Here is a 115,343-nt window from a genome sequence, read left to right on the forward strand (position 1 = left end):
AGATTTAGGATATTTTTGTGTGGATAATTTACCACCGATGTTATTGCCAAAGTTTATTGAGCTTATGGCGGATTCAAAAGGGAAAATGAATAAAGTGGCACTTGGTATTGATTTACGTGGCCGCGAGTTTTTTGAACATTTATGGGGAGCACTTGATGATTTATCAGAACGTACATGGATTATTCCTCATATTTTATTTTTAGATGCGAAAGATAGTACGCTTGTAACTCGTTATAAAGAAACGAGACGTTCGCATCCACTTGCACCAACTGGTTTGCCGTTAAAGGGAATCGAAGCAGAGCGTAATTTATTAACAGATATGAAGGCACGAGCGAATATTGTGCTTGATACATCGGATTTAAAACCGAAAGAATTACGTGAAAAAATTGTTCACTTGTTCTCAACAGAAACTGAGCAAGCATTTCGTGTAAATGTTATGTCATTTGGATTTAAGTACGGTATTCCAATTGATGCAGATTTAGTATTTGATGTTCGTTTTTTACCAAATCCATATTACATTCCACACATGAAGCCATTAACAGGACTAGATGAAGAAGTTTCTTCGTATGTACTGAAATTTAATGAGACACATAAGTTTTTAGAGAAGTTGACGGATCTGATTACTTTCATGCTGCCTCATTATAAAAGAGAAGGCAAAAGTCAACTTGTAATTGCAATTGGATGTACAGGTGGACAGCATCGTTCTGTTACGCTTACAGAATACCTTGGGAAACATTTGAAACCAGAGTATAGTGTTCATGTATCTCATCGTGATGTGGAGAAGAGAAAGGGCCATTAAGGGATGAAAAAAGAGAGAAAGCCTAAAATTGTCATCATGGGAGGCGGAACTGGACTCTCTGTTTTATTAAGGGGATTAAAGCAATATCCTGTTGATATTACAGCAGTTGTTACAATTGCTGATGATGGTGGCAGTTCGGGTAGATTACGTGATGAGCTAGAAATTCCACCTCCAGGTGACATCCGTAACGTACTTGTTGCGTTATCGGATGTAGAGCCACTGGTGGAAGCTTTATTTCAGCACCGTTTCACAACAGGAGACGGACTGAAAGGTCATGCGTTAGGAAATCTATTGTTGGCAGGTATGACCTCGATTACAGGAGACTTTTTCCATGCAATTACAGAAACAAGTAAAGTATTAAATGTCAGAGGACGTGTATTACCAGCAGCGAATCAAAGTGCGGTACTTCATGCGGAACTTGAAGATGGGGAAATTGTAACAGGTGAATCAAAGATTCCTTATTACGGAAAGAAGATTAATCGTGTCTTTTTAACTCCAGAAGATGTAGAGCCATTGCATGAAACGTTGGCTGAGATTAAACGAGCTGATTTACTTGTTTTCGGTCCTGGAAGTTTGTATACGAGTATATTGCCTAATTTAGTTGTTAACAAAATTGGAGACGCTGTTCTTGCTGCAAAGGCGAAGAAGGTATATGTATGTAACGTTATGACACAAGCGGGTGAAACGATGGGATATACTGCTTTTGATCATGTGCAGGCGTTACACGATCATTTAGGGCAACCATTTATCAATACTGCAATTGTAAATAACCGTGAGATTCCTTGTGAATTACGCAAGTCATATGAGGAAGAAATGTCTACACCAGTTGTAGTGGATGAAGAACGTTTTGTTGAAAATAATATTGATGTTATTCAAGAGGGATTAGCGAAGTATGATGATCATGTTGTAAGGCATGATACGTTAAAGTTAGCGTCCATTTTATATTCATTGTTATAAATATGCGTTGCCTCGTTTGAGGTAGCGCTCCTCATTCATATAGGACAAGAATTTTGTTCCATAATAATCGTATAAGGAGGTGTTGACTGTGTCATTTGCATCAGAAACAAAGAAAGAGTTGACGAATCTTGAGATGAAGGAATGCTGTGAGAAAGCAGAATTATCAGCGTTACTTCGAATGAACGGGTCGCTTTCTTTTTCAAACCGTCGTCTATCTATCGATATTCAAACGGAAAATGCGGCAATTGCAAGAAGGATTTATACGCTTTTGAAAAAAGGATATGACGTGACGGTAGAATTGCTTGTCCGTAAAAAAATGCGCTTGAAGAAAAATAACGTATATATTGTGCGGCTTGTTGAGAAGTCTCGCGAAATATTAGCTGATCTTCATATCGTTCGAGATGACTTTTCATTTATTCGAAATATATCACAAGAATTGATTGAGAAGAAATGTTGTAAACGATCGTACTTACGTGGCGCATTTTTAGCAGGTGGTTCAGTAAATAACCCAGAAACATCATCTTATCATTTAGAAATCTTTTCGTTATATAAGGAACATAATGATGCTATATGTGAACTGATGAACGGATTTGATTTAAATAGTAAGACGTTGGAAAGAAGAAAAGGGTACATTACGTATTTGAAAGAAGCAGAAAAAATTACAGAGTTTTTAAATATTATAGGTGCTCATAATGCACTTTTAAGATTTGAAGATATTCGAATCGTACGTGATATGCGTAATTCTGTAAATCGTTTAGTGAACTGCGAAACAGCTAATTTAAATAAAACAATTGGTGCAGCACTAAGACAGATTGAAAATATTCGTTATATTGATGAGACAGTTGGTCTTGATATTTTGCCGGATAAATTACAAGAGATTGCACAATTACGAAGAGATTATCAAGATGTAACATTGAAAGAGTTAGGTGAGATGGTATCCGGGGGGAAGATTAGTAAGTCGGGTATTAATCATCGTTTGCGTAAAATCGATGAAATCGCAGAGAAATTACGCGCGGGGGAAACGTTAGTAAAAAAATAAGAGGTTAAAGGGGAAATGGAGCTGTGGTTCAAAAACGAGTTCAGGTTTCATTAAAAAACGGTTTACAAGCACGTCCGGCTGCGTTGTTTGTACAAGAGGCAAATCGCTTTCATGCAGATATCTTCATTGAGAAAGATGGAAAGACAGTAAATGCAAAGAGCATAATGGGGATTATGAGCTTAGCAATTGGAACTGGAAGCATGATAACAATTACAACAGAAGGTTCAGATGCAGAAGAGGCTTTAGAAGCATTAGCTGCATATGTACAATAAGAAGCTATCGCGTATATGCGATAGCTTTTTGTTTTTGCGGTTTACTTAAAGGGAGTTTTCGGGATAGGGGGTATGTAGGTGGTTTGTCCTTGTCGTAGATTGTCGGTAAATCGATATGTTGTGTCGAACCGTTGATATATTAAAAAAATCGTTGATATAATTTAAGTTTTGTTCGATATAATTGAAAAATCGTTGATATATTTAGGTGAATACCAGGGTGGGTATCCGGACGGAGGTGCATGATAATAAAAAAGCGCCCTGTAATAGGGTGCTTTTTTATGTATCTAGCTTCAGCGACTAGAATCTCAGGTCGTTGGAGCCCCTTCATTCGAGGCAAAAAGCGCCTCGGAATCAGGCGCTTCATCGCCCTGTGATTCTGAACGAGCCGCTTCTGCTTTTAGTTATATCCAGCTCCAGCGGCTAGAATCTCCGGTCGCTTCGCCCCTTCATTCGAGGCAAAAAGCGCCTCGGAATCAGGTGCTCCATCGCCCTGTGATTCTGAACGAGCCGCTTCCGCTTTTAGTTATTAACGATTTGTAAAGATCTTATCGATTAAACCGTATTCTAAAGCTTTTTCTGCTGTCATGAAGTTGTCGCGGTCTGTGTCGCGTTGTAGTACTTCAAGTGGTTGACCAGTGCGGTCAGCAAGAATTTGGTTTAGTTTTTCACGTAAGAATAGGATACGTTTTGCAGCGATTTCGATTTCAGTCGCTTGACCTTGTGCTCCACCAAGTGGTTGGTGAATCATTACTTCACTGTTTGGAAGTGCGTAACGTTTTCCTTTTTCACCTGCTGCAAGTAAGAATGCACCCATAGATGCAGCCATACCGATACAGATTGTTGATACTTGTGGTTTAATAAACTGCATTGTATCATAGATTGCCATACCCGCTGTGATAGAACCACCAGGGCTGTTGATGTAGATGTGAATATCTTTTTCTGGATCTTGAGATTCCAAGAATAAAAGCTGGGAAACGATTGAGTTAGCTACGTTGTCATCAATTGCACTACCAAGCATAATGATGCGGTCTTTTAATAGTCGAGAGTAAATATCGTAAGCGCGTTCTCCACGATTTGTTTGTTCAATTACTGTAGGAATTAAATTCATCTGTTATTTCCTCCTTATAAAGCTTTCTTAGTCTTATAATACAATTATGGTCAATAAAGGTCAAACGAAACCACTTTAAATCAAAAAAATATGTAGTTGTACCATGAAATATTCGCTATGTTTTCGAAATTCCCTGCTTATGTATCTTCAACATCATAACCGAATTACATAAATTTAAACGTTACGAAAACTGGAGAAAAAAGAAAAGAACGCCTTTTAACTGAAGCGTTCTTTCGATAATTAGTCTTTTAAAAGATAGGTTACTTTATTTAAAATCTTTTCGATTTGTTTCGCGTTTTTACTATACATTTCGCTTGCTGACTTCGACTTTGTTTCTAGGGAAAATAGTTCAAGATCAGCATGACATTTTTTTAAAGATGCTAATAATAAAGGTTTGTTTTGAGGAGAAGGCATTTGGAGTTTGTCATTGTAAATGTCGATAGTAAGTTGTCCGTATGAATCCACTTGACCGAGGAAGACATTTTCAATAACAACACCGATTTTTTCTAATTCTGAATGTAGCCAAGCGCGGTTATGTCCGCTTGCTGAAAGAGGTTCATCTAGTACATTTCCATCCATAATAACAGTTTGTGGTTCTTTTTCATTTGGCACTTTTAAACCTAGATCTTTTGCTGTAAGTGGCTGAGAATCTTTCTTTAATAATACATTTAATTCTCCACTCGGTTCTAAGACAGCAAATTCGACTTCAGCTATACTGAATGCACCATTTCCTCTAAGAAGTTCAAGTAACTCATCACTTGTATATTTCTCTTTCTTTAAATTATCCTCAAGTACTTTGCCATCTTTTATTAACACTGTAGACTTCCCTTCAAAAAAATCTCTAGCCGTTTTGTTTTTTAGGGAGAGAATTCCGACAAAGAAGGGTACTGAGGCGAAAATAAGTATGGCAAAGACACCGTGGAAAAACTTTTGATCAAGCCCTGTAGCTATTTGAGCGGCGATATCGCCAATTGTCATTCCTGCTATGTATTCAAAAAAGGAAAGCTGAGAGATTTGCCTTTTTCCTAAGCACTTTGTAATAGTGAATAAAATGATTAATATGAATACAGAGCGAAGGATAACAAGTGTCCATTCCGGCAGGTGAGACATAGTCATTTCCTCCAGTCTACTTAAAACCCTTTATATTGAGGTTCTTCACGTTCTAATAATGAAACCCTATCCTGTAAATCAGCGATGATGCTGTCCATTTCTAACATACATTCATGAAATACGCGTTTTGCTTCATCGTCTGTAGAGTTTAGCGAAAGGGAACTTAAGCTTGCTTGAGCTCCCCTTACACTAGCGAGGCAAGTTTTTACGCTAGCAATAACAGTCATATAAACACCTCTTATCCTTTCGGTTTGAATAACAATGCTCCAATGAAGCCGAAAATAATAGCTGCTGATACACCGGCGCTCGTTACTTTAAACATGCCGGTAATAACGCCAACGATGCCATGTTTTGCAGCTTCTTCCATTGCGCCATGAACGAGGGCATTACCGAAGCTTGTAATAGGTACGGTTGCCCCAGCTCCAGCGAAATCAATTAATGGTTCATACAAATTGAATCCATCTAATATAGCTCCGGCAACAACGAGTGTTGCCATTGTATGGGCGGGTGTTAGTTTGCCGACATCAAACATAAGTTGGCCGATTACACATATGAGTCCGCCAATGACGAAAGCCCAGAAAAAAATCATTGCGTTGCACCTCCAAATTCAATCGAAACGGCATGAGCGATACACGGAATCGTTTCTTCTTGTTGGAATGTAAGTGGAGATAGTAAAGCGCCTGTCGCAACGACAAGTATTTTTTTGAACTCTCCTCTTTTCATTCGGTTTAATAAATGACCGTACACGACCGTTGCAGAACATCCTGGTCCGCTAGCGCCAGCGATAACAGGTTGCCCTTCTCTATAAATGAGTAACCCGCAATCTTGAAACTGTTCGCTCGTTACTTTCGTTCCGTGTTTATGTAGTAAGTCATAAGCAATTTCGCGACCGACATGTCCGAGGTCACCCGTTACGATTAAATCGTAGTAAGAGGCATCAATTTGGCGTTCGCGTAAGTGGGCTTCAATTGTATCAACGGCAGCTGGAGCCATTGCACCTCCCATATTAAACGGATCTGTTAATCCCATATCAACCACTCGTCCGATTGTGGCAGATGTTACCCTAGGACCGTGTCCAGTATCGCTTAAAATAGCGGCTCCTGCTCCGGTTACTGTCCACTGCGCGGTAGGTGGTTTTTGCCCGCCATATTCGGTAGGATAGCGGAATTGTTTTTCTACAGCGGTGTTATGGCTTGATGCCCCGGTTAATAAATATTTTGCGCCTTTTGCATTTACGATACTTGCTCCAAGTGCTAAACCTTCCATAGAAGTAGAACAAGCGCCAAATAGTCCGAGATAAGGAGTGCCTAGTGTACGGCAAGCAAAGCTTGTAGGGGTAATTTGATTAATTAAATCGCCTGCCAGTACAAATTGAATATCATCTTTACGAAGTTTTGCTTTTTCGGTGGCGCGGCTACAAGCTTCTTCAAATAAAATTTTATGTGCTTTTTCATAGGAATCTTGTCCGAGCCATAAATCTTCATGGAGGGTATCGAAATCTTCTGGGATTTTCCCTTTTGCTTCAAACGGTCCGCCAACGACTCCCGTCGAAATAATAACTGGTTTGTTTTCAAATACCCACGTTCGGTGTCCTTGTAACATTTATAGCCCTCCCCATTGAACGAGAATCGTTTTGATAAGTGCGATGACGAAAGCGGAAAATACACCAAATAAAATAACAGAACCAGCTAGTTTAAACATATTGCCGCCAACGCCAAGGACAAATCCTTCCGTTCGATGCTCAATACACGCGGCAATAACAGAGTTACCAAATCCAGTAACAGGTACAGCTGTACCTGCTCCGGCAAACTGTCCAAAACGATCGTATATACCAAATCCAGTTAGCAACATGGAGATGAAAATGAGAGTTGCGACTGTTGGATTGCCTGCTGAGCGTTCAGTGAAATCAAAATATGTGATGTAAAAAGTAGAAATGAGTTGTCCGATGAAGCAAATAAAACCACCGACGAAAAAGGCTTTTATACAATTTTTTAAGACAGGTCGTTTCGGTTCGCGTTCTTGTTCGAATTTTTTATACTCCTGTTGTACAGGGGTTAAGTTTTTATCTTTACTAGCCATTGCAATCCTTCCTTTTCTTTTAAAAAGCGTTAAGTGTTAGACTCCATTTTTTTACCAATGAATTTTAATTGTTTATTAATTTCATCTTTAGATACTTCTTTTTCCTTAATTTTTCTTTCGAGTTTTTCGAGTAACATAAAGATTTTTTTATCTGTACTGACACGAACATCGAAAGTAGGATGCTCATCACTTAGCTGCTTTTGAAGCTTCTTACGAAGAGGTTTTAATCCAAACCTTTCGTGATGCTCCGGTATAACTGCTATGTAGAGATCTAAATTTGAATTCACTGCTGTGCTTTTTATAATTTCATCCATAGCGAGAGCTCTTTTCTTCGCTCCTTGTGATATAGATTGATTAAAGGATTCCGTACTCGTCTTTGTTAACTTTGGACCTTTTTCTTTCTCCGTTCGTTTTGCTTCTTCTTTCACTTTTTTATCTAAAGGACTATTATCACATCCAGTAAAAGAGCTAAATAGAAGTGCAAATAATGCAGTTATGAGGCCGAGTTTTCGCATAATTATCATTCCATTTCTATTGCAATATGTAATGTGATAGAAAAAGGATGACTGCATATCATCCTTTTTCTATTTCACAGCAAGACTGATTCGTTATTGCTGTGAGTATTGTGGTTCTTCTTGTTGGACTTCTTCAACGCGTGGGTTTAAAGAATCGATAATCGTTTGTGTTTGCTGCGCAGCTGTTTGGAAAAGTTGCTTCGCTTGTTGGTTATCCGTATCAAGAGCGAATCCCTCTAAGCTAGCTTGTGCACTTTTTAATCCAGAAACAGTTTGCTTTAGTTTCGTAATTACAGTCATTGAATGAAGCCCCCTTTGGAATATCAATTCAAAGATTATAATTTGTGAGTTGGGGTGAATTTATGATTGGAAAATTTAGGGGTGAAATAGATTTTATATGCTTTTAGCTAAGATGCATAAGGTATTACGGGGATATTTTTATTGATTTAGATGGATTTTATTGCTATTATTATGAGAAGAAAATGAAGTGTTTTCTATAATCATGCGCCCATAGCTCAGTCGGATAGAGCGGTGGTTTCCGGTACCACGTCTGCCGGGGGTTCGAATCCCTCTGGGCGCGTCAGAAAGTCCTAACTTACGTTTTGTAGGTTAGGACTTTTTTATTTATCTCAGTATTTGAGGGTTAAACAAAACAAACTGATGGAAGTCTCATTTTATATGTGTACTTTCAAAATGCCTTGTCTCATTGCTTCTGTTAAAGCTTCGGAGCGTGATCCTACTTTTAATTTTTTGAAGATTTTTGTTAGGTTGTATTCTACAGCTCTTGAACTCATGTACAGTTCATCAGCAATTTGTTTATTGCTACTTCCTTTAGAGACGGATTCTAAGATTTCTAATTCTTTTTGTGTAAGAAGAGCGGTTTTATTTTCAAGTTGTTGAGTCGTTATATCGTCTGTACGTAGTTGACGTAATAACGAAATAGGAAGTAAAGTATATCCGTTTACAGCTGCACGAATTGCCATTAATAGCTCTTGCTGAGAAGCTGATTTACTAATAATGCCGCTGATACCAGAGTTTATTAATAAATTGAATTGGGATACGTATTCAAAACCTGTATATAAAATGATTTTTGCATCTGTTTGAATATGTAATATTTTCTGGGCGAGTTCAATACCACTACAATTGGGCATATTCATATCCAAGAGGTATACGTCAAAAGGTGTAGCATCACTTTTTATAAGTGCTTCCTGTTCATTTAAAATATATTCTGCTTGCATATCTTCTTCTAATTCAATCATGCTCTTTGTTCCTTCGCCTACAATTTGATGATCATCTACAATTAATACTCGAATCATTATTTACCACCTCGGAACTGTAATGTTTATTTGAAGTCCTTTTTTAGCTTCGGATACTATATGTATTTCTCCACCAATTGATTGAAGCCTTCCTTTTATACCGGAAAGCCCCATATGCTGCTTAGGAGAGTAGGGAGTGTCTATATTAAAACCTTTGCCGTTGTCTCGGTAGTCTAGGAAAATACAGTTATTCTCTTCCCATAAAAAAATCGATACGATGGTTGCCTCGGAATGTTTATCTGCGTTTGTTAGTAGTTCTTGACTGATACGATATAAAGATAAAATTTTGTCAAAATCGTAATGATGCTCTTGAATTGATTCATGATCAAATTGAATTTGAAACTGCACACGTAATTGTGTTTGGGCTAGCAATTCTCTTAATGCACCAATTAAACCAGCATCTGATAAAAGTGATGGACGCAATTCATTACATGTGTCGCGAATTTGTTGTATTACATCGTGCATACCGAAGTGGATTTTTTTTAGTTCATTTTTTAATTCTAGTGGAACGGATTTGTTTTTTAGTAAAGAGTCTAGTTTGCGGTACCATACAATTTGATCTTGTAATGCAGAGTCGTGTAAATCTGAAGCAAGTCGGCGCCTTTCTTGTTCAGAAATTTGAAAGAGTAGGCGTGATAAGCTTGCAGAATTTGTTTTGGATTCTAAACTCTCCTGCTCTAGAGAATGAATAATTTCATTAATGGTATACAAGTTTTCGTAAATAAGACGGACGTATGTCGTGACAGTGATGAACCATGATTTTTCATGCGTATTATATTTAATATTATTCACTTTTGTTCCAATCCAGATGTAGTGTTTTATATGTTTAGTAGAGTATAAGTAAATGCCGATGCATCCATCATCCTCTAATAAATCATTAATTAGTAATGCTGCCATACTCCATTTTTTCTTTTTAGAAAGTGTGAAATCTTTCGTTTGTCCATATCCGTTGCATTGTGTATATGTGTTTTCTTTCATATCATATTGAACAAATTGAATAAAAGAAGGTTTCAACATCGAAACGATTTCATTAGTGAATTTTTTCTCTAACTCTTCTGTTTTCATAATAGATGATAGCTGTGCGGTAAACTGTTCAATGTTTACGTATAAGTTTGTTTTAGTCCGAAAGAGGTGATTACGAAATGTAAAATCTAATCTTTCTTTTAATATGAGAAATAGAATATTTAACGGAAAAATAATAATAAAACTTTGCAGCAGTCGAGAGAGAAAATTGTCTTTGTAATAAATGCTCCAGCTCGTAATGATTGCAATTAATAGAGTTGGGATTAATGACAGAAATGCGTAATACCGTAAACGATCAAATACAAAATCTATATCAAAAATCTGCTTCGTCGCTACTAAATAAAAATAACCGATTGGAAGAGCGATTAGGAACATAGCTCCAATATCTGCTGAGAGAATCGGTGTACTGAATATTGCATCTGGAAGGGCATAGAGTGTAACGAACGGAAAGAAGGCAATGGAATGAATAGTGAGCATTAATTTTAAAAATGGTTTATGTACTGTATTGTGATATTTGATATAGGCACGGATTAAAAAATATATGCAAAAGATAATATTTATTGAAAGGTAAATTAGTTCTAATCCATCGGTATTAACTACGGGAAATGGAATGAACATCGTTAAAATAGAGAGTGATAGTAAAATAATGCTAATTGCAATATCGATTTTTAGAAATCTCATAGAAATGACGTATAGTTGCTTTTTCTTGAATAACTCATTCAATAATAAAATGAGAGACATAGGTGTACCTTGAAATACAATACTTAAAATAATGAGGGCGATAAAATCACCTTTACCAGATTCAACTGCGATTAGAAGACTTGAGGAAGTCATGAATAGAAACGTAATCAAAAAGAATGTTTCCCGGCTCAAAGGCTTCTTTGTATAAAGAAAAATAGATAATCCTAAACAAATAAAAGCGAGTAGGAAGGGAAAGTATATAGAAATAATTTTGTCACGAGAATCAATAAAATGTTGTGTTCCTTTATAAGTTTGGATGATATCGCCTTTTTTAACTTGTATTTCAGATGCATTTAGTGATTGGTTTTGATATCCAGGAAGTATTCCTAAATGAGGCTTTTCTTTATTTATCGAATAGATTATATCTCCTTCTTTTAAGTCCGTATGAAAAGCCCAACCGGAGGATTTAATTTTTGCTATTGTGTATGTAGCTGAGTCTGTTTTAGAAATAAGAACTCCACTATATGGTTGGTTTATTTTATATAAGATATAGCCTTGTAAACAAAAATACAGGATAGTTACACATAAAATGAAAACGAAGTTACGTTGTATCTGCAACGGTTTGGACACCTCTCTTTGTAGGTATATCATTTAATTTCTGAATATTTTTATAATAAAATTTAAGAAGTTTTCATACAATCAACTTCATCTGTTGAAATTGCGGTGAACCACATAAGAGTGGTTCGCTTTTTTTACGGTAAATACAGTACGGATTGCGGACAATAGCATCAGAAAGAAGTCTATGATAAAGATACAACTTAACAAGTCAATGAAGGAGGAAATAGTTATGAAAAAGTTTTTGTTGATGGTAGGCGGGATGGTATTAGGAATGGCGGTTATTTATTTCGTAAAAAGCTAAAAGGAGCTGTTATGGATGGCATTTGAAATTCAAGGATTAAATAAAACATTTGGTGAATATAAAGCTGTTGATGATTTAAATATACGTGTAGAAGAAGGTGGAATTTTAGGGATGCTGGGCCGGAATGGTGCTGGTAAGACGACAACAATTCGTATGATCTTAGATTTAATCAAACCGGATAGCGGCCAAATTCTATGGAATAATCGCCCTTTTTCAAAGAAAGACTTGTCTATCGGCTATTTACCAGAAGAGCGTGGATTATACCCGAAAATGAATGTAGTGGAGCAATTAGTGTATTTAGGCAAGTTAGAAGGAATGCCAGCAAATCTTGCAAAAAGGCATGCGTTACAGTGGCTAGAAAAATTAGAAATGACACCACATTTAAAGAAGAAAACAGAGGAATTGTCAAAGGGAAATCAACAAAAAATCCAATTGATTTCAGCGATATTGCATAATCCGGAATTCATCATACTAGATGAGCCATTTAGTGGATTGGATCCTGTAAATGCAGAGATGTTAAAAAATGTTGTACTTGAGTTAATCGCGCAAAGAAAAACGATTATCTTTTGTAGTCATCAAATGGACAGTGTAGAAACGTTCTGTGAGGAAATTTGTATTATGAAAAACGGTCAAATTGTATTATCGGGTGCCTTGTCAGATATTAAGAAAAGTTATCAATACAAATATATGACGTTGCAAACGGAAGGGGATATTGAACCAATTCTTAAGAAGAAAAATTTCAATTTTGAAAAAGTTAATCGTACGTTCATGATTAAAGTTAATGATGGAGAGGATGCATTTTCGCTGCTTGAAGATATTAAAACTAAACAATATATCCGAGACGTTTCTATTAAAGAACCTTCTTTACATCAAATCTTTGTTGAAAAGGCGGGTGCATAAGTAATGAGGAATTTCTGGATTGTTTTAGGGCAAACGTACTGGGATCGTGTGAGGACGAAAATATTTATTGGGATGACATTGTTATTAATAGGGGGAGGGATATTCTTATTCTCCTTTCCAACTTTAGTACAAAAGTTTTCTGGAGAGAAAGAAAAAGCAAAAGTTGTATTTATTTCCGAAGCACCTAATGTTACTTTGGATCAATCTAATCTTAGTAAAGCTCTTCCAGAATGGGATTGGTCTTTAGGTGATAAAACAAAATTAAATCAATATAAGCAAGATTTGTTAGATAAGAAAGTCGAAGCGCTCTTTATATTAAAAGAGGGTGCGGGTGCTGAACCAGTATTAGATTACTTTATGAAGGTGGATAATCCTAAGTTGATTCAAGGTGCGCAGGTATTTGTACAAAATCAGTATTTTCAAAGTGCGGTAGTTAAACAACAGTTATCAGAAGAGGCTGTGAAATCACTGACGATGAACGTGCAAGCGAAAAAGCAAAACTTAAATAACGAAGAAACAAGCTCATTCTTACTGGTGTATTTATTAGTGGCGATTATGTACTTAGCAATTACTTCGTATGGAAATGCGATTGCTACAGCGGTAGCGTCAGAGAAGGCGTCGCGTGTTATGGAAGTGATGGTAACGAAGGTGTCGCCTGTTCACATGGTCTTTGGGAAGATATTAGGAGTCGGTCTTGCTAGTTTGACACAGTTATTTATTTTCTTCCTTAGTATGGCGCTATATATTAAATCTGGAATTTTTAAGGTATCGGATTCGTTTTTTGGAGTGAATATTGATGTAAATATGATTACAGGTGAGCATGCTGCATATTTCTTGTTATATTTTGTTCTCGGTTACTTCGTTTATGCGGCACTTTTCGCAGTGTTTGGTTCTATGGTAAGCAGGCCAGAAGAATTATCCGGAACAACGATGCCGATTACTCTTATATTGATGGGAAGCTTAGTGGTGGAGTTATTAGTAGTACTTGATAACCCTGAAGGGCTAGTATCAAGGGTGACATCATATGTTCCGTTTACAGCCCCAATTAGTATGGTAGTTAGGATTATTAATGGATCCGTTGGGAGTTTAGAAATTATTACATCTATGGTTGTATTACTGGCTAGCATTAGCTTAATTGCTATGTTTGCAGCGAAGGTCTATCCGAAAGGTGTATTAAGAAGTGGTAAGAGCCTTAAATTCATTCAATTGTTAAAAAATAATTAATTGCAGGGGGGAATAAATTATGGGATTTTTTTCGAAAAGAAAACAAAAAATGATGGATAGTAATAACGAGAGAAGCGTGAAAAAAATAGTTGAGTTGTCTGTGGAAGAGATGAGAGGGATTCAAGGAGCGTCTAGTGAATCGAACGATTATCTCTATGATTCCTATGTAATTAGGAATCAAAGTTCCTTAGCTTTAAATAAGAGGTTTCTTTCTTAATTAAGTATCGTAAAAGAGTAGTTAGGCATAGTGAAGTGTCACTATACCTAAACTGCTCTTTTTATTTTGGAATTGAACAGAGATAAATTTAATGTTGTTATATATAAAATTAAGGGTTACTATTAGTATGTGGTAACAAATGATTGAGTTTATTATTTTCTTTCAATATTATTCAAATTTAGGTTGTAAGTTGTAAATCTCATTAATACATATAAATTAATAATATTTTGGAATGGGTGTCTGCGTGAGGATTCTCCTTTTACCAAACTTATTGTACAATAGAAACAAGGGGGAGATTAGTTTGAAGGCAAGTCTTTTACAAGAACAAAGCTTACGTTTGGCAATGACACAAGAGTTAAGGCAAGCGATTACAATGCTCCAGTATAATGTACAAGAATTATCGGAGTTTTTGTATGAGCAATCGTTAGAGAATCCCCTTATTGAGTTAGGTGGTTTTGAGAGGGAGAAGAAAAAGAGCTCTAACAACAGTAAAAGTACCAGCAAACAAGTCGAGAATCAGATGGAGATCTACAGTGTGGATTCTACAACGATTCAGCAACATTTATTAAATCAAATACAGTATTATAAAATAGATGAAGAAGAGCGAAAAGTAGCTTCTTTCATTATTATGAACATGGATGGAAATGGATATTTACAAGAAACGAATGAAGAGTTAGCAGAGCTCCTTTCTGCGCCCATTCATGTAGTCGACCGCTCTGTAGAGCTTGTCCAATCACTGGAACCAGCAGGGGTAGGGGCGCGTAATATTCAGGAATGTTTAACTTTGCAATTGAAGCGCTTACAAAGACGGAATGGATTAGCAGAAGAGGTTGTAGAAGATCATTTCGCTTATTTCGTGAAGAAAGATTGGCGAAAGCTCGTTCAAGTGTTGAAGTGTAGTAATGAGGAATTGCAGAGTGCGGTAAATTGTATAACGTCATTACAACCAAAACCTGGTCTTGCGTTTTCTTCAGATAAACCACTTTACATTGTACCTGATATGGCGGTGAAAAAAGATGGCGATCGCCTCATTTTACAAATGAATGAGAGAAATATGCCGAGAATTGAAATTCATTCTGAATATAGTGCGCTTCTTAATAATAGTGAAAGTGAAGTAGCATCTTACGTATCAGAAAAGTATCAGCATGTGCAGTGGATTATGCGTAGTTTGAAGCAGAGAAAACAGACATTGCTGCAAGTAATGACTATTATTATGGAAAAACAACGTGATTTCTTCTGGAAAGGTCCAGAGTATTTAAGACCTCTCGCTTTAAAAGAGGTAGCGGAAGAGTTAAGTGTGCATGAATCGACAATTAGTCGTGCGACGCGAAATAAATATGTTCAAACACCACACGGTTTATTTGAGATGAAATCGTTCTTTAGCAATGCCGTTTCGACGACTGAAGATGAAGCAGTTTCTACAAAACGTGTAAAACAATTTATTCAAACGCTAATTGGGGCAGAGGATAAGAAAAAGCCACTTTCAGATCAAAAGATTTCAAAATTATTAGAAGAAGAGCATGAAATTGTTATTTCTCGAAGAACAGTGGCGAAGTATAGAGAACAAATGCATATCCCAGCTTCGTCATTACGAAAAACGATCGGATAGGTGAAGAAGATGAAAGTTGTACTGTATACTAAAAAAGATTGTGGCCTTTGCGTGAAGGCGAAACAAGTTTTAAAGGAAGTACAATGTGAATATTCTTTTCAAATCGAGGAAATAGATATATATGAAGATAATGACCTTTTAGAAAAATATCACTTAATGATTCCGGTTGTAGAAATGGACGGAAAACAAGTAGAATATGGTAACATTCACAAAGGTGTCATAATAAACTATATAAAGAATGCAGTTAAGAGTTGAATAAGTTTCTATCTCCTGTTACAATAATACACGTAGCAGGGATTATTTTTTTAACCTATGTGGGACACAAAATGTCACTACGGGACGTAAAGTGACCACGAAGGAAAAATGAACCGATGTAGTGAGGAGAAAAGATATGCGCTCATGGATTCAGAACACAAAAAAATTATTACCTGATCTGCTACCTGTTATGCAAACGAGAATGCAAATTCTTCAATACATTAGGCTCATGCAGCCGATTGGAAGAAGAAACTTATCAGCAAGTCTCGGTATGACAGAACGAGTATTGCGAAGTGAAGTTCAAGTTTTGAAAGAACAAAACTTAGTTCACGTCGCTTCTTCTGGAATGACTTTGACAGAAGAAGGAACAGCTTTAGTTCTTGCTTTGGAAGACTTTATGAAAGAAATTTCCGGGTTAAAGGTTTTAGAAAAGCAACTTAAGGAAACATTAGACTTGGATGAAGTTTTCGTTGTCCCTGGTGATAGTGATGAATCACCTTGGGTCAAACTGGAGATGGGCCGTGCTTGTGTGACTTGTATAAAAGACCGTCTGACAGCGAATAATATCGTTGCTGTGGCTGGAGGAACTACGCTAGCTGCTGCTGCGGACATGATGCAACTTGATTGCAAAGATTTACATATGCTATTTGTCCCAGCACGTGGTGGAATTGGAGAAGGCGTCGAATTAGAAGCCAATACCATTTGTGCCAAGATGGCACAAAATACGATGAGTAATTATCGCTTATTGTATGTTCCAGACCATGTTAGTAGCGAAGCATATGCGTCTATTGTGACAGAGCCTTCCGTGAAAGAAGTTCTTGAGTTGATTCGATCTTCCAATATCGTCATTCATGGAATAGGTGATGCGTTAACAATGGCACGTCGCAGAAGTACTTCAGAAGCAGATTGGTTAAAGATTCAGGCAAGCGAAGCAGTTGGCGAAGCTTTCGGTTACTACTTTAATGAAGAAGGAAATGTTGTTCATAAAGTGAGAACAGTTGGTATGCAACTAGAGGATTTACAAAATGTATCTCACGTTGTTGCAGTCGCTGGAGGTTCTTCAAAGGCAAAAGCAATACAGGCTGTAATTAAACAAGGGCACACTTCAATTCTAATTACAGATGAAGGTGCAGCAAAACAGTTAACAAAGGGTTTTACCCTTTAATATAATCCCCCAAGGAGGAAATTCAAATGACTAAAATTGGTATTAATGGATTTGGACGTATCGGACGTAACGTATTCCGCGCAGCTCTTAACAACTCTGAGGTAGAAGTAGTAGCAATCAACGACTTAACAGATGCTAAAACATTAGCTCACCTTTTAAAATATGACACAGTTCACGGAACTTTAAATGCAGAAGTATCTGCTAACGAAAACAGCATCGTTGTTAACGGTAAAGAAATTAAAGTTATCGCTGAGCGTGACCCAGCTCAATTACCATGGAGCGACTACGGAGTAGAAGTAGTAGTAGAATCTACTGGCCGTTTCACTAAAAAATCAGACGCTGAGAAACACTTAGGTGGATCAGTTAAGAAAGTTATCATCTCAGCTCCAGCTTCTGACGAAGATATCACTGTAGTTATGGGTGTTAACCACGAACAATACGATGCAGCTAACCACAACGTAGTATCTAACGCTTCTTGTACTACAAACTGTCTAGCTCCATTCGCTAAAGTATTAAACGAAAAATTCGGCGTAAAACGCGGAATGATGACAACAATTCACTCTTACACTAACGACCAACAAATCTTAGACTTACCACACAAAGATTTACGTCGTGCTCGTGCAGCAGCTGAAAACATGATCCCAACATCTACTGGTGCAGCTAAAGCTGTAGCATTAGTATTACCAGAACTTAAAGGTAAATTAAACGGTGGCGCTGTACGTGTTCCAACTGCTAACGTTTCTCTAGTTGACCTAGTTGTTGAACTTGACAAAGAAGTAACAGTTGAAGAAGTAAATGCAGCATTCAAAGCAGCAGCTGAAGGCGAATTAAAAGGTATCCTTGGATACAGCGAAGAGCCATTAGTATCTATCGACTATAACGGATGTACAGCTTCTTCTACAATCGATGCATTATCTACAATGGTAATGGAAGGTAACATGGTTAAAGTACTTTCTTGGTACGATAACGAAACTGGTTACTCTAACCGCGTAGTAGACCTAGCAGCTTACATGACTTCAAAAGGTCTTTAATTCTTAATTATATAAGTTATCAATGACAAAACGAGGGAGAGGGTTTGTTCCCTCTCTCTCTTCTTTCGTTTTAAAAGCAAATGTGTTAAGCTTTTGAGTGGGTTTTGTCAATCCTAACTAGTAGTCGGAGGGAAATCCAATGAACAAAAAATCAATTCGTGACGTAGATTTAAAAGGTAAGCGTGTATTTTGCCGCGTTGATTTCAACGTACCTATGAAAGAAGGCAAAATTACAGATGAAACTCGTATCCGTGCAGCTCTTCCTACAATTCAATATTTAGTAGAGCAAGGTGCGAAAGTTATTTTAGCAAGTCACTTAGGCCGTCCAAAAGGTCAAGTAGTAGAAGAAATGCGTTTAACTCCAGTAGCAGCACGTTTAGGCGAGCTTCTTGGTAAAGACGTTAAAAAAGCGGACGAAGCATTCGGACCAGTTGCACAAGAAATGGTTGCAGCAATGAACGAAGGCGACGTATTAGTTCTTGAAAACGTACGTTTCTATGCGGGCGAAGAAAAGAACGATGCAGAACTTGCGAAAGAATTTGCAGCACTTGCTGACATCTTCGTAAACGATGCATTCGGTGCAGCTCACCGTGCTCACGCTTCTACAGCAGGTATCGCAGACTACCTACCAGCAGTATCTGGTCTATTAATGGAAAAAGAGTTAGATGTACTTGGTAAAGCACTTTCTAACCCAGAACGTCCATTTACAGCTATTATCGGTGGTGCGAAAGTAAAAGATAAAATCGGTGTAATTCGTCATCTATTAGACAAAGTAGATAACTTAATCATCGGTGGTGGACTTGCTTACACATTCGTTAAAGCTTTAGGTCATGAAATTGGTCTATCTCTATGTGAAGACGACAAGATCGAACTAGCTAAAGAATTTATGCAACTTGCAAAAGAAAAAGGCGTAAACTTCTACATGCCAGTTGATGTTGTAATCACTGAGGAATTCTCTGAAACTGCAACAACTAAAATCGTTGGTATCGACTCTATCCCTTCTAACTGGGAAGGCGTGGACATCGGTCCTAAAACACGTGAAATTTATGCAGATGTAATTAAAAATTCTAAGCTTGTTGTATGGAATGGACCAATGGGTGTATTCGAAATGACTCCATTCGCAGAAGGTACAAAAGCAGTAGGACAAGCATTAGCAGATGCAGAAGATACATACTCTGTTATCGGCGGTGGTGACTCTGCAGCAGCTGTTGAAAAATTCGGTATGGCTGATAAAATGAGCCACATTTCTACTGGCGGCGGTGCGTCATTAGAATTCATGGAAGGTAAAGAGCTTCCAGGTGTAGTTTGTCTTAACGACAAATAAGTAGCAGCCAAAGAAAAAGGACGGTGCAAAGCATGCGTAAACCAATTATCGCAGGTAACTGGAAAATGAATAAAACTCTATCAGAAGCAGTTAGCTTCGTAGAGGAAGTTAAAGGTCAAATCCCAGCAGCTTCAGCTGTTGATGCAGTAGTTTGCTCTCCAGCTCTATTCTTAGAGCGCCTTGTAGCAGCAACTGAAGGAACTGACTTACAAGTAGGTGCACAAAACATGCACTTCGAAAAAAATGGTGCATTCACTGGCGAAATTAGCCCAGTAGCACTTAGCGACTTAAAAGTTGGCTATGTAGTACTTGGCCACTCTGAGCGTCGTGAAATGTTTGCTGAAACAGATGAGTCAGTAAACAAAAAGACTATCGCAGCATTTGAACATGGTTTAACACCAATCGTATGTTGTGGTGAGACTTTAGAAGAGCGCGAAAGCGGAAAAACATTTGATCTAGTAGCAGGTCAAGTGACAAAAGCACTTGCAGGTTTAACAGAAGAGCAAGTTAAAGCAACTGTTATCGCTTATGAGCCAATCTGGGCTATCGGTACAGGTAAATCTTCTTCTTCTGCAGATGCAAACGAAGTATGTGCGCACATCCGTAAAGTTGTTGCAGAAGCTGTTTCTCCAGAAGCTGCAGAAGCTGTTCGTATCCAATACGGCGGTAGCGTAAAACCAGAAAACATTAAAGAGTATATGGCACAATCTGACATCGACGGCGCTTTAGTTGGCGGTGCTAGCTTAGAGCCAGCTTCGTTCTTAGGTCTTCTGGGGGCGGTAAAATGAGAAAGCCAACAGCTTTAATCATTCTTGACGGTTTCGGACTTCGTGAAGAAACTTACGGGAATGCTGTAGCACAAGCTAAGAAACCTAATTTTGATGGTTACTGGAACAAATTCCCTCACACAACGCTTACAGCTTGTGGCGAGGCAGTAGGTCTTCCAGAAGGTCAAATGGGTAACTCTGAGGTTGGTCACTTAAATATCGGTGCTGGCCGCATTGTATATCAAAGCTTAACACGCGTTAATGTTGCAATTCGTGAAGGTGAGTTCGATAAGAACGAAACGTTCCAAAGTGCAATTAAAAGCGTAAAAGAAAAAGGTACTGCACTTCATTTATTCGGTTTACTTTCTGACGGTGGTGTGCACAGTCACATGAATCACATGTTTGCTCTTCTTCGCTTAGCAGCTAAAGAAGGCGTTGAGAAAGTATACATTCATGCATTCTTAGATGGCCGCGATGTTGGACCAAAAACAGCACAAAGCTATATCGATGCAACAAATGAAGTAATTAAAGAAACAGGAGTAGGACAATTCGCGACTATCTCTGGTCGTTATTACTCCATGGACCGTGACAAGCGTTGGGATCGCGTAGAAAAATGTTACCGTGCTATGGTGAATGGTGAAGGCCCTACTTATAAATCAGCAGAAGAGTGTGTAGAAGACTCTTATGCGAACGGTATCTATGATGAATTCGTATTGCCGTCTGTAATTGTTAACGAAGATAACACGCCAGTTGCAACAATCAATGATGATGATGCAGTTATCTTCTATAACTTCCGTCCAGACCGTGCAATTCAAATTGCTCGTGTATTTACAAACGAAGACTTCCGTGAGTTCGATCGTGGTGAAAAAGTACCTCACATTCCAGAATTCGTATGTATGACACACTTCAGTGAAACTGTAGATGGTTACGTGGCATTCAAGCCAATGAACCTTGATAACACTTTAGGTGAAGTTGTTGCGCAAGCGGGATTAAAGCAACTTCGCATCGCGGAAACTGAAAAGTATCCGCACGTTACATTCTTCTTTAGCGGTGGTCGTGAGGCTGAATTCCCAGGAGAAGAGCGTATCTTAATTAACTCACCAAAGGTTGCAACGTATGACTTGAAACCTGAAATGAGCATTTACGAAGTAACGGACGCTTTAGTAAATGAAATCGAAAATGATAAACATGATGTTATCATTCTTAACTTTGCGAACTGTGATATGGTTGGCCATTCTGGGATGATGGAACCAACAATTAAAGCAGTAGAAGCAACTGACGAATGTTTAGGAAAAGTTGTAGAAGCGATTCTTGCAAAAGATGGTGTAGCACTTATTACTGCTGACCATGGTAATGCGGATGAAGAATTAACTTCTGAAGGAGAGCCAATGACAGCTCATACAACTAACCCGGTTCCTTTCATCGTTACTAAGAACGACGTAGAATTACGTGAAGATGGTATCTTAGGTGATATCGCTCCAACAATGCTTACACTTCTTGGTGTTGAGCAACCGAAAGAAATGACAGGTAAAACAATTATTAAATAATTTGCTTATATAAAAAGGAGAGAATTTATTATGTCAACAATTATTGATGTTTATGCTCGCGAAGTCCTTGACTCTCGTGGTAACCCAACTGTAGAAGTAGAAGTTTACACAGAAAGCGGCGCTTTCGGACGCGCTATCGTACCAAGTGGTGCATCTACTGGTGAGCACGAAGCAGTAGAATTACGTGACGGTGACAAATCTCGTTACCTTGGTAAAGGTGTTGTTAACGCAGTAAACAACGTTAACGAAATTATCGCTCCAGAAATCGCTGGTTTCGATGTAACTGACCAAGCTGGTATTGACCGTGCTATGATCGAATTAGATGGCACTCCAAACAAAGGTAAACTAGGCGCTAACGCTATCCTTGGTGTATCTATGGCAGTAGCTCACGCAGCAGCTGACTTCGTAGGTCTTCCATTATACCGTTACCTTGGTGGATTCAATGCAAAACAATTACCAACTCCAATGATGAACATCATTAACGGTGGTTCTCACGCTGATAACAACGTTGACTTCCAAGAGTTCATGATCTTACCAGTTGGTGCTCCAACATTCAAAGAATCAATCCGTATGGGTGCTGAAGTATTCCATGCACTTAAAGCTGTATTACATGACAAAGGTCTTAACACTGCAGTAGGTGACGAAGGTGGATTCGCTCCAAACCTTGGTTCTAACCGTGAAGCTCTAGAAGTAATCATCGAAGCTATCGAAAAAGCTGGTTACAAAGCTGGCGAGAACGTATTCTTAGGAATGGACGTTGCTTCTTCTGAGTTCTATAACAAAGAAACTGGTAAATATGACCTTGCAGGCGAAGGCCGTACTGGCTTAACTTCTGCAGAAATGGTTGATTTCTATGAAGAGCTTTGCAAAGACTTCCCAATCATCTCTATCGAAGATGGTTTAGACGAAAACGACTGGGATGGTCACAAATTATTAACTGAGCGTATCGGTGATAAAGTACAATTAGTTGGTGACGATTTATTCGTAACTAACACTCAAAAACTTGCTGAAGGTATCGAAAAAGGTATCTCTAACTCAATCTTAATTAAAGTTAACCAAATCGGTACTTTAACTGAGACTTTCGAAGCTATCGAAATGGCTAAACGTGCTGGTTACACAGCAGTTGTATCTCACCGTTCTGGTGAAACTGAAGATGCTACAATCGCTGACATCGCAGTAGCAACTAACGCTGGCCAAATCAAAACTGGTTCTATGAGCCGTACTGACCGTATTGCTAAGTACAACCAATTATTACGTATCGAAGACGAGCTAGGCGAAGTAGCTGTTTACGATGGCGTAAAATCTTTCTATAACATCAAACGATAATTGTAGAAAATAAACGACAGACCGTGAGAAATCACGGTCTGTTTTTTTATGCTAAAATTGTTCACCCGTCATAAGTGACATGAAATGTTTGAAGAAGCGGTTATAATCAAAATCAATTGCTATTTGATGACTCGGCCAATCAATAAATGGTTTAGATTCTCCTAAAGAGCGAAATTCTCCAATGCTTGCCCCCTGTGCATAAGATTCTGTCATGACAACGATAGGTGATTTGTGATAGGTAAACATAGAGTTATCAAGTAAAGCGAGTATTGGTATTGTGTCATGGAAGGGGCTCCCCTTTAAATGTGGTAGGGCGTCTTTATAATATCCGTAGTAATAATGATCAAATAACGGTTTGACAAGTGGAGCTTTTCCTTTTGCCTCAATGTATTCTGCCATTTCTGGTGTAATGATGGAGTATTGAGTGACGTTTAATGGGTATATGTACATGCTAGCTGTGGATTGAAGGACTATATTAGCGGCAGTAGGATCGCCATAAAAGTTTGCTTCGGAAATAGGGGTAACATTACCAGGATGTAAAAAGGCACCGCCCATTACGTAGTAAGATTTAACTTGCTTCATTAACTGTTTACATACGATGAATAAAATTGCTAGGGAGGTAAGTCTTCCTAAACTTACAATGATTAATTCATCTTTATACTGTTCAATAAGAGGAATGACTTCAAAAAAATTCTCCATTTCTCCGTTAGTCACATTCACCTTTGGAATAATTGGACCGAGCCCCTGTTTCCCATGTACATCCGTAAAAAACGCAGGTGGGGCACCAGTAAGGGGACGTTCTGAACCACCGAATATCTTGATATTTCTATTCTTTGTTTCGTTATTAAAAAAATGAGCGTTTTCTACGGCCATTTTTTTTGAAACATTGCCGTAATCAGCAACGATACCGACGATTTCTATTTCATCGATAAAGAATGCTAAGAGGAGAGCCATCGTATCATCAATCCCAGGATCACAAAAAATGAGAACTTTTTTGGGCATATGTTCACCACCTATCTTGTTTATCCCGTACAAACCGGCTTGGTGAGGGCTAATAATCAATAAGGATGAGGGAAATCTCATTGATTAAAGTTTCACTTTATATATATGTAAGTTTAAGAATAAAAAGATTATTTTATTGAAATAATAGTCTTTTAAATTCAGAAAATAAAAACTTTTTATATTAGGTCAAGGTTTTTGACGTAATTTTCATTTGGAAATGCAGTCATATCAAGGTTGTAAGCGTATAACATAGGCTGTTTTTGCTGTCAAGTTGATAAATTGCAGCTTTTTACAATTTATACTATGATAAAGATATTAACAGAAGATCGTATAAACATGAGGGATGATGAACATGAAATTTACAAAGATTCTTGTCCAAATTGCTGCTCTTTACGTGTTTTATATGGTTGGAACTTGGGTGCAAGAAATGTTAAATATTCCGATTCCAGGAAGTTTGATTGGAATGTTCCTCTTACTTGTTTTACTTAGCCTAAAAGTTCTGCCAGTGAAATGGTTCGATTTAGGAGCAGAAACACTCGTTGCTATTATGCCGTTTTTATTAATTCCGCCAACGCTTGGCCTAATGAATTACGGTGCTTTTTTTATGAGTAAAGGAATTTCTCTTTTCATTACAGTTGTAGCGAGTACATTTTTAATTATTATTGTCGCAGGACATACAGGACAATATCTTGCGAATAGGAAGGAAAGAGAGTCGCGATGAGCCAAATATTAATCGGAATCGGTTGGGTTCTTTTTACGGTGCTATTATATCAATTATCTAAAAAAATCTATAAATTATTTCCAACACCATTCACCATTCCAATGCTTGTAGCAACTGGATTAATGGCTTTCCTATTTATCGTGCTTGATATACCATATCAACATTATATGGAAAGTGGTGGTGGCTGGATTGCAAAGCTACTTGGACCCGGTGTTGTAGCATTTGCAATTCCTCTTTATAAACAACGCCATGTTCTGCAAAAATATGTTGTACCGATTGCTGGCGGGGTATTAGTAGGTACAACAGTTGCAATCGCTAGTGATTTTGCGATTGCTTCACTTATGGGAACGGATAAAAGCTTAATCTTATCGTCTTTACCAAAATCGGTGACAATGCCAGTTGCGATGAGTGTTTCAGAGCAAGTCGGTGGTGTACCTTCCTTAACAGCAGCTTTCGTTGTTATCGCAGGTATTACTGGAACGATTACAGGACCCCTTTTATTAAAATGGAGCCGTGTTACAAACTCAGTTGGTAAAGGTATCGGATTTGGATGTGCTTCTCATATTATGGGCGTGATGAGAGCGATGAAAAATAACGAACATGAAGGTGTTATTGGATCGGTAACAATGACATTAACAGCAATTTTGACATGTTTACTTGGACCGTTATTTGCGATGATGTTTATGTAATAGAAGAAAAGCGAGAGCGCCTCTATAGCTCTCGCTTTTCTATAGAATTTATGCTACAGTTACAATAACTGAATCTTTGTAGGAGGTACGCCAAGTGCATACGTTATTATCAGTTTTACTTATTATTGTATCGATTTTAATGATTGTTATGGTACTTATGCAATCTAGTAATAGCTCAGGCCTTTCAGGTGCAATTTCAGGCGGTGCGGAGCAATTATTTGGTAAGCAAAAGGCACGTGGAATTGAAGCGGTATTAAACCGTATTACAATTGTTTTAGCTGTATTGTTCTTTGTATTAACAATTGGTGTTACGTACTTCAATTTATAGAATTGAAAGAAGAAGCGTTAGTGAATGGTACTAATGGTTCTTCTTTTTTTGTTTTGCTATTTGAAAGATGTTTCTAATTAGATTATAGAAATACAAATATGGTACACTAGATATAGAAAGAATACGACTAGATTACAGAAGAGAAAGAGGAGAAATACATGATGAAATTAGCATCTCCGAAACCATTTACATTTGAGGGTGGAGACCGCGCTGTTTTATTACTACATGGATTCACAGGGAACTCAGCTGATGTACGCATGTTAGGGCGTTTCTTAGAAAAGAAGGGCTATACTTGTCATGCGCCAATTTATAAAGGGCACGGTGTACCACCAGAAGAGCTTGTTCATACAGGGCCTACAGATTGGTGGCAAGATGTAACGGAGGCATATCAGCTTTTAAAAGATAAAGGTTTTGAGAAAATTGCTGTTGTTGGATTGTCACTTGGCGGCGTATTTTCTTTAAAATTGGGTTATACAGTACCGGTTTTAGGTGTAGTACCAATGTGTGCACCTATGTATATTAAGAGCGAAGAAACGATGTATCAAGGTATATTGGCATATGCCCGCGAATATAAAAAACGTGAGCAAAAATCACCAGAACAAATTGAACAAGAAATGTTGGAGTTCCAAAAGACACCGATGAATACATTAAAAGCATTACAACAATTAATTGCTGACGTACGTAACAATGTGGATATGATTTATGCGCCAACATTTGTTGTACAAGCACGTCATGACGAAATGATTAATACAGATAGTGCTAACATTATTTATAACGGTGTAGAATCTACGTTAAAAGACATTAAATGGTACGAAGACTCTACGCATGTCATTACACTTGATAAACAACGTGACGAGCTACATGAGGATGTATATAACTTCTTGGAGCAACTAGATTGGTAAGATCTAGTTGCCTCTTTTTTTCATAAGGAATTTTTTGTGAAAACTGTAAAAATCATAAGGGGAGTATTGAAGTTTCACTTTATACATCCTCTATCTTTCGGATACACTAAATAATATAAGGTTTTAAAGGAGGTATTTTTGCTTGGAAGAAATCATACAAGAACATATTGATAAGTTGTTATTATTTATGAGAGAAGAAGCGTATAAACCGCTAACGATACAAGAGTTAGAAGAGGCATTTGGGATTGAAGGTTCTGAGGGCTTTAAAGATTTCGTAAAGGCACTTGTAACGATGGAAGAAAAGGGACTCGTTATTCGTACTCGTAGCAACCGTTACGGTCTTCCTGAAAAGATGAATTTAGTAAGAGGTAAGTTAATTGGACATGCACGTGGTTTTGCATTCGTTGTACCAGATGAGAAGAAAACGGGAGACGATGATCTTTTCATCCCGCCTACAGAATTAAACGGTGCACTTCATGGCGATACAGTATTAGCACGCCTTAGTTCTCAATCAAGCGGTTCACGTCAAGAAGGTTCAATTGTACGCATTTTAGAGCGTGGAACGAAAGAACTAGTTGGTACATATACAGAATCGAAAAACTTTGGGTTCGTTATACCTGACAATAAGCGCTGGACAAGTGACATTTTCGTATTGAAAAGTGCATCTATGGGCGCTGTAGAAGGTCATAAAGTAGTTGTGAAAATTACGAGCTATCCAGAGAATCGTTTAAGTGCAGAAGGTGAAGTTATTCAAATTCTAGGTCATAAAAATGATCCAGGAGTAGATATTTTATCTGTCATTCATAAACATCACTTGCCTTTAGCGTTCCCTGAAGAAGTGATGGAACATGCAAACAGTGTACCAGAAACGATTTCAGAAGAAGATTTAAAAGATCGCCGTGACCTACGTGATCAAATGATCGTAACAATTGACGGTGCAGACGCGAAAGATTTAGATGACGCTGTTACAGTAACGAAGCTAGAGAACGGTAACTACAAGCTTGGCGTTCACATTGCGGATGTAAGTCATTACGTTCAAGAAGGTTCTCCAATTGATGTAGAAGCAGCGGAAAGAGCGACGAGTGTGTATCTTGTTGACCGTGTAATTCCGATGATTCCACACCGTCTATCTAACGGTATTTGTTCATTAAATCCGAAAGTAGACCGTCTGACATTATCTTGTGAAATGGAAATCAACAACTTAGGTGATGTTGTTAAACACGAGATTTTCCAAAGTGTGATTAAAACGACAGAGCGTATGACTTATGCTGACGTAAGAAGCATTTTAGAAGATGAGGACGAAGAGTTAATTAAGCGTTATGAGCCGCTCGTACCGATGTTTAAAGAGATGGGTCAATTGGCACAAATTTTACGTGAAAAACGTATGCGCCGTGGTGCAATTGACTTTGACTTTAAAGAAGCGAAAGTATTAGTGGATGAAGAAGGAAAACCGACAGACGTTGTCATGCGCGATCGTTCTGTATCAGAGAAGTTAATTGAAGAATTTATGCTTGTTGCGAATGAAACAGTAGCAGAGCACTTCCACTGGATGAACGTACCATTCATGTACCGTGTCCATGAAGATCCGAAAGAAGATAAGCTTGAGCGTTTCTTCGAGTTTGTAACGAACTTCGGATATGCAGTAAAAGGACGTGCGAATGAAGTGCATCCTCGCGCGCTACAACAAATTCTTGAAATGGTTCAAGGACAGCCAGAAGAAGTAGTTATTTCAACAGTTATGCTTCGTTCTATGAAGCAAGCTCGTTACGATGCGGATAGTTTAGGACATTTCGGTTTATCAACTGAGTTCTACACACATTTCACATCACCAATTCGTCGTTACCCAGATACAATTGTTCATAGATTAATTCGTGAATACATTATTAATGGTAAAGTCGACAATGAAACGCAAGCAAAATGGCGTGAAAAATTACCTGAGATTGCAGAGCATTCTTCTAATATGGAACGTCGTGCTGTTGAAGCAGAGCGTGAAACAGATGAGATGAAAAAAGCAGAGTATATGGTTGATAAGATCGGTGAAGAGTATGACGGTATGATTAGCTCTGTAACAAACTTCGGTTTATTCGTAGAGCTTCCAAATACAATTGAAGGTCTTGTACACGTTAGTTATTTAACGGATGATTACTACCGTTATGACGAGCAACATTTCGCTATGATCGGAGAACGTACAGGAAACGTATTCCGCATCGGTGACGAAATTACAATTCGCGTTATTAACGTAAACAAAGACGAGCGTGCAATCGACTTTGAAATCGTTGGCATGAAAGGCACACCTCGCCGTAAGTTCAAAGATCGTCCAGTCGTTATCGAGCAGCCAAGAACAGGCAGAAAGAAACGCGGTGGACGTAGCGAGCGCAGTAATGAGCGCGGCGGTGAACGTGGCACAGGTAGAAAATTTGACCGTGGTGGTAAAGGAAAAGGAAGAGGATCTGCATCCGCTTCTGCTAGCCAGCCGGGAAAAAAAGATGGTAACGGTAAGAAGAAAAAAGCATTCTTCGAAAACGTACCAGGATTCAAGAAGAAAAAGAAAAAGCGTAAGTAAGAAAAGGATGGCTTCGCTTTGATGAAAAGCGGGGCTTTTTCTTTTTTTTGGTGGCTTGAGAGCGAGCCACTTTCGCTTTTAATGGAATCCAGCTACAGTGGCTAGAATGTTCGGCGGCTTCGCTTCTTCCCGAGAGGCAAAGAGCGCCTCAAGGTCAGAAGCTCCATCCATCTCACATTCTGAGCGAGCCACTTTCGCTTTTTATTAACATTTGTTACAATAGTAAAAATAGAGGAGGGACGTTATATGCCAAAGGGTACAGGTAAGGTTATTGCACAGAATAAAAAAGCATTTCATGATTATTTCATCGAAGAAACATACGAAGCAGGGCTTGTCCTTCAAGGAACGGAAATTAAGTCGATTCGCGCTGGACGCGTAAACTTGAAAGATGCGTTTGCACGTGTACATAATGGTGAAGTATGGGTTCATAATATGCACATTAATACGTACGAACAAGGGAATCGTTTCAACCATGATCCACTTCGTACGAGAAAATTACTTCTGCATAAAAAAGAAATTGATAAACTAGCGGGCGCTGCGAAAGAAACAGGTTACGCATTAGTTCCACTTAGAATTTATTTGAAAAATGGATTTGCAAAGATGGCACTTGGTTTAGCAAAAGGTAAGAAGCAATACGATAAACGTCACGATTTAAAAGAGAAAGAAGCTAAACGTGAAATTGCACGCGCGTTCCGTGATCGCCAAAAGATGTAATACAGATATTTACATTTGTAAAATGGAGCGCGTATGTTATAATAATTTATGTAAGGTTGTTGCACATTGAAAAACAGCTCTTAGTAGCTATCACGATATTTTCTTCGTATGCTCCATTTTTATCATGGGGACGTTACGGATTCGACAGGGATAGTTCGAGCTTAGGTTGCGAGTCGAGGGGATCGGCCTCGTTAAAACGTCAAAGCCTATAATTGGCAAACAAAACAATCTTTCTTTAGCTGCTTAATTGCACTAAAGGTTCCTCCCTCCATCGTCCATGTGGTAGGGTAAGGGACTCAAACTAAGTGGACTACGCCGGAGTTCGCCGTCTGAGGACAAAGGAAGAGAACAACCAGACTAGCAACTTGGAAGCCTGTCGATAGGCCGAAGAGTTCGCGAAATGCTAATATATCGACTACACTCGTAGAAGCTTAAGTGCCGATATTTTTGGACGTGGGTTCGACTCCCACCGTCTCCACCAATACATATTTGGTGGTTTTTTTATTTTGTATGATATGAACCATAACTTTGCCAGGTTGGCAAGGTTATGGTTCTTTTTGTTTGTGGTTTTATAGAATGCTGAAGTTGATGGGACGATATCCCTGAAATAGAAAATGAAGAAATGGTTATTGACGATAAGCAGGTAGATAATATAGCTGCTAGTAAACGCCCAATTGTTGAGTTCTTATTATTTTTTCACTTTATTCGAATCTTCATATGTTTTGTGTTTTTATCCATACCTATTGTAAGATTATATAGAGTTCTCCTAATAAACTGTTTTAATGGATTATTTAGGGGTTTTAAATTTATAAATCTTAAATTATTTTTTCGGGATAATTTTTTTATCTAAATAATTTATATTGAAGTAGAGGTGAACCATCGGTGAAGCAGGTGTTGGTGATTAAAAATGAACGGTCTTCAGCAAAGAAAATCGTAAGCGGTTTAACGCAAGAAGGTTACTTCATTTTAAAACTTCACAATGAAAACGAAGGTTTAAATATAATATATGAACAAGATTGGGATATTATCATATTGAATTGGGATTCATTAAGTATATCTGGACCAGAAATTTGCAGACAAATACGACTTGTTAAAACGACACCGATCATTATTGTGACTGACAATATTTCTAGTAAGGATTGCGTAGCAGGGTTACAAGCAGGAGCAGATGATTATATAAGAAAACCATTTGCGAAAGAAGAATTAGTAGCAAGAGTTCAAGCAATTTTAAGGAGAAGTGATTGTAACCAGCAAAAGGAGATAAACTTTTTTCAGTTTAAAGATCTCTTTGTTGATGCATCTAGCAATATTGTGAAAAAAGGTGGCAAAAACCTCTCGCTTACTAAGCGGGAGTACGATTTACTTGTATTTTTAATCAAGAATAAAAACACAATATTGAGCCGTGAAATGCTTTTGAATCAAGTATGGGGATATAATATAGTAGTAAATCCAAATGTAGTAGACTTATATATTGGGTATGTAAGAAAAAAGTTAAAGTGCGAGAAGAAAGAGAGATATATTCAAACGATACACGGCAGAGGCTATTCAATGATTGAATGATAAAATAAGGTAATAGAAAACGAGTAAAACTATTTCATTCAGTTTTACTCGTTTTTTTGTTAAATGTGATAATCAAATAGTTTCTGAGAAATATTAATAGATGAAAACTGTAAAAAGAATATTTCTATCAGGCAATGGATTATTAAAACATTAGCTATTAATGAGCATCTTTTGGGTAGTGTGGAGGGGACGAGTTGAGACCAGATCTACTGAAAGTGTCTACTCGAAAAAAATCGACACGCTCTGAAGAATAAAGGTTAATCAACACGCCCGACTTCATATATTACTTTGTTTTCCTGATTTTATGAATTCACACCATTCACAAGATTTTCACAGAATTAATGACTATACTAATTAACAGGATGTTCAAATGAAAATGATTATCAATAGCGATTCAATTGAATAAAAGTTACTTTCTAATTCAATCTATGGATGTCATCATTTTCGAAATAAATCACACTATAAGGAGTATACATATGAAAAAATCTATGCTTTTAAAATTAGTGAGTATTCTAGCAGTTTTCACTTTAATGTTAGTAGCTTGCTCAGATTCAAGTAAAGAAACTTCGAAGGCTAATAATAAAGATAATGGTAGTGATAAGCCAAAAACGGTTGAAATCACTGATGCTCATGGAACTGTTAAAGTCCCTGTAAACCCAAAGAATGTAGTTGCTTTGGATAACAGAACGTTTGAAACTTTATCTGATTGGGGAATTAAATTAGCGGCTGCTCCAAAGGATATTATGCCTGCTGATTCAGCATATAAAAAGGATGAAAAAGTTCAAAATATTGGGAATCACCGTGAACCAAATCTAGAAATTATTGCAGCGGCAAATCCTGAACTTGTAATTGTTGGTCAAAGATTTGCTGACCATTACGAAGAAATCAAAAAATTAGTACCAAATGCAGCAGTTATTGATCTTAATTTTGATGTTTCTGAGAAAGCTACTAAGCCTGGCGAAAACTTAGTAAAAGGACTTAAAGATTCTACAGTTACTTTAGGAAAAATCTTTAATAAAGATAAAGAAGCTAAACAATTAGTAGCTGATTTTGATAAATCTATTGAAAAAGCAAAATCTGCTTATAACGGAAAAGATAAAGTTATGAGTGTTATCGTTACTGGTGGTAATATTGGTTTTGCTGCGCCACATTCTGGTCGTGTTTGGGGACCAATGTATGAAATTTTCGGTTGGACTCCAGCGTTAGAAGTTTCAAATTCTACTGCAGGTCATAAAGGTGATGACGTTTCTGTTGAAGCTATTGCACAAACAAATCCTGATTGGATTTTCGTATTAGATCGTGATGCTGCAACATCTGATGCAGCTAAGTCAACACCTGCTAAGGATGTTATTTCTAAATCACCTGCTCTTCAAAACACAACTGCTGTTTCTAAAAAACAAGTTATTTATGCACCAGAAGATACCTACACAAATGAATCAATTCAAACTTATATAGAGTTATTTGGAAATATGGCAAAAACTTTAGCTAAGTAGTGTAAAGGGGTACGAAACAGTGTCAAAAAATATGATTTCTAGGGTTGAGAATATTTCTCAACCCCAGTTTTATAATCAAAATAAAATATGGACAAAACCTTTTATAATAGCAGTTATAGTTGTTATAATTTTAGGGGTTATATCACTGTTTACTGGAGTTTATGATATACGTGGACAAGAGGACGGGACAGAGATGTTTTTCATAACTCGTGTTCCGAGAACAGCTGCATTAATGCTTACTGGAGCTGCGATGGCGATGGCAGGGCTCGTCATGCAACTCATTACACAGAATCGCTTTGTTGAACCTACTACAACGGGGACTATTGAATGGTCAGGCTTAGGCCTGCTTTTTGTGTATTTATTATTTCCTGCCCCGACTTTAGTTCAAAGAATGACTGGTGCAATCATTTTTTCTTTTATAGGAACTATGATTTTCTTTCTATTTTTAAGAAGAGTTAAGCTTCGTTCGTCTTTAATTGTTCCGATTATTGGATTGATGCTTGGAGCAGTAATTTCTGCAGTGTCTACTTTTTTAGGACTCCTTTTTCAAAAGACGCAAAGTATTGAAACTTGGTTTGTCGGTTCATTTGCTAACATTCAGGTGGGAAGATATGAATATTTATGGCTGATTGTTATCATTACTTTTCTTATTTTTATGTATGCTAATAGATTGACTTTAGCTGGACTAGGAGAAGATGTCGCAACAAGTCTTGGAGTTAATTACAATAGAATTGTTCTTTTTGGGACTGCTCTTATCTCTGTTGCAGTTGGAATTGTTGCAGCTGTTATTGGACACTTACCTTTCTTAGGATTAATTGTGCCAAATATCGTTTCAATGTTTAGAGGTGATGATCTTAGGAGTAATTTACCTTGGGTTTGTGTGATCGGAATGGGATCAATAACTGCCTGTGACATCATTTCTCGAACAATTATACAGCCTTTTGAATTACCTGTTTCTTTAATACTTGCAACAGTGGGAGCAGTCGTGTTTATTACTATTTTATTGAGACAAAGAAAACCAAGGAGGCTACGATGATCACATTAGAATATAGAAAAAAAGAAAATGTCGAAATCGATTCTAGCCTTCATAATGAAAGTAGATCAGCTAGCGCTTTTCGGTCTAAGAAGGAAGCAAGACGTTATTGGATTTTACTGATAACATTGATTGCTTTAGGTCTTCTTTCTTCATATGGCCTTTTAGTTTATAACAATCCAGTTCCGATAGATTCACCTTCTTTTATCCCAGTTGTTAAGAGAAGGATAGTAGCTATTGTTGCAATGATTATTGCTGCGGTTTGCCATAGCTTGTCGACAGTTGCCTTCCAATCTATTACGAATAATAAAATTATTACTCCATCGCTTTTAGGTTTCGAATCACTTTATTCAGCAATTCAAACGAGTACAGTATTCTTCTTTGGTGCTAGTGCGTTAATAAATTTTAATGGAATTGGATCATTTTTATTCCAAGTTGTTGTTATGGTCTTCATGAGTTTGATACTTTATGGATGGTTACTTTCCGGCAAATACGGGAATTTACAACTTATGCTTTTAGTTGGAATTATTATTGGTACCGGGCTAAATTCTGTGTCAACTTTCATGAGAAAACTACTTGCGCCTTCAGAATTTGATATTTTACAAGCAAGATTATTTGGTTCTGTTAATCATGCAGATCCTGCATATTTTCCTATTGTAATTCCTATGATCATAATTGTAGCAGTATTAATTTTTGCTCATTCTAAGAATTTGAACGTTTTGTCACTAGGAAAGGATGTTGCTACTTCTTTTGGAGTTAAATACCAACCTAGTGTAATTTATACGCTTGTATTAGTAGCTATTTTAATGTCCATTTCAACAGCTCTAATTGGGCCACTTACTTTCTACGGCTTTTTAGTGGCAACTTTGAGTTATCAGGCAGCGTCAACTTATGATCATAGATATATTTTTCCGATGGCTTTTGCTATAGGATTTTTAATAATGACGAGCGCATACTTTTTAATGTATCATGTATTCCATGCTCAAGGTGTAGTTTCAGTTATTATTGAATTATTTGGTGGAATCATATTCTTAACTATAGTTTTAAGGAAGAGGGCTTTATGATAAAAATTGATAATGTTAAAAAGTTCTATACTGATAAGGTAAAAATAGGACCTTTGGATATTGAAATACCAAAAGCAGGCTTTACTTCTTTAATTGGACCAAATGGTGCTGGAAAGTCAACGACACTTTTGATGATTGGCAGACTTTTAGATATGGATGAAGGCCAAATTCAGGTAGCAAATATGGATGTTTCTGAATCCAAATCAAAAGACTTAGCAAAAGTTTTGACTATATTGCGACAAGAAAATCATTTTGTAACTAGGCTTACTGTGAGACAACTAGTTGGATTTGGGCGCTTTCCTTATTCAAAGGGAAGATTAACTAAAGAAGATGAGGCTATCATCTCTAAATATATCGATTTCTTAGATTTAACTAGTTTAGAGAATAGATATTTAGATGAGCTTTCTGGTGGTCAAAGACAAAGGGCATATGTAGCGATGGTATTGTGCCAAGAGACGGAATATGTACTTTTGGACGAACCTTTGAACAACCTTGATGTTGCTCGTTCTGTTCAAATGATGGAGCATTTAAGACGTGCAGCTAATGAATTTGGAAGAACAATTTTGACGGTTATGCATGACATAAATTTTGCAGCTAAATACTCGGATAAAATTTGTGCTATGAAAGATGGACAAATTGCTGCTTTTGGAACAGTAGAAGAGGTTATGGACTCAACACTTTTGACAGATATTTTTGAAACAAAAATAGAAATTATTAATGGTCCTTATGGGCCAATAGCAGTTTATTAGTTGTAAAATGTCTTGCGCAGATTATGCAAGCCACTCTAGTTAAAGTTGCTGTCTGTATTTTATAGGCAGCAGCTTTTTTTATGTGATTACTTATAAAATGCAAAAGAATGCTTCACCTTTTCAAGTATGTACCAAACGAAAAAAATATCTCTGTATAACTTTTTAAAAGAATTCAGCTTGTTTTTTTATATGTAATATTGCATATCAGAGTGTATTGATAAAAGTGTAAGGGGTCACTATAATGAGGGCATAAAGATAAATCAAAATTTCGTAGCAATAAAAAGGAGGAAATAATATGGAAATCGCAATGGCAGTTTTAAAATTTGTAGGTGGCGTAATCCCGTTAATTCAAGAACTTTTAAAAGCATTTATATAAATTTATTAGTTAGCAATCATTATTATATTTTACTAAAAAAAGAACGGGGTGATTTTTCTGAATATTAAGAAAAATACTAAAAGAAGAAAGTTCCTTGCATGTTTATTAGTTAGTCTATGCACTATTAATTATTCATCTATTTCCTTCGCAGAAACACAAGCAAGTAATGCAACTGATGTAACCAAAAATGCTAGTGGCATTGATACTGGTATAGCAAATCTTAAATATAATAATCAAGAGGTTTTAGCTGTAAATGGTGATAAAGTAGAGAGTTTTGTTCCGAAAGAAAGTATCAATTCAAATGGTAAATTTGTAGTAGTAGAACGCGAAAAAAAATCACTTACAACGTCACCAGTCGATATTTCAATTATTGATTCTGTAGTGAATCGCACGTATCCAGGAGCTGTACAACTTGCAAATAAAGCTTTTGCAGACAATCAACCGAGTTTATTAGTGGCTAAGAGAAAGCCTTTGAATATTAGTATAGACTTACCGGGCATGAGAAAAGAAAATACAATCACTGTCCAAAATCCGACATATGGTAATGTAGCTGGAGCAGTAGACGATTTAGTATCTACTTGGAATGAAAAGTATTCTACAACACATACGTTGCCTGCAAGAATGCAGTATACGGAATCCATGGTTTATAGTAAATCGCAAATCGCAAGCGCTCTTAATGTTAACGCTAAATATCTTGATAACAGTCTAAACATTGATTTTAATGCGGTTGCAAATGGAGAGAAAAAAGTGATGGTAGCGGCGTATAAGCAAATATTTTATACGGTAAGTGCTGAACTACCTAACAATCCATCCGACCTTTTTGATAATAGCGTTACTTTTGATGAGTTAACTCGAAAAGGCGTAAGTAATTCGGCTCCACCTGTTATGGTTTCAAATGTAGCTTATGGTAGAACGATTTATGTAAAATTAGAAACAACATCTAAGAGCAAAGATGTACAAGCTGCTTTTAAAGCCTTACTTAAGGATAACAGCGTTGAAACAAGTGGACAGTATAAAGATATTTTTGAAGAAAGTACCTTTACTGCTGTAGTATTAGGCGGAGATGCGAAAGAGCATAACAAGGTTGTTACTAAAGATTTCAATGAAATCCGAAATATTATTAAAGATAATGCTGAATTAAGTCTTAAAAATCCAGCATACCCAATTTCATATACAAGTACTTTCTTAAAAGATAATGCAACTGCTGCTGTTCATAACAATACAGATTATATTGAGACGAAAACTACAGAATATTCAAGTGCTAAAATGACACTTGATCATTACGGTGCTTACGTTGCTCAATTTGATGTATCTTGGGATGAATTCACATTTGACCAAAAGGGTAACGAAGTACTAACACATAAAACATGGGATGGTAGCGGAAAAGACAAAACGGCTCATTACTCTACAGTTATCCCTCTTCCACCGAATTCAAAAAATATAAAAATTGTAGCAAGAGAATGTACAGGTCTTGCATGGGAATGGTGGAGAACAATTATTAATGAACAAAACGTTCCATTAACAAATGAAATAAAAGTTTCAATTGGAGGAACAACATTATATCCAACAGCTAGTATTAGTCATTAAGTATAAAAAAAGCGCCCTATAAGTAGGGCGCTTTTTTACTTAGTCACAAATTTTATTCCTCTATTTGCCGGGCAGCCCGATTGATGAGGGCTGATTAATAATGTAATTCCTAATATAGTTAATCGGCGTTGATTTACTTCTTCACGTAAAATGGATTGAAATGAAATTCCTATTACTTGGACAAGTGTTGCTAAAAGTGTGGCAATTGGAGGAATAAAACTTTATGTTCCTTTGTTTTGGGCCAACTTAAGAAACTTTTGTAAAATGATAGGATTACAAAAATGTAATGTGGGTGTAAGGAAACTGGATTGTACCATCTTTATGGTTAAAGCATACTTAAGGTAAGGAAGATTTATATTTTAACGGGTATAAATCTTACAAGTAGAATAGAAAGGTTAGGTATTACCATATGAAATGGATCATGAGAATTTTTGTGTTATTAGCTATAGTAGGAGGTGCTTTCTACTATATGAAGTCAGGGAATGGATACTATTTGACTAAACAATATTATGTAAAAGTAACGACTGATTCTAAAGTAGAAAACGAAAAATTGAGTAATGGAGAAGTTCTTACGTATCATGTTTACGATGAGAAGGTGTACGATAAAAAAGGGGAAGAAAGAGAACTGAAAATTTCCTTGCAAAATGAATTGGAAAAAAATCAATATTATTTGATTGATTGGGAAGATCGCCGTGGGATTGTTTCTAAAATAGCTAAAGTGAATCAAGCAAAAATAGAAAAAGGTATTTTAGATAAGTTGAACGCAAATTCATAATATTTCAGGATAAGTTAATCAAAAGCTGTGTTGGCGTAAGATTTATAAGAAAAAGGTATTGTAGCAAAAATAAAAGAGATTATTATAAAACAAAAAAGACCGAACCGTCTGGTTCTGTCTTTTTTTAGGAATGAAGAATGAATTTTACAAATGATGTGCACAAAGCTGGATTGCTACAATTGGGATGACATGTATGAATAGTGGACTGTAACACTTATGTAGATGGTTTGCAGAGATATAAAATCAATATAGAAGAGGAGTATTATTCTAGATGACTTATGTAACTACAATTTTATCAATAGCGGGTATCGTTATCATGTCTTTAGCGAGGATTAATTTTAAAATAAGGGCGTTTGCTAATAAACCAGCTTGGGGTGGCTTCACTCTTCCCTTAATTCTAATTGGATTTATTTTATTTTGTATCGGTATGTTTTTAGGTTTTGTAAATCATCAACTATAAGGTGGAAATATTGTGAAGACGAAAAGCTACATGTTTTTCGTCTTTTCGTTCTCTTGCTTAATAAGAAAGATCCTGCAACTCAGTACAGGATCTTTAATCAAACGTATTTAAAAACTAAATTGTGGTTTCATATCACCTTTATAAGGTTCATGTTCAACGAATATGGTGATATCTTTACCTGCTTGATCTTTACCAGTTCTTTTATACGTAAATTTCTTATTATTTAGTTCAGTAAGTTCAAGAGCTGCACCGTATTTGTTATTTCCAATTGAAACATGGGCTCTTATTTTATTTTCGTGTACAACATCGAAGTAGCCATAGTCACCGCGGCTTTGACCTGTTTCGCTATTGAAGAACTCATATTTATTAGACTTGTCATCGAATTTTGCTAGACTTATAAAATTCGAATTAAACTGTGTTACATCATTACCAGCTTCATCTACTACTTTTGTTCCGTGCCAAAGGGTACCGCCTAAAATTTTATCTCCATCAACGTTTTTAACAATATCTCCTGTAGTCGTGTTCAGCTGCTTGTCCGGATCAGTGAAAGAAAGTTCTTTTTCTTTATATGGGACATGTTCAACGAAAACTTCTACATCTTTACCGTTAGCGTCTTTACCCATTCGTTTATAAGTAAATACATTTTTATTTAGTTTTGTCATGTCAACGACAGCTTGATACTTCATTGATTCTGAAATTAATATTCTCTTCTTCCCATCATTTGTGACAAAGAAAGTGCCTTTATCGCCACGACTTGCACCTGTTTTAGCATCAAAAAATTCATATCTGCCTGACTTCGCATCATATTTTGCAAGACCAATGAAGTTTGCATTCTCTTTTGTTAAGTCATTCTTATCTTTGTCATACACTCGTGTACCTTGCCAATTTGTCTCGCTAAGAATATTAGCCATTTTTTGCCCTTTAGTTAATTTATTTTCCTTTTTTGTTTCTTTAGCAACTTGTTCTTGTTTTTGTTTCCCATGATTTTCTTCAGCTTTAGTACCAGCACACCCTGTTAATGCTAATGTGAATCCGAGCAGTACGGATGATAGTGCTTTTGCTTTTTTGTTCATGTTTTATCGTCTCCTTATTTTATGATTTCAAGTAGTACGGTTAGCGATTATAGTAGCAGTGCGTCATATATGAACTTAGTTGCTACGTTTCTTATGTTAATCCCCGACTATAAACTGCCTCTAAATAAAACATTAAAAAAAGATAAACTAATTCCTAAAAAATGTTCATATTTATAAAAAATCGCTAGCTTGCTGTAGTGCCTACGAGTAATCCAAAAAATACATTGTAAAGAAGAAGGAAAGCCGCTAATAATAATGTAATTGATAATTGTAGCTATGCGGAAGTAATAACGTTGTGAAACGATTTTGGGGTATATAGTTTCAGTGTGAAAAAAGTGAAAGTTGCTATAAGTACAAATGGATTTTGTGGACTTCACGGCAAAGTTATAGATAGAGTGGCATTGCAGGGTTAAAAACCATAACTTTGCTGGAGGAGCGGGTTATGGTTTTTTTATGAGGAAATACGATTTTAAGTTTTTGCTGAAGGTGTTTTTCTAGGATATGCTGTGAGTGATTGGAGTGAGGTAGTGTCAGATATTGTCGACCAATCGATATATTGGAAAAATCGTTGATATATTGTGAGTTATGATAGATATATTGAAAAAATCGTTGATATATTTGTAAAGGGGTGTTTGAGGTGATTGTGAAAGAAAGAAAAATGCCGATTTATATAAGACAGTTAGAAGCACTGCTTAGAAGGTTACCTGTACATCATCCAAAACGAAATTTAATTGGAGAAAACTTGGCAAAACACATGGCGGGGTATAAAGGGGAGCAAGCAATTGATTATCCACTTAGTTTTATTTCTGAGAAAGAGTATAGTGTTTTACATGATGTTCGCTTATCTAATCATGATCAATACTTTCAAATTGATACTATTATCATTTCCACAAAGTTTCTTCTTTTTCTTGAGATAAAAAATATAGCAGGTACATTAATGTTTGATGCAAAGTTTAATCAACTTATCCGAATAACAGAAGGAAATTCAGAGGGATTTCCAGATCCGGTTTTACAAATAAAAAGGCAAGAAATACAATTAAAGAAATGGTTAAGCTTACATGGATTTTCCTCTAGTCTTCCAATCGAGTCCCTCGTTGTTATTAGCTCGCCTCGTACCATTATAAAATCTTCAGATGACAATCTTCTTCATACAATTATTCATAGTGCAAATTTACCTCATAAAATAAAGTGGTTTGAAAGTAAATATAAGAGAAAAGTTATAGATAATGTAGATAGGCTCATTCATCAAATAATAACGGAGCATTCTCCACTTCAACAAAATATACTTGAGCAATATAAAATAGAAAAAGAGGAGTTGTTAAATGGAGTACAATGTGAGAAATGCTTAGTTATTCCAATGGTTAAAGTGAAGAAGGGCTGGCGTTGTACAAGTTGTAAAGATTTTTCAAAAGTGGCACATGAGGATGCTATACGAGATTATGCATTGCTCATTAGTACGACATGTACGAACGGTAATTTGAAAGAGTTTCTCCATGTTTCGTCGGGTATGGTTGTAAACAGAATGCTCCACACACTAAATCTCCCCTACACTGGCAACAACAAAGGACGAATATATGATTTAACTTCTTTCCAATCGTAATTTTGCTATAATAAATAAGTACTTATACGAAGGGGAGTCTAAAGAGAAAATGAAGTCATTTAATATCGATCATGTTATAGCTAGTGTTTTGCAATGGATATTAAATATAGCTTTAATTATATTATCCATTGTGTTATCGATTTTCTTAGTGAATGAGACAATTACGTTTGTGCAGTATATTTTTTCGGCAAAAGAGTATACGTCTTATAAATTGGTTGAAAGTATCATCGTCTATTTCTTATACTTCGAGTTCATTGCATTAATTATTAAGTATTTTAAATCGAACTATCATTTCCCGTTACGTTATTTTATTTATATCGGAATTACGGCCTTAATTCGATTGATTATTGTGTCTCATGAGGAACCGATGGAGACGTTATTATACGCAGGAGCAATTCTTGTTTTAGTTATTGCTTTATACATATCGAATATGAGAGATTTGAGAAAAGAGTAGTAGTGCAGACGTAAGTTTGCACTACTTTTTTACGTCTTGACCTTCAAGTTGCTTGAAAGTTTACAATGAAATTAGGGCGTTTGAAATCGAAAAAAATTGAGAAATTAAGTGAAGAGGTTTCTTTTACTTGGAGGTTATAGGAATGAATCAGGAATTGAAGTTACGTCCATTGGAACGAGAAGATTTAAAGTTCGTACACGAACTGAATAATAATGCGCATATTATGTCGTATTGGTTTGAAGAGCCATATGAGGCATTTGTGGAGCTGCAAGACTTATACGATAAACATATACATGATCAAAGCGAACGCCGATTTATCGTTGAGAAAGACAATGAAATGGTTGGATTAGTTGAGTTAGTAGAAATCGATTATATTCATCGTAGAACAGAATTCCAAATTATTATTGATCCGAATTATCAAGGATATGGTTATGCAGTAGAGGCGACGCGTTTAGCAATGGATTATGCTTTCGCTGTATTAAATATGCATAAGATATATTTAGTTGTGGATAAGGAAAATGAAAAAGCAGTACATGTTTATAAAAAAGTTGGGTTTATGGTAGAAGGTGAGCTTATCGATGAGTTTTTCGTTGATGGTAACTATCATAATGCGATAAGAATGTGTATGTTTCAGAAGCAATATTTTGAAAACAAGTAGTTGAAAGATTCGGAAGTAATGTTGACGCTTCGTAAAAACGTATGCTAAAATCCCTTTTAAGTATTAAGGAAGGTGCAGAATATGCTTTATATAAAATTTGTAAAACTCATTAGAAAACTTTGCTCCGCACAAATGTATACGGTGAAGCGTTGTACGGAGCTTAATCAAGGGGTATAAATCCCCTATATTCATCGGCTGAATAACTTTTCTAAAAAAGTATAGTTTATCTATGCTTATTTCGTTATGGTTTTTCAGCTGGTGTATAAAATAGATTAAGGGGCCATAGACAATGCTTTGTCTATGGCCCTTTGTGTATATTATTCCGATGAGTCTTTACTATAAATTGGAGTAGTATAGGAAAAACCATGAAGCAGAGGGCTAGTGTCGAATGACGCTATCTCTCTGCTTTTTTTAATTTCAGGAAAAGAGGAATAAAAATGAGTTTACTTAAAGTTGAAAGTTTATCACATAGTTTTATAGATAAAGTATTATACGAAAATGCTTCTTTTGATTTGCATAAAGGGGAGCATATGGGAATTGTTGGACAGAATGGTGCAGGAAAAAGCACATTAATGAAAATATTGGTGGGGGAAATTATTTCTGATAAGGGAGACATAAAGTGGCAACCAAATATTCAAATTGGACATCTTGATCAATACGCAGAAATTGATGAGGGTTATACCATTTCTCAATATTTAAAGAGAGCCTTTTATGATTTGTATGAAATGGAAAAGAGAATGAACAAGTTATATGAAGAAAGTGCGATGACCGGAGATGAAAATCAACTATTGAAAGCGGCAGAAATTCAAGGACTGCTCGAGGCTCATGATTTTTATTCAGTAGATAGTATTACGAATAAGGTGGCATCCGGCTTAGGTATTGATGTGATTGGGATGGATCGTGTTATTGGTGAATTAAGCGGAGGGCAGCGTGCAAAGGTAATTTTAGCGAAGCTCTTATTAGAAGAGCCTAATATTTTATTACTAGATGAACCGACGAATTTTCTTGATAAGGAGCATGTGGAGTGGCTTGCTAATTATTTAATGAATTTTGAAGGAGCGTTTATTGTCGTATCACATGATTTTGATTTTCTGGAAAAGGTAACTTCTTGCATATGTGATGTAGAGTTCGGAACAGTTAAGAAGTATTACGGCAAATACTCAGATTTTGTAAGACAAAAGGAGCATTTGCGAAAAGATTATATTCGCCAATATTATGCACAGCAAAAGAAAATTGAAAAAACGGAAGAGTATATTCGTAGAAATATTGCTGGGGTGAATTCAAAAATAGCGCAAGGTCGTAGAAAACAATTACAGCGTATGGAAAGAATTGCGCCACCAAGTTTTACTCATAAACCGTCTATTCATTTTCAGGAACTTCCCATTTCAGTTCAGACAGTTCTTGAAGTAAATAACCTTGAAGTTGGTTACGACTTCGCTCTCTTACCAAAGTTGAATTTTTCAGTAATGGGTAGGCAAAAACTTGTTATTACAGGTTTCAATGGAGTAGGAAAATCTACTTTATTAAAAACAATCGTTGGAAATATTGATAGTATTTCTGGAGAGTTTCACTTTTCAGAGCAAATAAAGATTGGATATTATGAGCAAGATTTAAATTGGAGCAATGATTCTTTAACGCCGCTTCAAATTATTTCAGAACAGTTTCCTAAACTGAATATGAAGGAAATACGCCATCATTTAGCTGCGTGTGGAGTGAAGGATACGCACGTTTCGCAAGAAATTCGTACGTTAAGTGGTGGTGAACAATCGAAGGTGAAACTGTGCGGATTATTATTATCACCTTGTAACTTATTAATTTTAGATGAGCCGACAAATCATTTAGATGCAGAAGCGAAGGAAGCTTTGCAAAAGGCGCTAATTAAGTTTAAGGGCAGCATTATACTCGTATCTCACGAAGCGAGTTTTTATCTTGATTGGGCAGATAGCATCTTTCATATAGAGACAGGAATAGTTAAGGGGGTGTGAAACATATGAGTGAAAACAATTGGAAAACGAAAATTATATTATTTTTGACCGCTCAAACTATTTCGTTGTTCGGTTCCTCTCTCGTACAATACGCGATTATATGGTATATCACCCTTACAACATCATCAGGAGTGATGTTGACTATTTCAACTGTTTGCGGTTTTCTACCACAAATTGCGATATCTTTGTTTGCAGGTGTTTGGATTGATCGTTATGAACGTAAAAAGATGATTATGTTATCGGATGGAATTATAGCGATTGCGACGTTAGTTTTAGCAATTTTATTTTTAACAGGATATAAAAGTATTTGGTTACTTTTTATTGTGTTACTCATTCGTTCAGCTGGAACAGGAGTACAAACGCCAGCTGTGAATGCATTAATTCCGCAAATCGTTCCGAAAGAGTATCTTATGAAAGTAAATGGAATAAATAGCAGTATTACATCTTTAATTATGTTTCTTTCTCCAGCAGCAAGTGCGGCGATTCTTTCTATTGCCAGCATTGAAACAACATTTTTTATTGATGTTATTACGGCTATGATTGGAATTAGTATTATGCTTATCATTCAAGTAGAGGGACATGTGAATGCAGAGAATAAGCAAAAATCTAATCTACAAGGAATTAAAGAAGGATTCTCTTATTTAAAAGAAAATGTATTTATTAAAAGGCTAATCGTTTTATTGATTATCATCATGATTTTAATAAGTCCAGCTGCTTTTTTAACACCTTTAATGGTAACTCGTTCTTTCGGGGCCGAAATGTGGAGACTTACTGCTAGTGAGATGACCTTTAGTGCTGGTGCGGCAGCTGGTGGCGTATTGATTGCCGCGTGGGGTGGTTTTCGTAATCGTATGCATACAACAGCGCTAGCTTGTGCATTATATGGACTGCTTATGATTGGACTCGGAATAGCACCGATATTTATTATGTATTTAGTATTTAATTTTTTAATTGGTATAACAATGCCGTGCTTCAATACACCAGTTACTGTGTTATTGCAGGAAAAAGTAGAACCATCAATGCACGGACGGATGTTCAGTCTTGTACAAATTGCGAATTCATGCGCGCTTCCTCTAGGAATGATAATATTTGGGCCATTGTCGGATATGTTTAGTGTAGAGATTTTGTTAATTTATGCTGGGATATTCGTGCTATTTTGCGCAATGTATATTGTATTAAGCAAGAGGTTTGAAGTGTAAATATTTATAATACAGAGGGTTTGCGAAGTGATTTAATATGCTTCGTAAACCTTTTTGTTATTATTCTAGTCAATAATTATTTATTGTTAAACGATAAATAATTATTGACTGTTAATGTTTTTTTGGATAATATGATGTTAAGAATCTAAGGAGAATTACATGAGTAGAGGAGAATGTGAAATGAAAAATAAATACGTAGTAGCTATTTCTTTCATGATTTTAGCGATTATTTCTTTAACTATACATGCTTCAAACAGTAAAGTAGGAGCGGATGGATTCCTTGAAGAACCTTTCTTTTTCCTAGTACCGATAAGTTATGTATTGTTCCTTAGTGGTATTGGCGTATTATTATTTGGATTTATTACTTCAAAGCTGAAAAAGGGCAATAAATAGGGGTTACCAATAGGGACAAAATACTCACTATGAAATAGAAACATACCATATGGAAGAAAAAGAATAAGTGAGATGAATCATGATGAACCATCATTTTTATAATGGAAGACAAGTAGGAGCAGCTATTACGCTGGCTGGGGCACAGGGAACAATTCATGCTATGAATCAAGCTATTCAAATGCAACAACAAGCATATTTTGCACAAATGATGCAAAGTCAGTATATGCCGTATTCACAGCTTCCGATGCAAATTGTACATTACGATGTACATCCAGCTGGTTTATTTTCTATTCCATATGGCGGGACATATTTCTTATGAAAGAAAGCGACTCAATAGAGTCGCTTTTTTTCATATTCCGCCTAGCTTCATTCCAAGGAATGCGAAGAGGATACCAATTATGTACGTAGCGCTTAAGTATAAAAGGAAAGTGCTAATATTTTTTCGATTGAGAAGTTGAACGGCTTCTAGTTTAAACGTAGAAAATGTAGTGAATGCACCCATAAATCCAGTACCTAATAATAGTTGCCAGCCTGTAGTAACTCCGTTGCCGATTATATATCCAAGTAAAAACGCCCCTGTTATATTAATAAGGAATGTAGCAAGTGGAAATTGTGTTTTATTTCTTTTCTTAAACCAATTGCTAATTGCAAATCGTGTAATCGCACCGAAAAATCCTCCTGTTGCGACTAATAAGGCTTCTATCATGAGTAATCACCTTCCGTAAGAGATTTCTTAATTAAGAAATCTCCAAGTGTATAGCCAAGGCCAGACATAATGAGGCCACCAAGTATGCTACATGATACATATAAGAAGGCTATGCTCCACTCAGAATGATTGATCAATTGCACAGTTTCTACACTAAATGTTGAAAAAGTCGTAAAGGAACCGATGAATCCAGTTCCGATGCCTGTGATGACCTCTGAAGGTAAGATGTTTAGCCGGGCGATATAAGTAGTTAGCCACGCTAAGAAGAAGCAACCGATTAAGTTAATGAGTAATGTTGCTAATGGAAATGAATGATGCCAAAATGTGGTGATATTAAGACCTAAATAATAACGAGAAAGAGCTCCTAATATACCGGCAATGCCGACGATAATATAAATCAATTTTCTCACCTCTTTAAATAGATTGCTCAAAAAAATAGACTCCTACCAGTATGTATACTGGTAGGAGTCATTAGCTAAGCAGCGTTTATGGCGAACTCCATCGCCTAGGATTATTACATATAGTGTACTAAATATACCGTTTAAATTCCAGTGAGGAGGTGGGTGTAACGTTTCTTTTTTTGATGTCTGAAGGTTTTTCAAGTAATTAAAATGGGATCGATTACTTATCAACTAAATATAGTGATATACGGTTTTAATTATGATAAAATGTTTCTTATGTGTGTCGTTTTGTTTTATTTGACTGAAAATAAAGAAAAATAAATTCGCGTGAAAAGGAGTCGTTTATTTGAAGAAATTTTTAAAAATCGTATTTACATGTGTTTTAGTAGTAGCGGGCATTGTAGGAGGATTTCTAGCGTATATGACACTTACTAAAGAACAGCCTGCTGATGTTATAAGCTTGAAGGTGGAGAATAATAAGGAGCGCGTATTAGCGACTGAAAATGAGTTTAAAGTTACAACATTTAATATTGGATATGCTGGGTTAGATAAGGATCAAGATTTCTTTATGGATGGTGGAAAGGGATCTGGTTCAAGTAGTAAAGAGCAAACGGAAACTAATTTAAAGAATATGCTTTCGTTTTTACAAAATGAGAATAGTGATTTTGCACTATTACAAGAAGTTGATATAAAGTCACTTCGTTCATTTGATGTAAATGAACATGAATTTTTGAAAAAAGGATTACCTGATTATGTTTCGTCATTTGGCAAGAACTACGATACGAAATGGGTTCCAGTGCCAATAATAAATCCAATGGGATATGCGGAGGCTGGATTAAGTACGTTTTCTAAATACACTGTTCAAGAAGCGAAGAGGTTCCAGCTTCCTGGAATGGAGCCTTGGCCAAAGCGTTTGTTTGATTTAGATCGAGCAATTGTGGAATATAAAATTCCTGTTAATAATGGGAAACATGTTAGACTCGTAAATTTACATTTGTCTGCTTATGATGAAGGCGGGAAAATTAGAAAACAGCAAGTAGAGTACTTAAAAGAATATATGAACAAGCATTATGAAAATGGTGATTACGTAATAATGGGCGGAGATTGGAATCAATTAGTTTCAAACGCTCAATTAAGTGATCCGAAGTTCGTGAAAGAGCGCCCTGAGTGGTTAGTAGAGTTACCGAAGAACTTTACAGACGGTGGCTTTAAGTGGGCTGTAGATCCGTCTGTTATGACTGTGAGAGATGATGTAAAGAAATATGTAGAAGGTGAAAATTTCGTCACTATTATTGATGGCTTTATCGTTTCACCGAATGTAGAGATTGTAAATGTACAAGGGAAAGATTTAAAGTTTGAAAATAGCGATCATAACCCAGTAAGTGCGGTATTTAAACTGAAGTAATTGATATGTATAAGTAGAAGGTGGGGCTTCATATGGAGTGGTTAAAGAGGACTTGTTTTTCTAACCTTGAGAAAGAATCACAGAAAAATCATTTATTACTGTTTATAACGATTTGTAGTTTCTTTCTTGGGATAATCGCAATTGGGTATTATGGATATATTTTTACAGAGAGAGCAATAGCGTTTTGGATTTGTGGTATTTCTGTCGTTGCATTTGGAACGCTTTTTACTTTTATAAAAAGTATGGAATCAGCGTATAAATATATCATGACATTTATGTTGCTTACAATGTCCTACATTATGGTACAAGCCTTTAATGAAAGCCCGGCTGTATTTCAAATGGTCTATTTTACATTAGCTGTTTCACTTATTTACTTAAGTGAGCGCCTCATTTTAATTCTTGGCGGGGTAGCTGTTGTGATCACATTTATCCTTTGTAGCTATTGGCCGGAGCAATTTTTTGCTTATACAGCCTCGTCTGAAGCTGCTAATTTCGCAAGTTTGTTAGCGATTGTAACAATCGCTATGTGGGGCGTCACGAAAATCGGTTCTAATCTGCTCCTTCGTTTAAGTGATGAGAAGCAAGAAGTAATGAGAAAAGCTCAGGAGTTAGAAGAGACGCAAAGACTTATTGAAGAAACAGTTGTGAAACTAGATAGTAATTTCAATCATTTAAGACAAAATATGAACACGTCGATGGAATCGATGAGTGAAATTAATTTTGCCTTTGAAGAGGTGGCAGTTGGTACGCAATCACAATCAGAGATGATGTATCGTTCGGTAGAAGTATTGAATGATATGGAGGGAAATATTGAACAAATCATCTCTCAAGTAAGAACTGCATCGGCTCGTGTGGATGAAAGCTTAGAAATTTCAAAAGGTAGTGTACATACTCTAAGAAATTTTGAAACTAACATGAGAAGTTTAAATGATGTTGTTTCACAGTCTGGAATTATATTTAGAGATTTAATGATGCAATCGAAACAAATTAATGAAATTGTAGATGTAATAACGAATATTTCAAGTCAGACGAGTTTGCTAGCTTTAAATGCAAATATTGAAGCTGCGAGGGCAGGCGAGCATGGAAAAGGTTTTGCTATTGTAGCGAGTGAAGTGTTAAAGCTTGCTGAAGAATCAAATCGTTCTGCGGGAAGAATTCAAGGGATTTTGAAGGAGTTTAGTAATCAAGCAAGTAAGGTAGAAGTACAAGTAGAAAAGTCAGAAAGAGTACAAGAAGAATGTAACGAGATGTTAGCAAGCGTTTTAACAAATGTAACTGATTTAGGGAAGTTTATTGATGCGATTAATGAAGTAATGCGAGAGGTTGTTGTTCATCAAGAAAGTTTCCAAGTTAAAACGACGAATATCGTAAAGGATGTTACGCATGCTTCTAACGTAATTCAGCAAACTTCTACAGCTACAGAAGAAGTGCTAGCGAGTGTGGAAGAAGAAAAACATCGAAATGATACGTCAGTGAAGACGTTACAAACTGTTAGCGAGCAAGTGAAGTTGTTAGAAGATATTTTAGAAAAGTAATATTGCTTGGAAAGAGCACGAATGATGTGCTCTTTTTTCATTGAAACGAATACTTGATAGGAATTTAATTGCTTTTCTGCGCGTTTTCTGCCAAGCTTAAGGAGATAAAATTCAGCTAATAGCGGAATTAAAATACTTCAAAGAAAGAATTAAATAGGTGACGCATATGATCGAAGTTAAGACTTCTGAACTTAGTGATGGAGAATTTAATAGAGGTGTATTTGCAACTCGTGATATTAAAAAAGGTGAGTTGATACACGCAGCACCAGTTATCTCTTATCCGAATGAACAGCATGAACATATTGAGAAAACATTACTTGCTGACTACGCATTTGAGTATGGAATCAATCATACGGCAATCCTTTTAGGATACGGTATGTTATTTAATCATTCATATACACCGAATGCAACGTATGATATTGTCTTCGAGAACCATACGTTTAACTTCTATGCTTATAAGGATATAAAAGCAGGAGAAGAAATTTTAATCAATTATAATGGTGAAGTTGATAACGATGAGCTGTTATGGTTTGATAAAGAAAAAGAAGAGAACGAAAAGTAATATAAAGAGTATAGAAAGAGCACATTCTGTCGGATGTGCTCTTTTTTTATTGATGTAAATAAAGTAAAAAGTACAAAAAAATACCACTTTCTTTTTGTGTGGTATAGTAAGATACTGAGGGATAGTGTTTTGAAAAAGTCACATATTTTACAAATTGTTGTCTTTCTGATGACATGTCAAGTTTAGTAGTCCATTTGGGTTGCTTTATTATGCAATATATATTTTAATATGAGTGGCACCTCTTATAAATTAAGAGGTTTATAGGTGTCTCGAATTGATTTTGGGTACACTGTATCCACCACTTTAGGTTCTTTCATGTACGTGGGGATATTATGGGCCCGTATAACGGGATAAAATGAATATAGAAATAGAGGAATCGTAAAATGAATATGCAAGAGGTTTATAAATATTTAAGTACGGTATTGCCTGAAGGACATGTTAAACAAGATGAAATGTTAAAGAATCATACGCATATTAAAGTTGGCGGAAAAGCAGATGTTTTTGTTGCGCCTACAAATTATGATGAAATTCAAGAAGTTATCAAATATGCGAACGAATATAATATTCCAGTTACGTTTTTAGGAAATGGATCGAATGTCATTATTAAAGATGGTGGAATTCGCGGGATTACAGTAAGTTTAATTCATATTACAGGTGTTACTGTAACAGGAACGACGATTGTAGCACAGTGTGGTGCAGCAATTATTGACGTATCACGTATTGCCTTAGACCATAACTTAACGGGTCTTGAGTTTGCTTGTGGTATTCCAGGTTCAGTTGGCGGAGCATTATATATGAATGCTGGTGCATACGGCGGTGAAATTTCGTTTGTATTAACAGAAGCTGTCGTAATGACAGGTGATGGAGAGCTACGTACTTTGACGAAAGAAGCATTTGAATTTGGATATCGTAAGAGTGTATTTGCGAACAACCATTACATTATTCTTGAAGCGAGATTTGAACTTGAAGAAGGTGTACATGAAGAAATCAAAGCAAAAATGGATGATTTAACGTTTAAACGTGAGTCAAAACAGCCTCTAGAATATCCTTCATGTGGTAGCGTATTTAAGCGCCCACCAAATAACTTTGCTGGTAAGTTAATTCAAGACTCAGGACTACAAGGTAAGCGAATTGGTGGAGTAGAAGTTTCTTTAAAACACGCTGGGTTTATGGTGAATGTTGATAACGGAACAGCACAAGATTACATCGATTTAATTCACTTCGTACAAAAGACAGTTGAAGAGAAATTTGGCGTGAAGTTGGAGCGAGAAGTAAGGATTATTGGAGAAGATAAGGAATAAAGAAATACGTATGAAGATATGAATTATTTTAAAATAATATTTGGGTATTGTTGACAATTTGTTTTCAATTCAATATAATGGCTAATAATTTAACAAATAACATACGTTGAAAGAGCCCAGTAGCAGTTTGTCACTGTTAACGAGAGAGCTAGGGGTTGCTGGAACCTAGCACAAACAAACTTGCGAATTACACTCTGGAGTATCTTAGGTAATGCTAAGCGGACTAGCAATCGATATTATTGCTAAGAGTGGTATGAGTAGCTATGCTATTTATGCAAACTGGGTGGTAACACGGTGAATAATCGTCCCTATGTCTATCGTAGACATAGGGGCTTTTTTGTTTTTAAAAAATAAAGGGGATGACAAAAGATGAATATTATTGATGAATTAGAATGGCGCGGCGCCGTTAATCAGCAGACTGACGAAGAAGGTTTACGTAAGCTAGTAGAAGAGAAAAAGATTTCGCTATACTGCGGAGTTGATCCGACTGGTGATAGTATGCATATTGGACATTTGATTCCGTTTATGATGATGAAGAGATTCCAATTAGCTGGTCATCATCCTGTTATTTTAATTGGCGGGGCAACAGGAACAATTGGTGATCCGAGTGGACGACAATCAGAGCGTCAACTTCAAACGTTAGAAGTGGTTCAGCATAATGTAGATGCGTTAACAGCACAAATGAAAAAGCTATTTGATTTTGGTGGAAATAGCGAAGTGAAGATGGTAAATAACTATGATTGGACACATGAAATAAATATTATTGAGTTTTTACGTGATTACGGGAAAAACTTTAGCATCAATAGCATGTTAGCGAAGGATATTGTAGCAAGCCGTTTGGATACAGGTATTTCTTTCACGGAATTCACGTACCAAATTTTGCAAGCGATGGACTTCCATCATTTATACACGAAAGAGGATGTTCAACTTCAAATTGGTGGTAGTGACCAATGGGGAAATATTACGAGTGGTTTAGATTTAATTCGTAAGTTAGAAGGTCATGAGGCGAAAGTATTCGGATTAACGATTCCGTTATTATTAAAATCGGACGGTACGAAGTTTGGTAAATCAGCAGGTGGTGCGGTTTGGCTTAATCCTGAAAAAACGACACCGTTTGAATTTTACCAGTTCTGGGTAAATACAGATGACCGCGACGTAATTAAATACTTGAAATACTTTACATTCTTAACGAAAGAGCGCATCGATGAATTGGCAGTGAAGGTAGAAACAGAGCCTCATAAACGTGAAGCGCAAAAAGTATTAGCGGAAGAAATGACGAAATTTGTTCATGGAGAAGAAGCATTCCTGCAAGCTGTGAAAATTACAGCAGCGTTATTTAGCGGAGATATTAAATCGTTAACAGCCGATGAAATTGAACAAGGCTTTAAAGAAATGCCAACATTCCAGTCTTCAAAAGAGACGAAAAACATCGTAGAATGGCTAGTTGATTTAGGAATTGAGCCATCTAGAAGACAAGCGCGTGAAGATATTAATAACGGAGCTATTTCTATGAATGGTGAGAAGGTAACAGATGTGGGTACAGATGTTACGGTAGAGAATTCATTTGATGGACGATTTATTATTATCCGTAAAGGGAAGAAGAATTACAGCCTTGTGAAGTTAGGCGAATAGTTTGTTTGAAAGGATGGGAGTAGGAAGAATACTTCCATCTTTTCGTATACACAATTTGGACATGAAATAATCAGTAAATTTAGATAATTAAAAGGGTTATACGATTCTTCTGCCGAATAAATAAGTTAGAGAAAATTACGGATAAAAATAGCCCGAACCATGCAGGGCATAATTCGGGCTTATATTCAGATTAGTAAGCTAAGCTGAATAGACCTTTAATGTGTGATAAGTAACGAACGTTACTTGCTTCTTTCATTAATGATGCTGGTAAGCCTTTAAGTGGAGTATTGCTTGCTCCGATTGTAGCAACAGCATCTTTACGTCCTAGACTAGCAAGTGTTCCAGAGTTTACAGGTGCGAACTCTTCGAATGCTTTGCCTTCTAGTGCTGCGTATAAGTTGTATCCAATTAACTCACCCATTTGCCAAGCGATTTGTGCAGTTGGTGGGTATGGACGTCCGTCTGGAGCGAAGACAACAGCGCTGTCTCCAGCAACGAATACGTCTTTGTGAGAAGTAGATTGTAGGTATGCATCAACTGTTGCACGTCCACGGTTAACTTCAAGACCTGATTCACCGATTAATGGGTTACCTTGTACGCCGCCCGTCCAAACGAATGTGTTAGCAACAAGTTTTTGACCGTCTTTTAAGTCGATTTCGTTGCCAGCAACGTTTGTTACAGGAAGACCAGTTAAGAATGTAACGCCGCGCGCTTCTAGGCTAGTAGTTGCACGTTCGATTAAGTGGTCTGGTAATACTGGAAGGATTTTTGGACCTGCTTCAACAAGAAGAAGTTTCACTTCTTTTGGATTTACGCCGTGGCTTTTTGCAAGTTTAGGCATAATGTCAGCAAGCTCACCAACTAGCTCAACGCCAGTTAATCCGCCACCACCGATTACGATTGTAGCATCAGCTTCGTTTTTCGTTTTCGCGTATTCACGAATACGGTCTTCAACGTGTTTGTAGATTTTATTTGCATCAGCAGCAGATTTTAATACCATGCTGTTTTCTTCTAGTCCTGGAATACCGAAGTAAGCAGTTTTACTTCCTAAAGCAACTACAAGTGCATCGTAAGATAAAGTAGTGCCGCCAGCTAATTTGATTTCTTTGCTATCAACTGAGAATGACTCAACTGTTGCGATTTTAAGATCGATATCTTTACCTTTGAAAAGCTTTGTAAGTGGCATTGCAACTGCTTGCTCAGACACGTTACCAGCTGCAAGGCGGTGTAGTTCAGTGATGATTTGGTGCGTTGGGTATTGGTTAATCACTGTAACTTGTGCTTCTGATTTACTGTAATATTTACGTACGTTTAAAGCGGCAAGAAGACCGCCATAACCAGCGCCTAAGATGACAATTTGTTTTGACATAGTATGATATCCCCCGTCTTTACTAATTGTTGTTATAAGTTAACTTATTTATTGTTACGTTCTGCACTAATTTGAAGATATGCGTTCACAAAGCGGAACATTTTTTGTGCTTGTGGATCTTTTAATAATTTTAATAGACCGAACAGGCCGATAACTTCGTTGCTTTCGTCAGCACGATCTTTCGCTTCGATTGCAGTAGCAGCCATGCTTTTCACTGTATCTTTTACAGGTTCTACAAGCTCTGTGATTGCACCAACAGTGTCGCTTTTTAATACTTCATCAGTAGCAACAGTTTGAGCGAAGTCATAAGACTTAGTTAAAATGTTAACAAGCTCAGTTAATTTTGGAAGCTGTTCTACTAGTGTTGTTAATGATTCTTGTACCTCAGGTTTTAACAACTGATCAAGTACATCAAGTTGTCCTTGGCTAGCAGAAATTTGTACAGTTTCTTGTTCTGGCTTTGTTTGAGTCATAGTTTCTGGCATCTCCAATTCTCCTTTACGATAGCAATACTCTTATTTTTGATAAGTAAGATAGTAAACGGTTACGAAACTTTATACAAAGTTTCACAAAACACAATAAAATGCCTTTAAATTTATGACAGCAAGTAAGCTGACATAAATCTAAAACCATAACGTCTTACTTATTATTTATGAACTGTCCGATACATGGCTTGTCCGCATAATGGAAAAGCTCCGTTACCGGAAAGTGTATATAATATATATCCTATATTATATACTATATACACCTATGTTAACATAAAAATGATTCCTAATTATTTGATATTGAGTGTATAACGTAGTGCTGACAAGGTATGAAAGCGTATAAAATATTTTGTTTCAGTTAGAAATGTACATATATATATAGAAAAAAAGGAAAAAACGAACAAATTCATGTTCGTTTTTTCCTATTATTCACCTTCTGCAATTAGCATCGATGTGTTACCTTCTTTTTCAAGATGGCATTCGCCCCAAGAACAAAGAGAGTCAAGAATGGATTCTAAAGACCAACCGTAGTCGGTAAGAGAATATTCTACTTTCGGTGGGACTTGGTTGTATACTTTTCTTTGAATAACACCGTCGTCTTCTAATTCACGTAATTGCTGCGTTAACATTTTTTGTGTAATACCAGGCATTGAGCGTTTTAATTCACTCGTTCTCTTTGTACCTTTCGTTAAGTGACAAAGAATAACAACTTTCCATTTGCCGCCGATAACTTCTAAAGTCGCCTCTACAGGAATATTGTATTTCTTCATATGAAACCCTCCCTTTTTGAGTAAAGTAAGTTTAATAATACAAATGTTACTTTTTAGTACCTATAGCACTTTAAAGTACGTACTTTTTATTATGTTAAATATGTTTCATAATAGCACATGTAAGAGGCAAATGAGTAGTACGGTACCAAAAAGTGACTATGTTACTTTTTAGTGCCTATCGTACTTTAAAGTGCGTTCTTCAAAAAAGGAATGAAACCATTCATAATAGCATTTGTAAGTATGAAATATATTTTTTAGAAGATAAAAGGGCCTTTTTATCATACTATTATGATTGGATTTCTTGTAATAAGGAGGAATTCAATTGAGTTCATATACAGTACCATCTTCGGAAGCTCAGACGAGCCGAAGAAGTATGTTTGCTTTATTAGCGCTAGCAATTAGTGCGTTTGGGATTGGTACGACCGAGTTTATTAGTGTCGGTTTACTACCATCTATTTCAAAAGATTTAAATGTTTCGGTTACAACAGCCGGTTTAACGGTTTCCTTATATGCGTTAGGAGCGGCAGTAGGAGCTCCTGTTTTAACAGCGTTAACGGCTAGTATGTCGCGAAAGACATTATTAATGTGGATTATGGTTATTTTCATTATTGGTAATGGCATTGCGGCGGTAGCAACAAGCTTCACTGTATTAATTATCGCAAGAATTGTATCTGCGTTTGCACATGGTGTGTTTATGTCAATTGGATCTACAATTGCAGCTGCAATCGTACCAGAGAATAAACGTGCTAGCGCAATTGCGATTATGTTTACTGGATTAACAGTTGCGACTATTACTGGTGTGCCAATTGGAACATTTATCGGTCAACAATTTGGCTGGAGAGCGTCATTTATGGCGATTGTTGTAATTGGAATTACTGCTTTCATCGCAAATAGTATACTCGTCCCATCTAATTTAAAAAATGGTGTACCTGTATCGTTTCGTGATCAATTTAAATTAATTAAAAATGGAAGACTATTACTTGTTTTCATTATTACTGCACTTGGATACGGCGGTACATTCGTAACATTTACGTATTTATCTCCGTTATTACAAGAAGTAACAGGATTTGAAGCAAGTACTGTTACTATCATTTTATTAGTGTATGGAATCGCAATTGCGATAGGGAATATGGTCGGCGGAAAATTATCGAATCATAATCCGATTCGAGCGCTATTTTACATGTTCTTGATTCAAGCGATTATATTATTTGTTTTAACATTTACAGCGCCATTTAAAGTAGCTGGATTAATCACAATTATTTTCATGGGACTATTCGCATTTATGAATGTTCCGGGGCTACAAGTATATGTAGTTATATTGGCAGAGCGCTTTGTTCCTAGTGCGGTTGATGTTGCTTCAGCAATTAATATTGCCGCATTTAACGGAGGGATCGCTTTAGGTTCTTATATAGGTGGCCTTGTAACGAATTCATTAGGATTAATCCATACTGCTTGGGTAGGTGGCCTTATGGTAGTAGCCGCTGTTATTTTAACAGCGTGGAGCATGACATTAGAAAAAAGAGATCAAGTAAAATAAAAGGAGAGAAAATAAAATGAAAAACTTACAAAGTAAAACAGTATTAAGTAATGGTGTAGAAATGCCTTGGTTCGGTTTAGGTGTATTTAAAGTAGAAGAAGGACCAGAACTTGTAGAAGCAATTAAATCAGCAATTAAAGCAGGATACCGCAGCATCGATACAGCTGCAATTTACGGAAATGAAAAAGCTGTAGGTGAAGGAATTCGTGCAGGTATTGAAGCGACTGGTATTGCAAGAGAAGAATTATTTATTACTTCAAAAGTATGGAACGCAGATCAAGGGTATGAAACAACAATCGCTGCATACGAAGAGAGTCTAAAAAAATTAGGACTAGATTATTTAGATTTATATCTTGTTCACTGGCCTTCAGAAGGAAAATATAAAGATACATGGAGAGCGCTAGAAACACTTTATAAAGAAAAGCGCGTACGTGCAATTGGTGTAAGTAACTTCCAAATCCATCACTTACAAGATGTAATGAAAGATGCAGAAATTAAACCAATGATTAACCAAGTAGAATACCACCCTCGTTTAACACAAAAAGAACTACAAGCTTTCTGTAAAGAACAAGGTATTCAAATGGAAGCATGGTCACCACTAATGCAAGGTCAATTATTAGATAACGAAACATTACAAGAGATTGCTGAGAAACACGGTAAAACAACAGCTCAAGTTATTTTACGTTGGGATCTTCAAAATGGAGTAATCACAATTCCAAAATCAACGAAAGAACACCGTATTATTGCAAACGCTGATGTATTTAACTTTGAATTAACGAAAGAAGATATGGAAAAAATCGATGCGTTAAATCAAAATCATCGCGTTGGTCCAGATCCTGATAACTTCGATTTCTAAGATTAAGGTAAGAAAAAAGAGTGCTTAAAAGCACTCTTTTTTTGTGCATAAAAATAGTTTCTAAATAAATACTACTTAGTATTAAGTTTGTTATTAAGGGGCTGTAAACATGAATATAAAGCAATCGTTCAAACTTTTAGCTATGTTTTTAAGTGTTTTATTTGTGTTATTCCCACTTCAAAAAGCATTCGCAGAAGTGATGGACCATACAAAGTATCAAATGGATTGGAGTTATAGTAAGTCCAAGAAGAAGCCAATTCGAACAGAGCTTATTAAAACGGCAGATGGTAAAATTGCTTTTTGCTTAAATGTAGATTTGAAATCTCCAAGCGGTCAAGATTTACCGGAAATGGGGAAAGTGGATATTAATGTGTACCGTGTACTATTGAATGGATATCCACAAAAGAGCCCACAAGAATTAGGAGTATCTGATTGGAGAGAGGCGCATTACGCAACGCAGCTTGCAGTATGGAATGCGTTAAAACAAATTGATATTAATGATTTAGATTTCCGAAATAAAAATGTAGAGAAAGTAACAAAAGATATCGTTGCAAAAGCAAACGCTAGCGAAGAGCTACAAGAAATTACGATGAGTGTAACTCCTACAGAAGAACAAGAAGCAGTCTTAAAAAATGATTTCTTTGAAACAGGCTTATATACAGTAGAAACAAATGCAAAAAGCGGAACGTATAAAGTGCAAGCAACAGGTGCACCAGCGGGCGTGAAATTTGCAAATGAAAAAGGCGAAACAAAAACAGAATTTAATGTAGGAGAAAAGTTCCGCATTTTAATTCCGAAACAAACACCAGCTGGTGGATTTAGCTTTAAAGTATCAGGAAATTTAACGAAATTACAAGGGATTGCGCATAAAGGTACACCGACTATTCAAAATGCAGTAGTATTACTTGAGCGTAGTGAAGAAAAAACAAGTCCAGAGTTAGCGGTAAGTTGGAAAAAGGCTGAGGCTCCAAATAAACCAAATAAGCCATATACTCCAAATGAACCGCATAAACCGAATCAAAAGAGATAATGAAAAAGCATTGGTATATGCCAATGCTTTTTCATATGAATTCTTTAAAGATATATCAAGATAATAATTAATCGAGTGAAACACTATTTTAACGTTTGAAGAAGTATTTAAAAATAATAAAATATGGAGAAATCTAAACGTTACAATAATTGGATTCTATTCACGAAATTGTAACATTATTCTAATTAGAGAGGCTATCAAACAAAGTGTAAAGCGTGTACAATTCAGTTGGAAAAACTACCTATAGATGGTCATATATGAAGAAAATGTAAAAATCTATTGTTGTTCACATTTTTAGATGTATAGATGACAATACTGAAAAATATCTTTTACTATTCTCTTTTTTATGTAGCAAGAGAACTCATCACAAATAGAGAGAAGTGAGGAGGGGATATTACATAAAAATTTTATAATGTAAGAAAGCGAATACATGGAGGGAAATGCGGTAGTAATAGATACAGGTGCGCGAGGTGTTAGTCTATTCATTAAATTTTTTTATAAAGATAATAGGATTTTTCATTAAATGAATATATAGGATGGTTTGTCTAAAAAAAGGACAGGGGACACAGATTATGTCAAAGAAGAAAAAGAGTAGGGTATTAGTAGCAGGTATATGTATATCTACATTATTATCACCAGTAGCTTTCGAAGCATCAAAAGGATATGCGGCGCCTTTGGAAGAGAATAAAGGTGGGAAATTAGAAGAGAATAAATTTGAGCAGAGAGTATTTCAGTTGCCGGGGAAAGGTAGCGTAGAAGAAGAAAATAATCGTTTAAGAGTTACTTGGAAACTTTCCGCTAATGAACCGACTGGAATTTATGCAGAGCCAAATGAAGAGATTACAATTGACATAAAAGGAACGCAGTCTATCCAAGCTTTTATTGGAACGAGATCTTATGATGAAAAGGACCCAGAGGAGTTTGATTTAAAACCAGGAAAAAATGTTATTTCATCTTCAAGAGGCGGTATTTTATATTTTTATAATATGAATAACGAAGGAGAAGTAACAGCTTCCGTTACAAATGGTGGTAGTCACTTTCCTTTATTTATTTTAGGTAAGCATACGAAAAAAGATTGGGATGAAATGTTAAAAAAATATAAGGATCCTTATGCAGTTGAATTAAAAGGTGAGAGAAGCTTAATTACTACTACTTACGATTCTGTGCAGAAATATATGAAGAATACGGATCCAACAGATTTAATGAAATTGCATGATAAGATTATCCGTTTAGAAAACGCAGTGGCAGGATTATCTGAGGACAGTGTTGGGGTTGCAAAATCTCCAACTCATTATGTTCAGTTTGTTGAAAAACGGAAGCCTGCTAAAGGGGACTTTATGTTTGCGAAACATTATCATACAGGATATATTCCAACTGCAATGAATAGAGTTTTAGATATAGAGGTACTTGAGAAGGATGGATGGGGACCGTGGCATGAAGTTGGTCATTTACATCAGCAAGAACCGTGGAAGTGGTCTAAAGTAAGGGAAGTAACAGTAAATATTTACTCATTAGCTGTTCAAAAGGCGTTAGGGAATCAATTAGAAATGGATGAGCACTATAAAAACTCATTTGAGTATTTAGAGAAGCCTAAAGCAGAAAGATTCATTGATGACATTAATCCTCTTACAATGTTTTGGCAATTAAATGTAGTGTATGGAGAACATTTTTATCCTAGGTTACATCAAGCTTATCGTTTGTTACCTCAGAGTGAAATGCCTCATTCTGATGAAGAGAAAAAGCAGCTATTTATTTATATGACATCAAAAGTGGCAGGGCAAAATTTAATTCCTTTCTTTGAGGAGTGGGGATTAACACCAAATGATGATATTAGAGAGAAAATAGAAAAATCAAAGTTACCTAAATTAGAAAAGGAAATCTGGAAAGCTACAGATAGTAATGATATTCGTGAGAAGCAAGTTGAACTGTATAAGGTTCCGTATGGTGAACCTGCTAATGAAGTACAAAATCTTTTAGTTGGTACAGATTCTGACGAGAATGAAGCAAGTAAGCTTGTTCGAAATTTAGGTGAGAATGTAAAAGTAACAGGAAAGATTGTATGGCCTAAATTAGAGAATGGGAAACAGGAAGTGTTAGTAGAAATTGGGGATGAGAAAGGAAATAAAAATTCAATTCCTGTCCAAGTTAACGGATTTTATGATGACAGTATAGTTTTTCAAGGACTTTCAGATGATGTAATGTCGACAGTGACACTTCACCACAATAAGAAGAAATTAAATGTAAACTTTACTAATAATGAAATACATTACCGTTTTGAAAAAGAAGAATATATGGGCTTAACGCTATATGATCGAAATGGGATTGAAAAGAAACGTGTATCAGCAGAAGGACAAGAAACGGGAAAAAGATTTGCGATGGAACTAAATGAATTGGATTTTGAATATGGTGATGTAATAAAAGTATTCCACGCAGAACCAAGCCGTTTGAAGTGGTTTAAAAATAACGAACTTGTAGATCAAGGAAAAGTTAAAAATAAAAAAGAGAAATTATTCCAAATAACTGAGCAAGGGTTCGAATTAAAAGATAGTTTACAAGAAGTGACGGCGAAACTGCAAAAAGTAGTAGTCGGAATGGATGTAGACAAACTAGATCCGAAAGAATTCGTACAAGTAAAAGATGGAGAAGTGGTTGGTTTTGTAGAAAAACCAAATACATCAAAAATTGGAGAACAAAAAGTAAAAATAGAGACGAAGGATGCTTTTGGAAATAAGAAGATAACAGAAGTGCCGCTTGAAGTAATTTATGGAGATAGTTTAGTATTTCATGCTAATGATAATGCAATACGTTCGGTTGTAACATTGCAACATGATAAAAAGGAACTGCACGCAACGTTTACAGGTAATCCTGTTCATTATCGTTATGTAAATGAAGAGTATATGGGGATTACGCTATATGATCAAAATGGGAACACAAAAAAGCGTGTAACAGCGGAAGGACAAGAAACTTCAAAGAAATTTGCGGAGCAAGTGAGTGGAATGCAGTTTGAATATGGTGATGTAGTAAAAGTATTCCATGCAGAACCGGACCGCTTGAAATGGTATCAAAATAATAGCCTTGCTGGCCAAGGTAAGGCGAAAGTAGAAAAAGAATTATTCTTCAAGGTAACTGAAAAAGGCTTTGAAAGAATGGAAACTTTACAAGAGGTAAAGGCAGTACCACAGAAGGTAGTAATCGGAACAGATGTAGAGAAAATAAATGCAAAAAACTTTGTTGAAGTAAAAGATGGAGAAGTAGTTGGATTTGTAGAAAAACCAAATACAACAAAAATCGGTGAACAAAAAGTAAAAGTAGAAACGAAAGATCGATTTGGAAATAAGAAAGTGACAGAAGTTCCTCTAACAGTAACATATGGAGATAGCCTACTTGTATATGGGCTGAGCTATAGAGATGGTGACTTGAAATCAATTGTAACTTTGCATCATGATACGAAAAAACTGAGTGCGACAGATACAAAGAACCTAATTCATGATTACTTTAAAGATGAAAAGTATTTTGAATTCACATTGTACGATAAAGAAGGAAGAGTGAAGAAAAATATAGCAGTAAAAGGTTTAGAGAATACGCAAGAATTTGCTAAGGAAGTAAATGGAATTGCATTTGAGTATGGAGATGTAGTGAAAGTATATCATGCGGAATCTTCTCGTTTACATTGGTATCAAAAAGATGTATATGTGGGCGAAGGAAAAAGTAAAGAGATAAAGGAATTAGTCTTCAAAATAACTGAAAATGGATTTGAAAGATTAGACGGCGAGCAAACAGTAAAAGCAAATCCGCAGCAAGTAGTAATCGGAACAAATAGCGAAACGCTAGACGCGAAGAACTTTGTTGAAGTACAGGGTGGAGAAGTAGTAGGTTTTGTAGGGGAAATAGATACGACAAAAATTGGTCAGCAAAAAGTGAAAGTAGAAACGAAAGATCGATTTGGAAATAAGAAGGTGACGGAAGTTCCTGTAGAAGTGACATATGGGGATAGTCTAGTCTATCAAGGTGTGTCCGATGTTACACGTTCAATTGTTACGTTAAACCACGCTGAAAAGAAATTACATGCAACATTTACAAATGAGGAGATTCATTATCGCTTTGTAAATGAGCAGTATATAGGCCTTACGATTTATGATCAAAATGGAAATAAGAAAAAGCATGTAACGGCAGAAGGACAAGAGACTTCAAAGAATTTTGCTGGGCAAGTAAATGGAACGGCATTTGAGTATGGAGATGTGCTGAAAGTATACCATGCGGAACCGAGTCGTTTGAATTGGTACAAAAAGAATGAGTTAGTTAAAAAAGAGGATGCGATGAAGGGGCAAGAAATATCCTTTAAGATTACTCCAAATGGTTTAGAACAAGTGTAACAATAAAAAAATCTCGTAAAACATTATGTTTTACGAGATTTTTTTATTATTCAGCTTCAGAAACTACTGTGAAGCGTTCGTTTACATGTTTTGGGTTTTCAATTTCATCAAGTGCTGCAACTGCGAAGTCTTCGTAACTTACGTAGCTATCACCTTTTGCGTTCACAAGAAGGTTGTCTTTACCAGCTTTATAAGAACCAGTACGTTTTCCTAATGCGAATAGTGCAGAAGGGCTGATGAATGTCCAAGTGATGTCATTTGTTTGTTGTAAGATTTCTAAGTTTTTACCTTGGTTTTGAGCTGTTGCAAGATATTCTTTCGGGAAACCTGGTGTCTCAAATACACGTGTTGTTTTCTCTTCGTCTACAAATAAGCTTCCAGCGCCACCAACTACAAGTAATTTTGTGTTAGGTGCACCTTTCATCGCTTCAATTAGTACGTTTCCTGCATCTACGTGAAGGTGTTCTTGTCCTGCTGGAGCACCGAATGCATTTACAACTACATCGAATGCTTGCAAGTCGTTAGATGTAAGAGAAAATACGTCTTTTTCTAAAACTTTTACGTTTTCTTCTGTAATTTTTGCAGCGTTTCTTACGATTGCAGTTACTTCATGTCCGCGATCTAATGCTTCTTTTAAAATACGACTTCCTGCTTTACCAGTTGCTCCGATAATTCCGATTTTCATAATAAATCCCTCCAAAGTGTTTTGTTAAAGTGTATATCTGAAAGTAAATGAATTTGTTGTAATTAGGTTTGTTACAATCTATTGTAATCATTATAGTTACAGGTTGGTATTTTTGTCAATAGGGTTGTTTGTGAATTTATTTTTTGTTTTAGTATGCACAGTTAGAGGGAGGGTAGTCAGTCATAAGGACATTGTTACTGTGAACCTGGCTAATATTTGGAAATTGCAAATTGTCGAAAAATGTTGATTTTTGAATGTTTTTTAAATATAATTCGTTTTATGGAGAAAAGGAGGGGTTAATTGTATGAATATTTTAGAGCAATTTATTTCATCAACAAATACAATTCTTTGGTCATATATTCTTATTGCAATGTTAATTGGTTTAGGTCTTTATTTTTCTATTAAATTGAAATTCGTACAAATTACTCATTTAGGGGAAATGGTTCGACTAATGAGTGATGGATTAACTGGAAAGACGCGTAAAAAAGGTAGTGTATCTTCTTTCCAAGCGTTTTGTATGAGTTCAGCAGCTCGTATTGGTATCGGTAACTTAGCTGGTGTAGCATTAGCTATATCTATGGGAGGACCTGGAGCTGTATTTTGGATGTGGGTTATTGCGATTATCGGGGCTTCTTCAAGTTTCGTAGAAAGTACGCTTGCCCAAATTTATAAAGTAAAAGATGGCAGTGGCTTCCGTGGTGGTCCTGCTTATTATATGGAAAAAGGTTTAAATAAACGTTGGATGGGAATTTGGTTTTCTATCCTTATTACAGTTAGTTACGGTTTAATTTTTAACTCAGTACAAGCGAATACAGTAACATTAGCGTTTGAAAATGCATTTGGTTTAGAGCGTTATATTGTTGGTATTGTATTAGCTGCATTAGTTGCGGTTATTATTTTTGGTGGTGTAAAAAGTATTGCACGTATGTCGGAAATGATTGTTCCGCCAATGGCGCTTGTTTATATTGCGGTAGCTATTTTTGTTGTCATTAAAAACTTCTATTTAATACCAGATGTGTTTACGGAAATCTTTAAAGGTGCATTCGGTTTAGATTCAGCTGTAGGTGGCGGTATCGGTGCTGCGATGAAATATGGTATTCAGCGCGGATTATTTGCGAACGAAGCAGGTATGGGTAGTGCGCCGAACGCGGCAGCGACAGCTGATGTAACGCATCCAGCAAAACAAGGTTTTATTCAAACGATCGGCGTTTTAGTAGATACATTCTTAGTATGTACATCAACAGCATTTATCGTACTATGTTCTGGTGCATATAAAGCAACAAATTTAGAAGGTATTGAATTAACGCAAAATGCATTAAGCTCACAAATCGGCCCATGGGCAAGTAGCTTCTTAGCGATTATTATTTTCTTATTTGCATTTAGTTCTCTTTTAGGAAACTACTATTATGGTGAAACAAATATTGAATTTATTAAGCAAAGCAAAACGTGGTTAACAATTTACCGTATTGCGGTAGTTGGAATGGTATTATTCGGTTCTGTTGCGACGCTTCAAGTTGTATGGAATATGGCAGACTTATTTATGGGTCTAATGGTAATCACGAACTTAATTGCGATTACACTTCTTGGCCGATTTGCGTACGCGGCATTAACAGACTATGTAAGGCAAAAGAAACAAGGGAAAGATCCAGTCTTCAGTGCAGATTCTATTCCTGGTTTAACGAATACAGAGTGCTGGGATAAGCAAGTGGTAACAGATAAAGAAAAAGCAGTGTAATTGAAAAGGCGAGCATCGAGGTAAATTCGATGCTCGCCTTTTTTGTTGTAGTAAATGATGAAAAGGGTGAGGGGTAATTATTAATATAACTTTTTTGTTTGTTTCTCTCGTTATTTGTGGGGAACGTACTGTTTTAAAAGTATGGCTGGTCGAATAGGATAAGTTATTAAGTATTGGATAAATGCATGTAATGGCTATATTTTCATGTAAAAAAACACGTATGTTAAAAGAATTAACGTACTCATGTTATAAAACCTAACATAAAGTTCTTGATTACTAAAAGTTTTTAGAATATAATTTTCTTATTGTTAGGAAGAGGGGGCAATGCAATTATGGATTTTTTAGCTAAGGTAATTGGGGATATAAATAATATCCTTTGGTCATATATCATTATTGCGATGTTAATTGGGTTAGGGCTCTATTTTTCATTTCGTGTGAAATTTGTCCAAGTTCGTTACTTCGGTGAAATGATTCGTTTGCTTGGGGATGGAGCAAGCTCGAAAACGAGGAAAGCGCAAAAAGAGAAGAGCGGCGTATCATCATTCCAAGCGTTTTGTATGAGTACAGCTTCTCGTGTAGGTACTGGTAACTTAGCTGGTGTAGCTATTGCGATCTCAGCAGGTGGTCCAGGAGCAGTATTTTGGATGTGGTTAATCGCTGTAATTGGGGGTGCTTCTGCATTTGTAGAGAGCACATTAGCGCAAATTTATAAAGTAAAAGATGGGAATGCATTCCGTGGGGGCCCAGCGTATTATATGGAAAAGGGTTTAAAGAAACGCTGGTTAGGTGTTGTGTTCTCTGTTCTAATAACAGTAAGTTTCGGATTGATTTTTAACGCTGTACAGTCTAATACTGTAGCGGCTGCCTTTGATGGGGCGTTCAAAACAGATAGTAGATTAGTAGGTCTTGTTATGGCTGGTTTACTTGCAGTTATTATTTTCGGTGGAGTAAAACGAATTGCTCGCGCGGTTGAAATGATTGTTCCAGTAATGGCAATTATTTATGTAGCAGTGGCATTATTCGTTGTTGTAACAAACATTACGGCAATTCCATATGTATTTAAAGAAATTTTCTTACATGCTTTCGGAATTAAAGAAGTAGTAGGCGGAGGATTAGGAGCTGCGATTTTATTAGGGGTAAAACGTGGGTTATTCTCAAATGAAGCAGGTATGGGTAGTGCGCCGAACGCAGCAGCGACTGCAAACGTAACGCACCCAGTTAAACAAGGTTTCATTCAAACTTTAGGGGTATTTACTGATACATTATTAATTTGTAGTTGTACAGCATTTATTATTCTTTTATCAGATGTGCATAATGCAGCTGATTTAAACGGAATTCAATTAACGCAGCAGGCGTTAAGTCAACATATCGGTCCATGGGCTTCTATATTTGTAGCAGTGGCAATCTTCTTGTTTGCGTTCAGTTCATTAGTAGGTAACTACTACTATGGTGAAACAAATATTGAATTCTTAAATGGAAGTAAAGTGCTATTAAATGCATACCGCATTGCTGTACTTGGTATGGTTATGCTAGGATCTGTAGCGACAATTCAAATCGTTTGGGATTTAGCAGATTTATTTATGGGAATTATGGCTGTTATTAACTTAGTAGCAATTGTATTCCTTTCTAAGTATGCTTTCGCAGCGTTATCAGATTATATTAAGCAAAAGAAACAAGGGAAAGATCCAGTCTTTTATGCGGAGTCTATTCCAGGTTTGAACAATACAGAGTGTTGGGGTGAGTCAGCGGTAGCTGATAAAGAAAAAGCGGTATAATGAAAAGGGCATCAAGTGAAACTTGATGCTCTTTTTTTGTTTTATTCAACTATTTGCAGATAGTAAAAGACGAACATTCATAGACGTTTTATAATAAAATGTAATTTTTTAAAGAAAAGTGCGGATATGATTTGTGATTTGTGTTAGAATGGAAAATGCCTTTGAAATAAGAGGTTTTATGATCTTTCCTATCCGATTGAAGATTTTGGAGGAGAAATGGAAAGTTCGGATTATTTCTTGTTTTGAATGGTCAGACGTTCAACGTTAATGAAGAGTTAAATGGAGGATTTTATTAATGAAGTTTGTTATGTTCCTTGTAGGATTACTCGTTGTATTTGTACTCGGTTTTCTTATAAGTGCCGATCGAAAGAAGATTAAGTATAAACCAATCGCAATTATGCTTATTATTCAGCTAGCATTATCTTATTTCTTATTAAATACGCAAGTTGGTTATATTTTAGTAAAAGGAATTTCAGATGGATTTGGCGCACTTCTTGGATATGCGGAAGCTGGAATCGTTTTCGTATTTGGTGGTCTTGTTAATAAAGGAGAGGTTTCATTCTTCTTAACAGCGTTATTACCAATCGTATTCTTTGCGGTTTTAATCGGAATTCTGCAACACTTTAAAATTTTACCGATATTTATTCGTGCTATTGGTACGTTGTTAAGTAAAGTGAATGGTCTAGGCAAACTAGAATCATATAACGCAGTAGCAGCTGCCATTGTTGGACAAGCAGAAGTATTTATTACAGTAAAAGATCAATTAAGTAAAATCCCAAAACATCGTTTATATACATTATGTGCATCTTCTATGTCGACAGTGTCGATGTCAATCGTTGGTTCTTATATGAAAATGATCGAACCGAAATATGTAGTAACAGCACTTGTATTAAATTTATTTAGTGGTTTCATTATCATTCATATTATTAACCCGTACGATATTACAGAAGAAGAAGATACACTGAAATTAGAAAATAAGAAAAAACAATCATTCTTTGAAATGCTGAGCGAGTACATTATGCTTGGTTTCACGATTGCGATTACAGTAGCAGCTATGTTACTCGGTTTCGTAGCATTAATTACAGCAATCAATAGCTTGTTTGATACAATGTTCGGTATTACATTCCAAGCTATTTTAGGATATATTTTCTCACCATTAGCATTCGTAATGGGCATCCCGCAAGCAGAAATGGTAACAGCGGGACAAATTATGGCAACAAAATTAGTATCAAACGAATTTGTTGCGATGCTTGATCTTGGTAAAGTAGCTGGTGATTTATCGGCTCGTACGGTTGGTATTCTTTCTGTATTCCTTGTATCATTTGCGAACTTCTCATCTATCGGAATTATTGCAGGTGCAACGAAAGGTATCGATGAAAATCAATCAAATGTTGTATCATCATTTGGTCTACGCCTTGTGTACGGTGCGACATTAGTAAGTATTCTATCAGCGATTATCGTTGGTGTTATGTTATAAAAAAAGGATGGCTCTAGCTCATAGCTAGGGCTATTTTTTTATGGTAAATTTACATGAAAAAACCAATTAATTAGGAATATATTAACATATAAAAATCTTTTAAAATTTATATTGCATTTCGTCTAGATAACGCTTACAATTTGATTTGTAGGTGGTATCAATTTCAGACTTTCAAGTATGGTAGGAGAGAAGAAGCTACCTTTTATAAATTGCAATTTATGTAAACGCTTACTGATTTTAGATGACAGTTGAATAGTTTTAGGGGTTTTAAATTTTTTTAACAACAATGGTCAGACGTCATTCGTTATACGTTATACGACCAATAACTCGTGGGAGAAGTGGAGGATTCACATATGAAGTTCGTAATGTTTCTAGTCGGTTTACTTGTAGTGTTTGTACTAGGTTTCCTTATTAGTTCAGATCGTAAGAAAATTAAATATAAACCAATTGCACTTATGCTTGTCATTCAATTGGTACTTGCGTATTTCTTACTAAATACAAAGGTCGGATTTGTATTAGTAAAAGGGATCGCAGATGGATTTGGCGCTATTTTAAAATTTGCGGAAGCTGGGGTTAATTTCGTATTTGGTGGTCTAGCAAACGATGGACAAGCACCATTCTTCTTAACAGTATTATTACCGATTATTTTCTTAGCAGTATTAATCGGGATTCTGCAACATATTAAAGTTTTACCGATTATCATTCGTGCAGTCGGTTTCCTATTAAGTAAAGTTAACGGTTTAGGAAAACTAGAATCATATAATGCGGTAGCAGCTGCAATCGTTGGTCAAGGGGAAGTATTCATTACAGTAAAAGATCAACTAAGCAAATTACCGAAAAATCGTTTATACACACTTTGTGCATCTTCAATGTCTACAGTATCGATGTCAATTGTCGGTTCTTATATGAAAATGATTGATCCAAAATATGTAGTAACAGCACTTGTATTAAACTTATTCAGTGGATTCATTATCGTTCATATCATTAATCCATATGAAGTAAAAGAAGAAGACGATATTTTAGAATTACAAGAAGACAAGAAACAAACATTCTTTGAAATGTTAGGCGAATATATTATGCTTGGTTTCTCAATCGCTGTAACAGTAGCGGCGATGTTAATCGGTTTCGTGGCATTAATTACAGCAATTAATGGTGTATTCGATTCAATTTTCGGAATCACATTCCAAAGCATTTTAGGATACATCTTCTCACCATTAGCATTCGTAATGGGTATTCCAACATCAGAGATGTTACAAGCAGGACAAATTATGGCAACAAAATTAGTAACGAACGAATTCGTTGCAATGCTTGATCTTGGTAAAGTAGCTGGTGATTTATCAGCTCGTACAGTAGGTATTTTATCTATCTTCCTTGTATCATTTGCGAACTTCTCATCTATCGGAATTATCGCAGGTGCAACGAAGAGTATCGATGGCAAACAAGCAAACGTTGTATCATCATTCGGTTTAAAACTTGTATACGGTGCAACATTAGTAAGTATATTATCAGCGATTATCGTTGGGGTTATGCTTTAATAAATTAAGAAAAGCAATGAGCGTAGGCTCATTGCTTTTTTTGTTTAACTTGCTTTATCCAAGTCTCTTTTAAAACGTGGTTTCTCTAAATAAGTTCCCAGTCTCCACACATATTCCACTGGCCCCATTCGGTATTTCTGGAGCCAATAGGTGCTAACGAATAATTGAATCGTATAAATTCCGATGGTTAAAAGAATACCGAAGAAATAGCCGATTTTCCCGTATAAGCCAAATCCATATGCGTAAAAAATGGTTGTTGCGATAATAGATTGCGCTAAGTAATTACTAACGGACATTTTCCCCATGTTCGCCATGTATGTTAGTAGACGGGTTGCTTTTTTGTAATGGAATAATAAAATGATTGTGCTTCCGTAAAAGAAGGTCATAGTTACTGGTGTAAGGCCATCTTGTAACATAATTAAAACCGGGTGTTTTATGAACATAGCTAAGATTTTAATTGTAAAAGAGAAGAGACCGGTGGCAAACCATATTTTTTTGACAGCAGGTATATGTTTACTGACCTCAAATAGCCAGCCTTTTTTCCCTACATACATTCCGAGTAGGAACAGTGGAGACATAAAAATTATTGCGAAAACTGATATGAAAAATAATCCGAATGCACCGTCAATTCCCATGTAATCAAAAGGATTTTCAGTCAATCTAAAGTTGACGTGATCCATATAGCTTCCAGTTTGATGGACTTTATGTTCTTTTTCAGTATAAGGTGCGAAATCATTTATATTTGTAGATGGATCAGTTTGATAAGACATAAGTGTAATAAGTGCGAGTAGAATAATCGCCCAAATAAGCAAAGTTTTCGGTTTTCGATTGATGAATATCATTAAAAAAATCCCGATTATTCCGTATGCAAATAAAATATCTCCCTCCCAAACAAAAGTGCCGTGAATGTAGCCGAGTAGTAAAAGAATGATAATACGTCTTATGTATGTGGGGAAGAATTTTTTTCCTTTTGTGATAATACTTTTTTGTAACAAAATAATGCTAAGCCCAAATAGAAAAGAAAATAGGGATATAAAGTTATGTGTGCCGAAAAATTGAATAAACCAATTAGCACCTTTATCAAGATCGCCAAATAGATAAGTTGGTTTTTCACTGGTGAAGAACCCAAATTGAATTAATGTCATATTGACTAGTAAAATGCCAAACAAAGCAAAACCACGAATTGCATCAACAGCTTCTACACGTTGATTCATTTTTCCTCTCCTCGTATATTCGTTTTTATATTGAAAATAATACCACTTTATATCTGGCACTATGTCAAATATGAGGAAATTTAAGGTGATTTTAAGATAGAGAGCAAACAAAAAAATCACCTTAATACATGTATTAAGGTGATTGAAATATTACTCAGCTGGAGGCGTAAATGTACGTTTCTCTAATTCAGCATCTAGCATAAACAGTGCGTTTGAATCGCTTGTAATACGTTTTAATTTTTGAATGATGCTATCGAATGAAGCTTCTTCTTCAACTTGTTCGTCAACGAACCATTTTAAGAATGTAATTGTTGCATGTTCACGCTCGTCCCAAGCGATATCAGATAAGTTGTAAATACGTTTCGTTACTTCACGCTCGTGCTCAAGTGCGACTTCAAAAGCGTTTAATACAGATTCGTATTCGTTATTCGGATTATCAAATCCAGTAATAATAGCGCGCTCTCCGCGGTCATTAATATAGTTGTAAAGCTTCATTGCGTGGAAACGTTCTTCTTCAGCTTGTACAAGGAAAAAGTTAGCGAATCCATCATAGCTCTCAGCTGTACAGTAAGCAGCCATTGCCATATAAGCATGGGCAGAGTAAAATTCAAAGTTCATTTGTTCATTTAATGCGTCGTGCAATTTTTTTGATAACATAAAATCCCCCTTAGTATTGTGACAAGAATATTATACCATAATTGATAATATTCTCATTTAGATACTTCGAACCTTTTTGAAAGCTTTGCAACGTGTGCGTCCATAATGTCTTGTAAGTCTAAATCATATTTTTGCGAAAGAATAATAAGGTTAGATAGTACATCGCCAAGTTCTTCTTTTAGTTCTTGTTTTAGCTCTTCTTCTGTTTTCGCATCTTCATCAGGGCGATCGCGGCCAATTTCAATAGCACGAACGACTCGTGAAACTTCCCCAACTTCCTCGGTTAAGAAATTTAATCGAATAAAGGCATTATACTGTGACCAGCTTCGTTTTTCGTAAAATTCCTCAACCCATCTTTGAAATGCAACGATATCCATTTCTTCCTCATCTCCTCAATATGTTGTACAATGTCAATTGTATCATAACAATATATAGTTTCGGGGTGTAGGGATGAGAAAGATTTGTGTGTTTGCAGGTTCTAATTTAGGGGAGAGACCAGAATTCAAAGAGCAGGCAATTCAGTTAGGTAAAATGTTTGTTGAGAACGAGTATGAGCTTGTATACGGTGGTTCATGTGTTGGATTAATGGGAGAAGTAGCAAACGAAGTTCTTCGTTTAGGTGGACGTGTAACAGGTGTTATGCCGCGCGGTCTATTCCGAGGAGAAATTGTGCATACAGGATTAACAGAATTAATTGAAGTAGAGACGATGCATGAACGTAAAGCGAAAATGGCAGAGCTTGCGGATGCTTTTATTGCGCTTCCAGGCGGATACGGAACGTTTGAAGAACTATTTGAAGTTGTATGTTGGTCACAAATTGGTATACATAATAAGCCGGTTGGTTTATTAAACATAAAAGGTTTTTACGGACCAATTTTGCAAATGGTTGAACGTGCAGCAGAAGAAGGATTTATGAATTCATCAAATAAAGAATTGATCGTTTCAGCTGAGACAGCAGATAAACTAATTCATGCAATCCAAAATTATGAGCGTCCTGTTTTGGGAACGAAGTGGAAGCAACTATCATAGCAAATACGGAAACACGGAAACACATGTCGTTTTAATTTAAGATGGCATGTGTTTTTAATTTAGTTAAATATATTAATTTTTAGATGTAATGTTTTGGGGAAAGGAGAAATAGATGGAGGAGTTCGTATATTTACGTCCGGTTTTTAAAAGTATTTTAGCAGCGTCTATTCTTGTTATGCTAATTGTTTTGAGACAGAAGAAAGAGTTGATTAATGAATTTTCGCTTTGGTTTATCTCGGTATTGTGTATCGGTGTTTCAGCGATAACGTTGTTTATGTCCGGATTTATCGTTGATGAGTATAATCTAGGTGGAGATCCACAATCGCTTTGTATGTTTATTGCGATTGGTTGTATTAGTGGTCTGAATTTCATTATTTATTACAGAAGGCAATAAAAGAGGCATTCCATATTACTTTGGAATGCCTTTATCATTTTGATTGCTTTGTTTTTTATACAGGTACCAGCCACCCCAGCCGCCACCAATTGCTACGACAACGAGGAAAGCATAGTCCTTAACCTCGACACGTATATTGAAAATATTAGCCATAAGTAAGAGAATCCCAACTGTTATTAACGCAAAAAATGCTCTAATTAAGTAGTCTTTCAACTGAACCACTCCCGTCATTTAAGTAGTAAATGATGAATTTGGAAAAGCTAAAGGGTGTTTCCTATATTTTAACATAGATGAGATTGTAATATATTGATAAAAGTAGGGGAGAGGGGCGCTGATATTGTCGTGATTTGTCGGCAAATTGATATCCTTTGTCAAATCGTTGATATATTGCGGGTAATGATCGATATAATGAAAAAATCGTTGATATATTGCGAGTTATGATCGATATATTTGAAAAATCGTTGATATAATTTCGTGTACCGTTAAGTGCGACCATTACATAAAAAAGCGACTCTAAACGAGCCGCTTCCGCTTTTAATTATTATTGATTCAAGAACGCACGTAGCATCCAAGCGTGTTTTTCTAGTTCTGTGTAGATGCCTAGTAGTAGGTCAGATGTCATTTCATCGTCAGAGTCTTGAGCGATTTCCATGCCTTTTTTCAGTTCGACTAGCATCATTTCGTAGTCTTTCATGATTGCTTCGACCATCCCTTCTGCAGTTTCTCCGTATGCTGCTTCTTGAATAGAAGATAGTTCTAAGTATTCTTTCATTGTTGCTACTGGTTTGCCGCCAATTGCTAAAATACGTTCTGCAATTTCATCGATGTGAGTAGCTGATTCTGTGTAAAGTTCTTCGAATTTCTCGTGTAATGTGAAGAATTGAGGTCCTTTTACGTACCAATGGAAGTTGTGAAGTTTTGTGAATAAAACGCTCCAGTCTGCTACTTGTTTGTTTAATACTTCGATTACTTGTTTGTTCATTATGATCAATCTCCTTTTGAGTTGTTATGTGATATCAATTACTAATTTATAATAATTATAATCTAGTAATCTCTATAAATCAACCCTTTTGCTGGAATTAATTTGAACAAATTATGAACTGTTGTAAATAAAAGGCCCTATTACGGTGAAGTAATAGGGCCTTTGTTTGAGATATGGCTCTTGTTCTAAACGAGCCGCTTGTGCTTTTAGTGATATCCAGCTCCGGTGACTAGACCAGTCAGTCATTTCGCGCCTTCCTGTGAGGCAAAGAACGCCTCTTCGTCAGGAGCTCCAATGCCCTCCTGTTCTGAGCAAGTCACCTCCGCTTTTAATTAATATCCAGCTCCAGCGGCTAGAATCTCCGGTCATTTCGCTCTCTCGCTCGAAGCAAAAAGCGCTTCAAGGTCGAGAGCTTGAAGTGTCCTGCGGTTCTGAATGAGCCACTTCCGCTTTAAATGATATCCAGCTCCAGCGGCTAGAACAGTCGGTTGTTTCACTCCTTCATTCGAGGCAAAAAGCGCCTCGTAATCAGGAGTTCCAACACCCTCCTGTTCTGAACGAGCCACTTCCGCTTTTATTTGTTAAACGGCCTTTTGTTTTTCTTCTACATCCTGCCCATCCCAGCACTCTGTATTTTTTAAGCCAGGGATAGAGTTTGCAACGAAGACAGGATCTTTTCCTTGTTTCTTTTGCTTCAAATAGTCTACTAATGCAGCGTAAGCAAATTTGCTAAGGAATGAGATGGCAATTAAGTTTGTGAATACCATTAGTCCCATGAATAAATCAGCTAAACTCCAAACTGTTTTAAGAGCAGCGATTGATCCGAAGAATACCATTCCGACAACTGCAACACGATAAATCATTAACCATGTTTTGCTTTCTTTAATGAATGCGATATTTGTTTCACCATAATAGTAGTTTCCTAGAAGTGAACTGAAAGCGAATAGGAAAATAATAATTGCTAAGAAGGTGCTTGCCCACGGTCCAATTTGTGAACTTAATGCGTTTTGTGTTAATTCGATACCTTCTAAATTTGATCCTTTGTAAAGTCCAGAACATAATACGATAAATGCTGTTGATGTACATACTAAGAATGTATCTACGAAAACGCCTAACGCTTGAACAAGCCCTTGTTTTACAGGGTGAGATACATCAGATGTTGCGGCTGCATTAGGAGAGCTACCCATTCCTGCTTCCGTAGCGAATAAACCGCGCTGAATTCCGAACTTGATTGCTGCTCCAATACCACCAGCGATGGCTTGGTCTAAACCGAATGCACCGTTAAAGATTTCCATGAAAATGCTTGGTAACATACTGAAGTTGTTAATAACGACAAAAATAGCCACGCCGATATAAACGATTGCCATTGGCGGAACAATCATTTCTGTAATACGTGAAATGCTCTTAATGCCACCAAAAATAATAACTGCAACTAATAAGGCTAATAGAGCTCCTACGATTGTTCGCTCTAGTCCAAAAGCATTTTCAAACGCTATTGTTACTGTATTTGCTTGCACTGAATTGAAAATTAATCCGTACGCAACTGTAATAAGAAGTGAAAACCAGACGCCCATCCAGCGTTTGTTTAACCCTTTTTCCATGTAATATGCTGGTCCACCACGGAACCTACTTCCATCTTTTACTTTATAAATTTGCGCAAGTGTACATTCTACAAAACTAGTAGCTGCTCCAATAATTGCGATAAACCACATCCAAAATATTGCGCCAGGTCCACCCATTGAAATTGCTAATGCTACACCAGCTAAGTTTCCGATACCGATACGTGCTGCTGCACTTAAGCAAAATGCTTGGAATGGTGAGATGCTATCTTTCTTTTTTTCTTTTCGATTAAACCCTTTACTAATTAAGCTGACCATCTCACTGAAATGAGTAATTTGGACAAATTTTAATTTAAAAGAGAAGTAAAGACCGAAGCCGATTAGCATTGCAATAAGAATATATGACCATAAAATATTATTCGTTACCTCAAGGAATCTGCTAAAGATATCAACCATATAATACACTTCCTTTTTTTCGTAATAAGAAAATTATATGCAAAAAATATACGAGAATCAATTTTTCTAAAAAATTATGTTACTTAAATCATTTTTGTGTTATGATTATGTTACATCGTGATATTTTTAGAATTATTTACATTTTAAAAAACTAAATTTAAAGCGAGAAGGTGGGGATAATTTGAAAGAAGATTCTTTATGGAAAGTAAGTCTTGAGAGTTTGAAAATGAGAAGTAATATATTTTTTATCATTACATCTTTAAGTATCTTTTTAGGGTCCACTTATTATTACAATAAAAGATTTCCAAATCACAAATATCCTGAGTGGTTAGAATTTCTAAAGTTGATTGGATGAATAAAAGACAGAAAAACAGAAAATTAAAATAAACAAGTTATGGAGGAGCTAAAAATGAATATTAGAGAAAGTGAACTTCCAGGTATTGGTTATAAGTTTCAAATCGTTACGAAAGGTAACGAAAAGATGGTAATTGTCATTCATGATGATGGTCGTAGAGAAATGTATCATTTTGATTCAGATCATGAAGAAAGCATCTCAAGTATTTCACTACGTGACTCAGAGGCGAGACAAATCGCTGCAATATTAGGTGGAATGGTATATAAGCCTAGGGCGTTAGAAAATGTTGAGATGGTTTTTGAAGGTTTAGCGATTGAGTGGTTCAAAGTGGAGAATACAGCTCCAGCAATCGGAAAAACAATTGGCGATCTTGAAATAAGAAAAACATATAGCGTAACAATAATCGCGGTTATGAAGAAGAACATGAAGAAGCTATTTAATCCAGGACCAGAAACAGTAATTGAAGAAGGAGATATGCTTGTAGTTTCAGGTGAGAGAGAAGAAATTAAAAAAATCATTAATGAATTACTTTCAAATAGGGGGGACTGATTAGATGGATACGTTAATTTTTGAAGTTGGTACAGCTTTAGTTTTAGTGGCAATTGCAGCAGTAATTGCTGGAAAATTTAAATTCTCAGTAATTCCTTTTCTAATCGTTCTTGGAATGTTAGTAGGACCGCATGCACCGACAATAGGTGTTATCGATCTCAAATTTATTGAAAGTGCAAGTGTAATTTCCTTCCTTGGACGGATTGGGGTTCTATTCCTTCTATTCTATCTAGGATTAGAATTTTCAATGAAAAAACTAATTAAATCTGGACGCTCTATTGCGATTGGCGGAACGATTTATATTTTAATTAACTTTTCACTTGGTTTGTTATACGGATTTATAATGGGATTCCCATTACTAGAGATCTTAATTATTGCGGGTATTATTACGATTTCTTCTAGCGCTATCGTTGCTAAAGTGTTAGTGGACTTAAGAAGAACTGGTAATAATGAAACCGAATTAATTTTAGGAATTATTATGTTTGAAGATATATTCCTTGCTGTATACCTATCAGTTGTTTCTGGTTTAGTACTAGGGGATCACGCTTCCTTCTTAGGTGCCCTTACTTCAATTGGAATTGCTTTAGGATATATGCTTCTATTCTTTATAGTAGCTAGAAAGGCTACGCCGTTATTAAATAAATTGCTCAATATTAGCTCAGATGAAATCTTTATTATTGTAGTATTTGCTTCATTATTCTTCATTGCTGGTTTTTCAGAAACAATTCACGTTGCAGAAGCAATTGGAGCACTTCTTCTAGGATTAGTTTTCTCTGAGACAGAGCATAGTGACCGAATTGAACATCTTGTTGTTCCATTTAGAGACTTTTTCGGAGCTATTTTCTTCTTCAGCTTCGGGTTAAGTATTGATCCGTTCTCATTAGGCGGAGCGATATGGTTAACGTTAGGTGCTGTCCTTCTTACGATAATCGGTAACTTTGTAGCAGGAATGATTGCAGGAAGACAAGCTGGATTATCTCATAAAGCATCAACAAATATCGGATTAACAATCGTTTCAAGAGGAGAGTTCTCCATCATTATGGCTAATATCGGTATCGCCGGTGGTTTAATGTCAGTACTGAAACCATTCTCAGCACTATACGTGCTTATACTATCCATTTTAGGCCCACTTTTGACAAAAGAGTCGAAGAATGTATATAAATTCTTAAATAAAATCTTTAAGTGGGATACGAAGACTAACTAAACTAAATTTTAAAAAATAAAAGTACAAGATATTTCCTGCTTGTACTTTCATTTTTGTAATGAAAACAGTAAAGAGAGGTACATGATGTTAGGAGAGTTGATCCATTCGGTTTTAGTTTTTTTAGAAGGACTTGGTTATTGGGGAATTATGCTTGGATTAATGCTAGAGGTTATTCCAAGTGAAATCGTATTGTCTTATGCAGGTTATTTAGTATCAACAGGAAGCATTACATTTTGGGGCGCTGTCGCGTTCGGTACAATTGGTGGTGTAATTGCACAACTATTCATTTATTGGATTGGTCGATATGGAGGAAGACCTGTTCTTAAGCGATATGGAAAATATATTTTAATTCAGAAGAAACATATTGATTATGCTGAAGATTGGTTTAATCGTTATGGAACTGGCGTTATCTTTACCGCACGTTTTATTCCGGTTGTGCGGCATGCTATTTCGATACCAGCGGGTATTGCGAAAATGTCACATGCTAAGTTTATTACGCTAACTACATTAGCTGTTATTCCGTGGTCAATTGTGTTTGTATATTTAGGTTTTAAATTAGGAACAGAGTGGGAAAGTATTAATAAAGTTGCGGGGCCATATGTGAAATACTTTGCACTTGCTGCTATTGTTTGTGCAATTGGTTATTTTGTATTAAAAAAAATGATGAAAAAAAAGTGATTACAGAAAAGGAATCTATGTCGACGTAGATTCCTTTTTTATTGGCATTTTTTCAAGGATGAAAGAATACGTTTAATATTTACCATATTGTGGCATACATATAGAAAAAGGGTGCTTGGAAAGGGGAATAAAGAGAAATGGAACTCCAGTTTCAAAATGTATATCAACAGGTAGAGAATTGGTATGTGTTGGATTCGGAGCTTCCTTGGGATGTCAAAAAGTTGAGAGAGGATTTGTTTTCTCTTATTGGAGTATGTAAAACGCCCGTTATTTTTTGTGATACGTGTGATGCAAATGATGTGCTTCTATCATTAGGGGAAGAGGAAGAAGAGTTCCTATTCCCAGTAGGTGGTTTTTATCATAAAGAAAAGCAATTAATTTTCGTTTGTATGTGGGAAGAGTATGATCAAGTTCTCAAAACGCTACTGCATGAATTCCGCCATGCGATGCAGCATAAGAGAGATATATTGTATGTGGGAAGTGAACGGTACGAAGAGCGGTGGATTGAAAAAGATGCGAGGAAGTTCGCGGAGAGGAAATTAGATGAATATAAGAGTAGAAAGTTAATGTAAAGCATAGTGGAGAAATAGCGCTGTGCTTTTTGTACTTATTAAAAATAAGTATTTGACTTTTATTAAGTTTAGTTCTAAACTAATGATATGAAACAAGCGAGGTGATGAAATGAAAACAGAAGATAGACTAGGGCTACTATTATGGTTTCGTTTGTCACGCTTTTATAATAAGAGTATTCGTGAGACGAATCAGCATTTGAAAAAATGGAATATATCTGCCGCCCAGTTTGATGTGTTAGCTCAAGTTGGAGGACATAATCGTTTAACGCAGCAAGAACTTGGAAATAAGCTATTTGTTACGAAAGGAAATGTAACGCAGCTTTTAAATAAAATGGAGCAGCTTGAGTGGATTTTGCGTGAACAAGAGGGTACTACGAAATATATTTCTTTAACAGAAAAGGGAAGAGCTTTATATGAGGAAATCGTCCCACCTCAAGAAACGTTCCAAGCAGAGAAGTTTCATAATTTAAATATAGAGGAACAAAAGCAGTTATTAACACTATTAAAAAAGTTACAGTAAGAAAAAATTTTAAAATAAATCTCGAATTCGAGATAGTATGAGGTGAAGGATATGTTTAGAAAAGTTGATCATAAAAATATGGGCAGAGCAAATCATGGTTGGTTAAATACACATTTTCATTTTTCTTTTGCCAATTACTACAATCCAAATAACATGAACTTCGGAGCGTTACGTGTTATTAATGATGATCTAGTAGCGGCGCAAACTGGTTTTGATATGCATCCGCACCGTGATATGGAGATTATTTCTTACGTTGTAGATGGTGCTTTAACACATGAAGACAGCATGGGAAATCGCGGAACAATTGAGCGTGGACATGTTCAATATATGAGTGCTGGCACGGGTGTATTTCATAGCGAGCATAATTTAGGCGATGAAACGCTGCGTTTATTACAAATTTGGATTTTACCAGACCGCGCAGATTATAAACCAAACTATGGTGAGTTTAAATTTGATTGGAGCAAGCGTGAAGATGAATGGTTCCATATGGTATCTTCAGTAGAAGGAAATGCACCAATTCAAATTCACCAAGATGCGAATTTATATTCTTTATCATTAGAGGCTGGAAAAGAAATTCATTTTCCAGTGAAAGAAGGCCGTCAATTGTACCTTGTACAAATTGAAGGAAGCAGTGTAATAAATGGTGAAACGTTTGTTATGCGGGATGCAGCAGAATCTGTAGAAGAAGATATTCACATTCAAGCGAAAGAGCAATCACACTATTTAGCAATTGAATTGAAAAAACAATAAAAGGTTTATAGAAAAGAGGACATCCGATAGATGTCCTCTTTTTTTGATTAGAATTGTCTGAAAAATGTTTCTCAAATTTTAGGTAGAGGTATCAGCTGGGAAAATAAGAATTGTATAAAAGTGTCAAAAATCTTTATGGGAATGGGGAATGTTATAGTGAAAAAGCAAGTCATTTCATCAGCATTAGCGTTAACTGTTATCGCCGGGGGATTTGGAGCGTTTGGGGCAACGACAACGAAAGCGGAAGAACAAAAAATTCAATATCATCAAGAATTTAAAACACCTGCATACATAGGTGAAGAATGGAAAGCACCGGAAGGACTAGATAAAAAAGAGACAGTCTTTCAATACTTAGAGAGTAAGAAAGATATGTTTAAATTAGCAGGAAATATTGAAAAGCATTTTAATATCGTTGGGGAAGAAAAAGACGCTGAATCTGATACGACACATGTGAAGCTAGTTGAGAAACATAATAACATTCCTGTGTACGGTTCTGATCAAACTGTTACACTTGATAAAGAGAATAATGTAAAAGCATTCTTCGGACAAGTTATTCCGAATTTAGATGATAAAAATATTCCTGCAGCTGCAAGCATTACTGCGGAACAAGCAGAAACAATTGCAAAGGCAGATATTGAGAAAGAAATTGGTAAAGTAAAGAGTTATGATGGTGTGAAAAAAGATTTATTTGTATATGAAAAAGACGGTAATTACTACCTTGCATACTTAGTTAAGGCATCGATTTCAAAACCAGCTCCAGGGTATTGGCATTATTTTGTTGATGCAACGAATGGAAATGTTATTGAGAAATATAACGCTGTAGATAACATTACTGGATTTGGTTACGGAGTATTAGGTGCTAGACAATCATTTGAAATTGCTCAAGATACGAAAACAGGACAATTCAACTTGTTTGATGGTAAACGAGGACAAGGTGTTCATACATTTGATGCAGAAAATATGGACGAGAACTGGTTTAATTTATTCTCACAATGGCTTGGATATACAGGAGAAGAAGTTGAAAGTAAATCTAAGTTCTTCGAAGATAAAGCTGCAGTTGATGCGCATGTAAATGCAGGAAAAGTATATGATTACTACAAAAAGACATTTAATCGTAACTCTTTCGATGATAAAGGTGCGAAGCTTATTTCAACTGTTCACGTAGGGGAGAGCTGGAATAACGCAGCTTGGAATGGTGTGCAAATGATGTATGGTGATGGCGATGGAAAAACATTCATTCCATTATCTGCTGGACTTGATGTTATCGGTCACGAATTAACGCATGCTGTAACTGAACATACAGCAAACCTTGTTTACAAAAATGAGTCAGGGGCGTTAAATGAATCGTTATCTGATATTATGGGTGTTATGGTTGAGAAGAAGAGCTGGGATTTAGGTGCTGATATTTATACACCTGATAAACCTGGTGATGCACTTCGCTCTCTTAAAGACCCAGCGTCTATTCCAAATCCATTAAAACCAAGTGAAGGTTACCCAGATCACTATAGTAAACGTTATACTGGAACAGCTGATAATGGCGGTGTTCATATTAACAGCAGTATTAACAATAAAGCTGCATATTTAGTATCTGAAGGCGGAGATCATTACGGCGTGAAAGTAACTGGAGTGGGCCGTGAAGCGACAGAAAAAATTTACTACCGTGCTCTTACGAAATATTTAACTGCAAACTCTGACTTCAAAATGATGCGTCAAGCTGCTCTTCAGTCAGCTGAAGATTTATATGGTAAAAACTCTAAAGCTGTACAAGCTGTAACGAAAGCTTATGATGCAGTAGGTGTAAAATAATAAGAGAAAAGACCTGACATCCTAGTCAGGTCTTTTCTTTATCCCGCTATCCGCAAATGATGAAATTTCCACTTTATTTAGTCGCGAATGCCTAATGCGATTTTCGCCATACGTGACATACGTTCTTTCGACCACGGTGGATTCCAAACGACATTTACTTCTATTTCATTAACTTCAGGTACGTTCGTTGATAATACTTTTTTAACGTCTGATACGATTTGCCCAGCCATTGGACAACCGATAGAAGTCATAGTCATCGTAATGACAGCATTATTATTTTCATCTGCTGTAACATCATAAACTAATCCAAGATTAACGATATCAACACCTAGTTCAGGGTCAATAACAGCCTCTAAATTGGCAAGTAATTTATTTTCAAATGCTTCTTGTGACATAAGCAGCCCCTCCTACACTTTAATGATATCGATTCTCATTATAACGGAAATGAGCATAATGTGCAGGAAATGAGCTCAAAAAAATATCCCTCTTTCAAAGAAGGGATATTTTTTGAACATCTATTCTGTTTTAAAATGAGATACGAGTTGATCTAACTCTTCAACTGTTTGTTTCATTTTTCTAGCAGTTACTGTCATTTCATTCATAACAATAACTTTCTGTTCAGCAGATTGTGCCGTTGCGGCAGTTTCGCTCGATACTTCAGTAGAGATAGAAGCGATGTTATTAAGTGAAGCGTTCATTTCTTCAGCACTTGCAGCCATTTCTTCAGCAGTTGCTGATATATCTTGCATTTGAGTAGATACTTTATTTACTTGTTCTACAATTGTTGAGAAAGAAGTACCAGCTTCACGAATAACATTAATGCCTTCAAATGCTTCAGAACGGCCTTGAGACATCATAGAGCTAGCAGTTTCTGTATCATTTTGAATTTGATGTAGTAATTGATTAATGTCTGTTGCAGCTGTTTTAGATTGTTCAGCAAGTTTTCGAACTTCGTCAGCTACGACAGCAAATCCTTTTCCTTGCTCACCAGCACGAGCTGCCTCAATAGAAGCATTTAAAGCAAGTAAGTTTGTTTGCTCAGCAATATTAGAAATAGATTGTACAGCAGTATCAATATATTTCGTATGAGTGATTAGACGTTCAACCACTTCTGACGTAGCATTTACAGCTTCGTGTATTGTTGTCATTTGTGAAACAGATTTTTGGATAACGGTACTGCCATCGCTAGCATGTTCAGATGTGGCAACAGCAAGTTCCGCTACAGATGAAGCAGATTCAGCAATGCGCTGAACACTTACTGCCATATCATCCATTGCAGTTGAACTTTCTTCCATACTAGAAGTTTGTGATTGAATACTTGCATTTAAGTTGGACATCGAGCTTTGGACTCTTAATGTCGCCTCACGTGATGTATTCGTTTTTTCTAGCATATTTTCAGAAGCGGTTTGTACTTCCACTGATGTTTTTTGAACACGATTAATAATATGTTGTAGGTTTTCTAACATTTTATTAAATGATGTTGCGATAGCACCTATTTCATCGTTGCTATTTACTTGTAGACGTGCCGTTAAGTCACCTTCTTGAGAGGCCAATTCTTTTAGTTTCGTGTCAATTTGTTGAATTGGTTTCACCAGTTTACCAGAGAACCACCATGCAAGAATAATTGCAACGATAATACATACAACAAGTGATAAGAAAATAACATATTCGATTAAGAGTGCAGATTGATCAATTTTTTCAATAGATTGTTCACGTAATTTAGCTTGTTCATTACTGTAATTTGTGAAGTCACCAATTACTTTATAGACCGTTCCGTTTTCTGAAGAAGCTACTTGTAAAGCCTCTTCCCATTTTTGTTCTTTTGCAAGAGTGAATACTTTTTCTTCAATGAACTTTCTCCAAGTAGACCCTAATTCCATTGTGCTTTTTACGGACGAAGAAAGATTTGGATTAGAAAGAAGTTTATCTTTTGAATCCTCAAGACGTTTACTCATCTCATTAAACTTGTCTAATTCGACTTGATCATGTTGTAGTAAATAACCTCTTAAAGCAGAGAGCTGTACTTGATAAGCGTCTCCACGCTCTTTCAATTCTGTTGCCAGTGGAGAAATTTCTTTTTGTAATGTTTCAGCTTTACGAGATTGGTCGATAGCAAAAAATAAAATAAATGCTAAGGCGACACCAAATAAAGCGCAAATCGTTCCCATCATGAACATAAGTTTTTTTCTGATACTTACAAAATTCATATAATTAAAAGCCTCCTTTGTGAAATCTTAGTATTAGAATTAATAAATGTAAAAAATTGAAAGAAAGCTTTACTCCAGTTGGAATAAAGCTTTCTTATTTCCTTTAGGAATTATAGCAGACGGAATGAGAGATAGAAAGAGATATTTTAAAGTGAAAAAAGAGAGACTGTAAAACTTTCATTCCTATACCTTTGAGCTCGTGTCATTTTCACTTTAAGCGTTTGTTTTGAAATGAGAGACGAGAACTTCAAGTTCTTGTACGATTGTTTTCATTTCAGATGATTTGTTAGCCACGATACTCATTTTGTTTACTTGATCACCAGCCGAATGCGCTGTTTGTGATGTTTCTGCAGCAACTTCGTTTGAAATAGAAGCGATATTATTTAAAGCTGCGTTCATTTCTTCAGAGCTTGCAGCCATCTCTTCAGCAGTTGCAGACATTTCTTGCATTTGTGTAGAGACTTTGTTAATGTGGTTAACAATTTCTGAGAATGAAGATCCGGCGGTACGAATAACCGTAATTCCTTCAGAAGCTTCTGCTTGACCTTGTGTCATCATATCATTTGCTATTTTTGTATCAGCTTGAATTTGATGAAGTAAATGGTTAATGTCAGTTGCGGCTAGTTGAGATTGTTCAGCAAGTTTTCGAACTTCATCGGCAACAACAGCGAATCCTTTGCCGTGTTCACCAGCACGAGCTGCTTCAATAGAAGCATTTAAAGCGAGCAAATTTGTTTGGTCGGCGATATTTGAAATAGATTGAAGTGCAGTATCTATATGATTTGTATGTGTAATGAGCCGCTCAACTACTTGTGATGTAGCGTTAACAGCTTCGTTAATTGTATGCATTTGTGTAATAGATTTCTCAATGACTTTATTCCCATCATCTGCTTTTTCTGAAGTTGTGACAGCTAAACTAGTAACAGAAGAGGCGGACTCAGCGATACGCTGAACACTCGTTGCCATGTCATCCATTGCGGTTGAACTTTCTTCAATGCTAGAAACTTGTGAACGAATATTGTGTTCAAGAGCATTCATAGTTTCTTGGGTTCTTGCGGTATTTTCCATAGAAGCGGTTGTTTCGATAAATACATTTTCGGAAGCTTCTTTTACACTTGTTGATGTTTGTTGAACTTGTTTTATTATATGCTGTAAGTTAGTGAGCATTTGATTAAAGGAATTTGCAATGTCACCAATTTCATCTTTACTTGTTACGTGTAATCTAGCCGTTAAATCTCCGTTTTGAGAAGCTAATTCTTTTAACTTCTCATCAATTTGTCGAATTGGTTTAACGAGTTTACCAGAGAACCACCATGCTAATAAGATAGACGTTAATGTACATGTAATAAGTGAGAAGAAAATAATATATTGAATAAGTGATGAAGAAGACTCGACATCAGCAATTAATGCGTCACGTTTCTCATTCTCTTCATTTGTATATTTATTAAAACGACCTAAAAGATCATTTACATAATCTGTTTGTGATAAAGCAATTTTGGATGCTTCGTCCCATTTTCCTTCACGCGCAAGAGGTAGTACCTCATTATCTATGACGCTACGCCATTTTCCACCCATTAAAATAGCTTCTTTCATTCCTTCTGGGAGCTTCTTGTCACTTGTTACTTTCTCTCTAGTATCAGCTAATTTTTTCCCTTCTCGATTGAACTTATCTAATCCTTTTTGATCATGTGATAGCAAATATTCTTGTAAACCAGCAACTTGTGCTTGGAACCAATCGCCACGTTCTTTTAAAATCGTCGCTCTTTTTGATACATCATTTTTTAACGTTTCGATTTCACTTGCTTGATTCATGGCGAATGAAAGAATAACAATAAGAGCAATACTAAATAAAGAAGAAATGCTTAAGAGTGTGAACAGTAGTTTTTTTCGAATACTAACATATTTCATCGTTACCCCTACCCTCATTTAAACTGTTTATTATGATTTATAGATATTTAAAACAAAATTAATAAAAACATTATTATGAAGTTATTAATCTGTTCAATGAAAATTATAGCAGATAATGGAAGGAGTCAGATTAGTATTAGAAAAAGTTCTTAAAATGTATACATTTGCATATCATAAAATTCATAAATAAATATTAGAAATGCTATTGAAATTTGAAATGACATCATGTATACTTCTAATTAGTTGATAACGATTATCAATATCAACTAAAAACATTACTCTTCGTTATGTTGGTCATACCCCTTTTTGACGACGTAAGTCAGAGACGAAATGTTGAAATATCTTGTGTCCTATTCTACAGAATTATGGTAATCTCCAACCTCAACTTATATGCGTGAGCATGCAAAAAGGATCCTATCCGTGAAGGGATCCTTTTTTGCATGCTGTCGCAATTATTGTATATAGACCAGGGATACGTTCTTCGATTCCTTCTGGTGCAGTAGAAGGAAAGACCCATATTTGATGAGATCCATGTTCTTCAACTAGTTTTTCGATTTTAAAACGTTCTTCCGCAAGTGTTGTAATGATTTCTCCTAGCGTCCAGCGACGGATGGTTGTTTTAGGTAGCGATTCTTTCTGTGCTTCTGTAAGAAGGATGCTATAAGCAACATCATCTTCAATTAATTCTTCATCGAAATAATTTCCATTGGCTTGAAATGATGGGTGGTCGACTCCTAATAATTTTGTGTAAACAGGATGATAGTCACGAAGGATAAGCATTCCATCTCGCTTAAGTAAAGTAGCAATTTTTTGAAAGAGTGGTTTTAAATCTAGAAAGTAATGGAGTACACCAAGTTCCAGCAATACGATATCAAATGATTCGGAGAGCTGCACATTTAATACATCCGAAACGACATACTGGATAGAGACACCTGCTGCGTCCGCAAGTTCATTTGCATATTTTGCATTACTTGCTGAAATATCAACAACTGTTACGTCAGAGCCTAAAAGAGCGAGAGCAACACCTTTATTTCCTTTTGAGCCGAGTAAGTTAATAATACGTTTTCCTTTTGGAGATTGTATGTAAGGTAAATAATGTGCTACTTCGCGTGTGGGATCTTCCATAATCCTCTGGCGCCCCATGGCGATTCGTCCAAGCTTCATAAGCAGCTGTATTCCAGCTTTTTTCATTTATAGTGCTTAGTTGTTTTTGGTTCAATGTTATCACTCCTTTTGTGAACGTATAGGTATTAGGCAGGGGGATGGAATTTCCTTTTCTTTCCGTATAAAAGTTTGATTTTTCTGTGATTAAGTCGTACAATACTTGTTATACGTAAAAGCGTTGAAAAGGAAAAGTAGGATGAACACATTCTTTCCAGAGAGCTTCGGTAGCTGAGAAGAAGCAAGAATATTCATTTGAACAATGGCCTTTGAGCTTCGTCCTGAACTTATCAAATGATAATAGTAGGCGGCGACGAGAGTTGGTACTCGTTATCAAAACCACAGTATAAGAGCATATAGCTCCGTACTTGTTAAGGCTAATTATGTGAGTAATTGGCGAAATAAGGTGGTACCGCGACTGTTTATACAGCCCCGCCCTTATCTTTTTTAAGATAGGGGTGGGGCTTTTTATATTTTAAAGGAGGAATGTAAGATGAGTATTTTTATTGGGGGCGCTTGGCCGTATGCGAATGGTTCATTACATCTTGGCCATATTGCGAGTTTATTACCTGGAGATATTTTAGCACGTTATTACCGGTCAAAAGGTGAGAATGTGTTGTATGTTTCGGGAAGTGATTGTAATGGAACACCGATTGCAATTAGAGCAAAACAAGAAGGTGTGACAGCGAAGGAAATTGCTGATCAGTATCATGAAGAGTTCCAGCGATGTTTTCGTAGCCTTGGTTTTACTTATGATTGCTATACACGTACAGATAGTGAGCACCATCATGAAACGGTTCAAAATGTTTTTTTACGTTTATTAGAAGAAGGACATATTTTTAAAAAAACAGTGGAACAAGCATATTGTGAAACGTGTACGCAGTTTTTACCGGATCGTTATGTAGAAGGAATATGTCCACATTGTCATGAAGCAGCAAGAGGAGATCAATGCGATGCGTGTTCTGCTATTTTAGATCCACTCGATTTGTTAGAAAAGAAATGTAAGTTATGTGGTAGTACACCATCTGTACAGGAAACAGAGCATTTCTATTTCGCATTGCATACATTTCAGGAGCAAATTAAAAGGGCTGTAGAAATTGCCAAGCAAACAGGGACATGGCGCGACAATGCGATTCAACTAACAGAGAGATATGTAAAGGAAGGATTACTAGATAGGGCCGTATCACGTGATTTACCAATTGGGGTACCAATTCCAGTAGAAGGGTATGAAGATAAGAAAATTTACGTATGGATTGAAGCAGTGACAGGCTATTATTCAGCGAGTAAACATTGGGCTGAAGAAACAGGGAAAGATGATCAAGAGTTTTGGGATAGCGAAGCGAAAACATATTATGTGCACGGAAAGGATAATATTCCGTTTCATTCCGTCATTTGGCCAGCGGTATTACTTGGAATAGGGGAGGAAGCAATCCCGCGTCATATCGTTTCGAATGAATATTTAACAGTTGAAAAAAGAAAATTATCTACAAGTAAAAACTGGGCAGTATGGGTGCCTGACATATTAGAACGCTATGATCCAGATTCTATTCGTTACTTTTTAACCGTCAACGCACCAGAAAATCGCGATACTGATTTTTCATGGCGGGAATTTATTTACAGTCATAATAGTGAATTATTAGGTGCATACGGGAACTTTGTGAACCGGACATTAAAGTTTATCGAAAAATATTATGGTGGTATCGTGCCGAAGGGAAGTATTGAAGTAGAGCTGAAAGATAAAGTAGAAGGATTATATAAGCGTGTAGGAGAGGCGATTGAGCAAACTAAATTTAAGGTGGCGCTAGAAACAATATTTGATGCAGTACGTTTTGCAAATAAATACTTTGATGAAAAGCAGCCTTGGAAACAAAGAGAAGATGATCCAGTTTCATGTGAAGAAACGATTTATAACTGTGTGTATCTTATCGCTAATTTTGCAAATCTCCTTGAACCGTTTTTACCATTTTCAAGTGAAAGAGTTCGAAACACATTGTCGATTGTGAAACGAAATTGGGAACCGCAAAATACGTTGCCAAGTAGAATTGATAGCGTACAGCCATTATTTGAGCGAATCGATGTAAAACAAATTGAGCATGAGATAGAGAAGCTGTATGGAGCGGTAAAATGAGATAGAGAAAAAGACCTTTCAAGTAAATGAAAGGTCTTTTGTTATGCAGTATGATTCTCTTTCTTATCTTTCAAAAAGAAAAGTACAGCAAGGATTACAAGAATAATAGCTGCAATATCATACGTTATTTTAAATGTAGTATTAAAGTTTAAGTACTCTACGAAAGGAGTTTTCACTGCTCCTGCATATATACAAACGGGAATGAGAAGTAAATCGTAAAATTTCTTTTCTTTCATATATCTTATTAGGAAGAAGATACACATAATAGCAAAAAATACGATGCTTAAAATAGTCATTTATACCTCCAGATAAATTTACTTATTTTAATTGCAGTTATATCTTTTATATAAATTCTGTATTTTTTCAAGCGCTATGCACGCGATTTTGTTTCCTTTCTTTCCTAGCCGTAAGCAGCTGAGGAGTGAAGATCCCAACTAATATGAAAATAATTCCAATCCACTGCATGAACGTTACGACTTCATGTACAAGTGTAATAGAAGCAATAATAGCAGTTGGTAATTCAGCTGCACCTAATATTGTACCAAGCCCTGTTCCAACCTTTGGTACACCGATTGAAAAACAAATGACAGGTACAACAACGCCGAATAATCCGAGGAAGAAAGCATATTTCCATAGACCGGCTTGCAAAGCACCGTCTGTTAAAAAGGTTGGCGGAAAGAATAGGCATACGATAAGAGTAGCGCTTGTTGTCATAAGGAAGCTTTTCGTATAAGGCGGAACATCCGTAGCGACGCGCCCGCTTGCAAAAACATAGAATGAAAAAGAGACAGCAGCTAATAGTCCAAAGATAATCCCTTTCGTAGAAAAACTTTGTCCGAGGCCTTCAAATACACCACCTGCAAACAATGTACCAGCAAACAAAATAAGGATAGATATAATCTTATCGCGGCTTGGAAATGTTCGATTTGCAATTGCTTCGATAATGACACCAATCCAAGTGAACTGAAAGAGTAGGACGACAGCGATAGATGCGGGTAGTTCTTCTACAGAAATAGCGTAGAAAATCCCGGTCATACTCATTGTTGTTCCGACGGTTAGTAAGGAAAAGAATTGTTTTTTTGTTACTTTATGACGTGAAAAGAAAAGAACGAGTAGAAATAGTCCAATCCATCCGAAGACATATTGTCCCCCTAATAGTTGATGTGCTGAAAATCCATTTATGAATCCGAGTTTGAAAATAGTTGAAAGTATGCCATAGCTGCAAGCACCGAATAAAACGAGCAATGAATATTTAAACTTTTCCATAAAAAATCCTCCTTTTAAGTAATAAAAAACGCCCGCTATCCAAATAAGGATAACGGGCGAACGAAACAGAGTCATATACTCTACAAAATTCCGCCACTCATACGAAGTATGAATTTGGGGTATGAAATTGTAGTAGGTTTTTACATTGCTTTTGGGAATACAATAGAACATTTTACACCTTGAGGCGTGTTTTGTATCCCATAAGGAAACTGATGTTTATCTAATATTTGTTTCACGATATATAATCCAAGACCACTACCTTGTACTAAACCGTGTTTATCAGGGTTTGCGCGATAGAAAGGCTCAAATAAATGAGCAAGTTTATCTTCATCAATTTGTGAACCTGTATTTAATACTTCTAATGCGTAACCATTTGGTTTTTCATAAAGCTTTATATATACGTGCTGATGGTCAATTGTATAATGAATTGCATTTGAAATAATGTTAAAAATAGCAGTTTGAATAAATTTAGGATCAGCTAAAATTTGTACGTCGTGTTTAATATTAGATTGTACATTTAATTGTTTTACAGATACAAAGTAATCTACTTTCTTCATAACATCCTCAATAATATTAGATAAAGAAATGACTTCTAAATTCGGTTTAAATTGAGGGTTTTGTATTTTGGATAATTCCGACATTTTTTCCGTTAATATGTTAATGTCTTGCATCATCTCGTAGGAACGTTTCAAATACTTATCTCTATCTTTATAAGCTCCAATTCCGTGAATCATGCCATCTAGTTGTCCCATAACGGCTGCGATTGGTGTTTTTAATTCATGGGATACCATAGACATAAATTCTTTACGAGATTGTTCTAATTGTTGTTCCTTCTTGAGCTCGTTTCTTAAATCTTGATTGCTTGCATGTAAATTCTTCACAATATTTGGTACTTGTGAAGCAGCTACTTGCAAATTAAAATCTGTTTGATCTGTATTTTTGTTAAGTAGCTTTTTATCTGAGAAATCAAGATTCATAATATCTTTTAAAGCATCGCTCATATATTGAAAAGGTTTGGCAATTAGTTTTGTATAAATTAAAGATCCGAGTAGTGATAATGCAAGCATTGTCGCGCCAATATGTGGAGCTAATTGCTGCAACGCATCTGCTAACTTTGGATTATCATTTGTATCATTTGTTTTACTTGCTGCATTTTGTGTATGTAAGGCATCATTATTAGCGGCTTTCTTTTCTGCTTCTGTAGGCGGATTAGAAGTGCTATTTTTCCCCGAAAGATTTTGTGTATGTTCTTTTGCCTTTGCAGTTTGGCTAGGCTGCAAAAGGTGATTGATAGCTGTAGAAAGAGATTTATAATCTATAATAGAAGATTGAAAATTAGAAATGCTCCCCTCTGACACAGCTTTATTTTGCTTCGTTTTACTTTCGTCGTTTTGCTTATCTGAATTCGCCTGTTCTGTAGTCGGCGTTCCATTTTCTTTCGCAAAACGTTCTTTATCGTAGTTTGAAGCTAGAAAGTAAATAATTTGATAAAGACAAAGTGATAAAAGAATACAAAATAATAAGGTTTTGATGAAAATATTTTTGGTGATGTTGTCTTTGCTACGATTCGATTTTGTAGCCAATGCCTTTCACCGTTTTAATATAAGGAATTCCTAATTTTTTTCTTAAGTTTTTAATATGTGTATCTATAACTCTTACATCACCATAATGTTCATAGCCCCATACCTTATTCAACAAATCACTTCTTGATAATACTTTTCCTCGATTTTGCAGTAAAGTATAAATAATTTCAAATTCTTTTGTTGTCAATTCAATTTGATTACCATGAACATAAGCTGCATATGCTGTAGAGTTTAACATCAATTCATGGAATTGTAGTATAGTTGCAGCTTCTGCTTCCTTCGTTGCTGCCCTTCTTAATACAGCCTCTACACGCTTAATAAATACAGTATAATGGAACGGTTTCGTAATATAGTCATCAATACCTAACTCAAATCCTTTAATTTCACTTTCTTCATTATGTAAGCCTGTTAACATAATGATTGGTACATCAGATTGTCCTCGCATAATTTTACAAATACTATAGCCATCTATATCTGGTAACATTACATCGAGGAGGACAAGATCGTATGAATTTTTTTGGAAAAGAAGAATACCTTCTGTTCCAGCACCAACTACATCAACTGTAAAGTTTTGTGCCATTAGAAATTCACGAATAAGTTCTTGTATATCTGGGTTGTCTTCAATCACCAGTATATGCGTCATAGTAACACCTCCTAAATAACGCTTTTTACTGCAATATTCGAATTCATCATTTTTCGAGTGACTCAGATTGTTTATACATATAATAAGCCCCCGCTATAAAATAATCATGAAGGTAGCAAGGGGAATAGTTTAGTGTTACTGAATAGTTCAGAATTACAGTAGTTCTATTATAGTATGTATTATAAAATTTATAAAACATTATAACTGTATAATTTTAATATCTACGTTTATCAATGTTTAAATATTAGCTAATTAAATCTATTCCTATTATATATGTAAATACAGTTGTTTTGCTACTGTAAATGAATAAATAAAATAAGCCAAGACATAAAATTCTTGGCTACACATAAATCTTGTTTTTAGGCTATTTTACAGTGACAGTAGCTTGCTGCTGAACGCGCTCAAATAACCAGTGTATATCATTGTTATACATACGAATACAACCAAGTGTTGTCCATTTGCCGATTGCTTGATTATTGTTAGTTCCGTGAATCGCATAAGTTGTTCCGTAAGTTCCTGCCATATTTAATCCGAGCCAACGGTCACCAAGTGGATTACGTGGATCGCCGCCTTTAATTTTGCCTGTATAATAAGGGCGATTTTTAATTTTATTTACGATTTGAAAAGTGCCTTTAGGTGTAGGTGTTGCAGCTTTTCCAGTAGCGACAGTAAAACTTTTTATAAATTTTCCATCCTGATAATAATCCATTTTATTTAACTGAGTGTCTACGATTAATTGATCTTTCGTTGTAGCTGCCTCTGCGCTAGCGAATGGAAGAGTTAAAAATCCTAATGATAATAGTGCGCTTAATAATAATTTTTTCATTGTTATTCTCCTTTTACTATCGTAAGAGTCTTACATACAATGAAGTTGTAATCCTCGTAATGCTTTATTTACATTTTCATCTAATGTTTCAAAGAATGTAGTAATTTTGCTGTTGTGTTTGTTGTTGTTATCAATAAGTAATCTTTCATTTAATAAAAGCTCACCACGTAGTCCAAAACTTTGAACTTGAATATTTAGCTCATCTTCATTTTCAGAGATGATTGGTAAGAAATAATGAAAAGCTTTTGTTGGAATGATGTAGCTTTTGCCAATCATGCTTTCTTGATTTGAATTAATCCATTTTTTCGTGACAATTTTAATATTCTTTTTTGAAACGATAAAAGATAGTGTTGTAGATTTTGTTAAACTTACGTCAAATTCACTTGTTTCACATATTTGTAAATTAAAAACGGTTTCATTTTGATGAGATTCAACATTTGTATTAATAAAATCGTGCATTTTATATGCTTCCATTTCGTATTCACCCTTTTTTCAATTTCGAAAAACGACTTATATTTATTCAAATTAATGCTTAGTCATATATTGGTTAAATTTTTCAACAAATTCCGATATAATCTTACAATACGTATATGAAGCTAATATGAAGTTAGCATGAGTTTGTGATGGTTTTTTATTGAGAACAAAATAAGAGAGGTTTTTTAGTGCTAAAAAATGGATAAAATTTGCATGTTATTAATGCGCCTTTTCGCTATTTCGACTTGAAAAATGATTTTTACTATTTAATAAAGAACGAAAATCATTAGTGTGACCCTTACAAAAATGTAATAAAAATGTAAGCTATTGTGATAGTTATTTCGACAATTTTTTTATACAATAATAGTAAGAAGTTGTACGTGATTGAAAGGAGAGATGACATGGAATGGATTCATGAATTATTTCAGCAATACGGGTACTATGTTGTACTTGTCGGCTTGCTGTTAGAATATATTGCACTTCCGTTTCCGGGAGAGCCAACGTTAGCATATGCGGGATTTTTAGCACATAAGGGTGATTTAAGTTTACCGATTTTAATTATTCTATCCTTTATTGGGACAAGTGTAGGAATGACGATTCAATACTTTTTAGGAAATAAATTAGGTATGCCTTTCATTCAAAAGTATGGGAAATACGTATTTTTAACGCAAAGAAAAATTGACTTAACGAGAATGTGGTTTGATAAGTATGGGTACTTCCTGATTTTTATTGGTTTCTTTATTCCTGGTGTACGTCATTTCACAGGATACTTTGCAGGAATTATTAATTTACCATTTCGTCGTTTTGCCATTACAATTTATTCAGGTGCTCTATTTTGGGTATCATTCTTCTTAATCGGTGGTTACTGGTTAGGTGGAAACTTACATGATATCTTTGGAGTGCTAGAAGGTCATATCGGTAAAATCATTTTTGGAGTTATTGTGATTGTAGCGGTTACGTTAGGTATTCGTTTCCGTAAGCAGTTAAAACGAGTATTACTACAAAACGCAAGTTAATATGAAATCCATTCTATGTCAGAATTTAGGAAGTCAGTGCAAAAGCACTGACTTTTTTATTTTCAAGACTATGTTTAATGCGCATTTTACATTCTTTATAGGAATTTGATACAGGATAAGAAATAAGTATCTTGTCAATTATTATAGTCGTAATGACAATTATAATTGACAAAGATAAGGATATTATTTACAATTTTAATTAAATAAATGAAAAAGAGGGAAGACATGAAGCTTCAAAATCGAGTGAGGGAATTGCGAGCAAAGCATCGTTTATCACAAGGGGATTTAGGGAAAGCGATTGGATCATCACGGCAAACGATTAGTTTAATTGAGCGCGGGGATTATGCACCATCTATCGTATTGTCGTTAAAAATCGCACAAATTTTCAATGTACCGGTGGAAGAAATATTTACGTTAGTAGAGGGGGAAGAGGACGATGAAGAGTAAACGAAAAAAACAATTTGATTCTGTGGGGAAAATAGCATTAAGTATGATGGGTGGCTTTTTAACGTCTTATATAGCTTTAAATTTACTCTCGGATGAACCGAGAAAATTATCATCCAATACATTTATAGGTATATGTACTATTTTTGGAATCTTAATGATGTACTATACTTGGAAGAATACACGTATGTTAGCAGAGGCACGCGATGAAGAAGAGAGCGTACAAGGCAGAAAATTAGGCATTATAAGTATATATTTACGTGTAGGCGATATAGTTACGCAGGCATGGTTTGTATATGCAGTTATTACATGTAGACGTGCACTGTTGCAGGATACAAATGTTTCATTTGCGGTGTGGAATTTAGTAGCTTCTATTGTTTGTTTAACTACTGTAGTAATTATCGGACTTATAACAAAAAATCGTTATAATAAGCTATATCCTGAACAAGGTGTAACGTATATGGAATCTATGAAAATGTGGACGAAAAACGCAGATGAAGGATTAAAGCACATTGTGCATGAGGCTGGATATAAAGCGTATGAATTTACGAATACAATATTGGCATATGTATGGTGGGCTGCCGTTATATATACAGCTGCTAGTGATATCGATTTTGTATTAATTGGCTTAATCTCATTTATTTGGATATTGCATCTCGGGAAGTTCATGTACGAAATGCAAAGAAAAATGATTTATTAAGGGGAGAAAAAGGTGGATATTTTAAGAAGGCCAGCTGGCTCAATGACAGTGGCGCTAATTCTGTCCATTTTATACGGAGTAATCCGAACTGGGAAATTAGAAGTAATTTTGAACTTATGGGCAATAGTTGGAATTTCATTGTTAGTGTTAGCCATTCATGAGCTAGGACATGTAGTATTTGGTGTAATAGGTGGTTTGACATTTAAATTTATGACAGTAGGACCCATTACTATTCAAAAAGAAAAGGGAAAATTACGCATTCGAGAAAATAAATTGTGGGCGTACTTTGGAGGTGTTGCAACACTAGTACCACCTTCTATAGAGACACCGAATCTTTCGAAAAAGTGGGCGTGGCTCACTTTAGGTGGACCGATTACGAGTTTACTATTTGGTATTACTTCCGGTTACATATATATGGTGAGTTATTATCAATATCTTTTATATTTTTCCTTTTTCCATTTTGCAATCTTTGCGGTTACAATTGTGCCGATAAAAGGAATGCTTATGAGTGATGGGATGCAATTTCTTATTTTAATTAAAGATGATGAAAGAGCTAGAAATCACTTATATGAGATTCAAATATCGAGTGAGTTATTTAGTTATAAAAGACCGAAAGATTGGGATGAAAGGTTAGTAGAATTGAGTGAGGAGAAAATAAAAGAGAATAAAGGGATAAGAGAGATAATGAGTAGACTTATGCTCGTCTTTTTTGCTCGTGCAGATCAAGAGGGAATGGAAAGAGCGATACCGTATATAGAACGAATTGTTCAACTACCTGTAACGAAAGAAAATAAGTTTTTCGTTAGTAGTTTTCATAGTTGGTACCTTTTATATAAAGCCCTTTATCAGATGGATAGTCTTTCTTTGCAAGAAGCAAAGGAACATGCAAAGGCTATTACAAAAATGGACCTAAGTGGATATTACCGTACACAAGGAATTATTAGATATGTAGAGGGTAATATGGAAGCGTCCCGTACTTATATGAAGAAAGCCAATCAAGAATTAAAGAGCGCCGAGAAGAGTGAGATGGGATATTTACAAGTAGAAAGAGAATGGTTTGAGCAGCTGAAAGAGAGGGTATCTTACGATGGGTGAGGTATCCTTTTTTTTCTATGTCATCTTATGCCGTTCCATAAACAGCCTAGGACGAGTAAAATGAGATAAGAAGAGCAAAGCTTGGAGGAATTCTAGATGGAAATTTTAACGATTATTTTAATCGTCTTGCTCATTTATGCTGTTTTTAAAGTAGCATATGTAGCATTAAAGATACTCGCGATCTTATTAATTATCTTTTTAATCGTAGAGTTCGGCAGTAAATTGCTTGGTGGATAGGGTATGTTGTGCGTTTTGAGTGTCGAAGGTTGTCGGTAAATCGATATCTTGTGTCGAAGCGTCGATATAATGAAAAAATCGTTGATATAAGTGGAGAAACGATCGATATATTTGAAAAATCGTTGATATATTTTAGTGAATACGAAGTGGGGTATATGGAAAAGAAGTTGCCGTGAGGGCAACTTCTTTTTATCGTGATGCGGGGTATGCAAACCAACATGAAAAAGCTGGAAGAGTATCTTCCAGCTTAAGAGTTACTTTCAATTTGGCGACCGCTATCTTCTTCATTGTCTTGTAATAGGTTGAATACGTCTGCTAGGCAGAATGCAATGAACCAAGTCCATAGACCGTGGAAGAAAGCTGAGCTTAATTGAAGTGGTAATGTATAGTTTGTCATTGAGTAGGAAATACATCCACCAACGATTCCGATCATTGTTAATAACATTGTTTTTTGAGCATTTTCTTCTGGATTAAAGAGGAAGTAAATGTATCCGCCTAAAATTGAAGCGCTTACAAGTGTTTCGATTCCATTAAAGATGATATTCTCTCCAAGCTGAGTGTTTGTCCAGAAGCAGATTGTTCCGCCGATAATAGCAAACAGGACAGCTATTGTATATCGTATATATTGATTCATATGTTCATCTCCTTATGTAATAAGATGATTTGGAAGTCAAAAAGGTAGGTATAGTATATTGAAGTGAGTTTTAATTGTACGTATCTTTTTATAAAAAGATCATTGAAGAGTAACTAAGATGATCGGTTGTTTAAACCGTTACGTGTATGGTGTCTGAAATATACCCGACTGCTCGTTTCTTTTTGCTTGTAAAATAAGAGAAACTTCCAAGTCTATATACTCTTTTTTTGTGAGTCTGCTTTCATTATAACACATTTAGAGACATAATAATAGAATTATCTGATTTTGTAATAAGTGTAAAAAATAAAAAGCGCAAGGAAATACCATTAACGGTGCAGTTTAGTGGAAGAAGGATTTTAATTTATTATGATGAAATATGTAATCAAGGTGAGATCTAAGAAGGAGGCTTAAATACTATAAAAAATGTTTTATAGCATGAATGTAAGGGAGGAGAGCTAACTTGGAGTTCACAACAGAAAGATTAATAATTAGACCTTTTAAGAGTACTGATTTACAGGATGTATTTGCTATTTATAATAGTGATGATACATGTAAGTTCCTATTACATAATAAGTGGACTCATGAAGACATGCAGAAAAGATTTAATAAGAAGATAGCAAATAATGTACTTACTAAAGAAACAATATTAAGTTTGGCAGTTATATACAAAACTAAAGTAGTTGGTGATTTATCCGTATGGTACACAAATATGAAAGACACTGTTGAGATTGGTTATAGTTTTTCAAATGAAGTAGTTGGGAGAGGTTTGGCGACAGAAGCAGTAAGTAGTTTGGTATTGAAATTATTTAATGAATGTAATGTACATCGTATACAGGCTAATCTTGATGCACGTAATACAGCTTCACAAAAATTGTGTGAACGAATAGGTATGAGAAAGGAAGCCCATTTCATACAAGATTTTTGGAATAAAGATGAATGGACAGATAGTATTGTATATGGAATGCTATCCTCCGATTTGTAGTAATAAACTTAGTGATTTTATTATGCTAAAAGGTACGTTAGTTGAATAACAAAGGGCATAACATATTATATATGACTAATATGTTATGCCCTTTAATTTATTAACCTTTTTATATGCGTTTGAAACGGCCGACAATTTCAACTGTTTCAGTAATGTTCATAAATGCTTTGTTATCCACTTGACGGATAATACGTTTCATTTCGCCTAACTCATAGCGAGTCACGACAGTGTAAATCATTTTTTTCTTATGGTTTGTATAGCCGCCGACAGCGTCTACCATTGTCACCCCGCGTATGCCGTGATGTAGTAGTGCGCTTTTTATTTCCTCGCCTTTTTCTGTAATAGTCATTATCGTTAATTTAATATGTTTCGTATGCACAGCATCGATAACTTTGCTGACTACAAATCGACTAATTAACGTATAAAGTGTAATATCCCATCCGAAAATAAAACCTGCTGCTACAAGTAAGATTAAGTTGAATACAAATATGATTGCTCCAATTGAAACATCTCGATATTTTGCTACAATCAATCCAACAACATCAAAACCACCTGTTGAAGAAGCAAATCGGAATATAATTCCTGAAGCTGCTCCGCAGATGACACCACCGAATACAGAAGAAAGTAAAATATCGTCTGAAACTTGGTGTACCGGGATAATGTTCATCGCTAACGATGATACAGCTACAAAGTAAGCTGTTAAAAAGGTTGTCTTCTTGCCTAAGTAAAAGTGACTTAAAATAAGAAGAGGAATGTTTAGTAAAAAGATAAGTGCACCGATATTGTAGTGCATTAAATAACCGATAATCATCCCTACACCAGCGAATCCACCGCTAATCATATTATGCGGGATAAAAAACATATTCATAGAAATTGCATACAGAATAGAAGCTATAAAAATAACAACCAACTGTATCATAAATTCTAAGTGAAATGTTTTAGCTGCTGGGAAGGATAAAAAGGCGGTGTCGGGAACGTAATCGGCGTCTCCTAGTTGACCCATAGTATGTTTCATCTCCATATTCATTTTTGATTACAAGAAGAGAATAAAGGTTTTTTCAAAAACTGGCAATAGTTTTATTATAATGCAAAAATTTTATAAATTTCTAATAAATCAAGCCTATTCATTGATGTGTGTGAATATGCTAAAGAAAGCGAATACAACGTTTCTTAATTATTGTTTTCTTGAGAAAATATGCAAAATACTTTTTTTGAAAATAAAAGGAAATAGAGAATATTTGCCCGATGTGCTAAAATGACCTTATTAAGGATGTGAAGCGATGGAATTTTTATTGCAGGATGCAATTCTATATATATCGTTTGTAACGACGGCACTTTGTTTATTAGAAGTTTTCTTCCTTACTAATGTTTCTCGCTTTGTGCGTCAACAAGCATCAAACGGTAGACAAAGAGCTTTTGCGTTAGTTGATACATGTGAAGATAGTGCAGGAAATGTACCGCTATTTTCTATTTTTTATAAATATGGAATGATTCGTTCTGTACGCAGACAAGAATCAAGTGAAGAGAATGACGAGGTCGGTCCGTATACGCCAATGTTTCGCTAAATAATTACGAAACATTGGAGGAATGAACATGTTAAAATCATACCGAGCTGTGCTCGTTAGTTTATCATTATTATTTGTTTTTGTTTTATCTGGTTGCAGTAATGCAGCCCCAATTGATGCACATAGTACGGGAATTTGGGATCATTATTTTGTATATCCAATCTCGTTTATGATTCAATTTGTTGCTCATTATATACCTGGAGCTAGCTTTGGGATTGCTATCATTATTATGACGCTCGTTATTCGTTCAGCAATGATTCCATTAGCTGTTTCGCAATATCGCAGCCAAGCGAAAATGAAGAAAATGCAACCTGAATTGCAGAAGCTAAAGAAAAAGTACGGTGATGTAAGCAAAGACCTTGAAAAACAAAAGCAGTATCAAAAAGAAATGTCAGAACTAATGAAATCAGGCGGTTGGAATCCACTTGCTGGTTGCTGGCCATTATTAATACAAATGCCGATTTTCTCTGCTTTGTATTATGCGATTAGCAGAACTGAAGAGATTCGCACATCTTCGTTTTTATGGGTGAACCTAGGACATGCAGATCCATATCATATATTACCGATTATTGCAGCGTTAACGACATTTATTCAGATGAAAGTTTTCCAATCGAATATTACACCTGGAGAACAAGTACAGATGCTAAAGATGCAGCAAATTATGATGCCGGCAATGATTCTATTTATGGGGTTTGCGGCGCCATCAGGACTTGTGTTGTACTGGATAACAGGTAACTTATTTACAATGACACAAACAATTGTATTAAGAAAAATAATGGAACGTGAAGAGTTACAATTACAAAAAGCATAGAGAAACACCGCTCATTACGAGCGGTGTTTTTTTGTTAAATCGTTAAGGAAATGTTAAGAAACCGACATTACTATAGGCATTGTATACGAAAGTGTACATGCATTAGAAATATGAAGGAGGAAATTTCCTATGAAGAAGAAAACAGTTGGTTATTTAGCGATTGCAGGTGCTTTATCATTCGGAATCATTGGAGGAGTCGGCATTCCGGCATTCGCGGCAACGAATACTCCAGCAGTGGATCAGCCTGCAAAAACGGCGAAAAAGGATTTGGATGACGCTACAAAACAAAAAGTAAAAACAATTATGGACGATACAAAGAAACAGTTAGAGGAACTAGGTGTAAAGCTTCCAGAGAAAGAGAAGCGTAAAGACATGTTTGCAGGATTAGATGAACAGGCGAAAGAAAAAGCGAAGTCCATTTTAGAGCAAGAGAAGTCTGGTAAATTAACACGAGAACAGGCAAAAGAAGAATTAACAAAATTAGGCGTGAAGTTCCCGGAAAAGGGTAAGCACAAAGAAATGTTTGCGGGATTAGATGAACAGGCGAAAGAAAAAGCGAAGTCCATTTTAGAGCAAGAGAAATCTGGAAAATTAACGCATGAGCAAGCAAAAGAGGAATTAACAAAGCTAGGCGTGAAAATGCCGGAGAAAGGTAAACATGGAGACATGTTTGCTAACTTAGATGAACAGACAAAAGAGAAAGCGAAGTCAATTTTAGAGCAAAAGAAATCCGGAAAATTAACGCATGAGCAAGCAAAAGAAGAATTAACAAAATTAGGTGTGAAACTTCCAGAGAAAGAGAAGCATGAAGACATCTTTGCTGGATTAGATGAAGCAACAAAAACAAAAGCAAAAGCGATTTTAGACAACGAAAAGAAACAATTAGAGGCATTGAATGTTGATTTACCGCACCATAAGTTTTTTATGAAAAAAGAAGATAAATAATTGATTTATGTATCTTTCGTGTGGGCAACCGGAAGGTACGTGCGAGGACCGATTTCTGTCAGCAGAAATCGGTCCCTTTTAATGATTCAATAAAATTCTTTTCATTGTTAGTATGTATCCGAAGATGCAGTAGAAGATTGCAAAACCGATAAACACTTCCGTATATTGATATTTACCCAATACGTAGAAGGAAACAGCTGGTATAATAGCTACCGCTAAAATGCTATAACCAGGATACTTGTGCCGATGCATGATAGCGAATAGAATAGAGAGAAACGTAGCAATGATAGAAAAGACAGCAATCATTATTAGTACACCTCCTAAATGGATTATACCATTTTTAGGGAATTAGAGAAGTTTTGTATGTTCTGTTATAATATAAGAAGAGAAATATTTCCTATGTTATATAAAAAAATATATTGATTTTTTCTAACAATTCAATATAATGAACAATAACTACAAAATTCGACATCAAGAAGTGATGATGAGGACATGATCAATTTTTTACGATTTTCAGAGAGGGAAGCCTTTGGCTGTGAGCTTCCTAATACGGAAAAATGGATTACCACCTCTGAACTGCAGCAGTGAACGAGCATCTAGTAATTGCTTGCCGGCAAAAACCGTTATTTAGACTTGAGAAATTGGTGAAGTGTGTTACTTTACGAATTGAAACAAGGGTGGAACCACGAATACAACACTCGTCCCTTTTTTAGGGAGGAGTGTTTTTTTATTTCATTTTTGCATCACACTAGGATTGGAAGGAGGATACGCAGCATGCATCATGATGAGAAGAACAAAATTGGTTTAACAGTAGCACTTTCTATCGTAGTAGGAACGATTATTGGATCTGGTGTGTTTATGAAACCAGGGAGCGTATTAGATTACTCGGGGAGTTCTAATATGGCCATTCTTGCTTGGGTAATTGGTGGTCTGTTGACGCTAGCAAGTGGTTTAACAGTAGCTGAAATTGGAGCGCAAATCCCGAAAAATGGTGGGTTGTATACGTATTTAGAGGAGATTTACGGAAGTTTTTGGGGATATTTATCAGGTTGGATGCAAACAATTGTTTATGGACCTGCTATTATCGGAACATTAGGTTTATACTTTAGTTCTTTAATGATTAATTTTTTCTATTTAGATAAAGTGTGGAATTTACCAATCGCAATTGGAACGGTTGTGTTCCTTGGCGTTGTAAATAGTATGGGAACAAAATACGGAGGTATCGTTCAAACAATCACGACAATTGGGAAGATGATTCCGATTGTGTTAATTGTTGTGCTAGGTTTCTGGAAAGGGAATAGCGATATCTTTAACGTAGTTGTGCCGATATCGGAAAATCAAAGTATCGGTATGGCAATTTTAGCAACGTTATTTGCTTATGACGGCTGGATTTTACTTGCTTCGATTGGTGGAGAAATGAAGAATCCAACAAAGTTATTACCGAAAGCAATGACAGTAGGGATTTTAATCGTAACGGCTGCTTACGTATTAATTAACTTGGCGTTATTAAATGTATTACCAGCAGCGAAAATTGTAGACCTTGGAGAAAATGCAACAGCGACAGCTGCGGGTATGTTACTTGGAGAATATGGCGGAAAAATTATTAGTATCGGTATTATCGTTTCCATTTTCGGCTGTTTAAATGGAAAGATTTTAACGTTCCCACGTATCCCAATGTCTATGGCAGAGCGTGGACAACTTCCATTTTCTAAGTTTATTGCAAAGGAAAGTCCGAGATTTAAAACACCAGCAAATGCGATTACTGTTGAAATCATTTTAGGAATTATTTTAATGATTATTAGTGATCCAAATAAGCTATCTGAGATTTCCGTATTCATTATTTATATTTTCTACGTAATGACGTTTATTGGTGTCTTCATCTTAAGAAAACGTAATAAGAATAAAGAGCGTGCATATAGTGTGCCGTTATTCCCAATCGTACCAATCGTAGCGATTTTAGGTTCGTTCTTTGTAATCGGTAGTGCGATTATTAACGATCCAGTAAGTTGTTTCTTATCAATTGGAATTGTCTTTACTGGACTGCCGGTGTATTGGTATTTAAATAAGAAGAAAGAAACAGAATGATGGAAGGGTAGGCGTATAATACGCCTACCTTTTTTACTGTAAAAAAATTGTACTTGCGTCCACTTTCTATTTTGGTTACTATAATCGTAGTAACCAAAATAGAAAGCGTGGGGAAAGACTTGAATTTTCGTGTTTATATTTTAGCTATCGCGGCTTTCGTAGTCGGAACGGTTGAGTTAATTATAGGAGGAACGCTCGATTTAGTTGCCAATGATTTAGGAGTATCTATTAGCGCAGCTGGTCAGCTTATAACAATATTTTCGGTAGTATTTGCTTTGTCAGGTCCAGTTTTATTAGCTGTGACAGGGAAGTTTGAAAGAAAAACATTGTATGTTGGAGCATTATCGATTTTCTTAATCGGAAATATTATTTCGGCATTTAGTGTGAATTACGGAATGCTAATGTTCTCAAGGGTTATTTGTGCGGCGAGTGGTTCATTAATTATTGCACTATCTGTAACACTTGCGTCTAGTGTAGTAGAACCGCATTTTCGTGCGCGTGCAATTGGAATCATTTTTATGGGAATTAGTGGATCACTTGTACTTGGAGTACCGCTCGGTCTTGTACTCGGAAATGCATACGGATGGCGTGCACCATTTGTATTAATTTCTGTGTTAACAGTTATGGCAATAGCTTGTATTTCATTGTTCTTAACGAAGGTACCACCGACATCGGTATTATCAATAAAAGAACAACTTGCTACGTTAAAAGATAAAAAAATTGTAAGTGCACAGTTAACATCATTTTTGTTTTTAACGGGGCATTTAACATTGTATGCATATTTAACACCATTTTTAAAAGATGTTATGAATGTTGAAGCAAACTGGATAAGTGTGTTTTACTTTATTTTCGGAATCGCAGCAGTAATTGGCGGCGGGTTCGGTGGATGGCTTGCTGATAAATGGGGATCGAAGAAAAGTATTATCTCGATTATTATCGTATTTGCATGTGCAATCTTCATACTGCCATTAATGACATTCTCATTCCCGCTCTTCATCATTATGATGGGACTTTGGAGTATGCTGAGCTGGGCGATTTCACCAGCACAGCAAAATTATTTAATTGAAATTGCACCGGAATCAGCTGGTATTCAGCAAGGTTTAAATAACTCTGCGCTTCATTTAGGAATTGCACTCGGTTCAACAGTAGGCGGAGTTGTTATTGAAAAATCATCTGTTATATATAATGCTTGGGTAGGCGGTGGCTTTATTATATTAGCACTGCTTTGCGCGATTTTCTCGATTACGAGAGGACGCTCTACTCAGTTCGTAAAAGAAGAATCTATCGTTTGATAGGTTCTTTTTTTATTTGTAAAAAATCGCAGGTTTTAGTAAGAATATGGAGAATTGGTATGTAGCGAGGTGATGGGAAAATGGTGTTTAATTTCTCGATATTCGGTATAATACTTACACTATTACCGATAGTTGTAGCTGTTTTTGTATTAGGCTGGATTCGTTGCATCTATCAAAATTCAGAGAAACAAGTGGAGCAAAATGAGAAAATCATTGAGCTGTTGATGGAGATAAAGGAACAAAATAAAAAGGAGTCTAAGTGAAAAACTAGACTCCTTTTTATTATTTAATTAGTATCTTAATTTCATTAACAAACTCTTAATTTCATCATCTTTCATAAAGAGATCGTGGTGCTTCTGGGTAATCTTTGCAAGTGCAACGTCGTGATAGAAAAATTCTGTAAAGAACTTTACGAAAGGTTGTGACATTGTTTTCATCGCTTGCCATGATTCTTGTTCTACGCCAGCAAATAAAATTTCACGATCGTCAACGATGAGTAGCAAGTAGCGCTCTAATGCATTAGGTTCTTCAGCTGGGATTAGAAAATGCATGTTTTCTAAGTCTGTTTCTACTTCTCCAACAATAAGGGACTCAATTTGAACACCTTGTTTTGCTTTTTGTTCTAGTAAAGGAAGATATTCTAAAAGAGTATCATTCCAAGCTGAAATACGGATTGATTCTTTTGCACTTTCAATGAGTTCTTTACTTTGAACTCGAATAGAAGATTGCATTTTTAAGCTCCACACACGGTCATCTGTAAATGATTTTTTTGATATATTTGTTTCCAGTTCTTTAATATTTGATTGGAATTCTGTCGTTAATTTTTCAATTGCTAGCTTTAGTGGTAATGCTGTATACAATTTTTTCTTTTCTGAAACAGAATCCATTACCATTCCTTTATCGATTAGGCGTGCTAGCACTTCATATATTTTTGCTTTTGGAACACCTGAATGCTTCACAATCGTTGTAGCATCTAATGGTTCATTGCTTGATACGACAACTTCATAAGCTTGGCTTTCATATTGTGAGAAACCGAATTTTTGTAACATAGTTCCCTCCGAACGAATGAGATTATATTTTAAGGATAATGAACTATTTGTTTTTGCACAAGTGGTAGTCCTTTTTCTAATTGTATTAAGGTGAGAATTAATTTCAATTTTTTAATTTTATCTATTATACTTAATATAATGATTAATAAGATTTTAATTTAATGCGAAGGGGATGCTTTGGGGGAAATGTTAAGAAGTTTACGTTTAAAAATTGCGGTAGTGTTTTCAGTACTTATTTCTATGATGTTCGTAATATTGGGTACAGCTGTGTATCAATTACAGAAAGAAAAGGAAGTGCGTTCCTTAGACGAGTATTCTCAAAATGCGATGGATCTTGTGACAGAGCAACTTACGACATTTGTTCAAAGAACGGATGAAGATATGGGGTATTACGCGAACAGTGAGATGATTCGTAATATACTTCAAGGTGGGGTTACTCCAGAAGAGGAAGCGTTTTTAACGAAAGAGTTTGCGGAGTATAAAAAGAATCATCCTGGTATTTTAGATTTATATATTGGTACGAAAGATAAAAAAACATTAAGTGCCAATCTTGCTGAAGGTGGGCAAGTGCCAGAAGGATATGATCCAACGACAAGACCATGGTATAAAGATTCAGAGGCTGATGTAAAAAAGGTCCATTGGGGACAACCTTCTTATGAAATTGCAACAGGAAAGTTAAGTGTAGGTGTTTCTAAAGCAATTACAGCTCAAGATGGGTCTGTATTAGGCGTTGTTGCGATGGATGTATCGCTTGGTACGATTCAGAAGTTGCTTCACAATATTCAATACAATAATGACGGAGAAATGTTTATTATAAATGATAAAAATATGGCTCTTGTTTATCCAGAAAAGATAGGGAAAGATGTTTCTAAAGAGCCACTTATACAGAGCTTAAATAAAGAGGTAACAAAATATGCGGTCACTACAATAAAAGGTGAAGATGTAGTTGTTTATAGTCAATCATTTGACACGATGAAATGGACGATAGGAATCTTTTATCCGAAAGAAACGATCGATGGGCTATTAAATAGTACGAGAAATACAGTTATTATAATGGCATGTATTAGTTTATTAGTTGGAATCGTAGCTTCCTACTTGTTCTCAAGAAGATTAGCAAGACCACTGCAACTATTAAAGAATCACGTGCAAAAAGTAGCAGAAGGCGATTTAACGCTGCGAATGAAAGTGACAAGTAAAGATGAAGTTGGAGAGTTGACTAAGCACTTTAATGATATGGTTGAACAAATGAATGAAATGGTAAGTAAAATTAAAAACAGCGTATCAACGGTGCAACAATCAACGAATAGTTTACATTATTTAACGAACGAAACAGTAGCGGCTAGTAGAGAAGTTTCAGGAGCGATGGATGATGTGAGCGGAGGAGCTTCTACTCTTGCGAATAGTGTGGATGAAGTTTCAGCTCAGCTCGAGAATATGGCGGAGTCAGTAGAACAAATGAATAGCTCCGTTGGTGAAATAAAAGGAGTGGCTGGCAAAGCGGAAGAGGCATCTAAGCAAGGATTAAATACAATGAGGAATTTAATCCGTACGAGGGGACAATCATCTTCGATTGTTGTTCATACAGAAGAAGCATCGGATAAGTTAGAACAAAGAGTTGGATCGATTCAAAATGTTGTTGAGCTTATAAAAGGTATTTCGGATCAAACAAATTTACTTGCTTTAAATGCATCGATTGAAGCTGCCCGTGCAGGTGAGCAAGGTAAGGGATTTGCGGTTGTTGCTGAAGAGGTTCGGAAATTAGCGGAACAATCAAAAGAGGCAACCGGAGAAATCACAATGATGATTGGTGATGTACAATTAGAAGTAAAAAGGGTTGTAGAAGTTGTAAGTAAATTGAAAGACATTGCAGATGTGCAAAATAAAGTGACGACAGAGGCGGAAATGGAGTTCCGTACAATTATGTCAGTTGTAAATACGATTAGTACTTCAGTTGAAAAAATTGTAGAAGAGGTACATAACATAGGTTATGAGCAAGGGGAAATTACAGCGGTAATGCATACAATTGCTGGTACGAGTCAAGAAAGTGCAGCTGTTTCTGAAGAGGTACATGCTGCAACGGAATCACAGGTGAATCATTTAGAAAAGGTAGCTCACACGATGGAAAGTTTGACAGAACATATGAGAGATTTAGAAAGATTAGTCGAGCAGTTTAAAGTGGAAGAGTAACATATTAGTAAAATGATGAGGATTTCGGTAAAATAGACAATGGATATATAAGAAACGATTATAGGAGGAAGACTACTATGGCAATTGTTGATGTATCGATTATTCCAGTAGGAACAGGTAATCCAAGTGTTAGTGAATATGTAGCAGAAGTACAAAAGGTGCTAGAGAAAAATGCAGATCGCGTGAAGTATCAATTAACACCGATGAATACAATTATTGAAGGAGATCTTCCTGTCATTCTAGAAGTAATTCAACAAATGCATGAAGTTCCATATACGAAAGGTGCACAGCGTGTTGCAACAACTATTCGTATTGATGATCGTCGTGATAAAGTAAGCACAATGGAGAAAAAATTAAACTCTGTTCGATCAAAATTATAAGAAAAAGCAGCGATCTTCGCTGCTTTTTTCATATAGGAGGTAAATAAAATGAGTGAAAAGTTTAACGAGCAGTTTGATGGTTTACTGGAGAAATATACTGAGCTGTTACTTGGAGAGAGCAATGAAGAGAGAAAAGAACAGGTACAGAAGTGGGCACTGTATTCTTACATAGCTAAGACGATGCCAGCTTTAGTAAAGCATTGGAATGAAACTTATCCAGATGCGAAAGAAGAGATGGTACAGTTAATTACAGATATTAAAAGGCTGAATGAAGAGAAGCGAAATGAGCAATAAAAAAACTTGAGGTAAATATAATCGCAAGTTTTCTGTATTAATATCCTTATATAATTTACATGGAATATAAAGGATTTTATAGGCATGTCGAATATTTTCGACATGCCTATTTTATACCTATTAAACTCCATTTTTCTAAATGTCGAAAAATATTTCAGGTATATTTATAAGCAGAAATATAGGTTTTTAAATGTTTTTATAGTATTTTATAAATTATCTAAATAATTATTTGTATCAAATAATTTTAAACAATGATATAATTTTGAAGAGGGGTAAAAAACAGATAAATTACAGTCATAGGGGTGAATTACATGGAACAATTAATGCGAAATTCGTTTCTTTTCTTATCTAAAAATAAAGCGCTAACAAAACTGGCTAAAAAGTACGGTTTACGCTTTGGTGCAGGTCGCTTCGTCGCAGGGGAGACGATTGAATTAGCGACAGCTGCCATTCAACAATTAAATAAGCAAGGTCTTTGTGTAACAATCGATTATTTAGGTGAATTCGTTGATAATGAAGCGGAAGCAAATGAAATGGCTAACCAATCGATTGAAGCGATCCGTGCAATTGGAAGAGAAGGTCTTGATTCGCAGCTTTCTTTAAAGATGACTTCTATGGGATTAGATATCTCTGATGAAATCGTAATGAACAATATGCGCCGTATTTTAGAAGCTGCAAAAGAAAATGGTGTGTTCGTTACAATTGATATGGAAGACTATACACGCTGTGGTAAAACAATTGATATCTTTAAACAGTTAAAATCTGAGTACGATAATATTGGTACTGTTATTCAAGCTTACCTATATCGTACAGAAAAAGATATTGAGGATTTAAATGCTTATAAACCTAATTTACGTCTTGTAAAAGGAGCTTATAAAGAACCTGAAGAAGTGGCGTTCCCGGACAAGAAAGATGTAGATGACAATTATAAAAAGATTATTAAAATGCACTTATTAAATGGAAATTATACTGCAATTGCTTCACATGACGAAGCGATTATTGAATATACAAAAAAACTTGCTGAAGAACATAATATTCCAAGGGATCAATTTGAATTCCAAATGTTATATGGTATTCGTAATGAGCGTCAACTTGAGCTAGTAAAAGAAGGTTACAAAATGCGTGTTTACGTACCTTATGGAAACGATTGGTATGGATATTTCATGCGCCGTCTAGCAGAGCGTCCAGCAAACGTTGCGTTCGTATTAAAAGGTATGGTTAAAAAATAACCAAGGAGAAAATACTCCTTGGTTATTTTAATTGCTGAAATGCATAATGTGCCATTTTCTTCGTATCAGGATATAGTTGCGCGCGAGTAGAAGATAATACGACGTTAATGACGCGTTTACCGTCTTTTTCATCCACTGTTACGACTGTATATTTGCCAAGTGCTGATAGACCGCTTTTACTTCCAATCGCATATGGATCGTCATATAGTTCTTCTCGTCCGTAGTTTGCGATGTTTGGAGAGCGTTCTGAAGTATGTAGAGTTGTACGTGTTGAATTCATATATTCTAAAACAACTGGATACTTTAATACTTCTTTCGTAATAATAGCAATGTCATATGGCGATACTTTATTTCCAAGTGCATCAGCACCACTTGCGTTCTTGAAAGTCGCATGCTTTGTACCGAGTTCCTTCGCTCTAGTATTCATCATTTTCACAAATTCATTTTTTGATCCTGCAATATGTTCTGCGATGGATTCAGCTATTGGATCTGCACTAATGATAAGCATCAGTTTTAATGCCTCATCACGTTTTAACTTTTCCCCAGCACGAAGTTTAATTTTCTTACTTTGACTTTCTGTTTTAATTGCGTTTTCTGTAACTGTAATTTCTTCATCCTCTTTTACATTCTCTAGTAAAAGAAGGGTTGTCATCATTTTGGCTATACTAGCCGGATAAGAGCGTTCGTCTTCGCGTTTTCCATACAAAACTTCACCTGTGTCTGCATCGATTGTAACTCCATATTGCCCAGTAATATTAGGTTGATCAGCTCTTACAGCTTGTTGCCTTTGTGCATAAGAGAAGAAAATCATCCCTGTAAATAGTGTGGCAATCATTACAATCATAACTATTGTTCGTTTCATTATAATTCCCTCATTTGTTACAAATAAATTGGGCAGAAAAAGCAGCCATTAATCATTATGCCACGTTCTCTGCCCAAAAATATAGCGTTATTTTTCGCCCATATTATGCTTTTTATATTGTTGGTTATTACCTTGGCGTCCTTTTTCAACACCGTGGTTATGCGGACCTGCGTTTCCAGTTACACTAGCTGCACTAATTCCAGCCTTTGAAGGGTTCTTCTTAAGTTTTGCCATATATATTCCTCCAGTTTCGTCAGATTATAAAAAGGGAAAGTGTATTTTAGTGAAGAAAATACATATATAGCATGGGCAAATAAAAGAAAAATATTTATTTCAGAAAATTTTATCAATAAATATATTGCGAAAATTTAAACAGTATCATATATTTATTAGTAGAGGCTCACTCATTGATTGCGACTTATGTCGAAAAATTGAATGAGCATTCATTCAAGAATAGGGGGAGAATTGGATGTTCCAAATTAAAAAGGCTGCTGTTCTAGGTTCAGGCGTAATGGGTTCGGGAATTGCGGCACACTTAGCTAATATTGGTATTCCGACATTATTGCTTGATATTGTACCACCTGCGCTTACGAAAGAAGAAGAAGCGAAGGGACTTACATTAGAACATAAAAGTGTGAGAAATCGTTTTAGTAATACGGCTGTGCAAAAACTATTAAAGCAAAAACCAGCTCCTCTGACAGTGAAAGGAAATTTAGCACTGATTGAAGCAGGTAACTTAGAAGATGACCTTGAGCGTCTAGCTGATGTAGATTGGATTATTGAAGTAGTAGTTGAAAACTTAGATATTAAAAAGAAACTATTTGAAAAAGTAGATGCGGTTCGTAAACCGGGTTCTATCGTAAGCTCGAATACGTCAGGTATTTC

General features: G+C 35.9%; 115 protein-coding genes, 1 tRNA gene, 1 other RNA gene, 1 pseudogene, 1 riboswitch and 3 other annotated features (2 of these 122 running past the window's edge). Of the genes and pseudogenes, 78 read left to right on the forward strand and 40 right to left on the reverse strand.

Annotated features, from left to right (window positions below):
* The 4 genes from rapZ to ACUN13_RS19855 form a co-directional block, all read left to right on the forward strand.
* Window positions 1–799: the 3' portion of an RNase adapter RapZ gene (gene rapZ / locus ACUN13_RS19840; RefSeq protein WP_000138459.1), read on the forward strand. 83 nt of this gene lie to the left of the window's left edge; only the last 799 of its 882 coding nucleotides appear in the window; its start codon lies beyond the left edge, outside the window; the stop codon is at window positions 797–799.
* Between the two features lie 3 nt (window positions 800–802).
* Window positions 803–1,756: a gluconeogenesis factor YvcK family protein gene (locus tag ACUN13_RS19845; RefSeq protein ID WP_000712188.1), complete on the forward strand. Its 954-nt coding sequence runs from the start codon at window positions 803–805 to the stop codon at window positions 1,754–1,756.
* A gap of 88 nt (window positions 1,757–1,844) precedes the next feature.
* Window positions 1,845–2,795, forward strand: coding sequence for a DNA-binding protein WhiA (gene whiA / locus ACUN13_RS19850; RefSeq protein ID WP_000006558.1), 951 nt, complete (start codon window positions 1,845–1,847; stop codon window positions 2,793–2,795).
* A gap of 23 nt (window positions 2,796–2,818) precedes the next feature.
* Entirely contained in the window at window positions 2,819–3,067 is a 249-nt protein-coding gene (locus ACUN13_RS19855; RefSeq protein ID WP_000250307.1) for an HPr family phosphocarrier protein, read from the forward strand.
* A 526-nt stretch (window positions 3,068–3,593) separates the two neighbouring features.
* Here the strand turns inward: ACUN13_RS19855 and clpP are convergent.
* From clpP to ACUN13_RS19895, 8 genes are all read right to left on the reverse strand, one after another.
* Window positions 3,594–4,175, reverse strand: coding sequence for an ATP-dependent Clp endopeptidase proteolytic subunit ClpP (gene clpP, locus ACUN13_RS19860; RefSeq protein WP_001049162.1), 582 nt, complete (start codon window positions 4,173–4,175; stop codon window positions 3,594–3,596).
* A 240-nt stretch (window positions 4,176–4,415) separates the two neighbouring features.
* Complete coding sequence (locus ACUN13_RS19865; RefSeq protein ID WP_000018930.1) at window positions 4,416–5,285, reverse strand: DUF421 domain-containing protein; 870 nt, start codon at window positions 5,283–5,285, stop codon at window positions 4,416–4,418.
* A 20-nt stretch (window positions 5,286–5,305) separates the two neighbouring features.
* Window positions 5,306–5,512 (reverse strand): DUF1657 domain-containing protein, encoded by a 207-nt coding sequence (locus ACUN13_RS19870; protein WP_000215913.1) that lies wholly within the window; start codon window positions 5,510–5,512, stop codon window positions 5,306–5,308.
* 11 nt (window positions 5,513–5,523) lie between these two features.
* On the reverse strand, window positions 5,524–5,874 hold the full coding sequence (gene spoVAE, locus ACUN13_RS19875; RefSeq protein ID WP_000575919.1) for a stage V sporulation protein AE: 351 nt from the start codon (window positions 5,872–5,874) through the stop codon (window positions 5,524–5,526).
* Window positions 5,871–6,887: a stage V sporulation protein AD gene (spoVAD, locus tag ACUN13_RS19880; protein ID WP_000938963.1), complete on the reverse strand. Its 1,017-nt coding sequence runs from the start codon at window positions 6,885–6,887 to the stop codon at window positions 5,871–5,873. Before spoVAD ends, spoVAE begins: the two co-directional genes overlap by 4 nt.
* Window positions 6,888–7,364: a stage V sporulation protein AC gene (spoVAC, locus tag ACUN13_RS19885; protein WP_000146953.1), complete on the reverse strand. Its 477-nt coding sequence runs from the start codon at window positions 7,362–7,364 to the stop codon at window positions 6,888–6,890.
* Window positions 7,365–7,393: 29 nt separating this feature from the next.
* Complete coding sequence (locus ACUN13_RS19890; protein ID WP_001228543.1) at window positions 7,394–7,879, reverse strand: YhcN/YlaJ family sporulation lipoprotein; 486 nt, start codon at window positions 7,877–7,879, stop codon at window positions 7,394–7,396.
* Between the two features lie 93 nt (window positions 7,880–7,972).
* On the reverse strand, window positions 7,973–8,179 hold the full coding sequence (locus tag ACUN13_RS19895; RefSeq protein WP_000216166.1) for a DUF1657 domain-containing protein: 207 nt from the start codon (window positions 8,177–8,179) through the stop codon (window positions 7,973–7,975).
* A 204-nt stretch (window positions 8,180–8,383) separates the two neighbouring features.
* Between ACUN13_RS19895 and ACUN13_RS19900 the strand changes: the two genes are divergently transcribed.
* Window positions 8,384–8,459 (forward strand) — tRNA-Arg (locus ACUN13_RS19900).
* Window positions 8,460–8,553: 94 nt separating this feature from the next.
* Here the strand turns inward: ACUN13_RS19900 and ACUN13_RS19905 are convergent.
* Both ACUN13_RS19905 and ACUN13_RS19910 read right to left on the reverse strand, forming a co-directional pair.
* Window positions 8,554–9,195 carry a response regulator gene (locus tag ACUN13_RS19905; RefSeq protein ID WP_000621765.1) on the reverse strand — a complete coding sequence of 214 codons (642 nt, stop codon included), beginning with the start codon at window positions 9,193–9,195 and terminating at the stop codon, window positions 8,554–8,556.
* A 3-nt stretch (window positions 9,196–9,198) separates the two neighbouring features.
* The gene (locus ACUN13_RS19910; protein ID WP_257115768.1) at window positions 9,199–11,550 is read right to left on the reverse strand and encodes a sensor histidine kinase; all 2,352 of its coding nucleotides are present in this window, start codon (window positions 11,548–11,550) and stop codon (window positions 9,199–9,201) included.
* A 283-nt stretch (window positions 11,551–11,833) separates the two neighbouring features.
* On the opposite strand from ACUN13_RS19910, the gene ACUN13_RS19915 reads away from it, so the two are divergent.
* From ACUN13_RS19915 to eno, 11 genes are all read left to right on the forward strand, one after another.
* A complete protein-coding gene (locus ACUN13_RS19915; RefSeq protein WP_257115767.1) occupies window positions 11,834–12,718 on the forward strand; it encodes an ABC transporter ATP-binding protein in 885 nt (294 codons plus the stop codon).
* Window positions 12,719–12,721: 3 nt separating this feature from the next.
* Window positions 12,722–13,942: an ABC transporter permease gene (locus ACUN13_RS19920; protein ID WP_257115766.1), complete on the forward strand. Its 1,221-nt coding sequence runs from the start codon at window positions 12,722–12,724 to the stop codon at window positions 13,940–13,942.
* A 19-nt stretch (window positions 13,943–13,961) separates the two neighbouring features.
* Window positions 13,962–14,159: a hypothetical protein gene (locus ACUN13_RS19925; RefSeq protein WP_000505575.1), complete on the forward strand. Its 198-nt coding sequence runs from the start codon at window positions 13,962–13,964 to the stop codon at window positions 14,157–14,159.
* Window positions 14,160–14,460: 301 nt separating this feature from the next.
* Entirely contained in the window at window positions 14,461–15,768 is a 1,308-nt protein-coding gene (rpoN, locus tag ACUN13_RS19930) for an RNA polymerase factor sigma-54 (protein ID WP_000647957.1), read from the forward strand.
* A 9-nt stretch (window positions 15,769–15,777) separates the two neighbouring features.
* Window positions 15,778–16,023, forward strand: a complete 246-nt coding sequence (locus ACUN13_RS19935; protein WP_000869726.1) for a glutaredoxin family protein — start codon at window positions 15,778–15,780, stop codon at window positions 16,021–16,023.
* Window positions 16,024–16,159: 136 nt separating this feature from the next.
* Window positions 16,160–17,188, forward strand: coding sequence for a gapA transcriptional regulator CggR (gene cggR, locus ACUN13_RS19940; RefSeq protein WP_001258185.1), 1,029 nt, complete (start codon window positions 16,160–16,162; stop codon window positions 17,186–17,188).
* Between the two features lie 26 nt (window positions 17,189–17,214).
* A complete protein-coding gene (gap, locus tag ACUN13_RS19945) occupies window positions 17,215–18,219 on the forward strand; it encodes a type I glyceraldehyde-3-phosphate dehydrogenase (RefSeq protein WP_000161236.1) in 1,005 nt (334 codons plus the stop codon).
* 139 nt (window positions 18,220–18,358) lie between these two features.
* Window positions 18,359–19,543 (forward strand): phosphoglycerate kinase, encoded by a 1,185-nt coding sequence (locus ACUN13_RS19950; protein ID WP_001036350.1) that lies wholly within the window; start codon window positions 18,359–18,361, stop codon window positions 19,541–19,543.
* Between the two features lie 32 nt (window positions 19,544–19,575).
* Entirely contained in the window at window positions 19,576–20,331 is a 756-nt protein-coding gene (gene tpiA, locus ACUN13_RS19955) for a triose-phosphate isomerase (RefSeq protein ID WP_001231038.1), read from the forward strand.
* Complete coding sequence (gpmI, locus tag ACUN13_RS19960) at window positions 20,328–21,857, forward strand: 2,3-bisphosphoglycerate-independent phosphoglycerate mutase (RefSeq protein ID WP_001231152.1); 1,530 nt, start codon at window positions 20,328–20,330, stop codon at window positions 21,855–21,857. The genes tpiA and gpmI overlap by 4 nt, the downstream gene beginning before the upstream one ends.
* A 30-nt stretch (window positions 21,858–21,887) precedes the next feature.
* Window positions 21,888–23,183: a phosphopyruvate hydratase gene (eno, locus tag ACUN13_RS19965; RefSeq protein ID WP_000103955.1), complete on the forward strand. Its 1,296-nt coding sequence runs from the start codon at window positions 21,888–21,890 to the stop codon at window positions 23,181–23,183.
* Between the two features lie 51 nt (window positions 23,184–23,234).
* On the opposite strand, the gene ACUN13_RS19970 is transcribed toward eno, so the two are convergent.
* On the reverse strand, window positions 23,235–24,185 hold the full coding sequence (locus tag ACUN13_RS19970; RefSeq protein ID WP_134207553.1) for a nucleoside hydrolase: 951 nt from the start codon (window positions 24,183–24,185) through the stop codon (window positions 23,235–23,237).
* A gap of 352 nt (window positions 24,186–24,537) precedes the next feature.
* Between ACUN13_RS19970 and ACUN13_RS19975 the strand changes: the two genes are divergently transcribed.
* From ACUN13_RS19975 to ACUN13_RS20045, 15 genes are all read left to right on the forward strand, one after another.
* Entirely contained in the window at window positions 24,538–24,906 is a 369-nt protein-coding gene (locus tag ACUN13_RS19975) for a CidA/LrgA family holin-like protein (RefSeq protein ID WP_000673222.1), read from the forward strand.
* On the forward strand, window positions 24,903–25,595 hold the full coding sequence (locus ACUN13_RS19980) for an LrgB family protein (RefSeq protein ID WP_000078304.1): 693 nt from the start codon (window positions 24,903–24,905) through the stop codon (window positions 25,593–25,595). Before ACUN13_RS19975 ends, ACUN13_RS19980 begins: the two co-directional genes overlap by 4 nt.
* 94 nt (window positions 25,596–25,689) lie before the next feature.
* Window positions 25,690–25,923: a preprotein translocase subunit SecG gene (gene secG, locus ACUN13_RS19985; RefSeq protein WP_000557264.1), complete on the forward strand. Its 234-nt coding sequence runs from the start codon at window positions 25,690–25,692 to the stop codon at window positions 25,921–25,923.
* A 161-nt stretch (window positions 25,924–26,084) separates the two neighbouring features.
* The gene (gene estA / locus ACUN13_RS19990; protein WP_000761986.1) at window positions 26,085–26,825 is read left to right on the forward strand and encodes a carboxylesterase; all 741 of its coding nucleotides are present in this window, start codon (window positions 26,085–26,087) and stop codon (window positions 26,823–26,825) included.
* 142 nt (window positions 26,826–26,967) lie between these two features.
* On the forward strand, window positions 26,968–29,388 hold the full coding sequence (gene rnr, locus ACUN13_RS19995) for a ribonuclease R (RefSeq protein WP_000391100.1): 2,421 nt from the start codon (window positions 26,968–26,970) through the stop codon (window positions 29,386–29,388).
* 246 nt (window positions 29,389–29,634) lie between these two features.
* Window positions 29,635–30,102 (forward strand): SsrA-binding protein, encoded by a 468-nt coding sequence (gene smpB / locus ACUN13_RS20000; RefSeq protein ID WP_001123919.1) that lies wholly within the window; start codon window positions 29,635–29,637, stop codon window positions 30,100–30,102.
* A 126-nt stretch (window positions 30,103–30,228) separates the two neighbouring features.
* Window positions 30,229–30,583, forward strand: a transfer-messenger RNA (tmRNA) gene (ssrA, locus tag ACUN13_RS20005).
* Window positions 30,584–30,984: 401 nt separating this feature from the next.
* The gene (locus ACUN13_RS20010; RefSeq protein ID WP_445423930.1) at window positions 30,985–31,662 is read left to right on the forward strand and encodes a response regulator transcription factor; all 678 of its coding nucleotides are present in this window, start codon (window positions 30,985–30,987) and stop codon (window positions 31,660–31,662) included.
* Between the two features lie 476 nt (window positions 31,663–32,138).
* A complete protein-coding gene (locus tag ACUN13_RS20015) occupies window positions 32,139–33,155 on the forward strand; it encodes a siderophore ABC transporter substrate-binding protein (RefSeq protein ID WP_000749449.1) in 1,017 nt (338 codons plus the stop codon).
* 19 nt (window positions 33,156–33,174) lie between these two features.
* Complete coding sequence (locus tag ACUN13_RS20020; protein ID WP_025118104.1) at window positions 33,175–34,191, forward strand: ABC transporter permease; 1,017 nt, start codon at window positions 33,175–33,177, stop codon at window positions 34,189–34,191.
* The gene (locus ACUN13_RS20025; protein ID WP_000631245.1) at window positions 34,188–35,252 is read left to right on the forward strand and encodes an iron chelate uptake ABC transporter family permease subunit; all 1,065 of its coding nucleotides are present in this window, start codon (window positions 34,188–34,190) and stop codon (window positions 35,250–35,252) included. The genes ACUN13_RS20020 and ACUN13_RS20025 overlap by 4 nt, the downstream gene beginning before the upstream one ends.
* Window positions 35,249–36,001, forward strand: a complete 753-nt coding sequence (locus tag ACUN13_RS20030) for an iron ABC transporter ATP-binding protein (RefSeq protein WP_063548995.1) — start codon at window positions 35,249–35,251, stop codon at window positions 35,999–36,001. Before ACUN13_RS20025 ends, ACUN13_RS20030 begins: the two co-directional genes overlap by 4 nt.
* 424 nt (window positions 36,002–36,425) lie before the next feature.
* Window positions 36,426–37,964: an anthrolysin O/cereolysin O family cholesterol-dependent cytolysin Alo gene (alo, locus tag ACUN13_RS20035; RefSeq protein WP_257115765.1), complete on the forward strand. Its 1,539-nt coding sequence runs from the start codon at window positions 36,426–36,428 to the stop codon at window positions 37,962–37,964.
* Between the two features lie 409 nt (window positions 37,965–38,373).
* A complete protein-coding gene (locus ACUN13_RS20040) occupies window positions 38,374–38,739 on the forward strand; it encodes a YxeA family protein (RefSeq protein WP_078400853.1) in 366 nt (121 codons plus the stop codon).
* A 271-nt stretch (window positions 38,740–39,010) separates the two neighbouring features.
* Window positions 39,011–39,199, forward strand: coding sequence for a hypothetical protein (locus tag ACUN13_RS20045; protein WP_000222858.1), 189 nt, complete (start codon window positions 39,011–39,013; stop codon window positions 39,197–39,199).
* A gap of 107 nt (window positions 39,200–39,306) precedes the next feature.
* Here ACUN13_RS20045 and ACUN13_RS20050 read toward each other — a convergent pair whose 3' ends face one another.
* Complete coding sequence (locus ACUN13_RS20050) at window positions 39,307–40,272, reverse strand: DUF4822 domain-containing protein (protein WP_445423931.1); 966 nt, start codon at window positions 40,270–40,272, stop codon at window positions 39,307–39,309.
* Between the two features lie 643 nt (window positions 40,273–40,915).
* On the opposite strand from ACUN13_RS20050, the gene ACUN13_RS20055 reads away from it, so the two are divergent.
* From ACUN13_RS20055 to ACUN13_RS20085, 7 genes are all read left to right on the forward strand, one after another.
* Entirely contained in the window at window positions 40,916–41,872 is a 957-nt protein-coding gene (locus ACUN13_RS20055) for a nuclease-related domain-containing protein (RefSeq protein ID WP_257116107.1), read from the forward strand.
* A gap of 49 nt (window positions 41,873–41,921) precedes the next feature.
* Window positions 41,922–42,326: a phosphate-starvation-inducible protein PsiE gene (gene psiE / locus ACUN13_RS20060; protein ID WP_000834708.1), complete on the forward strand. Its 405-nt coding sequence runs from the start codon at window positions 41,922–41,924 to the stop codon at window positions 42,324–42,326.
* 142 nt (window positions 42,327–42,468) lie between these two features.
* Window positions 42,469–42,984, forward strand: coding sequence for a spermidine N1-acetyltransferase (speG, locus tag ACUN13_RS20065; RefSeq protein WP_001071095.1), 516 nt, complete (start codon window positions 42,469–42,471; stop codon window positions 42,982–42,984).
* 437 nt (window positions 42,985–43,421) lie between these two features.
* Entirely contained in the window at window positions 43,422–44,969 is a 1,548-nt protein-coding gene (locus ACUN13_RS20070; protein ID WP_257115763.1) for an ABC-F family ATP-binding cassette domain-containing protein, read from the forward strand.
* Window positions 44,970–44,974: 5 nt separating this feature from the next.
* Window positions 44,975–46,168, forward strand: a complete 1,194-nt coding sequence (locus tag ACUN13_RS20075; RefSeq protein ID WP_257115762.1) for an MFS transporter — start codon at window positions 44,975–44,977, stop codon at window positions 46,166–46,168.
* Between the two features lie 180 nt (window positions 46,169–46,348).
* Window positions 46,349–46,561, forward strand: a complete 213-nt coding sequence (locus ACUN13_RS20080) for a DUF3955 domain-containing protein (RefSeq protein ID WP_025118109.1) — start codon at window positions 46,349–46,351, stop codon at window positions 46,559–46,561.
* A 79-nt stretch (window positions 46,562–46,640) separates the two neighbouring features.
* Entirely contained in the window at window positions 46,641–46,880 is a 240-nt protein-coding gene (locus ACUN13_RS20085) for a DUF3947 family protein (protein WP_000980930.1), read from the forward strand.
* Between the two features lie 30 nt (window positions 46,881–46,910).
* Here ACUN13_RS20085 and crcB (ACUN13_RS20090) read toward each other — a convergent pair whose 3' ends face one another.
* Entirely contained in the window at window positions 46,911–47,267 is a 357-nt protein-coding gene (gene crcB, locus ACUN13_RS20090) for a fluoride efflux transporter CrcB (RefSeq protein ID WP_000568587.1), read from the reverse strand.
* Window positions 47,264–47,668 (reverse strand): fluoride efflux transporter CrcB, encoded by a 405-nt coding sequence (crcB, locus tag ACUN13_RS20095; protein ID WP_000639315.1) that lies wholly within the window; start codon window positions 47,666–47,668, stop codon window positions 47,264–47,266. Before crcB (ACUN13_RS20095) ends, crcB (ACUN13_RS20090) begins: the two co-directional genes overlap by 4 nt.
* Before the next feature lie 54 nt (window positions 47,669–47,722).
* A riboswitch (Fluoride riboswitch) is annotated at window positions 47,723–47,782 on the reverse strand.
* Between the two features lie 232 nt (window positions 47,783–48,014).
* Here crcB (ACUN13_RS20095) and ACUN13_RS20100 point away from each other — a divergent pair.
* The 5 genes from ACUN13_RS20100 to tyrS all read left to right on the forward strand — a co-directional run bounded on the left by ACUN13_RS20100 (window position 48,015) and on the right by tyrS (window position 54,103).
* Window positions 48,015–49,073 carry an endonuclease/exonuclease/phosphatase family protein gene (locus ACUN13_RS20100; RefSeq protein WP_410989322.1) on the forward strand — a complete coding sequence of 353 codons (1,059 nt, stop codon included), beginning with the start codon at window positions 48,015–48,017 and terminating at the stop codon, window positions 49,071–49,073.
* 32 nt (window positions 49,074–49,105) lie between these two features.
* Entirely contained in the window at window positions 49,106–50,608 is a 1,503-nt protein-coding gene (locus tag ACUN13_RS20105; protein ID WP_000455083.1) for a DUF4077 domain-containing protein, read from the forward strand.
* Window positions 50,609–50,774: 166 nt separating this feature from the next.
* Window positions 50,775–51,170 carry an SET domain-containing protein gene (locus tag ACUN13_RS20110; protein ID WP_000573649.1) on the forward strand — a complete coding sequence of 132 codons (396 nt, stop codon included), beginning with the start codon at window positions 50,775–50,777 and terminating at the stop codon, window positions 51,168–51,170.
* A gap of 383 nt (window positions 51,171–51,553) precedes the next feature.
* Complete coding sequence (gene murB, locus ACUN13_RS20115; protein ID WP_001057102.1) at window positions 51,554–52,471, forward strand: UDP-N-acetylmuramate dehydrogenase; 918 nt, start codon at window positions 51,554–51,556, stop codon at window positions 52,469–52,471.
* 97 nt (window positions 52,472–52,568) lie between these two features.
* Window positions 52,569–52,784 (forward strand) — a binding site (T-box leader).
* 56 nt (window positions 52,785–52,840) lie between these two features.
* Window positions 52,841–54,103 carry a tyrosine--tRNA ligase gene (gene tyrS / locus ACUN13_RS20120; RefSeq protein WP_098771875.1) on the forward strand — a complete coding sequence of 421 codons (1,263 nt, stop codon included), beginning with the start codon at window positions 52,841–52,843 and terminating at the stop codon, window positions 54,101–54,103.
* A 190-nt stretch (window positions 54,104–54,293) separates the two neighbouring features.
* Here tyrS and ACUN13_RS20125 read toward each other — a convergent pair whose 3' ends face one another.
* The 3 genes from ACUN13_RS20125 to ACUN13_RS20135 form a co-directional block, all read right to left on the reverse strand.
* On the reverse strand, window positions 54,294–55,472 hold the full coding sequence (locus ACUN13_RS20125) for an NAD(P)/FAD-dependent oxidoreductase (RefSeq protein ID WP_000043202.1): 1,179 nt from the start codon (window positions 55,470–55,472) through the stop codon (window positions 54,294–54,296).
* Between the two features lie 44 nt (window positions 55,473–55,516).
* Window positions 55,517–55,957 carry a DUF1641 domain-containing protein gene (locus ACUN13_RS20130; protein ID WP_001115309.1) on the reverse strand — a complete coding sequence of 147 codons (441 nt, stop codon included), beginning with the start codon at window positions 55,955–55,957 and terminating at the stop codon, window positions 55,517–55,519.
* A gap of 425 nt (window positions 55,958–56,382) precedes the next feature.
* A complete protein-coding gene (locus ACUN13_RS20135) occupies window positions 56,383–56,727 on the reverse strand; it encodes a winged helix-turn-helix transcriptional regulator (RefSeq protein ID WP_000760481.1) in 345 nt (114 codons plus the stop codon).
* A gap of 373 nt (window positions 56,728–57,100) precedes the next feature.
* Between ACUN13_RS20135 and ACUN13_RS20140 the strand changes: the two genes are divergently transcribed.
* From ACUN13_RS20140 to ACUN13_RS20155, 4 genes are all read left to right on the forward strand, one after another.
* Window positions 57,101–58,264 carry an MFS transporter gene (locus ACUN13_RS20140; protein WP_257116106.1) on the forward strand — a complete coding sequence of 388 codons (1,164 nt, stop codon included), beginning with the start codon at window positions 57,101–57,103 and terminating at the stop codon, window positions 58,262–58,264.
* 16 nt (window positions 58,265–58,280) lie between these two features.
* Entirely contained in the window at window positions 58,281–59,120 is an 840-nt protein-coding gene (locus tag ACUN13_RS20145; protein ID WP_000793568.1) for an aldo/keto reductase, read from the forward strand.
* 109 nt (window positions 59,121–59,229) lie between these two features.
* Entirely contained in the window at window positions 59,230–60,150 is a 921-nt protein-coding gene (locus tag ACUN13_RS20150; RefSeq protein ID WP_257115760.1) for a thioester domain-containing protein, read from the forward strand.
* A gap of 572 nt (window positions 60,151–60,722) precedes the next feature.
* The gene (locus ACUN13_RS20155) at window positions 60,723–64,523 is read left to right on the forward strand and encodes a putative mucin/carbohydrate-binding domain-containing protein (RefSeq protein ID WP_151639572.1); all 3,801 of its coding nucleotides are present in this window, start codon (window positions 60,723–60,725) and stop codon (window positions 64,521–64,523) included.
* Window positions 64,524–64,569: 46 nt separating this feature from the next.
* On the opposite strand, the gene ACUN13_RS20160 is transcribed toward ACUN13_RS20155, so the two are convergent.
* Window positions 64,570–65,208, reverse strand: coding sequence for an NAD(P)-dependent oxidoreductase (locus ACUN13_RS20160; RefSeq protein WP_000689907.1), 639 nt, complete (start codon window positions 65,206–65,208; stop codon window positions 64,570–64,572).
* Window positions 65,209–65,512: 304 nt separating this feature from the next.
* On the opposite strand from ACUN13_RS20160, the gene ACUN13_RS20165 reads away from it, so the two are divergent.
* The 4 genes from ACUN13_RS20165 (at window position 65,513) to ACUN13_RS20180 (ending at window position 71,730) form a co-directional block, all read left to right on the forward strand.
* A complete protein-coding gene (locus ACUN13_RS20165) occupies window positions 65,513–66,943 on the forward strand; it encodes an alanine/glycine:cation symporter family protein (RefSeq protein ID WP_001022931.1) in 1,431 nt (476 codons plus the stop codon).
* A gap of 332 nt (window positions 66,944–67,275) precedes the next feature.
* Window positions 67,276–68,718 carry an alanine/glycine:cation symporter family protein gene (locus tag ACUN13_RS20170; RefSeq protein ID WP_000346373.1) on the forward strand — a complete coding sequence of 481 codons (1,443 nt, stop codon included), beginning with the start codon at window positions 67,276–67,278 and terminating at the stop codon, window positions 68,716–68,718.
* A gap of 295 nt (window positions 68,719–69,013) precedes the next feature.
* Window positions 69,014–70,195 (forward strand): NupC/NupG family nucleoside CNT transporter, encoded by a 1,182-nt coding sequence (locus tag ACUN13_RS20175; RefSeq protein ID WP_000673841.1) that lies wholly within the window; start codon window positions 69,014–69,016, stop codon window positions 70,193–70,195.
* A 353-nt stretch (window positions 70,196–70,548) separates the two neighbouring features.
* A complete protein-coding gene (locus ACUN13_RS20180) occupies window positions 70,549–71,730 on the forward strand; it encodes a NupC/NupG family nucleoside CNT transporter (RefSeq protein WP_000673874.1) in 1,182 nt (393 codons plus the stop codon).
* A gap of 44 nt (window positions 71,731–71,774) precedes the next feature.
* Here ACUN13_RS20180 and ACUN13_RS20185 read toward each other — a convergent pair whose 3' ends face one another.
* The 3 genes from ACUN13_RS20185 to ACUN13_RS20195 all read right to left on the reverse strand — a co-directional run bounded on the left by ACUN13_RS20185 (window position 71,775) and on the right by ACUN13_RS20195 (window position 73,978).
* The gene (locus ACUN13_RS20185) at window positions 71,775–72,944 is read right to left on the reverse strand and encodes a DUF418 domain-containing protein (RefSeq protein ID WP_001076361.1); all 1,170 of its coding nucleotides are present in this window, start codon (window positions 72,942–72,944) and stop codon (window positions 71,775–71,777) included.
* Window positions 72,945–73,094: 150 nt separating this feature from the next.
* Entirely contained in the window at window positions 73,095–73,601 is a 507-nt protein-coding gene (locus ACUN13_RS20190; RefSeq protein WP_000949403.1) for a ferritin, read from the reverse strand.
* A 53-nt stretch (window positions 73,602–73,654) separates the two neighbouring features.
* Complete coding sequence (locus ACUN13_RS20195; RefSeq protein ID WP_000355744.1) at window positions 73,655–73,978, reverse strand: MazG nucleotide pyrophosphohydrolase domain-containing protein; 324 nt, start codon at window positions 73,976–73,978, stop codon at window positions 73,655–73,657.
* A 73-nt stretch (window positions 73,979–74,051) separates the two neighbouring features.
* Between ACUN13_RS20195 and ACUN13_RS20200 the strand changes: the two genes are divergently transcribed.
* Both ACUN13_RS20200 and ACUN13_RS20205 read left to right on the forward strand, forming a co-directional pair.
* Window positions 74,052–74,630, forward strand: a complete 579-nt coding sequence (locus ACUN13_RS20200) for an LOG family protein (RefSeq protein WP_001225758.1) — start codon at window positions 74,052–74,054, stop codon at window positions 74,628–74,630.
* Window positions 74,631–74,742: 112 nt separating this feature from the next.
* A complete protein-coding gene (locus tag ACUN13_RS20205) occupies window positions 74,743–75,024 on the forward strand; it encodes a hypothetical protein (protein ID WP_025686649.1) in 282 nt (93 codons plus the stop codon).
* A 15-nt stretch (window positions 75,025–75,039) separates the two neighbouring features.
* On the opposite strand, the gene ACUN13_RS20210 is transcribed toward ACUN13_RS20205, so the two are convergent.
* The 3 genes from ACUN13_RS20210 to ACUN13_RS20220 form a co-directional block, all read right to left on the reverse strand.
* On the reverse strand, window positions 75,040–75,237 hold the full coding sequence (locus tag ACUN13_RS20210; RefSeq protein WP_000656316.1) for a hypothetical protein: 198 nt from the start codon (window positions 75,235–75,237) through the stop codon (window positions 75,040–75,042).
* Between the two features lie 328 nt (window positions 75,238–75,565).
* Entirely contained in the window at window positions 75,566–76,006 is a 441-nt protein-coding gene (locus tag ACUN13_RS20215) for a Dps family protein (RefSeq protein ID WP_001041895.1), read from the reverse strand.
* 581 nt (window positions 76,007–76,587) lie between these two features.
* Window positions 76,588–78,021, reverse strand: coding sequence for an alanine/glycine:cation symporter family protein (locus tag ACUN13_RS20220; protein WP_000227591.1), 1,434 nt, complete (start codon window positions 78,019–78,021; stop codon window positions 76,588–76,590).
* A gap of 409 nt (window positions 78,022–78,430) precedes the next feature.
* Here ACUN13_RS20220 and ACUN13_RS20225 point away from each other — a divergent pair, with 409 nt between their 5' ends.
* From ACUN13_RS20225 to nprB, 7 genes are all read left to right on the forward strand, one after another.
* The gene (locus ACUN13_RS20225; RefSeq protein WP_001026075.1) at window positions 78,431–78,925 is read left to right on the forward strand and encodes a cation:proton antiporter regulatory subunit; all 495 of its coding nucleotides are present in this window, start codon (window positions 78,431–78,433) and stop codon (window positions 78,923–78,925) included.
* A gap of 4 nt (window positions 78,926–78,929) precedes the next feature.
* Entirely contained in the window at window positions 78,930–80,129 is a 1,200-nt protein-coding gene (locus ACUN13_RS20230) for a cation:proton antiporter (RefSeq protein ID WP_000380223.1), read from the forward strand.
* Between the two features lie 84 nt (window positions 80,130–80,213).
* Entirely contained in the window at window positions 80,214–80,807 is a 594-nt protein-coding gene (locus ACUN13_RS20235; protein WP_142292987.1) for a VTT domain-containing protein, read from the forward strand.
* A gap of 137 nt (window positions 80,808–80,944) precedes the next feature.
* Window positions 80,945–81,379, forward strand: a complete 435-nt coding sequence (locus tag ACUN13_RS20240) for a DUF3920 family protein (protein WP_000422806.1) — start codon at window positions 80,945–80,947, stop codon at window positions 81,377–81,379.
* A gap of 109 nt (window positions 81,380–81,488) precedes the next feature.
* Window positions 81,489–81,899 (forward strand): MarR family winged helix-turn-helix transcriptional regulator, encoded by a 411-nt coding sequence (locus ACUN13_RS20245; RefSeq protein ID WP_000845467.1) that lies wholly within the window; start codon window positions 81,489–81,491, stop codon window positions 81,897–81,899.
* 51 nt (window positions 81,900–81,950) lie between these two features.
* On the forward strand, window positions 81,951–82,649 hold the full coding sequence (locus tag ACUN13_RS20250; RefSeq protein ID WP_025686647.1) for a pirin family protein: 699 nt from the start codon (window positions 81,951–81,953) through the stop codon (window positions 82,647–82,649).
* 156 nt (window positions 82,650–82,805) lie between these two features.
* Complete coding sequence (gene nprB, locus ACUN13_RS20255; protein WP_000745123.1) at window positions 82,806–84,455, forward strand: neutral protease NprB; 1,650 nt, start codon at window positions 82,806–82,808, stop codon at window positions 84,453–84,455.
* A gap of 77 nt (window positions 84,456–84,532) precedes the next feature.
* Here nprB and ACUN13_RS20260 read toward each other — a convergent pair whose 3' ends face one another.
* The 4 genes and pseudogenes from ACUN13_RS20260 to ACUN13_RS20275 all read right to left on the reverse strand — a co-directional run bounded on the left by ACUN13_RS20260 (window position 84,533) and on the right by ACUN13_RS20275 (window position 89,789).
* A complete protein-coding gene (locus ACUN13_RS20260) occupies window positions 84,533–84,850 on the reverse strand; it encodes a metal-sulfur cluster assembly factor (protein ID WP_000076422.1) in 318 nt (105 codons plus the stop codon).
* Window positions 84,851–84,970: 120 nt separating this feature from the next.
* Window positions 84,971–86,662, reverse strand: coding sequence for a methyl-accepting chemotaxis protein (locus ACUN13_RS20265; RefSeq protein ID WP_001012209.1), 1,692 nt, complete (start codon window positions 86,660–86,662; stop codon window positions 84,971–84,973).
* Between the two features lie 213 nt (window positions 86,663–86,875).
* On the reverse strand, window positions 86,876–88,570 hold the full coding sequence (locus tag ACUN13_RS20270) for a methyl-accepting chemotaxis protein (protein WP_257115755.1): 1,695 nt from the start codon (window positions 88,568–88,570) through the stop codon (window positions 86,876–86,878).
* Between the two features lie 414 nt (window positions 88,571–88,984).
* Window positions 88,985–89,789: pseudogene (locus ACUN13_RS20275) on the reverse strand (class I SAM-dependent methyltransferase).
* A gap of 114 nt (window positions 89,790–89,903) precedes the next feature.
* Window positions 89,904–90,174: a binding site (T-box leader), on the forward strand.
* A 50-nt stretch (window positions 90,175–90,224) separates the two neighbouring features.
* On the opposite strand from ACUN13_RS20275, the gene metG reads away from it, so the two are divergent.
* Complete coding sequence (gene metG / locus ACUN13_RS20280) at window positions 90,225–91,859, forward strand: methionine--tRNA ligase (RefSeq protein ID WP_089607705.1); 1,635 nt, start codon at window positions 90,225–90,227, stop codon at window positions 91,857–91,859.
* Between the two features lie 41 nt (window positions 91,860–91,900).
* On the opposite strand, the gene ACUN13_RS20285 is transcribed toward metG, so the two are convergent.
* The 6 genes from ACUN13_RS20285 to ACUN13_RS20310 form a co-directional block, all read right to left on the reverse strand.
* Window positions 91,901–92,155: a hypothetical protein gene (locus ACUN13_RS20285; protein ID WP_000154129.1), complete on the reverse strand. Its 255-nt coding sequence runs from the start codon at window positions 92,153–92,155 to the stop codon at window positions 91,901–91,903.
* A gap of 67 nt (window positions 92,156–92,222) precedes the next feature.
* Window positions 92,223–93,125 carry an EamA family transporter gene (locus tag ACUN13_RS20290; RefSeq protein WP_000410484.1) on the reverse strand — a complete coding sequence of 301 codons (903 nt, stop codon included), beginning with the start codon at window positions 93,123–93,125 and terminating at the stop codon, window positions 92,223–92,225.
* A 140-nt stretch (window positions 93,126–93,265) separates the two neighbouring features.
* Complete coding sequence (locus ACUN13_RS20295; protein ID WP_088346122.1) at window positions 93,266–94,708, reverse strand: sensor histidine kinase; 1,443 nt, start codon at window positions 94,706–94,708, stop codon at window positions 93,266–93,268.
* The gene (locus ACUN13_RS20300; RefSeq protein WP_000148833.1) at window positions 94,686–95,351 is read right to left on the reverse strand and encodes a response regulator transcription factor; all 666 of its coding nucleotides are present in this window, start codon (window positions 95,349–95,351) and stop codon (window positions 94,686–94,688) included. The genes ACUN13_RS20295 and ACUN13_RS20300 overlap by 23 nt, the downstream gene beginning before the upstream one ends.
* A 364-nt stretch (window positions 95,352–95,715) precedes the next feature.
* Window positions 95,716–96,177 (reverse strand): L,D-transpeptidase, encoded by a 462-nt coding sequence (locus ACUN13_RS20305; protein ID WP_000735058.1) that lies wholly within the window; start codon window positions 96,175–96,177, stop codon window positions 95,716–95,718.
* Window positions 96,178–96,207: 30 nt separating this feature from the next.
* Entirely contained in the window at window positions 96,208–96,651 is a 444-nt protein-coding gene (locus ACUN13_RS20310) for a DUF3978 family protein (RefSeq protein WP_000388769.1), read from the reverse strand.
* Window positions 96,652–97,052: 401 nt separating this feature from the next.
* Here ACUN13_RS20310 and ACUN13_RS20315 point away from each other — a divergent pair, with 401 nt between their 5' ends.
* The 5 genes from ACUN13_RS20315 (at window position 97,053) to ACUN13_RS20335 (ending at window position 100,143) form a co-directional block, all read left to right on the forward strand.
* A complete protein-coding gene (locus ACUN13_RS20315) occupies window positions 97,053–97,667 on the forward strand; it encodes a DedA family protein (protein ID WP_000454754.1) in 615 nt (204 codons plus the stop codon).
* A gap of 225 nt (window positions 97,668–97,892) precedes the next feature.
* Window positions 97,893–98,114, forward strand: a complete 222-nt coding sequence (locus tag ACUN13_RS20320) for a helix-turn-helix transcriptional regulator (protein ID WP_000776168.1) — start codon at window positions 97,893–97,895, stop codon at window positions 98,112–98,114.
* The gene (locus tag ACUN13_RS20325) at window positions 98,104–98,811 is read left to right on the forward strand and encodes a DUF3169 family protein (protein WP_000837717.1); all 708 of its coding nucleotides are present in this window, start codon (window positions 98,104–98,106) and stop codon (window positions 98,809–98,811) included. Before ACUN13_RS20320 ends, ACUN13_RS20325 begins: the two co-directional genes overlap by 11 nt.
* A gap of 42 nt (window positions 98,812–98,853) precedes the next feature.
* Window positions 98,854–99,906, forward strand: a complete 1,053-nt coding sequence (locus ACUN13_RS20330; protein WP_257116105.1) for a hypothetical protein — start codon at window positions 98,854–98,856, stop codon at window positions 99,904–99,906.
* Between the two features lie 96 nt (window positions 99,907–100,002).
* The gene (locus ACUN13_RS20335) at window positions 100,003–100,143 is read left to right on the forward strand and encodes a DUF3985 family protein (protein ID WP_000404782.1); all 141 of its coding nucleotides are present in this window, start codon (window positions 100,003–100,005) and stop codon (window positions 100,141–100,143) included.
* Window positions 100,144–100,390: 247 nt separating this feature from the next.
* Here ACUN13_RS20335 and ACUN13_RS20340 read toward each other — a convergent pair whose 3' ends face one another.
* Window positions 100,391–100,777 carry a DUF3938 domain-containing protein gene (locus ACUN13_RS20340; RefSeq protein ID WP_001077773.1) on the reverse strand — a complete coding sequence of 129 codons (387 nt, stop codon included), beginning with the start codon at window positions 100,775–100,777 and terminating at the stop codon, window positions 100,391–100,393.
* A 460-nt stretch (window positions 100,778–101,237) separates the two neighbouring features.
* Between ACUN13_RS20340 and ACUN13_RS20345 the strand changes: the two genes are divergently transcribed.
* Complete coding sequence (locus ACUN13_RS20345) at window positions 101,238–101,759, forward strand: GNAT family N-acetyltransferase (protein ID WP_257115753.1); 522 nt, start codon at window positions 101,238–101,240, stop codon at window positions 101,757–101,759.
* Between the two features lie 109 nt (window positions 101,760–101,868).
* On the opposite strand, the gene ACUN13_RS20350 is transcribed toward ACUN13_RS20345, so the two are convergent.
* A complete protein-coding gene (locus tag ACUN13_RS20350) occupies window positions 101,869–102,762 on the reverse strand; it encodes a YitT family protein (protein WP_000530044.1) in 894 nt (297 codons plus the stop codon).
* A gap of 277 nt (window positions 102,763–103,039) precedes the next feature.
* Between ACUN13_RS20350 and ACUN13_RS20355 the strand changes: the two genes are divergently transcribed.
* The 3 genes from ACUN13_RS20355 to ACUN13_RS20365 all read left to right on the forward strand — a co-directional run bounded on the left by ACUN13_RS20355 (window position 103,040) and on the right by ACUN13_RS20365 (window position 105,080).
* On the forward strand, window positions 103,040–103,324 hold the full coding sequence (locus ACUN13_RS20355) for a hypothetical protein (protein ID WP_257115752.1): 285 nt from the start codon (window positions 103,040–103,042) through the stop codon (window positions 103,322–103,324).
* A 28-nt stretch (window positions 103,325–103,352) separates the two neighbouring features.
* Window positions 103,353–104,135, forward strand: coding sequence for a membrane protein insertase YidC (gene yidC, locus ACUN13_RS20360; RefSeq protein WP_257115751.1), 783 nt, complete (start codon window positions 103,353–103,355; stop codon window positions 104,133–104,135).
* 129 nt (window positions 104,136–104,264) lie between these two features.
* Window positions 104,265–105,080: a hypothetical protein gene (locus ACUN13_RS20365; protein ID WP_000730850.1), complete on the forward strand. Its 816-nt coding sequence runs from the start codon at window positions 104,265–104,267 to the stop codon at window positions 105,078–105,080.
* Window positions 105,081–105,158: 78 nt separating this feature from the next.
* Here the strand turns inward: ACUN13_RS20365 and ACUN13_RS20370 are convergent, their stop codons facing one another.
* A complete protein-coding gene (locus ACUN13_RS20370; RefSeq protein WP_257115750.1) occupies window positions 105,159–105,386 on the reverse strand; it encodes a hypothetical protein in 228 nt (75 codons plus the stop codon).
* Between the two features lie 166 nt (window positions 105,387–105,552).
* Window positions 105,553–105,789: a binding site (T-box leader), on the forward strand.
* A gap of 65 nt (window positions 105,790–105,854) precedes the next feature.
* Here ACUN13_RS20370 and ACUN13_RS20375 point away from each other — a divergent pair.
* From ACUN13_RS20375 to ACUN13_RS20385, 3 genes are all read left to right on the forward strand, one after another.
* Entirely contained in the window at window positions 105,855–107,165 is a 1,311-nt protein-coding gene (locus ACUN13_RS20375) for an APC family permease (protein ID WP_000546311.1), read from the forward strand.
* Window positions 107,166–107,272: 107 nt separating this feature from the next.
* A complete protein-coding gene (locus tag ACUN13_RS20380; RefSeq protein WP_119684097.1) occupies window positions 107,273–108,457 on the forward strand; it encodes an MFS transporter in 1,185 nt (394 codons plus the stop codon).
* A gap of 80 nt (window positions 108,458–108,537) precedes the next feature.
* Window positions 108,538–108,720, forward strand: a complete 183-nt coding sequence (locus tag ACUN13_RS20385; RefSeq protein WP_017674523.1) for a hypothetical protein — start codon at window positions 108,538–108,540, stop codon at window positions 108,718–108,720.
* Window positions 108,721–108,747: 27 nt separating this feature from the next.
* On the opposite strand, the gene ACUN13_RS20390 is transcribed toward ACUN13_RS20385, so the two are convergent.
* Window positions 108,748–109,506: a TrmB family transcriptional regulator gene (locus ACUN13_RS20390; protein ID WP_257115749.1), complete on the reverse strand. Its 759-nt coding sequence runs from the start codon at window positions 109,504–109,506 to the stop codon at window positions 108,748–108,750.
* Between the two features lie 186 nt (window positions 109,507–109,692).
* On the opposite strand from ACUN13_RS20390, the gene ACUN13_RS20395 reads away from it, so the two are divergent.
* The 4 genes from ACUN13_RS20395 to ACUN13_RS20410 all read left to right on the forward strand — a co-directional run bounded on the left by ACUN13_RS20395 (window position 109,693) and on the right by ACUN13_RS20410 (window position 113,596).
* A complete protein-coding gene (locus tag ACUN13_RS20395; protein ID WP_016123708.1) occupies window positions 109,693–111,693 on the forward strand; it encodes a methyl-accepting chemotaxis protein in 2,001 nt (666 codons plus the stop codon).
* A gap of 77 nt (window positions 111,694–111,770) precedes the next feature.
* Entirely contained in the window at window positions 111,771–112,073 is a 303-nt protein-coding gene (locus ACUN13_RS20400) for an MTH1187 family thiamine-binding protein (RefSeq protein WP_001018860.1), read from the forward strand.
* A gap of 48 nt (window positions 112,074–112,121) precedes the next feature.
* Window positions 112,122–112,367, forward strand: coding sequence for a YusU family protein (locus ACUN13_RS20405; RefSeq protein ID WP_001290594.1), 246 nt, complete (start codon window positions 112,122–112,124; stop codon window positions 112,365–112,367).
* 311 nt (window positions 112,368–112,678) lie between these two features.
* Window positions 112,679–113,596: a proline dehydrogenase family protein gene (locus tag ACUN13_RS20410; RefSeq protein ID WP_000436783.1), complete on the forward strand. Its 918-nt coding sequence runs from the start codon at window positions 112,679–112,681 to the stop codon at window positions 113,594–113,596.
* A 22-nt stretch (window positions 113,597–113,618) separates the two neighbouring features.
* Here ACUN13_RS20410 and ACUN13_RS20415 read toward each other — a convergent pair whose 3' ends face one another.
* Together ACUN13_RS20415 and ACUN13_RS20420 are read right to left on the reverse strand one after the other, a co-directional pair.
* Window positions 113,619–114,458, reverse strand: a complete 840-nt coding sequence (locus ACUN13_RS20415; protein WP_257115748.1) for a D-alanyl-D-alanine carboxypeptidase family protein — start codon at window positions 114,456–114,458, stop codon at window positions 113,619–113,621.
* Window positions 114,459–114,545: 87 nt separating this feature from the next.
* On the reverse strand, window positions 114,546–114,692 hold the full coding sequence (locus tag ACUN13_RS20420) for a YuzL family protein (RefSeq protein WP_001096344.1): 147 nt from the start codon (window positions 114,690–114,692) through the stop codon (window positions 114,546–114,548).
* A 235-nt stretch (window positions 114,693–114,927) separates the two neighbouring features.
* Between ACUN13_RS20420 and ACUN13_RS20425 the strand changes: the two genes are divergently transcribed.
* On the forward strand, window positions 114,928–115,343 hold the beginning of the coding sequence (locus ACUN13_RS20425; RefSeq protein WP_257115747.1) for a 3-hydroxyacyl-CoA dehydrogenase/enoyl-CoA hydratase family protein. 1,966 nt of this gene lie beyond the right edge of the window; 416 of the gene's 2,382 nt are visible here — the first part of the coding sequence; the start codon lies at window positions 114,928–114,930; its stop codon lies off the right edge, out of view.

The organism is Bacillus cereus group sp. Bce041, assembly GCF_052646455.1.

Coding starts and splice junctions, on each gene's coding strand:
- ACUN13_RS19845 (WP_000712188.1), top strand. CDS start 803: ATGAAAAAAGAGAGAAAGCCTAAAATTGTCATCATGGGAGGCGGAACT.
- clpP (WP_001049162.1), bottom strand. CDS start 4,175: ATGAATTTAATTCCTACAGTAATTGAACAAACAAATCGTGGAGAACGC.
- ACUN13_RS19865 (WP_000018930.1), bottom strand. CDS start 5,285: ATGTCTCACCTGCCGGAATGGACACTTGTTATCCTTCGCTCTGTATTC.
- ACUN13_RS19870 (WP_000215913.1), bottom strand. CDS start 5,512: ATGACTGTTATTGCTAGCGTAAAAACTTGCCTCGCTAGTGTAAGGGGA.
- spoVAE (WP_000575919.1), bottom strand. CDS start 5,874: ATGATTTTTTTCTGGGCTTTCGTCATTGGCGGACTCATATGTGTAATC.
- spoVAD (WP_000938963.1), bottom strand. CDS start 6,887: ATGTTACAAGGACACCGAACGTGGGTATTTGAAAACAAACCAGTTATT.
- spoVAC (WP_000146953.1), bottom strand. CDS start 7,364: ATGGCTAGTAAAGATAAAAACTTAACCCCTGTACAACAGGAGTATAAA.
- ACUN13_RS19890 (WP_001228543.1), bottom strand. CDS start 7,879: ATGCGAAAACTCGGCCTCATAACTGCATTATTTGCACTTCTATTTAGC.
- ACUN13_RS19895 (WP_000216166.1), bottom strand. CDS start 8,179: ATGACTGTAATTACGAAACTAAAGCAAACTGTTTCTGGATTAAAAAGT.
- ACUN13_RS19905 (WP_000621765.1), bottom strand. CDS start 9,195: ATGATTCGAGTATTAATTGTAGATGATCATCAAATTGTAGGCGAAGGA.
- ACUN13_RS19910 (WP_257115768.1), bottom strand. CDS start 11,550: ATGATATACCTACAAAGAGAGGTGTCCAAACCGTTGCAGATACAACGT.
- ACUN13_RS19915 (WP_257115767.1), top strand. CDS start 11,834: ATGGCATTTGAAATTCAAGGATTAAATAAAACATTTGGTGAATATAAA.
- ACUN13_RS19920 (WP_257115766.1), top strand. CDS start 12,722: ATGAGGAATTTCTGGATTGTTTTAGGGCAAACGTACTGGGATCGTGTG.
- ACUN13_RS19925 (WP_000505575.1), top strand. CDS start 13,962: ATGGGATTTTTTTCGAAAAGAAAACAAAAAATGATGGATAGTAATAAC.
- ACUN13_RS19935 (WP_000869726.1), top strand. CDS start 15,778: ATGAAAGTTGTACTGTATACTAAAAAAGATTGTGGCCTTTGCGTGAAG.
- cggR (WP_001258185.1), top strand. CDS start 16,160: ATGCGCTCATGGATTCAGAACACAAAAAAATTATTACCTGATCTGCTA.
- gap (WP_000161236.1), top strand. CDS start 17,215: ATGACTAAAATTGGTATTAATGGATTTGGACGTATCGGACGTAACGTA.
- ACUN13_RS19950 (WP_001036350.1), top strand. CDS start 18,359: ATGAACAAAAAATCAATTCGTGACGTAGATTTAAAAGGTAAGCGTGTA.
- tpiA (WP_001231038.1), top strand. CDS start 19,576: ATGCGTAAACCAATTATCGCAGGTAACTGGAAAATGAATAAAACTCTA.
- gpmI (WP_001231152.1), top strand. CDS start 20,328: ATGAGAAAGCCAACAGCTTTAATCATTCTTGACGGTTTCGGACTTCGT.
- eno (WP_000103955.1), top strand. CDS start 21,888: ATGTCAACAATTATTGATGTTTATGCTCGCGAAGTCCTTGACTCTCGT.
- ACUN13_RS19970 (WP_134207553.1), bottom strand. CDS start 24,185: ATGCCCAAAAAAGTTCTCATTTTTTGTGATCCTGGGATTGATGATACG.
- ACUN13_RS19975 (WP_000673222.1), top strand. CDS start 24,538: ATGAAATTTACAAAGATTCTTGTCCAAATTGCTGCTCTTTACGTGTTT.
- ACUN13_RS19980 (WP_000078304.1), top strand. CDS start 24,903: ATGAGCCAAATATTAATCGGAATCGGTTGGGTTCTTTTTACGGTGCTA.
- estA (WP_000761986.1), top strand. CDS start 26,085: ATGAAATTAGCATCTCCGAAACCATTTACATTTGAGGGTGGAGACCGC.
- smpB (WP_001123919.1), top strand. CDS start 29,635: ATGCCAAAGGGTACAGGTAAGGTTATTGCACAGAATAAAAAAGCATTT.
- ACUN13_RS20015 (WP_000749449.1), top strand. CDS start 32,139: ATGAAAAAATCTATGCTTTTAAAATTAGTGAGTATTCTAGCAGTTTTC.
- ACUN13_RS20025 (WP_000631245.1), top strand. CDS start 34,188: ATGATCACATTAGAATATAGAAAAAAAGAAAATGTCGAAATCGATTCT.
- ACUN13_RS20030 (WP_063548995.1), top strand. CDS start 35,249: ATGATAAAAATTGATAATGTTAAAAAGTTCTATACTGATAAGGTAAAA.
- ACUN13_RS20040 (WP_078400853.1), top strand. CDS start 38,374: ATGAAATGGATCATGAGAATTTTTGTGTTATTAGCTATAGTAGGAGGT.
- ACUN13_RS20045 (WP_000222858.1), top strand. CDS start 39,011: ATGACTTATGTAACTACAATTTTATCAATAGCGGGTATCGTTATCATG.
- ACUN13_RS20050 (WP_445423931.1), bottom strand. CDS start 40,272: ATGAACAAAAAAGCAAAAGCACTATCATCCGTACTGCTCGGATTCACA.
- psiE (WP_000834708.1), top strand. CDS start 41,922: ATGAAGTCATTTAATATCGATCATGTTATAGCTAGTGTTTTGCAATGG.
- speG (WP_001071095.1), top strand. CDS start 42,469: ATGAATCAGGAATTGAAGTTACGTCCATTGGAACGAGAAGATTTAAAG.
- ACUN13_RS20070 (WP_257115763.1), top strand. CDS start 43,422: ATGAGTTTACTTAAAGTTGAAAGTTTATCACATAGTTTTATAGATAAA.
- ACUN13_RS20075 (WP_257115762.1), top strand. CDS start 44,975: ATGAGTGAAAACAATTGGAAAACGAAAATTATATTATTTTTGACCGCT.
- ACUN13_RS20080 (WP_025118109.1), top strand. CDS start 46,349: ATGAAAAATAAATACGTAGTAGCTATTTCTTTCATGATTTTAGCGATT.
- ACUN13_RS20085 (WP_000980930.1), top strand. CDS start 46,641: ATGATGAACCATCATTTTTATAATGGAAGACAAGTAGGAGCAGCTATT.
- crcB (WP_000568587.1), bottom strand. CDS start 47,267: ATGATAGAAGCCTTATTAGTCGCAACAGGAGGATTTTTCGGTGCGATT.
- ACUN13_RS20105 (WP_000455083.1), top strand. CDS start 49,106: ATGGAGTGGTTAAAGAGGACTTGTTTTTCTAACCTTGAGAAAGAATCA.
- ACUN13_RS20110 (WP_000573649.1), top strand. CDS start 50,775: ATGATCGAAGTTAAGACTTCTGAACTTAGTGATGGAGAATTTAATAGA.
- murB (WP_001057102.1), top strand. CDS start 51,554: ATGAATATGCAAGAGGTTTATAAATATTTAAGTACGGTATTGCCTGAA.
- tyrS (WP_098771875.1), top strand. CDS start 52,841: ATGAATATTATTGATGAATTAGAATGGCGCGGCGCCGTTAATCAGCAG.
- ACUN13_RS20125 (WP_000043202.1), bottom strand. CDS start 55,472: ATGTCAAAACAAATTGTCATCTTAGGCGCTGGTTATGGCGGTCTTCTT.
- ACUN13_RS20130 (WP_001115309.1), bottom strand. CDS start 55,957: ATGCCAGAAACTATGACTCAAACAAAGCCAGAACAAGAAACTGTACAA.
- ACUN13_RS20135 (WP_000760481.1), bottom strand. CDS start 56,727: ATGAAGAAATACAATATTCCTGTAGAGGCGACTTTAGAAGTTATCGGC.
- ACUN13_RS20140 (WP_257116106.1), top strand. CDS start 57,101: ATGTTTGCTTTATTAGCGCTAGCAATTAGTGCGTTTGGGATTGGTACG.
- ACUN13_RS20145 (WP_000793568.1), top strand. CDS start 58,281: ATGAAAAACTTACAAAGTAAAACAGTATTAAGTAATGGTGTAGAAATG.
- ACUN13_RS20150 (WP_257115760.1), top strand. CDS start 59,230: ATGAATATAAAGCAATCGTTCAAACTTTTAGCTATGTTTTTAAGTGTT.
- ACUN13_RS20155 (WP_151639572.1), top strand. CDS start 60,723: ATGTCAAAGAAGAAAAAGAGTAGGGTATTAGTAGCAGGTATATGTATA.
- ACUN13_RS20160 (WP_000689907.1), bottom strand. CDS start 65,208: ATGAAAATCGGAATTATCGGAGCAACTGGTAAAGCAGGAAGTCGTATT.
- ACUN13_RS20165 (WP_001022931.1), top strand. CDS start 65,513: ATGAATATTTTAGAGCAATTTATTTCATCAACAAATACAATTCTTTGG.
- ACUN13_RS20170 (WP_000346373.1), top strand. CDS start 67,276: ATGGATTTTTTAGCTAAGGTAATTGGGGATATAAATAATATCCTTTGG.
- ACUN13_RS20175 (WP_000673841.1), top strand. CDS start 69,014: ATGAAGTTTGTTATGTTCCTTGTAGGATTACTCGTTGTATTTGTACTC.
- ACUN13_RS20180 (WP_000673874.1), top strand. CDS start 70,549: ATGAAGTTCGTAATGTTTCTAGTCGGTTTACTTGTAGTGTTTGTACTA.
- ACUN13_RS20185 (WP_001076361.1), bottom strand. CDS start 72,944: ATGAATCAACGTGTAGAAGCTGTTGATGCAATTCGTGGTTTTGCTTTG.
- ACUN13_RS20190 (WP_000949403.1), bottom strand. CDS start 73,601: ATGTTATCAAAAAAATTGCACGACGCATTAAATGAACAAATGAACTTT.
- ACUN13_RS20195 (WP_000355744.1), bottom strand. CDS start 73,978: ATGGATATCGTTGCATTTCAAAGATGGGTTGAGGAATTTTACGAAAAA.
- ACUN13_RS20200 (WP_001225758.1), top strand. CDS start 74,052: ATGAGAAAGATTTGTGTGTTTGCAGGTTCTAATTTAGGGGAGAGACCA.
- ACUN13_RS20205 (WP_025686649.1), top strand. CDS start 74,743: ATGGAGGAGTTCGTATATTTACGTCCGGTTTTTAAAAGTATTTTAGCA.
- ACUN13_RS20215 (WP_001041895.1), bottom strand. CDS start 76,006: ATGAACAAACAAGTAATCGAAGTATTAAACAAACAAGTAGCAGACTGG.
- ACUN13_RS20220 (WP_000227591.1), bottom strand. CDS start 78,021: ATGGTTGATATCTTTAGCAGATTCCTTGAGGTAACGAATAATATTTTA.
- ACUN13_RS20225 (WP_001026075.1), top strand. CDS start 78,431: ATGAATATTAGAGAAAGTGAACTTCCAGGTATTGGTTATAAGTTTCAA.
- ACUN13_RS20230 (WP_000380223.1), top strand. CDS start 78,930: ATGGATACGTTAATTTTTGAAGTTGGTACAGCTTTAGTTTTAGTGGCA.
- ACUN13_RS20235 (WP_142292987.1), top strand. CDS start 80,214: ATGTTAGGAGAGTTGATCCATTCGGTTTTAGTTTTTTTAGAAGGACTT.
- ACUN13_RS20240 (WP_000422806.1), top strand. CDS start 80,945: ATGGAACTCCAGTTTCAAAATGTATATCAACAGGTAGAGAATTGGTAT.
- ACUN13_RS20245 (WP_000845467.1), top strand. CDS start 81,489: ATGAAAACAGAAGATAGACTAGGGCTACTATTATGGTTTCGTTTGTCA.
- ACUN13_RS20250 (WP_025686647.1), top strand. CDS start 81,951: ATGTTTAGAAAAGTTGATCATAAAAATATGGGCAGAGCAAATCATGGT.
- ACUN13_RS20260 (WP_000076422.1), bottom strand. CDS start 84,850: ATGTCACAAGAAGCATTTGAAAATAAATTACTTGCCAATTTAGAGGCT.
- ACUN13_RS20265 (WP_001012209.1), bottom strand. CDS start 86,662: ATGAATTTTGTAAGTATCAGAAAAAAACTTATGTTCATGATGGGAACG.
- ACUN13_RS20270 (WP_257115755.1), bottom strand. CDS start 88,570: ATGAAATATGTTAGTATTCGAAAAAAACTACTGTTCACACTCTTAAGC.
- metG (WP_089607705.1), top strand. CDS start 90,225: ATGAGTATTTTTATTGGGGGCGCTTGGCCGTATGCGAATGGTTCATTA.
- ACUN13_RS20285 (WP_000154129.1), bottom strand. CDS start 92,155: ATGACTATTTTAAGCATCGTATTTTTTGCTATTATGTGTATCTTCTTC.
- ACUN13_RS20290 (WP_000410484.1), bottom strand. CDS start 93,125: ATGGAAAAGTTTAAATATTCATTGCTCGTTTTATTCGGTGCTTGCAGC.
- ACUN13_RS20300 (WP_000148833.1), bottom strand. CDS start 95,351: ATGACGCATATACTGGTGATTGAAGACAACCCAGATATACAAGAACTT.
- ACUN13_RS20305 (WP_000735058.1), bottom strand. CDS start 96,177: ATGAAAAAATTATTATTAAGCGCACTATTATCATTAGGATTTTTAACT.
- ACUN13_RS20310 (WP_000388769.1), bottom strand. CDS start 96,651: ATGGAAGCATATAAAATGCACGATTTTATTAATACAAATGTTGAATCT.
- ACUN13_RS20315 (WP_000454754.1), top strand. CDS start 97,053: ATGGAATGGATTCATGAATTATTTCAGCAATACGGGTACTATGTTGTA.
- ACUN13_RS20320 (WP_000776168.1), top strand. CDS start 97,893: ATGAAGCTTCAAAATCGAGTGAGGGAATTGCGAGCAAAGCATCGTTTA.
- ACUN13_RS20325 (WP_000837717.1), top strand. CDS start 98,104: ATGAAGAGTAAACGAAAAAAACAATTTGATTCTGTGGGGAAAATAGCA.
- ACUN13_RS20330 (WP_257116105.1), top strand. CDS start 98,854: ATGACAGTGGCGCTAATTCTGTCCATTTTATACGGAGTAATCCGAACT.
- ACUN13_RS20335 (WP_000404782.1), top strand. CDS start 100,003: ATGGAAATTTTAACGATTATTTTAATCGTCTTGCTCATTTATGCTGTT.
- ACUN13_RS20340 (WP_001077773.1), bottom strand. CDS start 100,777: ATGAATCAATATATACGATATACAATAGCTGTCCTGTTTGCTATTATC.
- ACUN13_RS20350 (WP_000530044.1), bottom strand. CDS start 102,762: ATGGGTCAACTAGGAGACGCCGATTACGTTCCCGACACCGCCTTTTTA.
- ACUN13_RS20355 (WP_257115752.1), top strand. CDS start 103,040: ATGGAATTTTTATTGCAGGATGCAATTCTATATATATCGTTTGTAACG.
- yidC (WP_257115751.1), top strand. CDS start 103,353: ATGTTAAAATCATACCGAGCTGTGCTCGTTAGTTTATCATTATTATTT.
- ACUN13_RS20365 (WP_000730850.1), top strand. CDS start 104,265: ATGAAGAAGAAAACAGTTGGTTATTTAGCGATTGCAGGTGCTTTATCA.
- ACUN13_RS20370 (WP_257115750.1), bottom strand. CDS start 105,386: ATGATTGCTGTCTTTTCTATCATTGCTACGTTTCTCTCTATTCTATTC.
- ACUN13_RS20375 (WP_000546311.1), top strand. CDS start 105,855: ATGCATCATGATGAGAAGAACAAAATTGGTTTAACAGTAGCACTTTCT.
- ACUN13_RS20385 (WP_017674523.1), top strand. CDS start 108,538: ATGGTGTTTAATTTCTCGATATTCGGTATAATACTTACACTATTACCG.
- ACUN13_RS20390 (WP_257115749.1), bottom strand. CDS start 109,506: ATGTTACAAAAATTCGGTTTCTCACAATATGAAAGCCAAGCTTATGAA.
- ACUN13_RS20395 (WP_016123708.1), top strand. CDS start 109,693: ATGTTAAGAAGTTTACGTTTAAAAATTGCGGTAGTGTTTTCAGTACTT.
- ACUN13_RS20400 (WP_001018860.1), top strand. CDS start 111,771: ATGGCAATTGTTGATGTATCGATTATTCCAGTAGGAACAGGTAATCCA.
- ACUN13_RS20405 (WP_001290594.1), top strand. CDS start 112,122: ATGAGTGAAAAGTTTAACGAGCAGTTTGATGGTTTACTGGAGAAATAT.
- ACUN13_RS20410 (WP_000436783.1), top strand. CDS start 112,679: ATGGAACAATTAATGCGAAATTCGTTTCTTTTCTTATCTAAAAATAAA.
- ACUN13_RS20415 (WP_257115748.1), bottom strand. CDS start 114,458: ATGAAACGAACAATAGTTATGATTGTAATGATTGCCACACTATTTACA.
- ACUN13_RS20420 (WP_001096344.1), bottom strand. CDS start 114,692: ATGGCAAAACTTAAGAAGAACCCTTCAAAGGCTGGAATTAGTGCAGCT.